This is a genomic window from Longimicrobium sp., assembly GCA_036377595.1.
Lineage (GTDB): Bacteria > Gemmatimonadota > Gemmatimonadetes > Longimicrobiales > Longimicrobiaceae > Longimicrobium.
The window spans coordinates 1-96,647 of the sequence record DASUYB010000015.1 but is presented as its reverse complement, the minus strand read 5'-3'; the positions used below and the strand labels follow the sequence as shown (position 1 = coordinate 96,647).

79 protein-coding genes and 1 tRNA gene are annotated in these 96,647 nt (G+C 69.4%); 54 read left to right on the top strand and 26 right to left on the bottom strand.

Features of this window, described 5'->3' with window-relative positions; all coding sequences use genetic code 11:
- The 3 genes from VF092_02510 to VF092_02500 all read left to right on the top strand — a co-directional run.
- Positions 1 to 801 (top strand): ATP-binding cassette domain-containing protein (locus tag VF092_02510; GenBank protein ID HEX6746159.1); only part of this gene is annotated, 801 nt, incomplete at its 5' end.
- Positions 798 to 4,415, top strand: coding sequence for an ABC transporter permease (locus tag VF092_02505; protein HEX6746158.1), 3,618 nt, complete (start codon positions 798 to 800; stop codon positions 4,413 to 4,415). The genes VF092_02510 and VF092_02505, both read left to right, overlap by 4 nt.
- 84 nt (positions 4,416 to 4,499) lie before the next feature.
- Complete coding sequence (locus tag VF092_02500) at positions 4,500 to 5,060, top strand: hypothetical protein (GenBank protein HEX6746157.1); 561 nt, start codon at positions 4,500 to 4,502, stop codon at positions 5,058 to 5,060.
- 21 nt (positions 5,061 to 5,081) lie between these two features.
- Here VF092_02500 and VF092_02495 read toward each other — a convergent pair whose 3' ends face one another.
- Together VF092_02495 and VF092_02490 are read right to left on the bottom strand one after the other, a co-directional pair.
- Entirely contained in the window at positions 5,082 to 5,804 is a 723-nt protein-coding gene (locus tag VF092_02495) for a DUF1629 domain-containing protein (protein ID HEX6746156.1), read from the bottom strand.
- A gap of 96 nt (positions 5,805 to 5,900) precedes the next feature.
- Positions 5,901 to 6,623 (bottom strand): DUF1629 domain-containing protein, encoded by a 723-nt coding sequence (locus VF092_02490; protein ID HEX6746155.1) that lies wholly within the window; start codon positions 6,621 to 6,623, stop codon positions 5,901 to 5,903.
- A gap of 334 nt (positions 6,624 to 6,957) precedes the next feature.
- Here VF092_02490 and VF092_02485 point away from each other — a divergent pair, with 334 nt between their 5' ends.
- The 10 genes from VF092_02485 (at position 6,958) to VF092_02440 (ending at position 20,283) form a co-directional block, all read left to right on the top strand.
- On the top strand, positions 6,958 to 9,234 hold the full coding sequence (locus VF092_02485; protein HEX6746154.1) for a fused MFS/spermidine synthase: 2,277 nt from the start codon (positions 6,958 to 6,960) through the stop codon (positions 9,232 to 9,234).
- A 252-nt stretch (positions 9,235 to 9,486) separates the two neighbouring features.
- On the top strand, positions 9,487 to 9,744 hold the full coding sequence (locus tag VF092_02480) for a hypothetical protein (protein ID HEX6746153.1): 258 nt from the start codon (positions 9,487 to 9,489) through the stop codon (positions 9,742 to 9,744).
- Between the two features lie 78 nt (positions 9,745 to 9,822).
- Entirely contained in the window at positions 9,823 to 10,035 is a 213-nt protein-coding gene (locus tag VF092_02475) for a hypothetical protein (protein HEX6746152.1), read from the top strand.
- 415 nt (positions 10,036 to 10,450) lie between these two features.
- A complete protein-coding gene (locus tag VF092_02470) occupies positions 10,451 to 11,380 on the top strand; it encodes a cytochrome c oxidase assembly protein (GenBank protein HEX6746151.1) in 930 nt (309 codons plus the stop codon).
- A gap of 332 nt (positions 11,381 to 11,712) precedes the next feature.
- The gene (locus VF092_02465; protein HEX6746150.1) at positions 11,713 to 12,240 is read left to right on the top strand and encodes a YMGG-like glycine zipper-containing protein; all 528 of its coding nucleotides are present in this window, start codon (positions 11,713 to 11,715) and stop codon (positions 12,238 to 12,240) included.
- A gap of 1,084 nt (positions 12,241 to 13,324) precedes the next feature.
- Positions 13,325 to 13,993 (top strand): response regulator transcription factor, encoded by a 669-nt coding sequence (locus VF092_02460; protein HEX6746149.1) that lies wholly within the window; start codon positions 13,325 to 13,327, stop codon positions 13,991 to 13,993.
- Positions 13,994 to 13,998: 5 nt separating this feature from the next.
- The gene (locus VF092_02455; GenBank protein HEX6746148.1) at positions 13,999 to 15,261 is read left to right on the top strand and encodes a HAMP domain-containing sensor histidine kinase; all 1,263 of its coding nucleotides are present in this window, start codon (positions 13,999 to 14,001) and stop codon (positions 15,259 to 15,261) included.
- A 789-nt stretch (positions 15,262 to 16,050) separates the two neighbouring features.
- Positions 16,051 to 17,370 carry an NAD(P)/FAD-dependent oxidoreductase gene (locus VF092_02450; protein ID HEX6746147.1) on the top strand — a complete coding sequence of 440 codons (1,320 nt, stop codon included), beginning with the start codon at positions 16,051 to 16,053 and terminating at the stop codon, positions 17,368 to 17,370.
- A 309-nt stretch (positions 17,371 to 17,679) separates the two neighbouring features.
- Positions 17,680 to 19,596: a malto-oligosyltrehalose trehalohydrolase gene (gene treZ / locus VF092_02445; GenBank protein HEX6746146.1), complete on the top strand. Its 1,917-nt coding sequence runs from the start codon at positions 17,680 to 17,682 to the stop codon at positions 19,594 to 19,596.
- Between the two features lie 177 nt (positions 19,597 to 19,773).
- Positions 19,774 to 20,283 carry a hypothetical protein gene (locus VF092_02440; GenBank protein ID HEX6746145.1) on the top strand — a complete coding sequence of 170 codons (510 nt, stop codon included), beginning with the start codon at positions 19,774 to 19,776 and terminating at the stop codon, positions 20,281 to 20,283.
- 319 nt (positions 20,284 to 20,602) lie between these two features.
- Here the strand turns inward: VF092_02440 and VF092_02435 are convergent, their stop codons facing one another.
- Both VF092_02435 and VF092_02430 read right to left on the bottom strand, forming a co-directional pair.
- Positions 20,603 to 20,929 carry a hypothetical protein gene (locus VF092_02435; GenBank protein HEX6746144.1) on the bottom strand — a complete coding sequence of 109 codons (327 nt, stop codon included), beginning with the start codon at positions 20,927 to 20,929 and terminating at the stop codon, positions 20,603 to 20,605.
- Between the two features lie 431 nt (positions 20,930 to 21,360).
- Complete coding sequence (locus VF092_02430; protein ID HEX6746143.1) at positions 21,361 to 22,230, bottom strand: hypothetical protein; 870 nt, start codon at positions 22,228 to 22,230, stop codon at positions 21,361 to 21,363.
- Positions 22,231 to 22,823: 593 nt separating this feature from the next.
- Between VF092_02430 and dxs the strand changes: the two genes are divergently transcribed.
- On the top strand, positions 22,824 to 24,761 hold the full coding sequence (gene dxs, locus VF092_02425; GenBank protein HEX6746142.1) for a 1-deoxy-D-xylulose-5-phosphate synthase: 1,938 nt from the start codon (positions 22,824 to 22,826) through the stop codon (positions 24,759 to 24,761).
- A 5-nt stretch (positions 24,762 to 24,766) separates the two neighbouring features.
- On the top strand, positions 24,767 to 25,663 hold the full coding sequence (locus VF092_02420; protein ID HEX6746141.1) for an NAD(+)/NADH kinase: 897 nt from the start codon (positions 24,767 to 24,769) through the stop codon (positions 25,661 to 25,663).
- A gap of 114 nt (positions 25,664 to 25,777) precedes the next feature.
- Here the strand turns inward: VF092_02420 and VF092_02415 are convergent, their stop codons facing one another.
- The gene (locus VF092_02415) at positions 25,778 to 26,203 is read right to left on the bottom strand and encodes a hypothetical protein (GenBank protein ID HEX6746140.1); all 426 of its coding nucleotides are present in this window, start codon (positions 26,201 to 26,203) and stop codon (positions 25,778 to 25,780) included.
- 270 nt (positions 26,204 to 26,473) lie between these two features.
- Between VF092_02415 and VF092_02410 the strand changes: the two genes are divergently transcribed.
- A complete protein-coding gene (locus tag VF092_02410) occupies positions 26,474 to 27,334 on the top strand; it encodes a DUF3667 domain-containing protein (GenBank protein HEX6746139.1) in 861 nt (286 codons plus the stop codon).
- A 110-nt stretch (positions 27,335 to 27,444) separates the two neighbouring features.
- Here VF092_02410 and VF092_02405 read toward each other — a convergent pair whose 3' ends face one another.
- The gene (locus VF092_02405) at positions 27,445 to 27,993 is read right to left on the bottom strand and encodes a hypothetical protein (GenBank protein ID HEX6746138.1); all 549 of its coding nucleotides are present in this window, start codon (positions 27,991 to 27,993) and stop codon (positions 27,445 to 27,447) included.
- Between the two features lie 171 nt (positions 27,994 to 28,164).
- On the opposite strand from VF092_02405, the gene VF092_02400 reads away from it, so the two are divergent.
- Entirely contained in the window at positions 28,165 to 30,690 is a 2,526-nt protein-coding gene (locus VF092_02400) for a M14 family metallopeptidase (GenBank protein HEX6746137.1), read from the top strand.
- A 214-nt stretch (positions 30,691 to 30,904) separates the two neighbouring features.
- Here VF092_02400 and VF092_02395 read toward each other — a convergent pair whose 3' ends face one another.
- The 4 genes from VF092_02395 to VF092_02380 all read right to left on the bottom strand — a co-directional run bounded on the left by VF092_02395 (position 30,905) and on the right by VF092_02380 (position 33,627).
- On the bottom strand, positions 30,905 to 31,210 hold the full coding sequence (locus tag VF092_02395; GenBank protein HEX6746136.1) for a hypothetical protein: 306 nt from the start codon (positions 31,208 to 31,210) through the stop codon (positions 30,905 to 30,907).
- 74 nt (positions 31,211 to 31,284) lie between these two features.
- The gene (locus VF092_02390; protein HEX6746135.1) at positions 31,285 to 32,247 is read right to left on the bottom strand and encodes an RHS repeat-associated core domain-containing protein; all 963 of its coding nucleotides are present in this window, start codon (positions 32,245 to 32,247) and stop codon (positions 31,285 to 31,287) included.
- Between the two features lie 155 nt (positions 32,248 to 32,402).
- Positions 32,403 to 32,756 carry a DUF4431 domain-containing protein gene (locus VF092_02385; GenBank protein HEX6746134.1) on the bottom strand — a complete coding sequence of 118 codons (354 nt, stop codon included), beginning with the start codon at positions 32,754 to 32,756 and terminating at the stop codon, positions 32,403 to 32,405.
- Between the two features lie 181 nt (positions 32,757 to 32,937).
- Positions 32,938 to 33,627, bottom strand: a complete 690-nt coding sequence (locus tag VF092_02380) for an RHS repeat-associated core domain-containing protein (GenBank protein ID HEX6746133.1) — start codon at positions 33,625 to 33,627, stop codon at positions 32,938 to 32,940.
- Between the two features lie 213 nt (positions 33,628 to 33,840).
- Between VF092_02380 and VF092_02375 the strand changes: the two genes are divergently transcribed.
- Positions 33,841 to 34,005, top strand: a complete 165-nt coding sequence (locus VF092_02375) for a hypothetical protein (protein HEX6746132.1) — start codon at positions 33,841 to 33,843, stop codon at positions 34,003 to 34,005.
- 271 nt (positions 34,006 to 34,276) lie between these two features.
- Here VF092_02375 and VF092_02370 read toward each other — a convergent pair whose 3' ends face one another.
- Both VF092_02370 and VF092_02365 read right to left on the bottom strand, forming a co-directional pair.
- A complete protein-coding gene (locus tag VF092_02370) occupies positions 34,277 to 34,855 on the bottom strand; it encodes a hypothetical protein (protein HEX6746131.1) in 579 nt (192 codons plus the stop codon).
- The gene (locus tag VF092_02365; protein HEX6746130.1) at positions 34,843 to 40,338 is read right to left on the bottom strand and encodes an RHS repeat-associated core domain-containing protein; all 5,496 of its coding nucleotides are present in this window, start codon (positions 40,336 to 40,338) and stop codon (positions 34,843 to 34,845) included. Before VF092_02365 ends, VF092_02370 begins: the two co-directional genes overlap by 13 nt.
- A 416-nt stretch (positions 40,339 to 40,754) precedes the next feature.
- Between VF092_02365 and VF092_02360 the strand changes: the two genes are divergently transcribed.
- The gene (locus tag VF092_02360) at positions 40,755 to 41,039 is read left to right on the top strand and encodes a hypothetical protein (protein HEX6746129.1); all 285 of its coding nucleotides are present in this window, start codon (positions 40,755 to 40,757) and stop codon (positions 41,037 to 41,039) included.
- A 98-nt stretch (positions 41,040 to 41,137) separates the two neighbouring features.
- Here the strand turns inward: VF092_02360 and VF092_02355 are convergent, their stop codons facing one another.
- Both VF092_02355 and VF092_02350 read right to left on the bottom strand, forming a co-directional pair.
- Positions 41,138 to 41,347 (bottom strand): hypothetical protein, encoded by a 210-nt coding sequence (locus VF092_02355; GenBank protein HEX6746128.1) that lies wholly within the window; start codon positions 41,345 to 41,347, stop codon positions 41,138 to 41,140.
- A 56-nt stretch (positions 41,348 to 41,403) separates the two neighbouring features.
- Positions 41,404 to 41,646, bottom strand: a complete 243-nt coding sequence (locus VF092_02350) for a hypothetical protein (GenBank protein HEX6746127.1) — start codon at positions 41,644 to 41,646, stop codon at positions 41,404 to 41,406.
- Positions 41,647 to 42,127: 481 nt separating this feature from the next.
- Here VF092_02350 and clpB point away from each other — a divergent pair, with 481 nt between their 5' ends.
- The 4 genes from clpB (at position 42,128) to VF092_02330 (ending at position 46,752) form a co-directional block, all read left to right on the top strand.
- Positions 42,128 to 44,770 carry an ATP-dependent chaperone ClpB gene (clpB, locus tag VF092_02345; GenBank protein ID HEX6746126.1) on the top strand — a complete coding sequence of 881 codons (2,643 nt, stop codon included), beginning with the start codon at positions 42,128 to 42,130 and terminating at the stop codon, positions 44,768 to 44,770.
- Between the two features lie 259 nt (positions 44,771 to 45,029).
- Positions 45,030 to 45,488, top strand: coding sequence for a hypothetical protein (locus VF092_02340; GenBank protein HEX6746125.1), 459 nt, complete (start codon positions 45,030 to 45,032; stop codon positions 45,486 to 45,488).
- Between the two features lie 233 nt (positions 45,489 to 45,721).
- Entirely contained in the window at positions 45,722 to 46,186 is a 465-nt protein-coding gene (locus tag VF092_02335) for a helix-turn-helix domain-containing protein (GenBank protein HEX6746124.1), read from the top strand.
- 14 nt (positions 46,187 to 46,200) lie between these two features.
- Positions 46,201 to 46,752 (top strand): PIN domain-containing protein, encoded by a 552-nt coding sequence (locus VF092_02330; protein HEX6746123.1) that lies wholly within the window; start codon positions 46,201 to 46,203, stop codon positions 46,750 to 46,752.
- A 209-nt stretch (positions 46,753 to 46,961) separates the two neighbouring features.
- Here the strand turns inward: VF092_02330 and VF092_02325 are convergent, their stop codons facing one another.
- The gene (locus VF092_02325) at positions 46,962 to 47,465 is read right to left on the bottom strand and encodes an NUDIX domain-containing protein (GenBank protein ID HEX6746122.1); all 504 of its coding nucleotides are present in this window, start codon (positions 47,463 to 47,465) and stop codon (positions 46,962 to 46,964) included.
- Between the two features lie 44 nt (positions 47,466 to 47,509).
- Positions 47,510 to 48,970 (bottom strand): aminotransferase class V-fold PLP-dependent enzyme, encoded by a 1,461-nt coding sequence (locus VF092_02320; protein ID HEX6746121.1) that lies wholly within the window; start codon positions 48,968 to 48,970, stop codon positions 47,510 to 47,512.
- Between the two features lie 285 nt (positions 48,971 to 49,255).
- On the opposite strand from VF092_02320, the gene VF092_02315 reads away from it, so the two are divergent.
- Both VF092_02315 and VF092_02310 read left to right on the top strand, forming a co-directional pair.
- On the top strand, positions 49,256 to 49,699 hold the full coding sequence (locus VF092_02315) for a hypothetical protein (protein HEX6746120.1): 444 nt from the start codon (positions 49,256 to 49,258) through the stop codon (positions 49,697 to 49,699).
- Positions 49,700 to 50,151: 452 nt separating this feature from the next.
- Positions 50,152 to 51,807: a hypothetical protein gene (locus VF092_02310; protein ID HEX6746119.1), complete on the top strand. Its 1,656-nt coding sequence runs from the start codon at positions 50,152 to 50,154 to the stop codon at positions 51,805 to 51,807.
- Positions 51,808 to 51,918: 111 nt separating this feature from the next.
- On the opposite strand, the gene mce is transcribed toward VF092_02310, so the two are convergent.
- Entirely contained in the window at positions 51,919 to 52,329 is a 411-nt protein-coding gene (gene mce / locus VF092_02305; protein ID HEX6746118.1) for a methylmalonyl-CoA epimerase, read from the bottom strand.
- A gap of 103 nt (positions 52,330 to 52,432) precedes the next feature.
- On the opposite strand from mce, the gene trxA reads away from it, so the two are divergent.
- The 5 genes from trxA to VF092_02280 all read left to right on the top strand — a co-directional run bounded on the left by trxA (position 52,433) and on the right by VF092_02280 (position 56,164).
- Positions 52,433 to 52,777 carry a thioredoxin gene (gene trxA, locus VF092_02300; GenBank protein HEX6746117.1) on the top strand — a complete coding sequence of 115 codons (345 nt, stop codon included), beginning with the start codon at positions 52,433 to 52,435 and terminating at the stop codon, positions 52,775 to 52,777.
- Positions 52,778 to 52,975: 198 nt separating this feature from the next.
- Positions 52,976 to 53,956, top strand: coding sequence for a hypothetical protein (locus VF092_02295; protein HEX6746116.1), 981 nt, complete (start codon positions 52,976 to 52,978; stop codon positions 53,954 to 53,956).
- 310 nt (positions 53,957 to 54,266) lie between these two features.
- On the top strand, positions 54,267 to 55,130 hold the full coding sequence (gene rsmI, locus VF092_02290) for a 16S rRNA (cytidine(1402)-2'-O)-methyltransferase (protein ID HEX6746115.1): 864 nt from the start codon (positions 54,267 to 54,269) through the stop codon (positions 55,128 to 55,130).
- Positions 55,130 to 55,546, top strand: a complete 417-nt coding sequence (locus VF092_02285; GenBank protein ID HEX6746114.1) for a hypothetical protein — start codon at positions 55,130 to 55,132, stop codon at positions 55,544 to 55,546. The genes rsmI and VF092_02285 overlap by 1 nt, the downstream gene beginning before the upstream one ends.
- A 93-nt stretch (positions 55,547 to 55,639) precedes the next feature.
- Positions 55,640 to 56,164, top strand: a complete 525-nt coding sequence (locus VF092_02280; GenBank protein HEX6746113.1) for a DinB family protein — start codon at positions 55,640 to 55,642, stop codon at positions 56,162 to 56,164.
- 269 nt (positions 56,165 to 56,433) lie between these two features.
- Here the strand turns inward: VF092_02280 and VF092_02275 are convergent, their stop codons facing one another.
- The 3 genes from VF092_02275 to VF092_02265 form a co-directional block, all read right to left on the bottom strand.
- Positions 56,434 to 57,879: a L,D-transpeptidase family protein gene (locus VF092_02275; protein HEX6746112.1), complete on the bottom strand. Its 1,446-nt coding sequence runs from the start codon at positions 57,877 to 57,879 to the stop codon at positions 56,434 to 56,436.
- Between the two features lie 307 nt (positions 57,880 to 58,186).
- On the bottom strand, positions 58,187 to 59,719 hold the full coding sequence (locus VF092_02270; GenBank protein ID HEX6746111.1) for a L,D-transpeptidase family protein: 1,533 nt from the start codon (positions 59,717 to 59,719) through the stop codon (positions 58,187 to 58,189).
- A 196-nt stretch (positions 59,720 to 59,915) separates the two neighbouring features.
- On the bottom strand, positions 59,916 to 62,534 hold the full coding sequence (locus tag VF092_02265; GenBank protein HEX6746110.1) for a hypothetical protein: 2,619 nt from the start codon (positions 62,532 to 62,534) through the stop codon (positions 59,916 to 59,918).
- A 123-nt stretch (positions 62,535 to 62,657) separates the two neighbouring features.
- On the opposite strand from VF092_02265, the gene VF092_02260 reads away from it, so the two are divergent.
- A tRNA-Ser gene (locus VF092_02260) sits at positions 62,658 to 62,740 on the top strand.
- Positions 62,741 to 62,799: 59 nt separating this feature from the next.
- On the opposite strand, the gene VF092_02255 is transcribed toward VF092_02260, so the two are convergent.
- Entirely contained in the window at positions 62,800 to 63,348 is a 549-nt protein-coding gene (locus VF092_02255; GenBank protein ID HEX6746109.1) for a hypothetical protein, read from the bottom strand.
- Between the two features lie 196 nt (positions 63,349 to 63,544).
- On the opposite strand from VF092_02255, the gene VF092_02250 reads away from it, so the two are divergent.
- Together VF092_02250 and VF092_02245 are read left to right on the top strand one after the other, a co-directional pair.
- Positions 63,545 to 64,099, top strand: a complete 555-nt coding sequence (locus tag VF092_02250) for a hypothetical protein (protein ID HEX6746108.1) — start codon at positions 63,545 to 63,547, stop codon at positions 64,097 to 64,099.
- A 61-nt stretch (positions 64,100 to 64,160) separates the two neighbouring features.
- Positions 64,161 to 64,487 (top strand): carboxypeptidase regulatory-like domain-containing protein, encoded by a 327-nt coding sequence (locus VF092_02245; protein HEX6746107.1) that lies wholly within the window; start codon positions 64,161 to 64,163, stop codon positions 64,485 to 64,487.
- A 79-nt stretch (positions 64,488 to 64,566) separates the two neighbouring features.
- On the opposite strand, the gene VF092_02240 is transcribed toward VF092_02245, so the two are convergent.
- From VF092_02240 to VF092_02225, 4 genes are all read right to left on the bottom strand, one after another.
- Entirely contained in the window at positions 64,567 to 64,938 is a 372-nt protein-coding gene (locus VF092_02240; GenBank protein ID HEX6746106.1) for a transcriptional regulator, read from the bottom strand.
- Positions 64,938 to 65,240, bottom strand: coding sequence for a type II toxin-antitoxin system HigB family toxin (locus VF092_02235; protein ID HEX6746105.1), 303 nt, complete (start codon positions 65,238 to 65,240; stop codon positions 64,938 to 64,940). The genes VF092_02240 and VF092_02235 overlap by 1 nt, the downstream gene beginning before the upstream one ends.
- A gap of 214 nt (positions 65,241 to 65,454) precedes the next feature.
- On the bottom strand, positions 65,455 to 66,465 hold the full coding sequence (locus tag VF092_02230; GenBank protein HEX6746104.1) for a hypothetical protein: 1,011 nt from the start codon (positions 66,463 to 66,465) through the stop codon (positions 65,455 to 65,457).
- Positions 66,466 to 66,561: 96 nt separating this feature from the next.
- Complete coding sequence (locus VF092_02225) at positions 66,562 to 66,915, bottom strand: helix-turn-helix transcriptional regulator (protein HEX6746103.1); 354 nt, start codon at positions 66,913 to 66,915, stop codon at positions 66,562 to 66,564.
- A 328-nt stretch (positions 66,916 to 67,243) separates the two neighbouring features.
- Here VF092_02225 and VF092_02220 point away from each other — a divergent pair, with 328 nt between their 5' ends.
- From VF092_02220 to VF092_02120, 21 genes are all read left to right on the top strand, one after another.
- Positions 67,244 to 69,235 carry a hypothetical protein gene (locus VF092_02220; GenBank protein ID HEX6746102.1) on the top strand — a complete coding sequence of 664 codons (1,992 nt, stop codon included), beginning with the start codon at positions 67,244 to 67,246 and terminating at the stop codon, positions 69,233 to 69,235.
- Positions 69,236 to 69,279: 44 nt separating this feature from the next.
- Complete coding sequence (locus tag VF092_02215) at positions 69,280 to 70,224, top strand: hypothetical protein (protein ID HEX6746101.1); 945 nt, start codon at positions 69,280 to 69,282, stop codon at positions 70,222 to 70,224.
- Between the two features lie 568 nt (positions 70,225 to 70,792).
- Positions 70,793 to 78,694 (top strand): HAMP domain-containing protein, encoded by a 7,902-nt coding sequence (locus tag VF092_02210; GenBank protein HEX6746100.1) that lies wholly within the window; start codon positions 70,793 to 70,795, stop codon positions 78,692 to 78,694.
- 507 nt (positions 78,695 to 79,201) lie between these two features.
- Positions 79,202 to 80,149: a protein-glutamate O-methyltransferase CheR gene (locus VF092_02205; GenBank protein HEX6746099.1), complete on the top strand. Its 948-nt coding sequence runs from the start codon at positions 79,202 to 79,204 to the stop codon at positions 80,147 to 80,149.
- Positions 80,149 to 80,754, top strand: coding sequence for a chemotaxis protein CheB (locus VF092_02200; GenBank protein ID HEX6746098.1), 606 nt, complete (start codon positions 80,149 to 80,151; stop codon positions 80,752 to 80,754). The genes VF092_02205 and VF092_02200 overlap by 1 nt, the downstream gene beginning before the upstream one ends.
- Positions 80,751 to 82,604: an ATP-binding protein gene (locus VF092_02195; protein ID HEX6746097.1), complete on the top strand. Its 1,854-nt coding sequence runs from the start codon at positions 80,751 to 80,753 to the stop codon at positions 82,602 to 82,604. The genes VF092_02200 and VF092_02195 overlap by 4 nt, the downstream gene beginning before the upstream one ends.
- A 284-nt stretch (positions 82,605 to 82,888) precedes the next feature.
- The gene (locus VF092_02190) at positions 82,889 to 83,683 is read left to right on the top strand and encodes a response regulator transcription factor (GenBank protein ID HEX6746096.1); all 795 of its coding nucleotides are present in this window, start codon (positions 82,889 to 82,891) and stop codon (positions 83,681 to 83,683) included.
- A 185-nt stretch (positions 83,684 to 83,868) separates the two neighbouring features.
- Entirely contained in the window at positions 83,869 to 85,707 is a 1,839-nt protein-coding gene (locus VF092_02185) for an ATP-binding protein (protein HEX6746095.1), read from the top strand.
- A 161-nt stretch (positions 85,708 to 85,868) separates the two neighbouring features.
- Entirely contained in the window at positions 85,869 to 86,084 is a 216-nt protein-coding gene (locus VF092_02180) for a hypothetical protein (protein HEX6746094.1), read from the top strand.
- A gap of 79 nt (positions 86,085 to 86,163) precedes the next feature.
- A complete protein-coding gene (locus VF092_02175) occupies positions 86,164 to 86,772 on the top strand; it encodes a hypothetical protein (GenBank protein HEX6746093.1) in 609 nt (202 codons plus the stop codon).
- A gap of 175 nt (positions 86,773 to 86,947) precedes the next feature.
- Positions 86,948 to 87,376, top strand: coding sequence for a 50S ribosomal protein L13 (rplM, locus tag VF092_02170; GenBank protein HEX6746092.1), 429 nt, complete (start codon positions 86,948 to 86,950; stop codon positions 87,374 to 87,376).
- A 10-nt stretch (positions 87,377 to 87,386) separates the two neighbouring features.
- Complete coding sequence (gene rpsI, locus VF092_02165) at positions 87,387 to 87,779, top strand: 30S ribosomal protein S9 (GenBank protein ID HEX6746091.1); 393 nt, start codon at positions 87,387 to 87,389, stop codon at positions 87,777 to 87,779.
- 205 nt (positions 87,780 to 87,984) lie between these two features.
- Complete coding sequence (gene rpsB, locus VF092_02160; GenBank protein ID HEX6746090.1) at positions 87,985 to 88,851, top strand: 30S ribosomal protein S2; 867 nt, start codon at positions 87,985 to 87,987, stop codon at positions 88,849 to 88,851.
- A gap of 136 nt (positions 88,852 to 88,987) precedes the next feature.
- Complete coding sequence (gene tsf, locus VF092_02155; protein ID HEX6746089.1) at positions 88,988 to 89,587, top strand: translation elongation factor Ts; 600 nt, start codon at positions 88,988 to 88,990, stop codon at positions 89,585 to 89,587.
- Positions 89,584 to 90,363 carry a UMP kinase gene (pyrH, locus tag VF092_02150; protein ID HEX6746088.1) on the top strand — a complete coding sequence of 260 codons (780 nt, stop codon included), beginning with the start codon at positions 89,584 to 89,586 and terminating at the stop codon, positions 90,361 to 90,363. The genes tsf and pyrH overlap by 4 nt, the downstream gene beginning before the upstream one ends.
- Positions 90,364 to 90,484: 121 nt before the next feature.
- The gene (gene frr / locus VF092_02145) at positions 90,485 to 91,036 is read left to right on the top strand and encodes a ribosome recycling factor (protein HEX6746087.1); all 552 of its coding nucleotides are present in this window, start codon (positions 90,485 to 90,487) and stop codon (positions 91,034 to 91,036) included.
- Between the two features lie 179 nt (positions 91,037 to 91,215).
- Entirely contained in the window at positions 91,216 to 91,959 is a 744-nt protein-coding gene (locus VF092_02140; protein ID HEX6746086.1) for an isoprenyl transferase, read from the top strand.
- A gap of 62 nt (positions 91,960 to 92,021) precedes the next feature.
- Entirely contained in the window at positions 92,022 to 92,843 is an 822-nt protein-coding gene (locus VF092_02135) for a phosphatidate cytidylyltransferase (GenBank protein HEX6746085.1), read from the top strand.
- A gap of 5 nt (positions 92,844 to 92,848) precedes the next feature.
- A complete protein-coding gene (locus VF092_02130) occupies positions 92,849 to 93,997 on the top strand; it encodes a 1-deoxy-D-xylulose-5-phosphate reductoisomerase (protein HEX6746084.1) in 1,149 nt (382 codons plus the stop codon).
- Positions 93,991 to 95,349, top strand: a complete 1,359-nt coding sequence (gene rseP, locus VF092_02125) for an RIP metalloprotease RseP (protein ID HEX6746083.1) — start codon at positions 93,991 to 93,993, stop codon at positions 95,347 to 95,349. Before VF092_02130 ends, rseP begins: the two co-directional genes overlap by 7 nt.
- 282 nt (positions 95,350 to 95,631) lie before the next feature.
- Entirely contained in the window at positions 95,632 to 96,009 is a 378-nt protein-coding gene (locus VF092_02120) for a TraR/DksA C4-type zinc finger protein (GenBank protein HEX6746082.1), read from the top strand.
- Between the two features lie 383 nt (positions 96,010 to 96,392).
- On the opposite strand, the gene VF092_02115 is transcribed toward VF092_02120, so the two are convergent.
- A partial coding sequence (locus VF092_02115; protein ID HEX6746081.1) for a hypothetical protein occupies positions 96,393 to 96,647 on the bottom strand: 255 nt, incomplete at its 5' end.

Sequence of the window (96,647 nt, the reverse complement as noted above, 5' to 3'; positions counted from 1 at the left end):
GGACCGAACGGGGCAGGGAAGAGCACGCTGATGCGCACGCTCGCCACCCTGCAGGAGGCGGATTCCGGCGAGGCCACCCTCGGCGGCATCGACGTGCTGCGCGAGCGCGACGCGGTGCGCCGCACGCTGGGCTATCTGCCTCAGGAGTTCGGCGTCTACCCGAAGGTCACCGCGGAGGACCTGCTGGACCACTTTGCCGTGCTGAAGGGGATCACGGATCGCCGCGAGCGGCGTGAGACGGTGGATGCGTTGCTGGAGCAGACCAACCTCGCCGAGCATCGGCGGAAGAAGCTGGGCGGCTTCAGCGGGGGGATGCGCCAGCGCTTCGGCATCGCGGTGGCGCTGCTCGGCAACCCGCAGCTGATCATCGTGGACGAGCCCACCGCCGGGCTGGACCCCGCGGAGCGGGTTCGTGTCCTGAACCTGCTGAGCGAGCTGGGGGAGAACAGCGCGGTGATCCTCTCCACGCACATCGTGGAGGACGTCTCCGAGCTGTGCCAGCGGATGGCGATCATCAATCGCGGCGAGATCCTGCTCGAAGCGGAGCCGCTGGCGGCGATCGAGTCGCTGCGGGGACGCGTCTGGCGCCGGATCGCCGCCCGGGGAGAGACGGCGGAAGAGGAGGGGCTGCGGGTGATCTCCACCAAGCTCCTGGCCGGGCGCACCGTGGTTCACGTCCATGGCGATACGGCGCCCGGCGTGGGATGGGAACCCGCCGAGCCGGACCTGGAGGACGTCTACTTCAGCACCATGGCGGGGCGGATCGGCCGGCGCCGCGGGCAGCCGGAGGTGGCGGCGTGAAGCTCCGCGAGATCTTCCGCTTCGAGCTCGCCTACCAGGCACGCCGCCTCACCACCTGGCTCTACTTCACGGCTCTGGGCGTCGTCTCGTACCTGTTCGTCCGCGGGAACTACCTGGCCGACGCGACCTACTCCGACTTCTATCTCAACTCCCCCTTCATCATCGCGTCCGTCACCGTCTTCTGCAGCCTGTTCTGGCTGATCGTGGCCGCGGGCGTCACCGGCGAGATCGCCGCGCGCGACGCGGAGACGGGGATGCATCCCCTCACCTACACCGCCCCCGTCTCCAGGGCCGAGCACCTGGGGGGACGGTTCCTGGCCGCCTTCGTCCTCAACGCGGTGATCCTGCTGGCGGTGCCGCTGGGGGTGATGGCCGCCGTCTACGGGCCCGGGGTGGACGCCGAGGTGGTCGGTCCGTTCCGGCCGGTGGCCTACCTCTCCGCCTACGGCTTTCTGGCGCTGCCGAACGCCTTCGTGGGGACCGCGATCCAGTTCGCGTGGGCGGCGCTCAGCCGCCGCGCGATCGGCAGCTACCTGGGGAGCGTGTTCCTGCTGTTCGTGGCCTACGGCGGGATGATCGCCATCCTGTACTTCCTGGAGCGGCAGGACATCGCGGTGCTGCTCGACGTCTTCGGCCACATCTACATCACCTCCGACCTGGTGCTGGGGTGGACGCCGATCGAGAAGAGCACGCGGCTGATCGGGCTGGAGGGCCCGCTGCTGTGGAGCCGCCTCGTCTGGCTCGGCATCGCGCTGGGGACGCTCGCGCTCACCTGGGGCCGCTTCCGCTTCGCCCATCACACGCCGAAGCCGCTGTGGAGCCGCATCGCGCGGCGGCGCGAGGCGCACGCCCCGACGCCCGCCGGGAGCGACGCCGCGCGGACCCCCATCTCCGTCCCGCAGGTCACGGGGAGGTTCGACCCGGCGCTGTACGCACGGCAGACGCTCGCCATCGCCTGGACGTCGTTCCGGGTGATCGCGAAGAGCCGCGCCGGGCTCGTCGTGCTGGTCTTCATCGCCGCGCTCACGGTGCTGCTCCTGCCGCAGAACCTGTACAACATGGGGACGCCGCTCCTCCCTACGACGGCGTATCTCCTCACCTTCCTGACCACCCCGCTGACCAATCCGCTGACGCCGTGGGTGATCATCCCCCTGCTCATCGTCCTCTGGGCCGGTGAGCTGGTGTGGCGCGAGCGGGAGCACGGCCTGGGCGAGATCACCGACGCGGCGCCGGTGCCGGAAGGGGTCGTCTTCACGGGCAAGTTCCTGGCGCTCGCCCTGGTCCTCGCCGTGTGGATGGCGCTGCTGACGCTGGCCGGGCTCCTGATCCAGCTGCGCCTGGGATACCACGACTTCCAGCTCGGCCTCTACCTGAAGGTCCTCTTCGGACTTCAGCTCCCCGAGTACCTCCTCTTCATCGTGCTCGCGCTGGCGGTGCAGGGGATCATGAACCAGAAGTACCTCGGCCACCTAGTGGCGCTCCTCGTCTTCGGGCTCATCGCCTTCGCGCCGCAGCTGGGGATCCGGCACAACCTGCTCATCTACGGCGGGAGCCCGGGGTGGACGTACTCGGACATGCGCGGCTTTGGCCCGTCGCTGGGCCCGTGGGCGTGGTTCAAGGCGTACTGGGCGGCGTGGGCGCTGCTGCTGGCGCTGGCGGCGCGGCTGCTCTGGATGCGGGGGATGGAGGGCGGGGTGCGGACGCGGCTCCGGCTGGCGCGCGGCCGCTTCACGCGCTCGGTGCCGTGGATGGCCGCGCTCGCGGCGGGGCTCGTCCTGACCCTGGGCGGGTTCATCTTCTACAACACCAACGTCCTCAACGACTACGCCTCCGCCTTCGCCCGCAAGGAGCGGAGCGCGGAGTACGAGCGCCGTTACGCGCGGTACGCGAACGTTCCGCAGCCGCGGCTGACGACCGCGAAGCTGCGCGTGGAGATCTACCCCGATCGCCGCACGGCGGAGATCCGCGGGACCTATCTCCTGGTGAACCACGCCGCGAGGGCGATCGGTTCAATCCACATTGCCACCGTCCCCGGCGTGGAGACCGGGGCGATGAGCTTCGACCGTCCCGCCCGGCGCGTGGTGCAGGACGACGACCGCGGCCACCGCATCTACTCACTGGAGCGGCCGCTGCAGCCCGGCGAGTCGCTGCGGCTCGGCTTCCGGGTGAAGGCGGCGCCGCACGGCTTCCGCAACGGCGGCGCCGCATCTTCCGTCGTGGCGAACGGCACCTGGTTCACGAACGGAGACTGGCTCCCCGCCATCGGCTACCAGCGCCGCCGCGAGCTCTTCGCGCCGGGAGAGCGCCGGGCGCACGGGCTTCCGCGGCGCCCGGTGCTCCCCACGCTCGCCGACGCGCAGGACGTCACCGGCGAGGAGGGTCAGGACGGGGGCGCCGAGCGCATCTCCGTCGACGCGGTGGTGGGCACGGCGGGAGACCAGATCGCCGTCGCGCCCGGGCTGCTGCGGCGGACGTGGACGGAGGGTGGGCGCCGCTACTTCCACTACGCGACCGACACCCCCATCGGCGACGAGTACGGCTTCTTCTCCGCGCGGTACGCGGTGCGCGAGGAGCGGTGGAACGGCGTGGCGATCCAGATCTACCATCACCCCGGCCACACGGCGAACGTGGACCGCCTGCTCCGCAGCGTCCGCGCCTCGCTCGACCGCAACAGCCGGGAGTTCGGCCCGTACCCCTACAGCTACATCCGCCTGGTCGAGAACTCCGTCCGCAAGATGGGCGCACACGCCGAGGCGACCACGATCGACTACGGCCAGGGGTTCTCCCTCTTCAATCCGAAGGAGGATCCGCGCGGCCTCGATTTCCCCTTCGCCATCATGGCGCACGAGATGGCGCACGAATGGGGCGTCCCCTACGCGTTCGCCGAGGGCGCGCCACTGATCACCGAGAGCTTCGCGTGGTACGCCGCGATGGGGGTGGTGGAGGAGACGTACGGGCGCGAGCACCTCCGGCGGCTGCTGCGGTTCTTCCGGCAGCCGTATCCCATCGTGCCCATCCGCCAGTCCGTCCCGCTGCTCCGGGCGATGGACCCGTACGCATCCTACCGCAAGGGCCCGTTCGCGCTGTACGCGCTGAGCGAGTACGCGGGGACGGAGCGGGTGAACCTGGCGTGGCGGCGATTCTTCGAAGCGCACCGCCCGGCCGCGGCGCCCCCGGCGACCTCGCTCGATCTCTACCGCGAGCTGCAGGCGGTCACGCCGGACTCGCTGCGGTACCTGGCCCATGACCTGTTCGCGGCGAACACCTTCTGGGACCTGGAGACGGAGCGCGCCACGGCCAGGCGGACCGCGGCGGGCGCCTGGCAGGTGACGCTCCGCCTGCGGGCGCGCAAGGTCACCGTCGACCCCGCGGGCAGGGAGACGGAGGTGCCGATGGACGAGTGGGTGCCGATCGGCGTCTTCGCTCCGAACAACAACGAGAGCCTGGACTTCGGCGAGGTGCTCTACCTGCGGAATCATCGCATCCGCTCCGGCCGGCAGACGATCACGGTCACCGTGCCGCGCAGGCCCTCCGACGCCGGCATCGACCCCTACGTCCTGCTGATCGACACGGAGCGGTTCGACAACGTCGAGGAGGTGCAGATCGAGCGGTGAGGGCGAGCGCCGGGCGGCTTCCGGGCACCGGTGAGCCGCGACGACAACTGATTGGAGTGAATGGAAACCTTCTGGAGGCAGCGAATGGCGATGGACGACTTTCTCAAGCGCCTGAAGGGCGCGGTGAAAAACGCCGTGGTGTGGGGTGCCGCCTGGTTCGCGCTCACGGTGGTGACCGTCGCGGTGCTCCACGCCGCCGGGGTCGTCGCTTCCAGGGGACCCTGGCCGCTGGACGCGATCTTCATGGGGATGAGGGTGGCGGTGATGGGCGCGATCGCCGGGGGCTTCTTCTCGGCCCTGATCAGCCTTCTCTACCGCGGGAGGCGGCTTGCGGAGATCAGCTGGGTGCGCTTCGGTCTTGGCGGGGGGATCGTGGCCGGCCTGTTCGTGCCGGCCTTCATGGTGACGGCCAGCCTGCTTTCGGGCGGCGGAATCCCCCGGCTGGGGGCGATCGGCTCGGATGTGCTGCTGGCGGCGCTGTTCGGCGGGGTCACGGCCGGCGGTTCGATGTGGCTCGCCCAGCGCGGGGCGACTGCATCCATCGCCGGTCCGGATCGGCGCGAGCGCCTGGCCGCCGGCTCCGGGCCGCTCCGCGCGACGGACCTCGGGCACCGCGCGCACGCTCCGGCGCGATCCGAGAATTGACGGGGTGAACACCGCGCCTGCTCACGGCCGGTGGGACCTTTCCGTCCAGTAGGGATAGTTGATGAACGAAAGGTGGCGCTTGAGATCGGCCTTTGTCGGCGGCTGGAGCGGCGTGAACATGGCGCCGGTCAGCCTCGCTGCTCGCCAGGCATCCACGATGACCTCGTCGAACACGGCTTTGCCATTGAAATGTGCGAACCGGAAGGCGTGGTACTCATCCGGGAAGCCCGCCGGCATGTGAATGTCGTACAGACGGAACATCGAAGGGTTGTCCTGTGCATTCGGAGCCGTCGGGAAGCGGTCGCGATACCACTCGAAGTCCGATCGCGCTTCGTCGAACTTCTCGACCCAGCGGATCACGTCCATCCACCAATAGGGTTCGATCGGGTTTCCGCGGCGGGTGGCGGTCTCGCATTCGGCGAACTCGAAGGCTCCAGGATCGATCCCCTCGAGCAATCTCTTCGCCCGGCTGGAGATGAAGACCGGGATCATGCCGTCATAATCGACGGCCTTGGCCCCGGTGCCGGGAATGACCACCTTCGGCTTCTCGCGCAGTGGAGGGACGCCCACGAACACCGGGTGCGGATGTCCCGGAACTCTACGCTCGTGGTAACCGACACGGCGCCCGTTGACGAGAGCCTCCTCCTCGTTCACGAAGAAAACACCGGTGCCGGAATTGGAGGCCACGTCGAGCGAGACCAGATAGTAGCGCTTGCGGGCGGGTTCGGGCGTACGCGTCGTCATGGCGGTCCTTCGGTGGACTGGCGGGTTCGTTAAGCCTGGGCTCGTGCTGGCCTGCAGTTTCGTCCTGATTCTTCAACACGCGAGTTTTCTATTCCGTCACGACTGCCGCGCCTTTTCTGTCCAGTAGGGATAATTGACGAAGCGAACATGATCCTTGAATTCGGCCTCTGTCGGCGGCTGAAGCGGTGTGAAGTGGGCGCCGGTCAGCCTCGCTTCTCTCCAGGCGTCCACCAGGACCTCGTCGAATACGAACTTGATGCGATAATGGGCGAACCAGAATGCGTGGTACTCGTCGGGAAAGCCCCCGGGCATATGAATGTCGTACAGGGCGGACATCGACGGGTTGGTCTGCGCGTCCGGGGCCATCGGATAGCTGTCGCGATACCACTCGAAGCTCGACCGCTCTTCGTCGAACGTCTCGACCCAGCGAATCACATCCATCCACCAATAGGATTTGACCCGGCTTCCGCGACGGTCGACGGTCTCGCATTCGGCGAACTCGAATCCCCCGGGGTCGATCCCCTCGAGCAGCTCCTTTGCCCGGGTGGAGATGAAGATCGGCTTGAACAAATCGTAATAATCGAGGGCCGTGGGTCCGCTGCCGCCGATAACCACCTGCGGCTTCTCGCGCAGCCGGGGGATACCTACGAACACCGGGTGCGGATGTCCCGGTTCTCTATGCTCGTGCGTACCGGCAAGACGCCCGTTGACGAGAGCCGCCTCCCGGTTGACGAAGGAAAGGCCGCCCGACACGGGGCTCATGTCCCTCGTAACCAGATAGTAGCGCTTGCGGGCTTGTTCGGGCGAACGGGCGGTCATGGGCAGGTCCTTCGGTGGCTGTCGGGTTGATGTATCCGGAATGATATGACTCGGACATCGCCTCATGCCGCGATTTCGGTGCGGATGGCCCCGCATCAGAATTCCATCGGGACGACGAGGAATGATCCGGAGTCTGGCAGCCCGCGTACAAAGCCGTCAAGCGCACGCACGACCGCGGGTGGGGAGGTGCGCGATACGCGGAGCGGACCGGAGGGAGACGGCACGGAACCGCAGCGGATCCGCCGCGAGTTGACGGGAGCGCGGCGGGCGCCATCTTCAAGCGTCCATCGGCCCCCACCGCGTCGTCCGCGCCACCGTCACCCGCAGTGCGTCCTTGAGCCAGCAGACATCCGCCGCCGCGCCGTCCCTCGGCGCGGCGGATGCACCGGCCGCCGCCGTGCCCGCCGCGCAGGCGCACCGCTGGGTGCTGGCCGTGTTCACCGCGGCCATCTTCACCAGCGCCTTCCTGCTCTTCCTGGTGCAGCCGATGTTCAGCCGCTTCGTGCTGCCACTGCTGGGCGGCACGCCGGCGGTGTGGAACACCTGCATGCTCTTCTTCCAAGCCGCGCTGCTGGGCGGCTACCTGTACGCGCACGTGGGCGCGCGCACGCTGGGCGTGCGGCGGCAGGCGGCGGTGCACCTCGTCCTCCTGGCCGGCGCGGCGCTGATGCTGCCGATCAGCGTGGCGGGCGCGGCGCCGCGCGGGGGGCAGGAGCCCATCGCCTGGCTGCTCATGCTGATGGTGACCACGGTCGGGCTGCCGTTCTTCGTCCTGTCGGCGACGGGGCCGATGCTGCAGAAGTGGTTCGCGGAGACGGGGCATCCCGGCGCGTCGAACCCGTACTGGCTGTACGCCGCCAGCAACCTCGGCAGCATGCTGGCGCTCCTCGGCTATCCGTTCGTGATGGAGCCGCGGCTCCGGCTGATGGAGCAGAGCCGCACCTGGGCGGTGGGCTACGGCGTCCTGGCCGTCTTCGTCGTCCTCTCCGCCGTCGCCGTGTGGCGCCTGTCGCCGGCGCGGGGCCTCTCGCTCTCCGGCGCGCCGTCTGACGGGGTGGCGGTGGGTTCGGGGATCGATCTCCGGGTGACCACGCGCGAGCGGCTGGTCTGGGTGGGGCTGGCGTTCATCCCGTCGTCGCTGCTGCTGAGCGTCACCACCTTCATCACCACCGACGTGGCGCCGATCCCGCTGCTGTGGGTGGTGCCGCTGGCGCTTTATCTCCTCAGCTTCACCCTGGCGTTCGCCACCCGGCCGCCGCTGAAGCACGGGTGGATGCTGGCGCTGGAGCCGTTCTTCATCGCCGCGGTGTCGCTGCTGCTGATGTACGGCTTCACGCGGCGGCCAATGCAGGTCATCCCCCTGCACCTGCTGGGCCTGTTCGTCATCGCCATGGTGTCCCACGGCGAGCTGTCGCGGCGGCGGCCGTCGGTGACGCATCTCACCGAGTTCTACCTGTGGATCGCGGTGGGCGGGGTGCTGGGGGGGATCTTCAACGTCCTCGTCGCGCCGGTCGCCTTCACGCGCACCTGGGAGTATCCCATCGTCCTCACGCTGGCGTGTCTGGCGCGTCCCTGGCCGCGCGGGGCGTGGGCGCCGCGGCAGGTGGTGATGAACGTGCTGCGCACGGCCGCGTTCGTGTTCGCGCTCCTGCTGGTGTCGCGAACGGACGTGCCGGGGATCCCCACCGCGCTGCAGCTGCCGCTCGCCGCCGTGCTGATGGCGCTCGTCTCCGCCGGGCTGGGGCGCGCGCCGGCGTGGCTGGCGCTGTGCATCGGCGCTTCGCTCTTCCTGCGCTCCACCTTCATGCTGCGGCGCGAGCCGACGATCCTGGCGCACCGCTCGTTCTACGGCCGCTTCGCGGTGCTCGAGCAGCCGGAGATGGGCGGCTTCCACGCGCTGTACCACGGCTCCACGCTGCACGGCGCGCAGAGCCTGGACCCCAAGCGCCGCCGCGAGCCGCTGACCTATTACGCGCGCTCCGGCCCGCTGGGCAGCGTGTTCGCGGCGACGGCGGAAAAGGCCGGGCACCGTCGCGTCGCCGCCGTGGGGCTGGGGACGGGGACGCTGGCCTCGTACGCGAACGCCGGCGAGGAGTGGACGTTCTACGAGATCGACCCGGGGATCCTGGAGATGGCGCGCGACCGGCGCTATTTCACCTACCTCACCGACTCTCCGGCGCGGACCACGGTGGTGCTGGGGGATGCGCGGCTGTCGCTGCAGCACGCGCCCGCGCACCGGTACGACCTGATCGTGGTGGACGCATTCAACTCCGACGCCATCCCCGTGCACCTGCTGACGCGAGAGGCGCTGGGCGTGTACCTGGACAAGCTGGCGCCGGGCGGGATCGTGATGCTGCACCTGAGCAACCGCTACCTGGAGCTGGAGAGCGTCGTGGCCGCGCTGGCCAGGGAGCGCGGGCTGTCGGCGCGCATCGGCGAGAACCGGCTGCGCGGGTTCTATCTCTCCGCCAGCAGCTGGGCGGCGGTGGCGCGCAGCGACGCCGATCTCGGCCCGCTGGCGGTGGACGCGAACTGGCGCCCCGCGCGCAACCGGCTGAACGTGCAGCCGTGGACGGACGACTTCTCCAGCGTGCTGAGCGTCTGGCGGTAGGGCAGGGGGATGGGGATTCCGGCGCGGGAGATCGCCCTTCCGCGCCGGGGATCTCTCCCGGTGAAGTGATCGGGGTGATGATGATCGGCGGAGGCGCGCGGGACGGCGTGCCTCCGCCGCTTCCGTTCGTCTCCATGCGACGAGGTGGAGTCGGATTCGGCGCGCAATCTGCATCCCCCTCCGCCCCCGAATTCCGGGGGGAGCGCGCAGGGGGCGCGTCTCCATGGCAGCCAACGTTCGACGGAGGTGACCATGCCCCGCTACGGCTTGGACTTCGACCGCGACCGGGACCGCGGCTGGGCGTCGGGCGACTACGGCCGCGACTTCCGCGCGTCGGGCTACGGCGACGACTTCACGTCCGGCAGCCGCAGCTACAACACCATGCACCGCGACTGGCACATCGAGCGCGGCGGCGACCTGGGCGGGCGCGACTACCCGCTCGACCGCGGATGGTCCGGCGGCGGCTGGGGCGGCGTGAACCGCGAGTCGAGCCCGGGCGGACGCGGCTAGGGCGACTGGCGCGGCGAGTCGGGGACGTACGGCGGCGGCTACCGCGGGTTCGCGGGGTACGGCAACCGCGGCTACGACGTGGACGACTACGGCTACGGCTCGGGCGGCGGGCTGACCGGCGGCGGCTACGGCGGCGGCCGCTACGACCGCTTCTCCGCGGGCGGCTGGGGCGCGACGGGCCGCGACTACGGCCGCGACTTCAGCCGCGGCTACGACGAGAACCTCGGCGACCGCCTGCGCGAGGGCTGGCACGACGTCCGCGACCGCGCGCGCCGCTTCTTCCGCCGCTGACGCTGGAAGGGCCATGAACACCGGCGGGACGGGGCGATCTCCGTCCCGCCGGTCTTTTTGCGAGTTGGGGATGACCGCATCGATGTCATCCTGAGGGCGGCGCTGCGCTGAACCCGCGCCCGCACCAGGGTTTGGCGCCGCCCGAAGGATCTACTCGACGCCCGGACAGGCCTGCCCATCGCGACAGATCTCGACGCAGGGAAAGTAGATCCTTCGGGCGCGGCAGGATTCGGATTGTATGAGGGTTTCGTCCACCGCGCCCTCAGGATGACACCGGAAGGGGGTCGCCAGGCTTTCCTACGGTGCTCACTGGCCGGCTTCGTGCGTCGATTTGCGGCGATCCGCGGACCACGATCACTGGCGATTCAGCTTGTTCAGCATCCGATCACCATCTGCCGATCTCCCTTTGCGGCGCGTGCTCGCGCTCGCGGTGGGGATGGCGTGCGTGCCGGCGCGGCTGATGGCGCACGCGGGGGCGCCGCCGTCGCCGCACGACCTGTGGCGGAGCTGGGGGCTCGCGCCGGCGGTTCTCGTCCCGCTGTACCTGACGGCGTGGCTGTACACGCGCGGCGTGGAGGCGGTGTGGCGGCGGGCCGGGCGCGGGCGCGGCATCCGTCCGGCGCAGGCGGCGGCGTTCGCGGCGGGATTCCTGGCGCTGGCCGTCGCGATGGTGTCGCCGGTGGACCGGGTGGCGGAGTCGCTGTTCTGGGTGCACATGACCCAGCACCTGCTGCTGATGGCCGTCGCCGCGCCGCTGCTGGTGCTGGGCGCGCCGCAGGCCGGGCTCGCGTGGGGGCTGCCGCGCCCCGCCCGCCGCCGGGTGGCGCGGTGGTGGCACGCGCTCCCCCGCCTCCGCGTGGCGATCGCCTGGCTGGTGCGGCCCTGGCCGGCGGTGGCGCTGCACTCCATCGCGCTCTGGGCGTGGCACCTTCCGGGCGCGTATGACGCGGCGGTCGCGCGGCCGTGGGTGCACGCGCTGGAGCACGCCAGCTTCCTGGGAACGGCGCTGCTCTTCTGGTGGGCCGTCCTCCACCCGCGCGGGTCGCTGCGGCGGGTGCCCGGGCTGGCCATCCTCGCGCTCTTCGGGATCACCATGCAGGGCGGCGCGCTCGGCGCGTTGCTGACGTTCAGCACCGCGCCGTGGTACGCGTCGCACCTGGCGACGGCGCGCGCGTGGGGGCTGGCCCCGCTCGAGGACCAGCAGATCGCGGGGCTGGTGATGTGGGTGCCCGGCTCGCTGGCATACCTGGCCGCGGCGGCGTGGCTTTTCATCGCGTGGATGGCGCGATCCGAGCGCCGGGATATGATCGCCGAGGCGCGGCCGCTCGCCGTCAACCGGGGATAGTCATCTCCAGCTGTAATACGTGTCCTTTTCTGTCCCTGTATCACGTTTGGACGCTCCCTGTCACCCATCGAAGGCATCTTTTTCATCATCAGCCCTCGATCAAGCCGTATCTGCGACATTATGGGTATCAGATCGTGGCGTGTTTCCTCGTAAGGTGTTATATTATCTGCACTTAGAAATAGTGGCACGGCGTGGCACCGACCGTGCAAAATAGAATGGTGAGCGAACGAGGGGCGCGAGACGCGGCGGACGCGAGAATGTCCGCGGCGCAGGCGGCAAAACCGGGCCGCGCGACGTTTCCGCGCCGCAAAATCCCACAGGAGGAGCAGACGATGCGTGTCCTTAAAGTTGCAGTGATGATGTCCACCCTGGTGGGCGCCGCCGCGTGCGGCCGTGACGCCAAGCCGGCCCAGCCGCAGCAGCAGCTGACCTGGCTCGACAGCATGATGGTGCAGCCTGCGCAGCCCGTGGCCGCGGCGACCCCGGTGGAGCTGAACCAGGCGGCGCTCGCGCAGCCCGCGGCCCCGCAGGCGCTGGCCACGGCCGAGGAGAAGCCGGCCACCAGCACCACGCACCGCTCGACCTCGAGCACGCACCGCCGCTCGACGGCGCGCCGCAGCAGCTCGGGCGGCAGCAGCAGCGGCTCGTCCGCGGGCCCCGTCTACCGGCAGCCCCGCACCTACACGGTGAAGCACACCAAGCGTGACGCGGCCATCGGCGCGGCCAGTGGCGCGGTGATCGGCGCGGTCGCCGGCGGCAGCCGCCACCGCGTGCGTGGCGCCATCGTGGGCGGCGTGCTGGGCGGCGTGGCCGGCGCGGTGATCGGCAACAACGTCGACAAGCGCAGGGTCCAGTACTGATCATCGCCTGAAGCGGCGCAATCGAAGCGCCTCCCCCGGATCTCCGGGGGAGGCGCTTTCTTTGTCGGCGCCAGGGCGCCTCATACCGAATCGCCGGGTCAACGGCGCATTGGAGGATGGAACAGCCATAGGCATTGGCATAGCCATAGGCATTGGCATGTCATTCCGAAGGCGCTGCGCCGCCCTGTCCTCCACGCAAAGTCGTGGCGCCTGAGGAATCTGTGGCCGGCTCCCGAGCCACAGGCCGCCTGTCGCTCGGACGCATGCCACAGATTCCTCGGGCGCCGCCCAACATCGGCGTGATTGAAGGTTCGGAGCAGCGGCGACGCTCGAATGACATCCGATGATCCGATCAAAACGCACAATCAATTGCAGCAATCGGTATTAGACGGATGCGGTGATAGTTAAGCATTCACTTAAGTATCGTCCCGTATGCGTGAAGGGATGTTGGCCCGCAGGCGCGGTGAGGCGCCGTGCAGCGATCTCCCCGATCGAATCGGTTAAGACAGCCTGCCTCCACGGATGAATCGGTTGCGAGCGACAGACGAGTCGCATCCAGAAGGAACGCTTACGTGGGCAGATGAATGCGCTGAGCTCGTGCTCCCGCTATTCGAGGCCACGCCTCCCGTCGATGATCGAACGCGAAAAGCAATCGAGCCCCGGCGGGAGTGGGTGCACGGATGAATTCCTGACGGCGATGCCCGGGTTGGGTAGCGATTCCCCCGGTAAGCCGCTGGACCTGGCGGTCTTAACCGATTCGATCAGGGGACGTCGCTGCACGGCGGCCGAACGTGCCTGTGGGCCAGCATTCCTCCGGGAGACGGGGGCAATACTTAAGTGGATGCTTAAGTATCACCGCGATCGCTGGGAACGGCTCGCTGTGTCTGGTCGAATCGCGTTCGGGCCGGCGATGTGCGCGGCCATACGTGGGCATCATCCCTCCCTGGTGACCGGGACGGCATCCGCCGCATGCGGGACGCGTCTTCATCATCCCCCAACCTTTCGTGCTTCCGCAATTTGTCCAGCCGACCGATCTTTCCGCATCACGCAAGCTGAGTCGCAACGACGTTCCCATCTCCCGGCCATGCGAATCCTGGTCGTCGAAGACGATCCCGCGCTGCTGCAGGTGCTGGACTCCGGCTTCCGCGAGCACCGCGTAGACGTGGTGACCGCGCGCACCTTCTACGAGGGGCGCGAGAAGGCGGCGCTGGGCAGCTACGCCGTCATCATTCTGGACGTGGGGCTTCCCGGCGGCAGCGGCTTCGACCTGTGCAAGCGCATCCGCGCCAACGGCATCTCCACCCCCGTGCTGATGCTGACCGCGCGCGACGCGGTGGACGACCGCGTGTACGGCCTGGAGTCGGGCGCCGACGACTACCTCACCAAGCCCTTCGCCTTCAAGGAGCTGCTGGCGCGGGTGCAGGCGCTGGCGCGGCGGCCGCCGCAGCTGGCGCCCGAGCGGCGCGCCGTGGCCGACCTGGAGGTGGACCTGCGCACGCGCGAGGTGCGGCGCGCCGGGCGGGCCATCCAGCTGACCGCCAAGGAGTTCGAGCTGCTGGAGTTCTTCGTCCGCCACGAGGGCGCGGTGGTGGACCGCGCGGCCATCACGGCGGCGGTGTGGGACGACAACCACGACCCGTTCACCAACGTGCTCGAGGTGCTCGTCCGCCGGCTGCGCCGGAAGATCGACGACGAGTTCGAGCCCAAGCTGATCCACACCCTGCGCGGCGCCGGCTACCGCTTCGGCACATGAACCACATGCGCGCGCCGCTGCGCCGGCTGCGGCACCGGCTGACGGCGTGGTATACGCTCAGCTTCGCCGCCATCCTGCTGGTGGTGGGCGGGGGGATGTACTGGGTGACCAGCCGCGAGGTCGAGGTGCAGCTCACCCGCACCCTGCACGCCGCCACCAACGAGGTGGTGCGCGCCGCGCAGATCATGGAGAGCGACGGCATCCCCTCCGACGAGGCGGCGCTCGACGCGGTGCAGGAGATGGAGGTGCCCGGGAGCGAGCTGTACCTGCTCGATTCGGCCGGCCGGGTGGTGACCGGCGACACCGTGGAGCGCGAGGTGCGCGACGCCGCGCGGGCCGCGCTGCGGCTGGGGAGCGCCGACCGCGGCTACCGCGCCGGCGCGGGCGAGTGGCGGGTGCACGCGCTCCGCTTCGCGCTGGCCAACCGGCGGCCGTACGTGGCCGTCGCGGTGGCCGACCTGGCGCAGATCGAGGCGCAGTCGCTGCGGCTGATCGAGACGTTCGTCGTCGGCGCCTTCGCCGCGCTGGTGGGGGTGGCCATCCTGGGGCACTACCTGGCCGCGCTCTCGGTGCGGCCGGTGGAGGAGACGTACGAGTACATGCGCCGCTTCACCGCCGACGCCGCGCACGAGCTGCGCACCCCCGTCTCGGTGCTGCGCGTGCGCGCGGAGGTGGCGGTGCAGCGCGAGCGCGCGCCCGAGGAGTACCGCGCCGCGCTCCTCGACATCGGCCGCGAGGCGGAGGTGATGGGGCGCATCGTCGACGACCTGCTGATCCTGGCGCGGGTGGAGTCGGGCGTCCGCCCGGTGGTCGAGGAGCCGGTCTACCTCGACGACCTGGTGAGCGACGCCGCCGCCGCCGCCGGGGTGCTGGCCGAGACGCGCGGGGTGCGGCTGAAGGTGGGCGAGTTCGACGAGGCGAAGGTGGTGGGCGATGCGCCGCTGCTGCGCCAGCTGCTGATGATCGTGATGCAGAACGCGGTGAAGTACACGGCCGAAGGCGGCGAGGTGACGGTGGACGTGCACTCGCGCGGCGGCTCGCCCACGGTGGTGGTGGCCGACACGGGGATCGGCATCGCGCCGGGAGAGCTGCCGCACGTGTTCGAGCGCTTCTACCGCGGCGAGGAGGCGCGCGGGCTGACCGAGGGCGCGGGGCTGGGCCTCTCCATCGCCCGCCGCATCGTGGACCAGCACGGGGCGACGATCGACGTGGACTCGCAGGCGGGGCGGGGGACGCGGGTGACGCTCGTCTTTCCGGCGGCGGGATGATCAACACCGAAGTGCCCAGTGCCCAGTGCCCAGTGCCCAGTGCGCGGCGAGAGGCATCCCCGCGCGGCGCCGGCATCCCGCCCTCTCCCCGGCTCGCTGGGGCTCGCCACCCTCTCCCGTACCGGGAGAGGGTTGTACGTCTGCATTCGCGCGGGCGGTCGATTTCGTGCCGCACCAAAGGCTGCAACTCACAACGGTGATTGGGACCGGAGTCCGCGAAGGCGGACTTCTTGATTTTCCAGCCCCGGGTTTCAACCCGGGGTGGCTGGCCCGGGCATCCCAACCTGGGGAAATCACCCCCTCTTCCCGCAGATCAACCCTCCTAATCCTCCCGTAATCTTTCTGCCCCTCCTGTAATCTCCCTGACAGCTACCGCGAATAGGTTTGTGCGCAGAACGTGACAAACGATCCGCGCGCGGTGAGAGCCGCCGCGGTTCGGGTGAGGGGGCCGGGGGGTGGGCCTCGCGTCTCCTCACCACCCATAGATGCGCCGCGCCTGCGCAAGCGGGCCGGTGCTGCGGGGGGCCGGGGGGTGGGCCCCGGTTTCCCCGCAAACCAGGTCCGCGTCGGCGCAAGCCGCGCGGCGGGTGAGGGGGCTGGGGGGTGGGCCCCGGTTTCTCTCACCCGACTCACAAAGCCGCGCGGGCGCAAGCCGTGCGGCCCGGGCGAGGGGGATCGGGGGGTGGGCCCCGGTTCCCCTCGTCTTTTTGCGCCGTCTCCCTCGCCGGGAGGCGGCGCCCGTGTTATCTACCCGTCACTGGGCACTGGGCACTGGGCACTGGGGGGATGATGCGGGACGTGGCGGTGATCGGCGGCGGTGTTTCCGGGCTGGCGGCGGCGGGCGCGCTGGCGGACGGCGGCGCCGACGTGGTGCTGCTGGAGGCGCGGGGACGGCTGGGCGGGCGCATCCACTCGCTGCACGACCCCGCCCACCCCCTGCCGGTGGAGCTCGGCGCCGAGTTCGTCGACGTTCCCGGCCCCGCCTTCGACGCCATCCGCTCGATGGGCGGCGCCGCGTACCGCAGCTCCGGCGGCCAGTGGGAGGTGGCGGACGGCGTCGCGCGGTGCCTGGATTACGACGATGCCGTGGTGGGCATCCTCCGCCGGCTCGACCCGCCGCCCGAGCGCGACCAGCCCTTCCGCGCGTGGCTGCGCGACTGCTGCCCCGACGTGGAGCCGCACGTCCACGCGCTGATCGAGCGCTACGTCGAGGGCTTCCACGCCTCGGACGTGGACCGCGTCGGCGTCCACTGGCTGGCGAGGACGATCAAGGGCTCGGGCGGGGGCGGCGGGCTGGTGCGCTGGCACCCGCTCGGCGGCTTCGACCTGGCCGTCCGCGGCCTCGCCGCGCGCCTCGCGGGACGGTGCGAGATGCGGCTCGCCGGCGCCGTCCACACGGTCGAATGGCGGCGCGGCCACGCGGAGATCCGCGTCCGCTCCCGCTTTGGCGCGGAGCTGGAGCCGGTCGCCGCACGGCGCGTGCTGGTCACCGTCCCCCTCGGCGTGCTGCAGGCGAAGGAGGGGAGCCAGGGCGCCATCGCCTTCTCCCCATCACTCGACGGGAAGCGGGAGATCGTGTCGCAGCTGGAGATGGGGCACGTGGTGAAGGTGATCTTGCGCTTCCGCGAGGCGTTCTGGGACGAGGTGCTGGAGTGGCGGGGGGATGACGAGGGCGCGCGCGAGCGCAAGTTCTTCATGACCATGGAAGACGTGCCCGCGTGGTGGACGCCGTCGCCGGTGGGCGCGCCGGTGCTGACGGCGTGGGCGGGGGGCGGCGCGGCCGACCGCTTCCTCGCGCGCGGCGGCGACCCTGCGGCGCAGGCGCTCGACGCGCTCGCGAAGATGCTGGGCGTGCCGCCCGCGCGCGTGCAGGCCGAGGTGGTGGACTGGCGCCGCCACGACTGGCACCACGACCCGTTCGCCCGCGGCGCGTACACCTGGGTTCCCGCGGGCGCGCTCCCCGCGCAGCAGGCGCTGGCCGAGCCGGTCGACGCCACCCTCTTCTTCGCCGGCGAGGCCACCGCGACGGACGGCTGGAACGGCACCGTCGACGGCGCCATCCGCTCCGGCTACCGCGCCGCGAAGGAGATCCTCGAGACGCTGTCGTAGGCGGCGGGTGACACACCGGGCGTCCGCGCATCCGACGGGCGGGTAAACCCGCGGCTGGAACATTGGGAAGCCTGCTGCGCAGGCTGCGGATCGGCGGCCTTGCCGGTGGACAGCCACCCGCGCCGCCGCATCGCCCGCGTGCAGTCGAAGCCTCGCGCAGTTTGCGAGGCTTTCCAATGTTCCAGCCGCGGCTTCAGCCGCCCGTCCCCAGAACGGCGTTGTCCTGTAGCAGCTCCGCCCTCGGTACCGAACCTGCGTACCGCGCCGCCCGTTCGTGCCGGTATCGATCGTTCGGAACGGGAGATGGAGATGGCGCAGCGCCGGCTGTCCGCCGGGGCCGAGGTGCTCCCGGCCGGCGGCGTGCACTTTCGCGTCTGGGCGCCCAAGCGCAGCCGCGTGGAGGTGGTGATCGAGGGCGGCCCAGGCGCGGGTGCCGCCCCGTCCGCGCTGCGGGCGGAGGGAGACGGCTGGTTCTCCGGCGCCGTCGCTTCCGCCGCGGCGGGGACGCTCTACCGCTACCGCCTGGACGGCGGCGACGCCTTTCCCGATCCCGCCTCGCGCTTCCAGCCAGCGGGGCCGCACGGGCCGTCGGAGGTGGTCGATCCCGATTCCTTCGCCTGGACGGACGGCGAGTGGCGCGGCGTGCCGGCGAAGGGGCAGGTGATCTACGAGCTGCACGTGGGCTGCTTCACGCCCGAGGGGACGTGGGCCGCGGCGGCGGAGCAGCTTCCTCAGCTGGCGAGGTTGGGGATCACGCTGCTCGAGGTGATGCCCGTCGCCGAGTTCCCCGGCGAGTTCGGGTGGGGATACGACGGGGTGGACCTGTACGCGCCCACGCGTCTCTACGGCCGCCCCGACCACTTCCGCCGCTTCGTGGACCGGGCGCACGCGGCGGGGATGGGCGTCATCCTCGACGTCGTCTACAACCACCTGGGGCCGGACGGCAACTACCTCACCGAGTTCGGCGACAGCTGGTTCACCGACCGCCACGAGACGGAGTGGGGCGATCCCGTCAACTTCTACGGCCCCGGCTCCGGCCCGGTGCGCGAGTTCTACGTCCAGAACGCCGCGTACTGGATCCGCGAGTTCCACCTCGACGGGCTGCGGCTTGACGCCACGCAGAACATCTACGACCGCGAGCCCCGCCACGTCGTCGCCGAGCTGGCGCGGGCCGCGCGCGAGGCCGCCGCGACGCGCACCCTCTTCATCGTCGCCGAGAACGAGCCGCAGGAGACCGTGCTCGTCCGCCCCGCCGGCGAGGGAGGATGGGGGCTGGACGCGATGTGGAACGACGACTTCCACCACGCGGCGATGGTGGCGCTCACCGGCCGCGCGGAGGCGTACTACTCGGACTACCGCGGCACGCCGCAGGAGCTCGTTTCCGCCGCGAAGTGGGGGTTCCTCTTCCAGGGGCAGCGCTACGGGTGGCAGAAGCAGCGCCGCGGCACCCCGTCGTTCGGCGTCCCCGCGCACGCGTTCGTCACCTTCATCCAGAACCACGACCAGGTCGCGAACAGCGATTCGGGGAAGCGCATCCACCAGCTCGCCTCGCCCCCGCGGGTGCGGGCGATGACGGCGCTGGCGCTGCTGATGCCCGGCACGCCGATGCTGTTCATGGGGCAGGAGTTCGCCGCCAGCGCGCGCTGGGTCTACTTCGCCGACCACGAGCCAGAGCTGGCGGAGAAGGTGTACGCCGGGCGGAAGGAGTTCCTGGCGCAGCTCCCCAGCATCGCCGCGCCGGAGATGCAGGCGCGCATCCCCGACCCCGCGGACCGGGCGACATTCGAGGCGTGCAAGCTGGATCTCCACGAGCGCGAGACCAACGCGGCGGCGTACGCGCTCCACCGCGACCTCCTGCGCCTGCGCCGCGAGACGTCCGCCTTCGCCGCGCAGGACGCGGCGCGGATGCACGGCGCGGTGCTCGGCCCCGCCGCGCTCTGCCTGCGCTTCCTGCACGAGGATGGAGACCGGCTGCTGGTCGTCAACCTCGGCACGCAGGTCGATCTCGCCCCCGCGCCCGAGCCGCTGCTCGCGCCGCCGCCCGGGATGCGCTGGGAGACGGTGTGGTCGAGCGAATCCCCCGAATACGACGGCGCGGGAACGCCGCCGGTGGAGACGCCCGGCGGCGGCTGGCTCCTCCCCGGCGAGACCGCCGTCGTGCTCGCCCCCGCGCCGCAGGAGGAGGCGGAAGAGGAGGGGGAGACGAATCAATCGATCGAGACGTAGAATGTCACATCGTGCTTGCAATTGACGTCCGGAGTGATTAGCTTGCTGTCAGATGTTCCCGCCAAAGCCGTTTCCAGTTCCCATCTTCTCCCAATCTCCGTAATGGACACCAAGCCGTGCCGCGACTGCGGCCAGCAGACTCAGGTCACGTCCCGGTCCTGCCCGCACTGCGGCATCATGAACCCGGTGATGCAGTGGGTGGCGCTCCCCGACGGCTCGCACGACACCTTCCGCGTGCCGATCACCGCGTACAGCGGGATGACGGCGCTGGCGCGCGGCTCGGCGACGCTCAACCGCCCGGCCAAGCGCGGCTTCGAGCGCATCTTCGGCTCGGTCGACAACGCCGAGGAGGCCAACGACGCCATCGACCTGTGCACCGGGATCTTCTTCCTGATCGCGGGGCTGAACGTGCTGCTCGGATTCTTCTACAGTCCAGCGTTCTACTTCGACGCGGCGCTGGTCTTCGGCGTGTCGCTGTGGCTGCGGATGAGCAAGAGCCGGCTCGCGGGCGGGGTGCTGCTCGCGATCGCCATCCTGATGCTGGTTAACCAGTTCATCGAGCTGACGGGGATGATGCAGGGCTTCGGCGGCGGCGCGAGCGCCCGCACGCTGATGATGTGCCTGATCTCGCTCGGCCTCGCCTTCCGCGCCTTCAACGCCACCGCCGTCCTCAAGCGGGGATATTGAGGAACCGGTGGCCTGCCCGCGCCGTCTCGAATTCCCGTCCGCCAGTCTCAATGGCGGCTGAAGAGGCCGCCGGAACAACTATGGGAAGCTCGCAAATCACGCGAATGCGGTCGAAACCGGCAAGGATGCACGAAAGCGGCACTAATTCCTAGGTGGGCGCGCAACCTTCACACAAATCGAAGCCGCGAGAAGCACCTTAGCAACTACAACTAACAGCAGCCCGCCGGGATACTTCCCCCGGCGGGCTGCTCTATTCGCTAGCTCCCTCGAGTGATCCAACAGGTTCACAACGCGCGGCATCCGAGGCTGTGTATCTGAGTCAGACCTCGGCTTCGCCGACCGGTTCGTCGCCCGTGGTGATGTACCCGCTCAGGCTTTGGTCGTTGAAGGCGAACTTAATCGGTTTTTCGTTGCGCAGCAGATCCAGTACGTCGGCGAACTGGGCGTAGTGGTAGCGCACAGTGTACGCAGGCTGTCCGGCGTTCACGAATATGCTATTAGCCGGGATCTCCGCACCGTCCTGATAGAACATGAGCGTGGCGAACGCGTTGGGGATTCCTAGGATGATCCACGCCAGGACACCTTTAGTGTTGGCCCCCTGCGCGTACACGTGATACGTCGAGACATCCACGAATATGATGGCCATTATAGTGTGTCTCCGGTGAGGGAAAGAAATTTTCCTGCGCACATTTCGCCGCCGTGGGAACAAAAAGTTAATCAAGCAATCGCTATGCCCAAGAAACGCTCCTGACGCACCATTACTTATCGAGCAGTCGGCCCAAGGCAGTTCGGCCTCGTACGCCGTTCGCGTGCGCTGTGCCTCAAGGTGTGTGGCGGGTCTACGCTACCCCACATGTGGGGCCGGCGCGACAGCGTGCCCGCCTTTGTTGGGTCGGAGATCGTGGAACGCGGCCAAATTGGGGATCGCCGTTCGGCCAGACCGAGCCGCCATCAACGGTGCGGGACGTGGCAGCTCACCGCTCGCGAACTGCGCGAGGCGTCAACCGTGGTGGGGTCACGCGGATCGCGGTGGTAGACTCGGATGACGTCTCGATGGTAGTCCCGGCGAAGGCTTCTTCAATACGCAAAACGGCGCGCCCGCCCGGGGCGCGCCGTTCGCGCGACACGGGGCGACTCAGCGCGCGGGATCGTGAACTCCACCGCCTCGCCGGCGAGGAAGTGGTTGCGGCCGTCGGGGCCGGTGACGTGGCAGAGCAGGGCATAGCGGCCCGGCGGCAGGTCCAGCGCCAGCCACACCCGCTCGCCGCGGCGCAGCTCGATCACGCCGCCGGCGGGGCGGCCGGGGCGCTCGCCGCGGAAGTCGTCGAACCAGCGCTTCTCGGCCTCCAGCGTCGTGCCCTCCGGCAGCCGCGCCAGCAGCAGCTGGTGCATCTGCGTGCCGTCGTTCTCCACCTGGACGACGTGCCGGCCGGCCGCCAGGGGTTCGGACCACGCCAGCGTGCCGTCGGTCACCCGCAGGCGCACGTCCTCGCGCGGCTGCACCGGCCGCGCCCGCGGCGCCGCGGCGATCACGATCTCGCGCATCATCCCCATGTCCACGTGCGGGCGGCCCTCGCGGCCGGGATAGCCGCAGATCACGAGGTAGCGCCCCGGCGCCAGCGTCAGCGTCAGGTCCGCCGAGTCGCCCGGCGACACCGGCGCGATGCCGCCCGTGGGCACGAGCCAGTCGGCCGCGCCGCGCCCCTGCCGCCGCAGCGCCGCGAAGTCCGCCAGCGTCTTCCCCGGCGCCAGGCGCAGGAGGCGCGCGTAGTGCGGCTCCTGCCCGCGGTTCACCAGCCGCACGGTCACGAGCCCGCCCGGCGACGTCTCCGGCGCCTGGAACGCGTAGTTGGTGGCCACCACGCGCACCAGCGGCGGCCGCGGCGGCGCGGGATCGGTGGCGACGGCTGCCGAGGCGAGGAGCGGAAGGAGTGCGAGCGCGTTCATCGGGGTGGGATCGATGAGGGTGGATCGGAGACGCCCGGCGCGAATATACACGCGGCGATGCTGAATTTCTCCCTTCCTCGAATCTTCCTTACATCTGCTCTCGCCGAGGCTGCGGATGCTGGTGCTCAGGCCTCGCGATCCACACCTCGAACTGTCATTCCGAGGCCGGCCACACCGGACTCGCGTCTGCACCGATGTTTGCAGGCCGAGGAATCTATAGCCGCGGAGTGCGCGAATCCCAACCGCTTGCGCCGCAACAGGCTATAGATCCCTCGGGCGCCCACCGCCGGCGCGGGCCGATGCTCGGATCGGCGCCCTCGGGATGACAGATTGTGCTGGCGTGGCCAAGCATGTGCTCTGCATTACAAAGTACTTGACGTAAGTTCAGAGTGTGGCTACCGTTTCAGCCGCACGGAATTTCGATCGCCTGTCTCGAGATCCTCCTGCATCGCCCGAACCCGTTGAGCCGCGCTCACTTCCGCGACCGAGCGCGGGATTTGATGAACGGGCGGGTTGGACGTAGATTCCACGCCGGCTCGCGCGTCCACCTTGGCGCGCGCCTGAATGCGACCTGGAAGGGAAGGGCTTCCCACGTGGCGCTACTCGACAAGATCAAGTCCCCCGCAGACGTCCGCGCGCTCCCGGACGCGCTGCTTCCCCAGCTGTGCGCCGAGGTGCGCGACCGCGTGATCGACGTGGTGTCGGCGCACAAGGGCGCGCACTTCGGCTCCAATCTCGGCACCGTCGAGCTGGCCGTCGCGCTCCATCGCGTGTTCGACACCCCGCGCGACCAGCTGATCTGGGACGTGGGCCACCAGGCCTATCCGCACAAGATCCTCACCGGGCGCAACGAGCGGATGCCGTCGATCCGCAAGCGCCACGGGCTGTCCGGCTTCCTGCGCCGCGACGAGAGCGAGTACGACGTCTTCGGCGCGGGGCACGCGGCCACCTCCATCTCCGCCGCCACCGGCGTCGCCGCCGCGCGCGACATCATGGGCGACGACTTCGAGGTGGTGGCGGTGATCGGCGACGGGTCGATGACCTGCGGGCTGGCGTACGAGGCGCTGAACAACGCCGGCCACACCGACCGCGACCTGATCGTCGTCCTCAACGACAACGGGATGTCGATCAGTCCCAACGTGGGCGCGCTGCACAAGTACCTGGGGGTGCACAACCGGCTGACCGACGTGCGCACCAACCCGCTGTACAACCGCATCCGCGAGGAGGTGAAGAGGGTCATCCACGCCGCGCCGAAGCTGGGGACGATCGGCGAGATGGTGGAGCACTTCGCGGTGCGCTGGGACGACGCGCTGAAGGGGATGTTCGTTCCCGGGATGCTCTTCGAGGAGCTCGGCTTCCGCTACGTGGGCCCCGTCGACGGGCACGACGTGAAGCGGCTGACCGAGACCTTCGAGCAGGTGAAGAAGATGAAGGGCCCGCGGCTCGTCCACGTCCTCACCACCAAGGGGAAGGGCTTCGCGCCGGCCGAGGCCGACCAGGTGAAGTGGCACGCCGCCGCGCTCTTCGACAAGCAGACCGGCGCGCCGCTGAAGCCCAGCGCCGGCGGCCTTCCGCGCTGGCAGAACGTGTTCGGCCAGGCGCTGACCGCGCTCGCGGAGGAGCACCCCGAGGTGGTGGCCATCACCGCGGCCATGGCCACGGGCACCAGCACCGACATCTTCGAGAAGGCGCACCCGAAGCGCTTCTTCGACGTCGGCATCGCCGAGGCGCACGCCGTCACCTTCGCCGCCGGGCTGGCCACGCAGGGGGTGAAGCCGGTCGTCGCCATCTACTCGACCTTCCTGCAGCGCGCGTACGACTCCATCGTGCACGACGTGGCGCTGCAGGAGCTCCCGGTGACCTTCGTGATGGACCGCGCGGGGGTGGCGGGCGACGACGGGCAGACGCACCACGGCGCGCTCGACATCGCCTACATGCTGGCCGTGCCGGGGATGACCATCACCGCCCCGCGCGACGCCGACGAGCTGATCGCGCTGCTGCGGCTGGGGATCGAGTGGAAGGGCGGCCCCTTCTGCATCCGCATCCCCCGCGACACGGTGCCCGCGCTGCCCAGGCCGGTGGGCGAGATCGCCGCCGCCGAGTACGGGCGGTGGGAGACGCTGCGGCAGGGGAAGGAGCTGGCCATCCTGGCGGTGGGGACGATGGTGGCGCCCGCGCTGGCCGCCGCCGACCTCCTGCAGCGCGAGGGCGTGTCGGCCACGGTGGTCGACTGCCGCTTCGTGAAGCCGCTGGACGAGGGAACGCTGGAGCGCCTCTTCCCCCACCACACGCACCTGGTGACGGTGGAGGAGGGGACGGCGGTGAACGGCTTCGGCGCGTACGTCCGCGCCAGCGTGGCCGAGCGCTGGCCGGGCGTGCACGGGACGTCGATGGGGCTGCCGGACGGGTTCGTGGAGCACGGCGAGCGCGGCGAGATGCTGGCCGAGCTGGGGCTGACGGCCGACGGCATCGCCGCCAAGGCGCGCGGGCTGCTCGGCCGGCCGCTGCGGACGCTGCAGGAAACGGCCTGAGACCCGTGGCCGGGGACGCTCGCCGCATCGGCGTGGTGGGCCATCCCCGCTACGCGCAGTTCGTCGAGGCCCTCGCCCGCCTGGTGACGCTCGCCGGGCGGGAGGGGGCCGAGCTGTATTTCGAGGACGACCTGCGCGAGGGCGAGATCGACGCCCCGCCGCTGACCACGGACGTCATCCCCTCGCTCGACCTGCTGCTGACGCTGGGGGGCGACGGGACGCTGCTGCGCGGCGCGCGCATGGTGGCGGCCGACGCCATCCCCGTGCTGGGGATCAACCTGGGCCACCTGGGCTTCCTGACCTCGGCCGCGCCCGACGAGATGGAGCGCGCGCTGGGGATGTGGTTCGCGGGAACGTTCGAGCTGGACGAGCGGATGGCGCTGGCGGTCTCCTTCTCCCTCCCCGACGGGACGGACGGCGGCGGCTACCTGGCGCTGAACGACGCGGTGCTGCACAAGGGCGGCGCCGCGCGGGTGATCCGCCTGGCGGTGCGCGCCAGCGGCGAGGAGGTGGGCACCTACTCGGCCGACGGGATCATCCTCTCCACGCCCACGGGGTCGACGGCGTACTCGCTCTCGGCGGGCGGACCCATCGTGTCGCCCTCGGTGCACTGCATCGTGGCCACGCCCATCTGCCCGCACACGCTGGGGGTGCGCCCCCTCGTCCTTCCCGCCGACGAGACGGTGACGGTGGAGGTGCTCTCGCCCACCGAGGAGCTGGTGCTGACCATCGACGGCCAGGAGCACGAGCGGCTGATGCCGGGCGCCACCATCCTGGTGTGCCGCGCCGACAACCCGGTGCGGCTGGTGCGCTTCCCCGGCCAGACCTTCTTCTCCACGCTTCGCCGCAAGCTCCGCTGGGGCGACCTGGAGGAGCGCGACCGGGCGCCCGTCATCCCCTGATCTCCATCGAAAAAGAACAGCCTCACGCAGAGAAGCAGAGGCAGCAGAGGAACCGATTCAGTTCTCTGCTGCCTCTGCTTCTCTGCGTGAGGCCTTCTGTTTTCCTGACCCGGGCTACTGGGAGTCGGTATCGAGGAAGAAGTCGCCGTAGTCGCCGGGCTGGTAGGTGGTGACGGCGATGTAGTAGGTGCCCGACGAGAGATCGACCGCCAGCTCCGAGAACCCCGCGCCGCCGTTGTCCTCCTCGGCGATCGCGTTGCCGTTCTGGTCCAGGATCTCCACGTACGGGTCCACGTTGCTCGATGTGACGCTGACGAAGACCGTGCGGAAGTCGTTGATGCGGAAGCGGTAGAGCTCCACCGCCGATCCGTCGGTCAGCACGCAGTCGTTCGGGTCCAGCGAGCCGCTGGTGCTGCTTCCCAGCGAGAAGCTGTGCACCCGGTCGCAGCCGATGCGGTCGTCGTTGAACGTCGTGCTGTCGCAGCCGGCCAGGAGCGCGGCCGGAACCAGGAGCGCGAGCAGGGAAAGGGCACGGCGCATGGGTCCTTCTCCGGAGCGTGGTTCGGTGCCCGCGGGGGTGCGGGCAAGCACCGCGCGCACCCGGCGTCCGTCCGCCAGGTGTTTGCGCGCGCCGCACCGGTGATTCAAGTCCCGCGCCGGAACCCGCCGCACATCTCGAAAGGGTCGGGAGATGGTTAAAACGTGAGGAGACAAAAGGCTGGACGAATCGCGGGGCGCGATGGCAGATTGAATCCGATCCCACACGAGCCGCCCGCACTGTCCCCCGCCGCGCCCGCAGGATGGCCTCCCATGGCGACGCTCGAATCTCCCGCCACACCCGTCTCCCTCGCCGCCACGGTGCCGCTCGCCGACGCGGTGGCGTGTCCGTCGTGCGGCACCGCGCTGGCCGGCGAGTACTGCCACGCCTGCGGCGAGCGGCGCCACTCCGACGACCGCTTCTCGCTGCGCCACTTCCTGGCCGACGCCTGGGAGGACGTGTTCGACCTGGACTCGCGCGCGCTGCGGTCGCTGCGGGTGCTCGTCGTGCAGCCGGGCGTGCTGACGCTCGAGGCGCTGCGCGGGCGTCGCCGGCCGTACGTCGGCGCGCTGCGGATGTACATCGTGGTCTTCGCCGTCACCCTCTTCCTGACCACCCTCCTCCCCACCACGCAGGACGGGAAGAGCGCCGACCGTATCACCGCGATGTTCAAGCAGATGGTGCACGCGCTCGCCGTCCATCGGGGGATGACGGACGAGGCGGCGCACCAGGCGCTGGTGCAGGCGTCGGCGCAGCACGTGTCCTGGCTGTCGGTGCTGATCCCCGTGCTGTTCGCGGGGTTCCTCTACGCCATCTTCCGCCGGCGCCGCCCGTGGTACGGCCAGCACCTGGTGCTCGCCACGCACTTCGCCACCATCAACTTCCTGGCGGCGCTGGTCCTTCTCCCAGTCCAGCTCCTGGCCCACTCGACGGTGATCGCCATCGTCTCCGCGTGCGCGGTGATCCCCATCTTCGCGTGGCTGATGGTGGCGGTGCGCCGCGTCTATGCCTCCGGGTGGTACGGCGCGGCGGGATGGACGCTGCTCCTGCTCTTCCTCTTCTCCATCTGCCAGTCGATCGCCGGGCTGCTGGCGCTCGGCACCGCCGCCGCGTCGGTCTACTACGGCGGTTGATCTCGGAAACAGCAAGTCTCACGCAGAATCAGCAGGGTCAGCAGAGAGAACCGCTTCAGTTCTCTGCTGACCCTGCCGACTCTGCGTGAGTCAAACTCTTCAGGATCCTGTCAGCGCTCGCGCCGCAGCGTGTCCAGCGGCGAGGGCGGGGGCTGCGCCGGTGGAGCGCCGCCGGGGGGCTGCACGCGCGGGAGGTTCGCCGGCGTCTTGGGCGGGCGCGGACGCTGCGGCATGCGCGGCGGGACGCCCGTCGGCGGCGGGGGCTGCTGCTGGCCGATCACCGTGGGAGGGCCACCGGGGCCCGGCCGGTCCATGGGGACGTTCGGGTTCTCGTTCGTGGGGTGCAGCAGCGGGAACGAGCGGTCGTAGCGCTTCTGCACGCTGTCGGAGATCTCGCGCCAGACCGTGGCCATGTACTCGGGGTCGCGCCCGTGCACCACCACGAAGCGCCGCAGCTCCGCCTCGTTCACGCGGTGCTTCTTCAGCGCCGCGACGCGCAGGCTGTCGCCCTTGGGCGCCGTGTCGGGGACGGAGCGCAGGTCCGCGTTCGCCTGCACGAACTTCGTGCGGGAGATGGCGTCTCCGCCGCGCTGCTTGCCGCCCGTGCACGCCGCGAGCGCCGCCATCCCCATCACGCCCGCCGCGATCGTCATCCGCATCCGCATCTCCATTGAAGTCCCCCGAAACACCCCGTCGGACGGGGCGCGCGTGAGGCTATCCGCGCCCGCGGGACGTGTCAACCGCGCGTTGCGCCGGCCGAACGCTCGGCATAGCTTCGATTCCTTCACCCCGCCGGGCCGGATTTGTTTCCATCCAACGTACCGAACCGAATGCCCCGTCGCATCTTCCCGAGCGCCGCGGCGCTCGCGCTGGCGCTGCTGCCGGCGCTCCGCGCGGCCGCGCAGCAGGTGCCCTCGCCCGCGCAGGTGCTGGGCTACGAGCTGGGCGAGCGCTTCACCCCGTACGCGGGGGTGCAGCAGTACGCCCGCGCGCTGGCCGCCGCCGCGCCCGACCGCGTGCGCTACCAGGCCTACGGGCAGACGTACGAGGGGCGCGAGCTCTTCCAGCTGGTCGTCGCCCGCCCCGACGTGCTCTCCCGCCTGGACCAGGTGCTGGCCGCCAACGCGGAGCTGACGCGGCCCGAGACGAGCGCCCAGCGCGCCGCACAGGTCGCCTCGACAAATCCGGCGGTGGTGTACTTCAGCTACGGCGTGCACGGCAACGAGAGCTCGTCGAGCGAGGCGGCGCTGTGGACGGCGTACGACCTGGCCCGCGGCGCGCCCGAGGTGCGCGGCGTGCTCGACTCGCTGGTCGTGGTGATCGACCCCGTCGTCAACCCCGACGGGCGCGACCGCTACGTCAACTGGTTCCGCCAGGTGCGCGGCGCGCGCCCCAACCCCGATCCCCAGGCGCGCGAGCACCGCGAGCCGTGGCCCGGCGGGCGCTTCAACCACTACCTGTTCGACCTGAACCGCGACTGGAGCTGGGGCACGCAGGCCGAGACGCGCGCGCGGCTGGCCACCTGGTGGCGCTTGAACCCGCAGGTGCACGTGGACTTCCACGAGATGGGGTACAACTCCAGCTACTTCTTCTTTCCCGCCACGGCGCCGGTCAACCCCATCTACCCGCCGTACATCCTGCAGTGGGGGAAGCGCTTCGGCGACGCCAACGCCCGCGCGTTCGACCAGCAGGGATGGAGCTACTACACGGCCGAGGAGTTCGACCTCTTCTACCCCGGCTACGGCGACAGCTGGCCCAGCCTGACCGGGGCGATCGGGATGACCTACGAGCAGGCCGGCCACGGCGCCGCCGGCCAGGCGATCGAGCGCACCGACGGCGACACGCTGACGCTGAAGGAGCGCGCGCTGCACCACTGGACCAGCGGCGAGGCCACGCTGCGCGCGGCGATGGCCGGGAAGACGCAGCTGCTGACCGACTACGCCTCGGCGGCGCGGACGGCGGGGGCGAACGAGCAGGACTTCCTCCTCGTGCCCGGCACCGATCCCACCCGCGTCCGCGCGCTGGTCGACCACCTGCGCGGGCAGGGGATCGAGGTGGAGCGGGCGAACGCCGGCTTCGGCGCGCGGGCCACGCCCCTGGCCGGCTTCCCGCAGCGCGGCCAGTTCCCCGCGGGCACCTACCGCGTCCGCGCGCGCCAGCGGCTGGGCCGACTGGCGGTGACGCTGCTGCAGCAGGAGACGCCGCTGCGCGCCAATTTCTCGTACGACATCAGCGCCTGGTCGCTCCCCTACGCGTACGGCGTGGCCGCCTACCGCACCCCGGTGGCGGGCGGCGGGAGCTGGGTCTCCGTCCCCGCCGTGCCGTCGGACGGCGGGCCGTCGAACGTGGCCGCGCCGGCGCCGGCCTACGGCTATCTCGTCGCACCGGGCGCGGACGAGACCGCGGCGGTGATGCGCTTCCTGGACGCGGGCGGGCGCGTCCGCGTCCTGGGCAAGTCCGCGACCTTCGGCGGGCGGCGCTGGCCGGCGGGAACGTGGTTCATCCCCAACCGGGGGAACGACTCGGTGCAGGCGCGGGCCACGCGCGCGGGGCTGGGCGGCTTCGTCTCCGTCGTCTCCACCGGCCACAGCGAGGAGGGGATCGACCTGGGGAGCGAGAACGTGGCCAACGTGAAGCGCCCGCGCGTGGCCGTCGTCTCGGGCGAGGGGGTCGATCCGACCTCGTTCGGCGCTTTCTGGTTCCTCCTCGACCAGCAGCTGGGGATGCGCTTCGACGCGCTCGAGGCGGCCGACCTCGCCCGCGCGGACCTCACGCGCTACGACGTGATCGTCCTCCCCGACGCCTCCACCCGCGCGATCCGCGGGGCGGAGGATGCGCTCAAGCAGTTCATGCAGCGCGGCGGCCGTCTCGTCGCGGTGGCCGGCGGCGCGGAGGCGGCCGCCGGGCTGGCGGAGATCAAGCTGCGCGAGCCGGCGAAGGACACGGCCAGCGCCCGCGCCCGCTCGCTGGCCGGCCGCGAGGAGCGCGAGCGGCAGGAGTGGAGGCAGGAGGTGCCGGGGGCGATCTTCACCGTGGCGCTGGACCCCGCGCACCCGCTGGCCTTCGGCGCCGGGCTGGACGCCGACCCCGCGAAGACCTTCGTGCTGCACATGGGAACGACGGTGTTCGAGCCGGGGGAGGGGATCGAGACGGTGGCCTATTTCCCGCAGGCGCCGGAGCGGCTTTCCGGCGTGATCTCGCCCGAGAACGTGCGGCGGCTGGGGCAGGGGGGATGGCTGGTGACGAAGGAGATGGGCCGCGGCAGCATCATCCTCTTCGCCGACGACCCGCTCTTCCGCCTGTTCTGGCGCTCCAGCCAGCCGCTCCTGCTGAACGCCATCCTGCTGGGGCCGTGAGGGGGATGGTGGCGTGATGGACGAAGCCCCGCCGGAGGACGGCTTCCGGCGGGGCTTCTTGAATCTACTTGTGATATGATCGGTCAAGTAGCGGCTGCTTTTGATGTATAGATGATTCGTGCCTGAATCGGCTGTATTCGAATCAACGATCACCTCACGTTTCTCCTCACACGGCAGGTGAGTGCGTCGTCGCCTCACTTCCAACCGCGGCAGCTCACCTTCCTGGTTCCTGGAACCCGATGTAGCTCACGAGCCACTCATCTCCTCGGCGGTCGAATCGCAGTGCCAGAAGGTCGCTGGATCTGCGATAGCCTTCAGGCAGGTAGACGATATAGGCGCTGTCCTGTGTCACCAGCAGCGGAACGTCCTGAATGACCACGTCACGGCGTGCCGCCGCAAACAAGGCAGGAAAACGACCTGCGAGAACGCGTGCGCGGACATAGGTAGCGGAGTTTGCGACCAGACTTTTCAGCCCGAGGGTATCCCCCTGGACGGCAGCAGAAAACACTCGCTTGGCCAATGGTGTGAACCGCTCTGCCTCAGGGTGCTCCGTTCGGTGGGGCGCACAACCGACACAGAACAGGAGCAACACGATCAACGCTCTCGCCTCAGAATGCCGTGTCCGCATCTCCTGGCTTCTCCGACTGCAGAGTGGTAGTAGTTCTCCATCTTGATCGCGTGGCCTTCCCAGTTCCAGCGTGCGCCGAGCCACCCGTAAACAGGACCTTCGGTCTGATGTCCCAACACTTCGTGAGCGATGCTCGATTCGAGGGTCGTGCGCCCGCCACGCGGGAATCGATACGGATCACACGGCACATACCAGATTTTCGTATCCTCTTCCTGGATGTACGATCTCTGTAAGTCCGGCGTAGTGCATGATCCCATTCTGGGGCACTCGCTCGTGGTCGGCTGCTGAAATGCGACGGTATGCGTTTCCGACGCGCTGACCAGATCTTTAAGCTTATCCTGCAGTTCCTCAAACCCTGCCGCGCCGCGTGCGCGAATGGTATTCTCCAGGATGCACCCGTTGCGGTCCACCGAAAAGGTGGTGTTCGTCGCGTTCATTGTGGCTGTCACGAGTCGAATCCGACCCGGGCCTCGGAAACAAAGCTTCGTACCGAAGGGGTCGCCGAAACTTACCGGATCCCCCTCCGCGAACCCATACACGTTCAGCCCGCCCGCGAGCCCGATCGGATCCTCCTGCGTGAATCTGCCTGAGGCCGGGTCGTAGTAGCGGTTGCGCATGTACATCTGGCCGGTGTTGTCGCGCATGCCATCGATCAGCGTGCCGACCCAGGCGTTGGGGCCGTTCAGGCTGCGGTTCCGCGTCTCGCGGGTGATGAACACGTGCGGCGCGGGCCACTCCACCTCCACGCAGTGGTACCAGCTCGTGTTCTGCGGGCTGGGCGCCTTGGGCCAGTCGGACGCCGAGCCGCCCGGCACGATCGTCTGGAACTGCGAGCTGCGGGTGATGCGCACGCACGGCTTGGCCAGCGAGCCGAACGCATAGCTGCCGATGTCGTACTCACCGCGCCAGTCGTTGTGCAGCACCATCATCAAGCAGATGGTCTCCGATCACAATCGCGCCAAACAATGCGGCGACACACCATTCATTAGTGAGTCGCCGCTTTCGGTGATATATGGCCTTGAATCGATGCGTGCTCTCATCCACTTTGCGAGACGATACCCGAGGCTATCTACACATCGTCGCACTATTTGGAGCCGGTTTGAAGTCGGGCGGAATCTGTCGGTGATAGCGAGATGCTATCGACCATCATCAACACTTTGGAAAAGTGATAACCGGATGTACCGGGATACAGGGAGCCACGCGCTATCACATGTTTTCCATCTTCGCGGAACCAACTGTTACCCACACGGATGAGATTTAATTGCACGGTGTCCGAATGGATCGGCGGATCTTCTCGCGAACCAGTATCCGGATTTCTGCACATTGCTGCTTCGTGCTCCAGGATCAGGAAAGGAATCTGCAGTTTCTCGTCCTCGTCAGGCGTTTCTCCGAAATTTGGAGGTCCAAATCTCGGGGAAATGACCAACTGTCCGCTCAATGTGACGACGCTCGGCTCGAAGGGAACACACGGGTGTTCGTGTGAGATCGTCTGAACTTGCTACGACGAATCGGCCTGCGCCACCTTGTTCTGACCAGTTTGGGGTTGATCTGGCCTACAGCCCAAAACAGAGATCACAATGGCGTTGATCACCAGTAGTGCACGAGGCATGTGGTTCATATCAGTTCGCTCCCAAGCACGGACCCAAGATTCCATGGCAGGAATATACGCGGATCTTGCCAGCTCTGAAGTGCTCATGGCTTTGCATGGCCTTTACCACCGATCGTAGTTGATCCGGAGGAAGTTGGTCAACGGTGACGTCTCCGCTTAGTCCGGTCGCGTTTCGCACATGAGCTTGGTATGCCGGGGTATTGTTCTCTGAAGGCGGAGCGTATTTGGCAATCATCGCGTCGAGACTTAGTCCTGCATAGACCCCTGTGGTGATACGGGTCATCTGCGCACGCTCGCCTGTTTCGAAGTCGGGGAACACTGCAAAATCACCGTTACCGCCGTTGTGCGTTTCTCCGATCGCTCCTTGCGACCGTGCAAAGCTGCCAGAGCGAAGATTTCCAGGATTGTTGTTGCGCCATGCCCGCGTTCCTCCCGTTCGAATAGCGATAGTACCATCTGGATACGTGATCACAACTGAAAGGCCAAGCTCACCGACGTTCGGTGGACATGGAATCTGTCGTCCACGGCTGTCCTGACAGGACAAACCAAATGGATCAGCATAGTTCGCAGGATCCCCCGCAGCGAACCCGTACACGTTCAGCCCGCCCGCGAGCCCGATCGGATCCTCCTGCGTGAAGCGGCCGCTCGCAGGGTCGTAGTAGCGGTTGCGCATGTACATCTGCCCGGTGTTGTCGCGCATGCCGTCGATCAGCGTGCCGACCCAGGCGTTGGGGCCGTTCAGGCTGCGGTTCCGCGTCTCGCGCGTGATGAAGACGTGCGGCGCGGGCCACGCCGCGCCAGTCGTTGTGCAGCACCACCAGCTGCGGCGCGGGGATGAAGTTGTTACTGCGCGTGGAAACAGGCTGCCGTCCGGTCGTCTACTTTCCCGCATGCGCCGGAGCGGCTTTCCGGCGTGATCTCGCCCGAGAACGTGGGGCGGCTGGGGCAGGAGGGATGGCTGGTGACGAAAGAGATGGGCCGTGGCAGCATCATCCTCTTCGCCGACGACCCGCTCTTCCACCTGTTCTGGCGCTCCAGCCAGCCGCTCCTGCTGAACGCCATCCTGCTGGGACCGTAAGGCCGGTTGTGGCGTGAACGACGACGAAGCCCCGCCGGAGATCATCTCGGCGGGGCTTTCTGCATCTACGTGTTCAAGTGGGGGGCTACATCAGGAGGGCTATTCTGTCCGTCGGAGAATGAAACGGCCGCGGTGGAGTTTTCCCGATCCGGCTGCTCCCCACTTACCAGGTGTCCAGGGAAGTGAGGTGCGAGAGAGCCCTGGATCCCGCGATAAGCCCCGGGCAGGCTGCGGAGACAGGGGATTACGAGAGCGATTCCCAGTCGCTGGGTTACGACCGGTCCTGCAATGAAATGATCATCAAGCAGACCGAGAAAACGAGCGGGAGAACCACGAGCGCAGGTCCCCCGATCCAAGTGACGAATGGATGGTAGCGCGGGTTTGCACCGACATCGGGCGCAAATCGTGACAGACGAGAAGATGCGACGAAGACGATCAACCAGATACCCAGCATGAGGAACAGTGTCCGGCGCTGGATTGAAGAGTGAGACAAGAGCAAATACACATAGTGTGCGCCCGCGAGGGGGAGTGCCATTGAACACCATAGCACAAAGCCGTCAGAAATCAGTCTGAGAATGGCAGTAATATTCCACTGGGCGTTGGATCCTGTCGTGCCCAACAGGCTGAACCACACGAGCAGCATCAGGCTCCATCCAACCGTGAAAGCTCGCGATCGCCCCCAGAGCACTGCGGCGCCGATTACTCCGAACGCTGCGAGCGAATAGAAGATACCGTTCTGAAGGGTCAGATTCCCGATGACCGCTAGGCAAAAAGGCGTGCAGAGCCCTGCCACGAAGGCCGGACCCAGCACGGGTGATCGGCGCAATTTCGTCACGGTCAGCCTCCGCATCGCTGTGTCAACCCAAAAGCGCGTCGAAAGACGTTTTCCGCGCTGTGGGCGATCCGCTCGTCGAATGGGTCCAATTGGGCAGCGTGTGCCCAAGCGTGGCCAAGAAGTTCATGTGCAGCAATCGAAGTGCTCGATTCCGTGACTTGCGGCCCCACCATCGATACTTTGCAACCGAAGAATTTTGCATTGAAATGTCGTCCGGAGTCCGACTGGTCGATCACCGTTGTAAGGTCAGGTGGACAGAAGTGTGATTCTGCGTTTATACACCCGTTTTTGAGCGTGGTATCTTCCGTGAACATGAATCGAACAGAATAGACCTGGGTGCGGGAATTCATGAATGCGAGCCGATCCCGTAGGCCACGTAGTGATGAACGTCTCGATGCTCCGATGAACGAAATGCAGTTTTGCCTGTCGAGAGATAGGAAGGCTCCTACCGTGGTCGAGAGAATGTTGCGGAGATACCGCACTTCTGCGGCCGAGCCCCTGAGGCACACCTTTAGTCCATACGGATCATCATAGCTCACCGGATCCCCCTCCGCGAACCCGTACACGTTCAGCCCGCCCGCGAGCCCGATCGGATCCTCCTGCGTGAAGCGCCCGCTGGCGGGATCGTAGTAGCGGTTGCGCATGTACATCTGGCCGCTGTTGTCGCGCATGCCGTCGATCAGCGTGCCGACCCAGGCGTTGGGGCCGTTCAGGCTGCGGTTCCTGGTCTCGCGCGTGATGAACACGTGCGGGGCGGGCCACTCCACCTCCACGCAGTGGTACCAGCTCGTGTTCTGCGGGCTGGGTGCCTTGGGCCAGTCGGAGGCCTGTCCGCCCGGCACGATCGTCTGGAACTGCGAGCTGCGGGTGATGCGCACGCACGGCTTGGCCAGCGAGCCGAACGCATAACTGCCGATGTCGTACTCACCGCGCCAGTCGTTGTGCAGCACCACCAGCTGCGGTGCGGGGATGGAGTCGCTATACGCGATTCGTACCAGCGAGAGCGGCGCATCGATCCCCGGACCATGCGTGTAGACGACGCGGCCGAAGTGGAAGCCGCCGTACGTCTGCGCCTGCGGCACCGTGTCCGTCGGCGCCACGTCGGCGGTGTCGCGCAGGCCGGACGGAATCACCACCGAGTTGGCATTGACGCTCGGCCGGAACTGGTCGTTCTCCATGGTCGATGCGGCCGTACCCGTGGCTGCCGGCGCCTGGATCTCGGCGAGCACCTGATCTCCGTCCCACACGGTGCGGCGGACGAGGTTCTGGCAGTTGATCTGGCAGAGGTACGCCTGGCGCGAGCGGACCAGCACCCGCCGGCCCAGCGCGTCGTAGCGGTATTCCTCGAACGACGAGCGCTGGTTGCCCAGCGGCAGCCGGCTGGTGTCGCACTGGTTCGCGTTGCCGCTGAACTTCAGGCACGCCCGCCGGTCCGCGATCCGCAGCCGCCCCTCGGCGCCGTAGAACTGCACCGTCTCGTCGATGAGCGTGGCCTCCACGCTGCTCGGGCACGAGCTCGCGTTGCAGTTGGCATCGTACGGCGTAGTGGTGGTTTGCTGACGGAGGACGAAGGTGCGGTTTCCCGCGCGGTCGTACGTGGACGTGTCGGTGGTCGCCGGGCCGAGGGTGACGCGCATGCGGCCGGTGTAACGCTCGTACCGGCTGGCGCTGGTGTTCGGCGGCTCGGTGTACTTGAAGCCCTCCTGGCTGCGCTGCACGGCGGCATAGCGGTTCCCCAGCGCGTCGTTGTGGAAGCGCTCGTCGCTCACCGCGATCGTCTGGCGCATGCGGTAGGTGCCGGCCAGCGCGCCCAGGCCGCTGTACTCGTTCTGCACCGTGTCGGGGAACGACGGCGTCGCCAGGTCGAGCACCGTGGCCAGCTTCCCCCGCCCGTCGTAGCTCATCACGTCGTTGTGCAGCACCTGGTGCGTGGCCAGGTGCTCCTCGTAGCGGGTGGTCATCCGCCCGCCGTTGTCGTAGCTGTAGCGCTCCTGCACGCCGTTGCGGGTGAAGGTGGTGATGCGGCCGCGCGTGTCATACGCGTACTGGTAGTGCGTCCCCAGCACGTCGGCGATGTCGAGGAGCTCGCCGGTGCCGCCGTCCCACGCGTAAGTCTGCGTGGTCTGCGACGTGGACGGGGCGAGATTCGTCGGCAGCGTCAGGGAGACGCGCCGCCCCTCCAGGTCGTACGCGTACTGCAGGGGATACGCGTGCGTGGTCGTGTCGGTTCCCACGTAGGTACGGATGCGCTGCGTCTCGCCCTGCATCAGCCCGTATGGGAACCAGGTGCGGGTGACGGACGCGTCCTGGTTCACCGCCGAGCGCAGGTTCCCCATCTCGTCGTAGGTGAACACCGCGGTGTCGCCACGCAGGACGAAGGAGAGCGCCGCGGTCGTGTTCGCCGTCTCCAGCGCCCCCGTCCCGTTGTCGCGGAACAGGGGGAAGTACCACGTGGGCGATGACAGGATCTGCGCCGTCGTCCCCGTGCGCGTGACCGCGGGGACGAAGCGGCGGCGCAGGCGGTTCAGCGTATCGTACTGCATCGTCACCACCTCGCCCAGCCGGTTGCGGGTGCGGACGACGTTCCCCGCGGCGTCGTAGAAGGTGGAGTCCACCGGGTTGTCGAGCAGGCTTGCCGGCGTGGTGTCGGGCGCGATCTCGGCGATCTTGCGGCCGGCGGCGTCGTACTCGAACCGCGTGGTGACGGTGTCGATCGAGGCCTCGTCGGGCGCGGAGATACGGGATACGGTGCGCAGCCGGCTGGCCGAATCGTAGGTGTTGACCGCCACCAGCCGCTGCGCGGGCGAGGCTGGACGCCCGACGCGCGAGGCCGCGATGGCCGGGCCGATGCTCTCGGTGCGCGCGACGCGGCCGAGCTCGTCGTAGATGGTCGAATCGCTCTGGTAGACGGGCGTGGCGGGCGGGAGGTCGATCTGCTGCCGCACGCGCACCGGCCGCCCGGCCGCGTCGGACAGCGTCTCCGTGCGCACGCCGAGCGGGGAGACGACGAGGCTCAGGTTCCCCTGCGCGTCGTAGTCGTACGATTCCACCGCCGCCGGATTGGAGCCCGCCGCCGGCTGGGTGACGGACGCCACCATCGACGGCGCGGTGCCCGTTCCCGGGCGGTACTGGAAGGTCACCCGCCGCGCGGTGTCGGGCCCGATCCGCGTCCATCGCGGGCGGCCCAGGCTGTCGTACGCGGTCGCCGTCGTCCGACCCTCGGCGCTGGTGCTGCGCGTGACCTGGTCCCACCGCGCGTCGTAGGCGTAGGCGCTCGCCGCGTAGCGGCCGCCGGGGGCCACGTGCGACCAGTCGGTGGTGCCGGTGAGGTTGCCGCGCGCGTCGTAGGTGGCCGTCACCTCGCGGCCGTTCGCGTAGACGACGGAGGTCGCCAGGGCGGGGAGGCCGGCATTGCCGCGGCGGATCTGCGTCGCGAACCCCAGCGCATCGACCACGCGCACGGGCGCGCCCCAGCGGTCGAGCACGTACCGGACCGTATCTCCCACGTCCGTGCGCGGGCCGTCCAGTAGCGTGTAGACGGCGGAGGGCGCCACCGGTCCCGTGATCCCCTGCGACTCGGCGGGGCGGAAGGCGAGCCTGATGGAATCGCCCGGCGCCAGCGGCAGCGCGGTGCCGGCGAGCAGCCCCGCGGCGTCGAAGCGGAAGAGGTTCGGCACGCCCAGCGGGTTGGTGCGCGCGGTGATGCGTCCGCCGGTGGTGGTGTAGAGCACGTGCGGCTTCGCGGTGTTCAGCGCGCTCCCGAACGGCGCGTTCCCCCGGTACTGCGGCTCGTAGATGCGCGTCACCTCGCGGCCCACCGTCTCCAGGCGGACGACGCGCGCCGAGTCGGCCAGCCCGCGCGCGCCCGGCGCCACCACCTCGGCCAGCATCCCCGCCGCCGCGGAGGGCGATCCGCCGCTGTAGTTGAAGGTGTACGCCACGCTGTCGCCCGACAGGGGAATGACGATCCGCGCGAGCTGGCTCCCTGTGTAGCGGAACGCGGTGGTGTGGCCCAGCGGGTTCACCGTGCGCAGGTGGCGGCCGTTCGCGTCGTAGTAGATCTTCGCGCCGCCGGGAAGGGTGCGCACCAGCTCGCCGGCGGACGCGCGGATGGTATCGGGGCGGTCGAACGCCGGGCCGAGCCACGAGACGCCGTCGGAGGCCAGCGTGTACAGGCGCGTGCTCCCGTCGCCGCCCACCCACAGCTTCTCCTGCGCGCTCACCGGCAGCAGCTGCTCCAGCCCCGCCAGCCACCACCCGTTGCCGAAGTCGCTCAGGCCGCGGTTCACGATCGCCAGCTTGCCGTCGCGCGTGTAGATGAGGCCGCTGGCGCCGCCGGCGTAGAAGGCGCGCACCTCGAAGTGGTAGGCGTACGCGCCGGTGGGATACGCCGTCCCCGAGGCGTCGAACCCCAGCGCCACTCGCGCCGAGTCGCCCGCGGGGAAGCCCGCCCAGTGCCGGGTGGCGATGGTGGTACCGTTGATCGCCAGCTTCGCCTCGAGCGAGTCGGGGCGCGGCATCGACAGGTCGCGCAGCAGGTGCGCGGCGACGATGGGATACGGCTTCGCGTGCTGGCTGTTGTAGATCAGCGCCGGCGTGCGCGCCCGGTTCAGCACGCGCGTTCCCGGCAGCGGCGCCACCAGGCGCAGGTCGCCGCACTCGTACGCCGCGCCCGGGCCCGCGGACACGGTGACGCACATCGACCGCTCCACCAGCGTCAGGTCGGCGCGGTCGCCCACGGCGCCTGGCGGCGGCGCGGCGGTGGTGGCCACCACGATGGTGTTCGACGAGCCGCGCCCGCCCGCCAGCGTCTCGGTGGCCACCAGGCCGACCGTCTCCAGGCTCCCAGTCCCGAGCCGATAGCTCACGCCGACGATCGCGGTGTCGCCGGCGGCCACCGTCACCCGCGCCGTGCTGGGCGAGCACGACGTCGTGCCGTCGCACACCGATTCCAGCGTATACGTCTCGGTGACGAAGGTGCTCCGGTTCACGATGCGGAAGTTCTCCATCTGCGCCTCGCCCCTCGAGCGGGTAACCTGCCCGGTGCCCAGCACCTGCGGCGAGGGGCGGTAGCTGTACGTGGCCGAGGTCCACGACGAGCAGCGGGACTGCAGGTCGCAGATGCGCGCCGACACCGTCACCGACGCGCTCCCGGTCAGTGAGACGGTGCCCTGCGAGACGGCGTTGTCGGTGTCGATCCCCTCGTAGGTGAACGAGGTGGTGACGGTGTCGCCGTTGACGACGATCCGGCGCGACGAGGCGTTCAGCCCCGCCCCCGACGAGCTCCAGTAGACCGTCACCGGGACGCTCGACGAGCTCACCGCGCCGCCGGCGGGGTCGATCGACACCGTGGGCGCCGTGCCGCTGCCGGTGCAGTTGGGGTCGGTGAACGGGCACTGCGCGCGCGCCCGCTGCGGCACCATCCCCACCAGCGCGACGATCGAGGCGAGCGCCAGGACGCTGCGGAACAGGAGGGAAGGGCGGGAGATGGAGGGCATCTGGAGCGCGGATCGGTGGGGCGAAGCGGAGGGTCCCTATCCGCCAATCAAAATCAGGTGCGCGCCCTTGCGCAAGTGATTCAGGACAACGAGCACGCCGTCTACACACGTGGACGGATCTGGCGTCACACCGGGTGCTTGCCACCCGTTATCTTCACTGGTAACGTCCGGCGGGCGCTTTCACGGACATTTTGTGATCACCAGGATGATGGGGCTCATGAGCATCCTCCCCCTCCGCCGACTCCTGCCGTCACTCCTGGCCGCCGCCCTGCTGGCGCTCCCTCGCGCAGCGGCGGCGCAGGCGCCCACGCCCGGCGAGATGCCGGTGGAATGCGCCCGTCGGCGCCGTTCGCGCCCGCCTCGCGCGGCTCGGGTTCACGCCGGCGGCCGACCCGCCGACGCCCGATTCGACGCTGGTGTTCGAGGCGCGGCGCGCCGGCGTGCGCGCCGTGCTCCGGGCCCGCTTCCGCAGCCGCGTGCTCTGGCACGCGTTCTATTCGGCCGAGGGCGACTCCGCGGCGGTGCAGCGCGACCTTGACCGCGCCGCGGCCGCGCTCGCCGCGAGGCACGGCGCACCGGCGACGGAGGACGGCGGCCGCGTGTGGACGCTGCCGGACGGGCGCCGCGTTATGCTTCCCATCTCTCCCGCGCGGCTGGAGAACGGGAGATACGGCTACGGGCTGGCCATGCAGCGGCAGTAAGCATCGCCATCGCAAGAACAACGAAGCGGCGGCACGCTTTCTGGCGTGCCGCCGCATTCATTGCTCACCGGGTCCTGAGCCGGCTCGCGGGTCCGCGCTCACCAGCAGCGGCACGCGCCGGTGACCGGGTCCCAGCTCGAGTGCACCTTGCCGATGGCCGTGCAGTACTGGGTGCACTCCGCGGCCGAGTCCATGATCGGCGACCTCGCCGAGCGCGGGTGGGCCGCCGCCGACGCGGCGCCGAACCCGAGCGCGGCGCACACGGCGGCGCCGAACAGCACGTTCCGGATGCGAGCCGTCCTGGGCATGGTGCCTCCTGCGTGAGGGAAACGCGCGCCGCCCGCCCCTCGGGCGGCGCCCACCGTCACAGCTTCTGGCAGCTGCAGCAGTGCGTGCGCGTGTCGCACACGGGGATCAGCCCGTTCGACAGCCGGTTGCAGATCTTGCGGCAGTCCGACGTCGAGCTGCACGAGCCCACGGAGTTGGCGGGGTCGGTGCACGTCTGCATCGGCGCGGGGCTGGCCAGCGCCGCGCGCGCGCCGAACGCGAGCGAGGCCGCGGTCAGCACGGCAAGCGCGGCGCGGCGAACAGCGGAGTTCCGGGGCATTGCACTCCTCCCGTCAGGGTGAGGGACCGAGTCTGCTGAGATAGCGCGTCTTTCACGACGTGAGACGAATAGAATAGGGAGATCTGATTGCCCGCAAGTATGGAGATCCAGGGATGAGCCCATCTACTTCGATTCCCTTTCAGGGCGATTGTTGATGGGGAGAAGGGGATCGAAGGAGATCGAGGTGCTCCTCGTTCTTCATCCCCCGGCCGGAAACCTGCCGATGGCTTTCGATTGCTCCCACCACCTGCGCGACCGGCGGGGCCGCCTGCGTCCGCCGCATCCGGGAACACACCGCGCATTCGGCGGGGAAACTGACGATTTGGCACGGAAATCCGGGCACGAAAGTTCCCTTTCTCCCGGCCAGCGACGTCCGCCGTGCGAATGCATCCTCTCCGTGCGGAAGGCGGATCCCCCCGCGGTTCCGCCGTATCCAGGGCGCAAGGTAGATCTAGATAAATCAACAACTTAGGGAGATCCGATGATCAATCCCGATCGTCTGACTGTCAAATCGGCGGAGGCGCTGCAGGACGCCATGAGCCGCGCCCAGCGCGCCGGCAACCCGCAGATCGAAGACCTCCACCTGCTGATGGCGCTGCTCGAGCAGGAGGAGGGGATCGTCGTGCCCATCCTGCAGAAGGTGGGCGTCAACGTCACCCGGCTGCGGACGGAGACGGACGCGCAGGCCGAGCGTCTGCCGAAGCAGAGCGGCGCCACGCCGCACATCTCGCGCGAGCTGAACGCGGTGCTCGACCAGGCCGAGAAGGAGGCGCGCGAGCTCAAGGACGAGTACGTCTCCACCGAGCACTTCCTCCTCGGCCTGGCGGAGAAGGGGTTCGCCACGGCGTCGCTCCTCAAGGCGCAGGGCGCGAACCGGAAGACGCTGCTCGAGGCGCTGGAGCAGGTGCGCGGCGCCCACCGCGTGACCGACCAGAATCCCGAGGAGAAGTACCAGGCGCTGCAGCGCTTCTCGACCGACCTCACCGAGCGCGCGCGGCAGGGAAAGCTCGACCCCGTCATCGGCCGCGACGAGGAGATCCGCCGCGTGGTGCAGGTGCTTTCGCGCCGGACCAAGAACAACCCCGTGCTGATCGGCGAGCCGGGGGTGGGGAAGACGGCCATCGTCGAGGGCCTCGCCCAGCGCATCATCAACGGCGACGTCCCCGAGGGGCTGCGCGACAAGACGCTCATCTCCCTCGACATCGGCGCCATGCTGGCCGGCGCCAAGTACCGCGGCGAGTTCGAGGAGCGGCTGAAGGCGGTGCTGAAGGAGATCACCAGCAGCGACGGGCAGTTCATCGTGTTCATCGACGAGCTGCACACCATCGTGGGCGCGGGGAAGACCGAGGGCTCGCCCGACGCGGGGAACATGCTGAAGCCGGCGCTGGCCCGCGGCGAGCTGCGCGTGGTCGGTGCGACGACGCTCGACGAGTACCGCCAGTACATCGAGAAGGACGCGGCGCTGGAGCGGCGCTTCCAGCCCGTGTTCGTGGGCGAGCCCAGCGTCGAGGACACCATCGCCATCCTGCGCGGGCTGAAGGAGCGCTACGAGGTGCACCACGGCGTGCGCATCACCGACCCGGCGATCGTGGCCGCCGCCACGCTGTCGAACCGCTACATCGGCGATCGCTTCCTGCCGGACAAGGCCATCGACCTGATCGACGAGGCCGCCAGCCGGCTGCGCATCGAGATCGACAGCATGCCGCAGGAGATCGACGAGGTGGAGCGCCGCATCATGCAGCTGGAGATCGAGCGGCAGGCGCTGTCGCGCGAGTCCGACCCCGAGAGCAAGGAGCGGCTGCAGCGGCTGGAGGAGGAGCTGGCCAACCTGCGCGAGAAGAGCAGCGGGATGAAGGCGCGGTGGCAGAGCGAGAAGCAGGCGATCCAGGAGATCCGGGCGAAGAAGGAGCGGCTCGACGAGCTGAAGGTGGAGCTGGACCGCGCCCAGCGCACCGGCGACCTGGAGCGCGCCGCGCAGATCCAGTACGGCGAGATCCCCGCGCTGCAGAAGGAGATCGCCGGGAGCGACGCGCGGCTGGCCGAGCTGCAGAAGCAGAGCAAGTTCCTGAAGGAGGAGGTCGACGCCGACGACGTGGCCGAGGTCGTCGCCCGGTGGACCGGCATCCCGGTGAGCCGGATGCTGCAGAGCGACCGCGAGCGGCTGGCGCACCTGGACCAGCATCTCAACCAGCGGGTGATCGGCCAGCCGGAAGCGACGGAGGCGGTGGCCAACGCCGTGCGCCGCAGCCGCGCGGGGATGCAGGATCCCAATCGCCCCATCGGCTCCTTCATCTTCCTGGGACCGACCGGCGTGGGGAAGACGGAGACGGCGCGCGCCCTGGCCGAGTTCCTGTTCGACGACGAGGACGCGATGGTGCGCATCGACATGTCGGAGTACATGGAGAAGCACGCCGTCAGCCGGCTGATCGGCGCGCCGCCGGGATACGTGGGCTACGAGGAGGGCGGCCAGCTCACCGAGGCCGTGCGGCGGCGCCCCTACTCCGTCGTCCTGTTCGACGAGATCGAGAAGGCGCACGCGGACGTGTTCAACGTGCTGCTGCAGATCCTGGACGACGGGCGGGTGACCGACAGCCAGGGGCGCACGGTGAACTTCCGCAACACGGTCATCATCATGACCAGCAACATCGGCAGCACGCTGATCCTGGAGTACGCGCCGCGGATGGACCGCCCGGAGACGCGCGAGGAGGTGGAGCGGCAGGTGCTGGCCGAGATGCGGCGCCACTTCCGTCCCGAGTTCCTGAACCGCGTGGACGACGTGATCGTGTTCAAGCCGCTGGACCGGGCCGAGCTGAAGACCATCGTGGACCTGCAGCTGCGCCGGCTGGAAAGCCTGCTGGCCGAGCGGAAGATGACGCTGCGGGTGACCGATGCGGCCAAGGAGCTGATCGCCGAGGAGGGATACGACCCGGCGTACGGCGCGCGGCCGCTGAAGCGCGCCATCCAGCGGCTGGTGCAGAACCCGCTCGCCGTCCGCGTGCTCGAGGGCGAGTTCGAGGAGGGCGACACGGTGGTGGTGGACCGCGACCCCGGCGCCGCCCAGCTCACCTTCCGCTCCGCCGGCCGCGAGGCCCCGCGGGAGGAAGAGGTGCCGGCGGCCGTCTGACCGTCCTCTCGCTCTCCGTCGGCGAACGGCCCCGCTCCTCGTCCGCGAGGAGCGGGGCCGCTTGTCCGATGCATGTACGTGTGACGGTATGTCCCATCGGTGGGGCGGGAGCGCCCCGCCTGCGGTGCCCGCCGATCTCCCTGGGATTTGCCAAGTGCTTGCAGCGTAAGAAGAGCGCGCGACGGAACGCACGTGCATGGCGCATGCGAGGGCGATCGGCGTCCCGCCGGTTCATCTCTCCAATCCACAGGAGGCCACCATGCGACCCAGCCGGATCATCGCCGCCGTCTTCATCGCCGCCGCATGCGGGCTCGCACCGCGCGCCGTCGCCGCCCAGAACGAGTGGGCCGTGAAGGTGGTGTGCGGCCGCGGCGAGCCGTTCACGGTGCCGGCCACCGTCGCCACCACGGTGAACATCCACAACAGCCTGCGCGAGAACACCCGATTCGTTTTCAAGGTGGCGCAGGCTGGCCCGATCGGAAGCGGATCGGGTGGACCGGTCACAGGCTTTCAGGCCCAGGCGATCGGGCCCGACCGCGTGATCGCGATCACCTGCCGCGAAATCACCCGGATCGCGGGCGTCACGAGCCTGGACGGGTTCCTGGTGATCCAGAGCGCTTCCGATCTGGACGTGGTGGCGGTGTACTCCGCGGCCGCGCCGGGCGGCAGCATCTCCACCATGGACGTGGAGCGGGTGACGCCCAGGCGCATCCAGTAGCGCACACACAGAACCGTCGGCGGCGGCGCATCATCCTGCCCAGCTTGCCTTCCGCGCCGCCGGCCGCGAGGCCCCGCGCGAGGAGCCCGCGGCCGCGGGGGTGTGATCCACTGTCGGTCATCGACCAGGCGAGTCGTCCCTTCCCGGCGAAGGGCGGCTCGTTTTTCGGTCCCCGTTGCGTTTATTTCGATTATTGGGTATCCTTCGGCAGGCGTTCACCAGCGATCAGAGCCATGAACTTCATCAGCAGCGTATTGCCGGCGCCGATCCAGCCCACCGACGAAGATGTGCGGGTGGCGCGCGAAAGCGCGTCCAGGCTTGGACGGATGAAGCGGCGGGGCAGCATCGTCACCTTCGTCGTCACCCGCGGAGCGGACAAGGGGGAGTTCTCGATCCCCGGGCAGGTGTTCGACATGCTGGTCCTCATCATCGACGAAGTAGCCGATGGGAACAGCGTTGCCGTGGCGCCGCTCGATCGCGAGCTCTCGACGCAGAAGGCCGCCGACTTCCTGAACGTGTCGCGCCCGTACCTGGTCAAGCTTCTCGAATCCGGGAAGATGCCGTTCCGGAAGGTCGGAACGCACCGGCGCGTGCGCTACGCCGATGTGCTGCGGTATCGCGCGCGGCTGGAGGCCGACGCAGAGCATGCGTATTCCGAACTCGTCTCGCTGTCGCAGGATCTCGGGCTCTACGAGTGAGCCGGCCGGTCGCGGTGTACGACGCGAACGTGCTTTATCCCGCATTCCTGCGGGACCTGCTGCTGCGCCTCGCACGTGCCGGCGCCGTTTCACCGCGATGGACCGACCGCATTCACGATGAGTGGATCCGCGGCGTCCTGGCTCGCAGGAACGATCTGAGCCTGGAGAAGCTGCAGCGAGTACGGCAGCTGATGGAGGCCGCCGTCCCCGGCGCGCTGGTCGAAGGCTACGAGCACCGGATCACCGCCATCTGCCTGCCCGATCCCGATGACCGGCACGTCCTGGCGGCGGCGATCGAGAGCGGTGCGGAGATCATCGTCACATTCAACGGTCGCGACTTTCCGCATGCGATCCTTTCGCCGTGGCGCGTGGAGGCCCGTCATCCCGACGATTTCCTGATCGATCGGCTGCGGCAGGCACCGACGGAAGTGCTTGCCGCCTTTCGCGCCCACCGTGCGGCGCTGACGCGGCCGGCGTTTTCCCGGGATGAGTACATCGAGAAGCTCGACCACTCCGGGCTCGAGAAGACCGCGGAAAGACTCCGCCAATTACGGAGCGATCTTTAATCCCCGTTCCGAGTCCCATTCCCTCGAATCGTAGCGCCGCCTTCGGCACGGCGTCCCACCATGGGGTGAACGTCGGCGTTGGTTGCGCGGCGGGTTGAGGATGGAGGCGCGCGCAAGCGGAGGAGGTCCGAAAATGCAGGCAAAAACGAAGGCCATCTCCCGCATGTGAGGTGGCCTTCGCGAATCTCCGGTCGAACACGGTCTCCTGTTCAGTCCGGCCCGGGCTGATCCGCGTCGGCAACTGGAACTTCGGCATCCAGAACTTCGGCAAGCTTCTGCAGGAATCCAAGCTGGCCGCGGTTAATCTTGCCGGCGGCTGCAGCAAGATCGAACCACCCGGCGCGGTCGACCTCTGGAAATTCCCGCTGTTTGCCGGATTTCGGCGGCCATTCGATCGTGAACGTGTTGCTCCGGATGGCGTCGGGGTCGCAATCTCCCTCGAATGCCCACACGGTGATGACTTTTCCGCTCGGCTGCTTGATCGCCGCCAACTCCAGGAACTCGCCGGACGGCGGGATCCCGGTTTCCTCCTCGAACTCGCGCCGTGCGACGTCCAGCGGGTTCTCCACGGACGGATCGTACTCGCCCTTGGGGATCGACCAGGAGCCCGCGTCTTTCTTCGCCCAGAACGGCCCGCCTGGATGAACGAGCAGGACTTCGAGACCGTCGGAAGCCCGGCGGTACATCAGCAGGCCGGCACTCGTTCTCGGCATGCCCGTTCCTGGAAGCTCTTTCCGCGGTTACCGCTTCTCACGAATCACGCGCGTCCCGCCGCCTCCAGCACCGCGTCCACCATCGCGTCGACGTCGGACTCCGTCGCGCGGTGGTTGATGATGCAGGCGCGCAGCCAGAACCGTCCGGCGAGCACGGTGCCGGTGATGAATGCGCGGCCGCCGAGCTGCACGTCGCGCAGGACGGCGCGGTTCAGCGCGTCGTCGCCGCGCAGGCGGAAGCAGACGATGCTCAGGCCGCGCGGCTCCCACGTCTCCAGCGCCGGCTCGCAGGCGACGCGTGCGGCCAGGTAGCCGGCGAGCGCCAGGTCGTGCTCGATCAGCCGCCGGTAGCCGTCGAGGCCCAAGCTCTTCATCGCCATCCACACCTTCAGCGCGCGGAAGCCGCGGGTCTGCTGGATGCCGAACTCGCTGAACCATGGCGGCCCCTGCACGCCGGCCTCGTCGTCGTCCGTGCGCAGGTAGGGCGGGACCAGGCTGAACGCCTCGCGCATCGCCCCGGCGTCGCGCACCATCACCACGCCGGCCTCGACGGGGATGTACATCCACTTGTGCGGGTCCATCGCCACGCTGTCGGCCAGCGCCAGGCCGCGCAGCGCGTCCCCATAGCGCGCGCTGAGGATGGCCGGCGCGCCGTAGGCACCGTCCACGTGCAGCCACGTGCCGTGCTCGCGGCAGACGCGGGCGATGTCCTCGATCGGATCGATCGCGCCCGTGTTCACCGTCCCCGCGCTGGCGACGACGGCCATAGGGATGGCGCCCGCGGCGGCGTCGGCGCGGATCATGGCGTCGAGCGCGGCGGCGTCCATGCGCAGCGCGGCGTCGGCGGGAACCTCGCGGAGGGCGGCGGAGCCGAGGCCCAGGATCTCCACCGCCTTCTGGTTGCAGCCGTGCGCCTCGGAGGTGCGGTAGACGAGGAGCGGGGCGGGGAAGCCGCGCATCCCGTCGCGGCGCACGTCCCACCCGGCGCGCCGTGCGGCCACGAAGCGGGCGACGGTGAGGGCGGTGAGCGCGCTGGCGGAGCCGCCGCTGACCAGCATCGCCATCCCGTCCGCGGGAAAGCCGGTCATCTCCTTGAGCCAGCCGGCCACCTGGTGCTCCAGGTGCACCGCCGCGTGGTTGCCGCCGGCTACGCTGGGGTTCATCGCCGCCGCCAGCGCCTCGGCGAAGATGCCCATGACCGCCGGCGGCGAGTTCACCCAGCCGAACCAGCGCGGGTGCCCGTTGCCGAACGGGTATGCGGCCACGGTCTCCACGAACTCGTCCAGCAGCGCGTCTGCCGGGATGCCCTCCGCGGGAGCGGAGGCGCCGCGCATGGCCGCGACAGCGTCGCGCGGCATCGGGCGGAACACGGGCCCGTCCGGGAGCGCGCCGAGATAGCCGGCGACGATCTCCGCCACGCGCTCGCCGACGCGCCGCACCTCGTCCGCCGTCCACCCGGTGCCCACGTCGCGCGCGGCAGCCGACTCATTCACTGGAATCGCCATCTGTCGAACAGAACGAGGAAAGGACGATGGAGATCAGAATTAGAAGCGGCACGAGTGGCGGCGCGCAATCGAATCTCCCGATGTACCACCCTGACTCTTCGATGCGACTGAACCATCCCCACTCAGCACTCAGCACTCAGCACTCAGCACTCAGCACTTAGGACTTGGGACTCAGGACTCAGGACTTCCTAACCTCCGTCCAGCTTGACATCCCCCGTCCGCCGCGCCAACATTCGCGGACCGCCGAACACTCCCCGAATTCCCATGCCACACCCGGAGGTCCGCTTGCGTTCCTGGCGAATCCGTTCGCTCGCTTTCGTGCTGCTCGCCGCCGTGGCCGCGTGCGGCGGCCGCACCGGCTCCACCGGCGGCGTGCGCCCCGCGGGCGCGCCGGCGCAGGTGGTCGAGCAGTTCATGCGGCTGGTGGCCGCGAAGGACTACGCGCGGATGGGCGCCGTCTTCGGCACGCGCGAGGGGCCGATCGCCTCGCGCGACCCGCAGCAGCAGGTGGAGCGGCGGATGTACGCCATCGCCGAGATCCTGAAGAACACCCGCTTCGTGATCCGCGGCGAGCAGGCCATCCCCGGCCGCTCCGACGCCGAGCAGATCACCGTGCAACTGACGCAGGAAACTCGCACCGTCGACGTCCCCTTCGTCGTCGTCCGCACCGCCGAGGGGGGGTGGCTGGTGGAGCAGGTCGACCTGGAGGCCGTGACGAAGCGGCAGTAGCACAAATCCCGCGACGAGCCTGCACGAACGCGCGCGGCGGCCGATGGTCGCCGCGCGCGTTCGCCGTATCCCGGTCTCTGTCGCGCCGTCCCATCCGCGGCCCAGATGCGGGGCACGCGTGTCTCACGATAAATGGCGCATCCGAGTCTGCAGGAGTCTAAATCTAATCTCCATAATGATTTGCAACATCCGACAGGGAGGTATGCTGATTGCAATTGGCGCATGAGGAACGATACCGTGGTTCAGCAATGTTCCATCGTTCATCCTCCTGCCCCGTTCCTCGATGCGCTCCCTCTCCCTGCTGCCGCGACCGCCGCCTCCGTAACGCGCCAGGCGAATCCTCTCCGGGGACCCTGAATCTTCCCCCGTCCCCCTGAGCCAAACCCGCGCCCGGCCTCGCCGCGGCTCTCCTGCGGCACACCCACCCGGGTCCACTCCCTTGGAGGCATTTCATGATCACACGCCATCGCATTCTCGTTCTCGCCGGCGCGGCCGCGCTCGCCGCCTGCGCCGACCACTCCGGCGGCCCCGCCGCGGTTCCGCAGGGCGGGCCCCAGCCGCTGGTGCGCGCCGCCAACCCCGCGCCGGAGTCGTGGGGCGCGCTCACCCCGCCGGTGCTGCAGGCCCGGGCGCCGGCGGGCCCGCTGCATCTGGCCGCGGCGGCCGCCGGCTCGCTCACGCCCGCCACGCTGGTCGACACGATGATGGCCGGCGAGACCATCACCGAGCACAAGGTGGCCACCCTTCCCGCCGCGCCGCCGAAGGGCGACGTGGTGTTCTCGATGGACCTGACCGGGAGCATGGGCGGCGAGCTGAACAACATGAAGACGAACGCCGTCAACATCATGAACGCCGTGTCGGGCGTGATCGGCGACGTGCGCTTCGGCGTGACCAGCTACGAGGACTATCCGGCGTTCTACTCCTCGTGCGGCTACGCCTCCCAGTACGGCTCCAGCGGCGACCGGCCCTTCCGGGTGAGCCGCCCGCTGACCGCCGTGCCCGCGAACGTGGCGTCGTCGATCTCGGCCCTTTCGCTGGGAAACGGCTTCGACGGCCCCGAGTCGTACAGCCGCGCGCTGTACGAGACGTACGCCGAGCTCACCCCGGCCGGCGCGGGCACCGACGGCCCGCTGGGCTGGCGGCCGGGGGCGGCCCGCATCGTGGTGAACTTCGCCGACAACATCCCCCACGACTGCGACGTGGGCGGCCCGGTGGGCTCGCCGGGCTTCTCCACCGGGCGGGACCCCGGGCGCGACGGCGTGGTGAGCACGGCCGACGACCTGCCCATCCTGGACGTGCTGGATGGGATGAAGGCGCACGACATCACGCTGATCAACCTGTACAGCAACCCGGACGCGTTCGGGATCTCGCTCTGGAACGCCTACGCGGCGCGCGTCGGGGGCACGAACTTCGTGATCAACCCCGACGGCACCATCCCCGGCGGCACCGACATCGCCACGGCCATCGCGGGGCTGATCCAGGCGCAGGTGAGCACGGTGGACTCGCTCACGCTGCAGGTGTGTCCCGGGAGCGAGGCGTTCGCGCCGTGGATCCGGGGGACGAGCCCGGGCGCGTACACCGGGGTGACGCTCCCGGCCACGAAGGAGTTCGACCTGACGCTCGGCCCGCCCGCGGGCACGGCCGACGGCGTGTACCACTTCGCGGTGTGCGTGGTGGGCGACGGCGCCGAGTTCGGGCGGCAGGACGTGACCATCGTGGTGCGCAACGTGGTGCCGGTGCGCATCGACATCAAGCCGGGGAGCGACCCCAACAGCATCAAGCTGAACGCCGTGGGCGACGCGCGCATCGCGGTGGCCGTGCTCTCCGACGCGTCGTTCGACGCCACGAAGGTGGTGCCGTCGACGGTGACGCTGGGCGACGAGAGCGGCGCCGACACCCCGGTGGACACGCGCAACAACGGGACGCTGTTCGCGTCGGTGTCGGACGTGAACGGCGACGGGCGGCCGGACCTGGTGCTCCACTTCTCGCGCCTGGCGCTGCTGGCCAACGGCGACCTGACGCCGGCCACCACCTTCCTCGTGCTGCGCGGGAGCCTGGGTGACGGCACGTACATCCGCGGCACGGACGCGGTGCGGGTGATCCCGTAGGCGGTGTCCCCCCATTTTCGGAAAAGGGTCTCACGCAGAGAAGCAGAGGCAGCAGAGAAACTCATCTCCGCCGCCTCTGCTCCTCTCGCGTGAGGATTTTGCCGTTTCGTCTCAGTGCCCCGACGCCTGCAGCAGCTCGACCAGCACGCCGCCGGTGGACTTCGGGTGGATGAAGGCGACCATGTGGCCCGCCGCGCCCGGCCGTGCGTGCTCGTCGATCAGCTGCGCGCCCTGCGCCCGGTAGCGCTCCAGCTCGTCTTCGATGCTGGCGACGCGGTAGCACAGATGGTGCATCCCCGGCCCCCGCTTCGCGAGGAACTTCGCCACGCCCGAGTCCTCGCGGGTGGGGGCCAGCAGCTCCAGGCGGCCGTCGCCGGTGCCCAGGAACACCACCTCGACGCCCTGCTGCTCCACGGTCTCGCGGCCGTACCCCTTGCCACCCGTGATAGATTCGAACAGGGGAAGCGATTCGTCCAGCGAGTGCACCGCGATTCCCACGTGGTCCAGCGCCCGGGCGTCCATCGGTCCCCTTCGTGCAAGTGGATGTTCGGTTGAGAGATACAGGGCCGGTAAGCTAGCCCGCACCGGGTGGATCGGCTACCGGCAGAACAGGAAAGGGAGCCCAATGGCGGACAGCGCGAACGTGGTCGAGATCACCGACCAGAACTTCCAGGACATCACCGGCGGCCCCACGCTGAGCATGGTGGACTTCTGGGCCGTGTGGTGCGGACCGTGCCGCATGGTGGCGCCCATCGTGGAGCAGCTCGCCGACGACTACACCGGCAAGCTCACCGTCGGCAAGATGGACGTGGATGCCAACCCCCGCACGCCGGCGCAGTTCGGCGTGCGTTCCATCCCCACCATCCTCTTCTTCAAGGAGGGGAAGCTGGTGGACCAGGTGATCGGCGCGGTGCCGCGCCCGGTGCTGGAGCGCAAGATCCAGCAGCACCTGAACGGCGCCGCGGCGTAACCGCGGGACAGACGGGCGGCGGGCCGGGGAGGCATCCCCGGCCCGCCGCATTTTGCCGGGTGCCTTGCCGTCTGCCGCGCCCGCCGCAAGCCCGCGCGTGCGTTCGCCTTGCGCGGCAAACACTTGCGTAGGGGCACGCTTCCTGTACTCTTCCGCACCGATTTGCAGCCGGTCCACGCGCCCCGTCCACCCCACGGCATGACCTACCAGTTCCCGCACGAGACCGCGTTCCTCCCGCGCACCAAGCTCTCGTACGTCAACCTTCCCGGCATTTTGAGCGACGGCAAGCGCGACCGCGCCGGGCGCGTGTCGGGGTTCGTGTCGATCCAGCTGGGCGAACGCTGCTTCCTGGTGTTCATGCGCAACGGCGAGCCGTTCAACTCCGCGCGGCTGCAGCCCGGCTCGCGCGGCCCCGCGGCGCTCAGCGAGGTGCTGCGCATCGTGGGAACGGAGATCGAGCGCGGCGAGGCGGGGCAGATCGGCTACTTCGGCGCCTCCGACGGGCAGTTGCAGGCCATGCTGGCCACCCTGCTGCAGGAGCCGGCGGAGATGGACGGCTCGCCCGACGCCTGCCGCCCCGAGCTCCTCTTCCCGTACCTGCGCGAGCGGCGCTTCACCGGGGTGCTGGAGCTGTGGGACGCCTGCCGCTTCCACTACGTGCGGATGGAGGACGGCGCCTACCGCGCGGGGTGGTTCAGCGACCGCGACCCGGCGGTGCCCGCGGCGGACTTCATGCGCTCGGTGTTCGCGTCCGCGGGGCCGGGGCTGCGGTGCGCGCTCTATCCCGCGTTCGAGGAGATGCCGGTGCAGGCGGGCCCCGGCTTCGTGGACCTTTACCGCCGCATCATCGGCGGGGTGATGCGCGACCTGTCGCAGTCCACCGGCCGCGAGACGGCGATGGGGATCGTGCGCCGGGCGCAGCGCGTCGCGGCGGAGCACCACGCGAGCGTGGGCGCGTTCAAGGTGACCGACGAGGGGCGCATCTCCGGCGACCCGGTCGACACGCCGCAGGGGCTGACCGACGGCGTGGCGGCGTGGGTCACCGAGGTGCTGATCAACGCCTCCGACCACCACGGCGTGGACCCCGCGGCCATCGTGGAGCGCACCGCCCGCGACAGCCGCTTCGTGCTGGCCGAGCACGGCTTCTTCGCCCGCCTCCCCTGGGCGCTGGCGCTCTGACCGCCCGCGCCCCATCCTCCTTTCCCCGACAACCGAGGCTTCCCGACCGCTGGCGCGCGCCCTGCACGCCGGCTGGCGGCGCTTGCCGGGCGGTCTGGCCGGGCGAATGAATTCACGGCAACAACGGCACAAAGTCCCTTCGGGACTGCGAGGCGGGCATTCGCGCTTCGAGCCTGCAACCGTGCAGGGAATGTCTTTTCTCCCCCTTCTCCTGCAGTTCGGGAGAAGGGGGTCGGGGGGATGAGGGGCCTCGGCCGCGCAGCGCCGATTCCGTCGCGCGAGGATGTGGATCTGGGGACCGGGAGAGGATGTGAGCGGAGCGGAGATGGGGCCGGGGCTGTACGTGGTGAGCACGCCGATCGGCAACCTGGGCGACATCACCGCGCGCGCGGCCGAGGTGCTGCGGCGCGCGGACGTGGTGCTGGCCGAGGACACGCGCCGCACCTCCATCCTCCTGCGCCACCTCGACATCCACACGCGCCTGCTCTCCGCGCACGAGCACAACGAGGCCGCGCGCGCCGGCGCCGTCGTCGCCATGCTGCGCGAGGGGAAGAGGGTCGCGCTGGTGAGCGACGCGGGGACGCCGCTCCTCTCCGACCCCGGCGCGCGCATCGTGCGCGAGGTGGTGGACGCGGGCTTCGCCGTGATCCCCATCCCCGGCGCGTCGGCGCTGCTGGCGGCGCTGGTCGCGTCGGGAATCGAGGCGGAGACGTTCACCTTCCTCGGCTTCCCCCCGCGCAAGGGGCCGGAGCGCGCGGAGCTGCTGGAGGAGGTGGCCGCGAGCCCGCGCGCGGCGGTGCTCTACGAATCCCCCAATCGCGTCGCCAGGCTGCTGGAGGACCTGGCGGAGGCGTGCGGCCCGTCGCGGCGGGTCGCCGTGGCGCGGGAGCTGACCAAGCTGCACGAGGAGTTCTTCCGCGGCACGCTGGCCGACGCCGCGCGCCACTTCGCCGCCGGCGAGGTGCTGGGCGAGATCGTCGTCGTCGTCGAGGGGAGGGCGAGGGACGAGCAGGCGGAGGGCGAGGTCGACGCGCTCGCGGCGCGCTCCATCGCCGAGGCGCTCTTGGCGAAGGGGCAGCCGCCCAGCGCCGTGGCGAAGGAGCTGCGCCGCCGGCTGGGGATTGCGCGCAACGACGCGTACCGCATCGCCCAGGAAGCGTCGGGGGAAGGGTGATGGAGCTCTTCTCGCGCCTGCGGCGTCCCCCCAACGACGCCCGGCCGGGATGGCTGGCGGCGCGACTGGACCGCGCGGACCGGATGATCGACGTGGCGTGGACCGTCGCCGCGCTGTGGGCGGGCGTGCGGCTGATCTCCGCGCTCTGGCTTTCGCGCTTCTCCGACGGCGAAGAGCTGCTCTGGCTCCTCGATCCCACGCTCATTCTGCTGCTGTCCTACGGGCTGTACCGCCGCAGCCGCGTGTGCGCCGTGCTGCTGCTGGCGTACGTCGTCGTCGAGCTGTGGGTGGCCTACCACACCCGCGAGGTGGCCGCCGGCGTCGGCCCGGCGATGCTGCTCGGCGTGGCGTTCGTCGCCGGCATCCGCGGCACCTTCCAGTATCACCGTGAGATGACGGAGGCGCGGACGGGCTGAGTCTGCCGCGCGGCTTGACGCGGCCACGCGCGCGTGCGACGATGCTCGGCGAGCGCAGTCTTCTTACCGATCACCCGCAGCCGCGATCAGCCGATGACCGACACCGCCGCCGCGCCCTCCGCGCGCCCCGCCGCCTTCGGCGACCTGGAGAACGAGCTGGCCAACACGCGCAAGGTGCTGGCGCGCGTCCCCGACGAGCACTGGCACTGGAAGCCGCACGAGAAGTCGATGTCGCTGGGCGCGCTGGCCGGGCACCTGGCGCAGCTGCCTTGGCTCGCCCAATCGGTGGTGACGCGGGACGAGTTCAACGTGGGGCAGGGCGGGCTGCCGGCTCCGCCGCCGAACCGCGAGGAGCTGCTGAGCACCTTCGACCAGGCCTCCGCCGCGCTGGTCGAGGCGGTGAACGCCGCGCCGGCCCAGGCGTGGGGGCAGACCTGGTCGCTGAAGGCCCGCGGCCAGACCTTCCTGAGCATGCCGCGCGCGGCCGCGCTGCGGCTGATGGGGATCAGCCACCCGATCCACCACCGCGGCCAGCTGACCGTGTACCTGCGCCTGCTCGGCATCCCCGTCCCCGGCCTCTATGGCCCCTCGGCCGACGAGCCCTTCGGCGGCGGCTGATCGCGAAACGGCCGTCTGCGCATCCCCGCGCGGACGGCCGCTTCAAACCCGTATGGTTCATCTCCCCGGTTCGTTCATCTCCCAGGTTCAATGACGCGTCTCGCCCCCACCCATCAATGGCCAAGCGCGCGGGACGCAATCGCGTGGCGGGCGGGCCGGAAAACTGAAAGGTCTCACTCAGAGTCAGCAGAGTCAGCAGAGTCAGCAGATTGAACTGCAGTTCTCTGCTGACTCTGCTGACTCTGCGTGAGACTTTCTTTGCCGTTGCCTTACGGACGCGCGGCGCCGCGGCTGCTCTTCGTCGTGTCACCACCGCCGGAGCGGCGCGTGCCGGTGCTGGTGTCCGAGCCGGAGCGGCGGCCCGAGCGCGAAGTGCCCGGCGTGCCGCGGGCGCCCGCCCTCGGCTCCTCCGACGCGGCCGAGGCGGCGCTGTCCACCTTTGCGCCCTGGCCCGCGCTCGAGCGCGAGGCGCCGCCCGCCACGCCCTGGTCGCCGAACGACTGGCCGCCGGTGCGCCCCTGGATGTCGCGGAAGTGCACGGGCGTTCCTTCGCGGATGCGGCGCGAGAGGAACTGCGCGTCCCAGTTGGTCAGCCGCACGCACCCGGACGAGGTGGCGTAGCCGATGGTCTCCGGCTTGTTGGTGCCGTGGATGCCATAGTGCGGCGCCGACAGCGCCATCCACACCGCGCCCACGCGGTTGTTGGGGCCGCCGGGGACCATGGCCTCGTGCGCGGTGTCGGGCGCGGTGGCCAGCAGCTCCGGCTGGTAGTGCCACTTGGGGTTCTGCTCCACGTGCGTCACCCGGAACTGGCCGCTGGGCGACGGGTCGTACGTCGACCCCAGCGTCGACGGGAAGTGGTAGAGGATCCGCCCCTGCGCGTCCAGCGCCTGCACGTAGCTCCCGCGGCCGGAGACGACGATCTCCGCCACCTGCCCGCCGCGGGTGTTCGTGTCGCGCACCAGCGGCGCGTTGATCGTCTGCCCGGCCTGCAGGCTGTCGAGGCTCACGTTCGGGTTCAGCCGCTTCAGCAGCTCCGGGCTGGCGTGGAACATCTCCCCCAGCTTCTCGGAGAGGGAGTTGTAGCACGAGCAGGGGAGCTGGGCCTGGGCCTGCACGTTCTCGGGGATGGTGATGAACGGCCCCTTCACGTCGTCGGCCGTCAGCCGGTGCTGGACGACGAGCTCTTGCGGCGAGCCGGCGGCGCGGGCCAGCGCCTGGAAGGTGGCGCTGTCGACGCGAGCGGTGGGCCGCAGCCCGTTCTTCTGCTGGAAGAAGAACACGGCCTTGGCGGTGTTCTTCCCGTAGTGTCCGTCCATCTCGCCGGGCGAGAAGAGCGCGCGGTCCAGCAGGATCTGCACGCGCACCACCGACGGCCCGGACACGCTTCCCGAGAGCGGGAGGAACATGGGCCCGTCGTTCACCCGCTCGGCGGTGATCTGCTCCCACCGCTCGGGATTGCGGACGGGCGCGCCGGAGCCGGTGGTGTCGAGCTTCACCACCTCCGTCCAGTCCGTCGCGAAGCGTCCCTGCTCGATCTGCTGCGGCGTCAGCCCGGGGTCGTCGGCGTACTGCAGGTCCGCGCCGCGCGGGGCGGCCGCCTGCGCCACGCCACGCTCGGGCGGCGCCTGCTTCTCGTCGTCCTTCCCGTCGTCTCCCCTGCATCCCGCGGCCAGCAGGAGCCCCGCGATGGCCGCGCAAGCGATCATTCTCATCTGTTCACGCCTTCGCCTGTTTGAGCTAACCCTGTGCGAGCGCGCCACAAAGGCAGGTTTCGGGCCGGAGGATCAGGAACGGACGGATCGGGGAGATCAGGGGGGATAGGATGGGCGGTGCGTTTTCGGACGGATGGGCTCTGAACGAACCGTCGTCTCCGCGGATCGAAGTCCGCGGAGGCGGACTGCGTATAGTTGTAGCCGCGAGTTCACTCGCATACCTCGAATATCCCCCATCAACGGCAAACGAGAAGCGGCCCCCGATCGCTCGGGAGCCGCTTCGTCGTCCGCTGTCCGTGAGCCGCGCCTACGGCCTGGCCGCGCTGTCCGTCGGGGCGGGCGGCGGCGGAGTGGGCGCCGGCACCGGAGCGGCGGGCTGCGGCGCGGCGGCGGGCGGCGCCGCCGGCTGCGTCGGGGCGGGCACCGTCGGCTGCGGCTGCGCGGGCGCGGCCTGGACCGGCGGCGGCGCGCTGCGCGACGAGTCGCGGCGCGCGGAGTCCGCGGCGGCCGCGGCGCGGCGGGCGCTGTCCACGCGCACGCCGGCCAGCGGCGGACGCGCGGGCGTCGGCGCGCCGGGACGGGCGGCGGTGGCGGGCTGCTGCGCGCGCGTGCGGGTGCCGCGGAACACCACCGGCGTTCCCGGCGTGATGCGGCGGCCCAGGTACAGCGCGTCCCAGTTCGTCAGCCGCACGCACCCGGCCGACACCGCGTACCCGATCGTCTCCGGGCTCTTGGTGCCGTGGATGCCGTAGTGCCCGGCGGAGAGCGTCATCCACACCTTCCCCACCGCGCTGTTCGGCCCCGGCGGGATCTGCGCGTCGGGCGCGTCCTCGTTGCCGTGGTGCAGGATGGCGGGCTGGTAGTGCCACCACGGGTTCTCCGTCACCTGCAGCACGTGGAAGCTTCCCTCGGGCGACGGGTCGTACGACGAGCCCAGCGTGGTGGGGAAGTGGTAGAGGATGCGCCCGCTGGCATCCAGCGCCTGCAGGTAGTGGTCGGCGCCGGAGACCACGAGCGTGGAGACGACCCCCGCCGGCGCCGCCGCCGCGTCGCGCACGTTAGGCACCCAGATGGCGTCGCCCGCCTTCAGCCGGTTGATGGCCACGCCGCGGTTCAGCTGCTGGAGAAGCTCGGCCCGGGCGTGGAAGAGCTCGGTCAGCTTCTCGGTGAGCGACTCGTAGCACAGGCAGTTGAGCTTCGCCTGCTCGTAGATGTTGCCGGGGAGCGCATTGAACGGCCCGCGCACCTCGTCGGCCGTCAGCACGTGGCGGACGACGAACTCGCGGGGACGGCCGGCGGCCTGCTCCAGCCGCGCGTAGGTGACGCTGTCGACCACGCCCGTGGCCGGCAGCCCCTCGCGCGCCTGGAACCAGTAGACGGAGACGGAGGAGTTCTTCCCCCAGCTCCCGTCGATCATGGCGGGGGAGAAGAGCGCGCGGTCCAGCAGCACCTGCACGCGCAGCACCGACGGCCCGCGCAGCCCGCGGCCCACGGGAAAGAGCTGGCGGCCGCCGTTCACCGCGTCGGGGGTGATCTGGGCCACCGTCTCGCCGTTCGGCTTCTGCGCCGTCTCGTCGAGCGCGGTGACGGGGTTCAGCGCCGGCGCGACGGCCGTGCGGCGCACCAGCGGGGTGGGCCGGGCGATCGGCCGCCCGTCCGCGCCCACGCGCGACGCGGGCGGACGGGCGCGGTTCGCGGGAAGCTGCAGCAGTCCGGACGAGCCGGTCGCGCCGCGGTCGGGGTCGGGTGCCTGCGCCTGCGTCCGCGCGGGCGCGCAGGCGAGGGCCAGGATACACGCCAGCGTCAGCGCCGGAAGTGCGGCACGTGAGGGGACGATCATCTTGCGTTCAGCGGAAGCGTCTGATGGGACTGCCGCGGGCACGGCGGGGGTGGGTCCTGCAGGGCGGAAAGATAGCATCCCCCGCCGCCGGGGCAACGGTGTCGTGGGGGACCGCCCCGCGCGCGAGGGACCGATGCCGCGCGGACCGGCCTCTCTCCGGGGCCGGTCCGCGGGTGAATCGAGGGTTGGGGAGGCGCTATCTCACCCCGTGCAGCACCGTCCCGTGCTGGCCCACCGCCCAGGCGCTGCGCGACGAGGTGCCGGAGATCCCCAGCAGCTCGTCGCGGCTGCCGCTGGTGATCTCCATCCACCCGCTCCCGTCGTGGCGGACGATCGTCCCCAGGCTGCCGACGGCGTAGACGTGGCCCGTGCCCGCGCCCCAGATCCCGTTGAAGCTGAAGTCGTTGCGCCCCGCCGAGGTGGTGCGGACGGTGCTCCACGCGGCGCCGTCGGGCGAGTGGAGGATCACGCCAAGGTGGCGGCCGGTCGCCGCGTCGACCCGGTACCCCGCGGCGAAGACGCCCGCCGTGGCGTCGCCCCAGATCGACTCCAGGTGCTCGCTCACCGCGGTGCCCGTGGGCTGCGCGATCCACGTGGCCCCGCCGTCGGCGGAGCGGTAGAGCACGCCGTCGATCTTCGTCGTGTTGAAGTCGTACTGCGCTCCGGCGGCGTACAGCACCGTGGCCGAGACGCCCCACACCGAGTAGGCGAAGCGGTTGAACCCGCCCGCGGCCGAGGCCGCCGCGGTCCAGGTGGCCCCGCCGTCGGCGGAGCGGAGGAAGAACGCCTCGTACCGCCCCGAGCCGGGGTTGTACTGGTCGCCGACGGCGATCAGCCGGTCCGGCGAGCTTCCCCAGACGGCGTAGTACTGCCGGTCGTACGCGTATGGCGGCGTCACGTTCGTCCACGTGGCTCCGGCGTCGGCGGAGTGCAGCATCACCCCCAGTCCCCCGTCCTCGCCCACCACGAAGATGCTGGAGTCCGTGGCGCCCCACACGCCGCGCAGGTGCACGCCCTTGCTGCCGGGGACGAGGGTGATGCTCCAGGTGGCGCCCGCGTCGTCCGAGCGGGCGATCACCCCCTCGTCCCACCCCCGCGCCGGGTTCAGCTTCCGGCCGACGGCGATCACCCGCGTGCCGTCCGGGCTCCACGACTGCACCAGGATCTCCGCGGCGCTCCCGTCCACGTCCGTCTCGCTCCACTCCGTCCCGTCGTAGCGCAGCAGCTGCACCCCCGACGGCGCGTACACGTCCGTGGCCGAGCTTCCCCACAGGCCCACGATCGCCCCGGAGAACGTGCCCTGGATGGGCTGCCAGCTGGCGCCGTGGTCGGCCGAGTGGAGGACGACGCCCTCGCGGGCGCCGGTGACGGGGTTGTCCTGCTCGCCCGCGGCGTACAGGTCCGTCCCCGAGGTGCCCCACATCGCCTCGATCCAGCGGTTGGCCGGGTGCGGCACCACCGTGGGCTGCCAGGTGGCGCCGCCGTCGGTGGAGCGCAGGACCACGCCCTCGGTCAGCAGCGACGCCGGGTTCACCTGGTAGCCGGCGACGAACACCTCCGCGGGACCGACAGCCCACGCGGCGGCGAGGATCCGGGCCTCGGGATGCGGAAGGATCGTCCGCGCCCAGCTCGTTCCCCCGTCGGTCGTGTGCTGCACCACCGCCTCGTAGCGCCCCAGCGCGCGGTTGAAGCGGTACCCGGCCGCGTACGCCTCGCCGGGCGAGATGCCGTGCACGGCGTAGAGCCGCGAGGCCACGGTGTCGGTGAGCGGCTGGACCGTCCACGCCGTGCCGCCGTCGGTGGAGCGCATCACCAGCGCGTCGTCCAGGCCGGTGGTGGCGTTCGCCTGCCATCCCACGGCGAACACGCTGTCGGGCGAGCCGCTCCCCACGTTCCACAGGGTGCGGCCGGCGGCCTCGGGGACGCGCACGCTCCAGCGGTTCCCGTCGTATCCGGCCACCACGCCGCCCTCGCCCACGGCGAAGACGTGGCGCGCGTCGGCGGCCCAGACGGAGATCAGGTGGCGGTCGGTGACGCGCGGCATGCTGGCCCAGCTGGCGCCGTCGTAGTGCAGCACGGTGCCCGCCGCGCCCACCGCGAACACGTTGCGAGCCGACGTCCCGCCCACGTCGTACAGCCGGATGAAGCCGCTGGAGCGGCCGTGCACCCGCTGCCAGCGCAGGATCCCCTGCTCGGCGCGCAGCCGCGTCTCCACCAGCAGGGTGAATGAGAAGGTCTGGACGGTGGGCGGCACCTCGAACTGCCACAGGCGCGGCTGGCTGGTGCCGCGCGGCGCCAGGATCTCGGCGTAGTGGAAGTACGGCTGGTTGGTGGCCAGGAAGGTCTCCACCCCGTCGGGGTTGGCCACCTGCACGCTTCCCGTGCCGGAGGTGACGTTCGGCCCGTTCTGGAAGAAGACCTTCACGCCGTAGACGGTGGCGCCGTCCGGCGTCCCCATCTCCTGGTCCAGCAGGTTCTGCACGGTCACCGTGCTTTCCAGCAGCGATTCGCCGTCGTAGCGGGTGCCGCTGCTGGCCAGGCGGAGATAGGTCTCCTGCCCGCCCAGGATCAGGTTGCGCGACGGGCCGCCGGGCGCCGCCACGCCGCAGCTCATGCGCGCCTCGCGGACCTGCACCGTGCAATCGATCCGCGTGCGCGACACCTCGCCGGGCGCCTGTCCGCCGGGGTCCATGGGCGTGCGGTCGGCGCACGCGGCCAGCGCGGCGGCGAGCAGCGCAAGTGCGGCGCGGGCAATCGCGCGGCGGGGACGGGAATGCGGCGAGCGCGGGGTGATACGGGCGGGCGGTATTGTCATGCGAGAAATGCGGATGGAGATGAGAAGCGTGCGTCAGACGACAAAAGTTTACCCGAAATCGGCGCGGGATGCAACGCGCGGGGTTGGGCGCGGCGAGGAGAATCTATATATTTCCCGCGCCCTGGAGGGATGGCAGAGTGGTTGAATGCACCGGTCTTGAAAACCGGCGGCCGCAAGGCTCGTGGGTTCGAATCCCACTCCCTCCGCTGTGAAGTGATGCGAGAAAGGCTCCGCGCGTGGCGGGGCCTTTCTCGTTTCCCGTGCTTCACCTCGGAGCCGCGGCTCTTCGTCTCATCACGCCGACGGAAACCAGCGGCAGGTCCGGCTCCGCGCCGCATTCGGACGAGGCGATGGTGCGGACCCGCTCGGGCGGGGTGCTGTCCATGTCGATGCGGACCGAGAACCAGCAGTCTCCGGCCTCGTGGACGAACTCGTTCGCGGAGTAGGCCGTTCCTTCCTCGTCCTCGTCCATCTCGGGATCGACGTCGAGGTTGGCCGCGGCCCGTCCGGCCATCTCCCGCGTCTTCCCGCTCTGCTTGTTGCGCACGACGAAGCGGTAATCGATCTCGTCCTCCTTCCGCCAGCGCACCGCGACCGTCTGCTCCACCACGCTGTCCGCGACCGCGAAGACGGCACTGTCCAGCGCGGGGGCGGAAGTGTCGGTCGCCGCGGGAGCCGTGTCGCGGACCGCTTGATTGGCTGGCGATGAAGGCGCGGCGGCGGGTGGCGGCGCGGCATCCTTCTCCTCGGGCGCCCGCGGCTTGTCGCATCCGGCGAACAGGACGATAGCGAGTGTTACGAGGGGAAATCTCATCGTCATCGACATCGCTTTCATCGTCGAGATGGATTGAAAGTGATCGAGCGAATTCGATCAACGAAGCGTGTCTCAGGCTGCGATTCGCAAGATTCTTCGAGCAGATGGGGACGAGGGCGAGCGGGAGCGGCGGGGAGGCGTTATCATCCGCCATCACACTTTCGAGATTTGGAACCCGGGACGGAGAACCGCTTTCGTGAACGTCGGTCTGAATTCGCTGCGCGCCCGCATCCCCTCACTCCCCGAGAGCCCCGACGACGTGGCGAAGCTGCTGGAGGAGCGCGGCTTCCGCGTCACCCGCGCGGTGCCGCTGTCGGAGATGCTGCGGCCGGTCGTGGTGGCGCGCGTGGAGAGCGTGACGCAGCATCCCAACGCCGACCGCCTCAAGGTCTGCAGCGTGGACGACGGCACCGAGCAGCGCCTGCAGATCGTCACCGGCGCTGACAACGTGCAGGCGGGCGCATCGTACCCTCTCATCCGCGGCGGCGTCACGCTGCCGGACGGGCGCAAGATCAAGCGCGGCAAGCTGCGCGGCGAGGTGTCGGAGGGGATGCTCGGCTCCGCGGACGAGCTGGAGCTCGGCACCGACCACGAGGGGCTGTACACGCTGCCCGACGGCTTCGCGCCCGGCACGCCGCTCACCGACGTCATCCCCACCCCCGGCGTGGTGTTCGTGCTGGAAGGGAACGGGGAGATCGATGACGTGGTCGCGAAGCTGACCGGATCGGCGGAACAGTCCGAAAGCAGCTGAATAGCGCGTTCTCAAGGACGCGATCCGCATCCCGCGCTCCCCCTGAATCGCGAGGCCGACCATGCGCCGCATCCGTGTTCTCGCCATCTGCTCCGCGTTCGTGCTGATCGCCGCGTGCGAGGGGTTCATGCACGTGCGCGGGCGCGTCGTCGACCCGATGGGGAACCCCGTCCCGTACGCGACGGTGTCGACCCCGGCGACGCAGGAGACGGTGCAGACGGACAGCGCCGGCCAGTTCGACATCATGTACTTCGACAGCTGGTTCGCGCTGGGCACGCACGTGCGGGTGGACGCGGCGGGATTCACGTCGGTCCGCAAGTTCCTGCGGCGCAACACGGCGCCCACCAGCAACGTCCTCGTCCTCCGCGCCGACACCACGCGCTCGTAGGGATCACCGCGATCGTGAATTCGCCCCGGCACGCCGTCGTGCCGGGGCGAATCTTCAGGCGTTCTCGCCTGGCTGCCTGCTACTCGGTCCGGATCTCCTGGATGAGGATCTCGGCGCTCAAGTCGAGACCTTTCGACAGGCGGCGGATCATCGGCAGCGTAAGCGCCCGCTTTCTTGACAGCACCTCTGATACTCTGCCGCGTGACCCAATCATCGCTTCGAGGTCGCGTGGCCGGAGATGCTTCTGTTCCATCCGCACGCGAATCGCCTCGATCGGATCAGGTGCGTCAATGGCCCAATGCCGCGCCTCGTATGCCTGGATGAGCGTGACGAGAACATCCAGCCGATCGCCTTCCAGGGTCCCCGGGACCGCATCCATCAGCGTATCCACTTCGGCCAGAGCAGCATCATAATCCGCTTCCGTGTGGATGGGCCGAATCGTCATCTGCATCAGATCGTCTCCGCGTCGATGTCGTCATACTCCTCGTGCGTCCCCACAAACCGCACGTAGACGACGCGATAAGGGTAATTGATCCTCACTACGAGCCGGAACTTGTTCCCGCCGATGTTGAAGACAACTCGATTCCCGGCGATGATGCTCGCATCCCCGTAGGTCGCTTTCACGTCGGCCGGGGTCGCCCAGTCTTTTTCTTCAACAGTACTGTGCCAGACCTGGAGAGGCACCTTGGCTTCTGCGCCACGCGGATGCGTCTCCCAGAACTCGCGAAGGGTTCTCCTTGAGATGATCCGCATGCTCTAAATCTAGGGTGCTCCCGCTGTGGGAACAAGTCGCGCCAAGATGAATCGCTTGGGCACGCCGTTCGCGCGCCGGGCGAATCTTCAACTCGTACCAGATCTCACCAAAGAAGGCTCTCACAGAGGACACAGAGGTCACGGAGGAGTTCGTTACTGTTCTCCGTGACCTCCGTGCCCTCTGTGAGAGCAAATTAGATCATAAAGGTGAGCGTCAGAACACGCCCTCGCGCACCGTCGCGGGGGAGGGCTTCTCCTTCAGGGCGATTACGTTGGCGGTGTCGACCGGCTCGTTCTCGGGGAGGGGGACGTCGCCCTTCTCCTTGCCCAGCTGGAAGATGCTCTTGAGCCGCGCGAGCGTGCCCGACCCCTCCACCGCCGTGCGGTCCTCGGCGTAGTAGTCGAACCACGGCAGCCCGGCGCGCGTGTACTCGGCCGAGGTGGGCGGCACCGTGGGCGGCTGCTGGCCGGTGACGGAACGCCACACCAGCGAGTTGGCGATGTGCGCGAAGCAGCGGCTGCTCGTGCGCAGGTCCCAGTCCTCGAACTTGTAGCGGTCGTCGTAGATCTCCTGCTTCATCCGCCCGCCCGCGCCCAGCCCCATCTCTATCGACGCGGGCGCGGCCGCCGCGGCGAACATCTTCGGCGCGGCCGGCACCGGCATCTCCCGCCGCGCGGCCAGGATGCGCTCCCACGCCTCGCGCTTCATCGGATAGACGGCCAGCTGCAGCCCGCCGTGCTCGGCTTCGCCCGTGACCTGCTCCTCGGCGGTGTAGCCGGCGCCCAGCGGCATGGCCACGAACTGGCGGATGTATCCCTTCTCCACGCAGTAGCCGTCGAGCCACGGCTGCCCGGGGACGGTGACGTAGTCCTGCGGCCCGCGGTGCAGCCCCTCGCGCCACTGCTCGCCGGTGACGGCGTTGATCTTCCCCGTCGCGATCTTCACCGCGAACGGGTAGCCGGTGGGCGAGCGGAAGTTGAGCCAGAGCGCCTCGGCCTGGTACATGGGCAGCATCACGCCGCCGTGGCGCCGCCAGTCTTCGGGGACGCGCCCGGCGAAGTCGTCGACGTGGCGGAGCGGGAAGCGGCCCAGCCCCGGCGGCAGCGGGTAGTTGCGCCCGTCGTCGGGGATGCGGAGCGTGCGCTGCAGCTCGATCTCCACCCGCGCGTCGGGGTGCACGTCGGGGAAGGAGAAGGCCAGCACGTCGTCGCGCAGCTCGATCATCTCGGCCTCACAGGGGACAGGGGACAGGTTACAGGGGGACAGCGGGCGGTTGCTCCCGCATCCCCGCCTCGACACCGCACTCACGCACTTTCGCACTCACCACTCTCCGTCTCGGACCTCGCGGACGAGGCGGAGAACGGCGTGGTCGGGGAGGTCCTTCAGCTCGCGAAGGAGCGCGGCGAAGAGGAGCGGCCGGCGGCGGATGACCTCCTGCAGGTCGCTCGACACCTTGCCCGCCAGCGCCAGCGCCACGTCGGCGTCCACCTCCAGCTCCGCGGCCAGGCGCCGGAGCGTGTCCTCGCTGGGCGGCGGCGTCTCGTCGCGCTCCACCTTGCTCAGGAACGACGGCTCGACGCCCACACGCTGCGCCACCTGCCGCAGCGAGTACCGCCGGTCCTTCTCCCGCAGCGCTTCGCGCCGCTCGCGCAGGAACTCACCCAGGCTTGCCATGTCATGTAGTATGTACTAAACGGTACACGATATCAAGGCTCCGAACGGAGGGGCCGAGGGAGGCAGCCGGACAAGCCTTGACAACCGCGGGTGAATGGAAACGGTTGACGGAGCAGGGGGATGAAATTAGCGTGCTGAAAAGCGACTTCCAGCTTTATCTTCATGTTCCGCCTAGCGCCGTTTCTCCCCCCTTTGATCAGGTAAAATTCTCGCCCTGCTTGAGCATCTCCTCACCTCACTGCCACGCCGGGGCATGGTCGCACCCCGTTCCGCCTTCGCGCGGAGCGCGGCTCTGCGCCCCTGAAGGCCTTTCTTCCGGAGCGGAGGTATGACGACTGATCAAATCACGGATGAGGGCAAGGCCCAAGCGCTGTCCCTGGTACTTGGATTTCCGGCCCTGTTCACTACGCTGGTACCTTGGTTGTTTCAGAATGTCGCCAGGCTCGATCGCGGCCAAGGCTATGCCTTTGCTGCCTTGGTGTTTGCTTCGTTCGTCGCCGTGTACTTCATCTTTCCACTGGGTTTCGTCGCCCTTCAAGGCCTACGTATGGGCATCTGGCGGCGGTGCGCAGTTGTAGTGCTTTCCTGTCTTCTCTCCGTTCTGGTGTCAGGCATCTATTACTTCGGTCCAGCGTGGTGGGTGGTTGTGGCGCTGATCGCCGACGTCCTGTTCCTCTGGTTCTTATTCCGGAACTGGAAGCCCAAGTCGGACGACAGCGGAGATTCGGACGTATTCACGGTCGTGAGTCCGGCAGGGGCCGCAGACGCATACGCAGCCGCGCCAACTCGCGGCGACTCCGTCACCGCCAACGGGACGACGGTCGCTGATTCCGGCGCCGCGGGTGGCGGATTACTCGACCTTTCGCTCGACTCCGATACGTCCCAGACCGATCCCGGCCTCGCAATGGTCCCCGATAGTTCCCCTCCGCCCGGTGGTTCCGGCTCATCGACCGGCAAGCTGGGCGAACGTGCGCGGAAAGGTGCGCGCCGCGTGTACAGAGTTGTCGAGCAGAGCCCTCGGTATGCGTTTCCCGCTCTGCTCCTTGCTCCCGTGGCGGCGATCCTATGGCTGTGGTTGTTCCCTCCGAGCACATTGAGCGATTTCAAAGGGGGTTTTGCGCTGAGCCCGGTCGTGCACAGGGCCGGGCGCCAGTTGGACGACGCGCGGGAGAACTGGCTGCGCGAGGTAGCGGTGATCCGGCTCGCCTCGGACGACTCTCGCCCCACAGCACCGCGGCCCGGTTCGGCTGAAACGCCGTTTTCGCTTGCCGCCCGGCTTGTTCGCGAGAGCCGCGCGCACCGTGATTCAATGCGCGCCATGCTCGAGGTGCCGGTGGGTGCGCAACGTGGCGTGGGGAGACGGCTCGTAGCTCACGACAGCGCAAGTACGGCTAGGCTTGGGTTGTTGATCTCCGCGTTGAACCCAGACGCCGCGCCGTTGGGCCTGGCGCTCGACAGCGTGGACCGGCTCGCCCGGCGGGGTTCCGACGCCGGCGAGCGCTCTAACGCAAAGACGGCAGCCGGGATTGCGAGCGGCACCGCGGCCACGGCCGAGCGTGGGCCCACGGCGGAACGGACAGAGGTGGGGGCTGGAAGCCAGGTTGCCGACGCACAGTTGAGGTACGCCAACCGCCGCGTGCAATCGGTGCTTTATCTGTCAGACATTTACGACATCAAGACCAAGTTCGCTCGCAATCATCTCGCCCGTTTGTACAACTCCGTGCGGTTCAGGGCCCTGTTCATCGTGACCGCCAGCGTTGCGTTGCTTCTGGTTGCATTTTTCTATGAGTTCGGTCCGGGTAGCACCAGCACTGCGCTGCCCCGATCCGCGAGTGAGGACAGCCAGATTAGGCGCAATTCCTATCAGCTGGGCTTTGCCGTGCTGCTCTTCATGCTCATCCCGCTGGTAAAGCCCATCAAGCCGGAGGACATCGATCCCGCCCACCCGCTCGACGCGTTCACGCTGGCGCAGTGGCACCTCCCCAGCTTCGTCTCTGCCACGGTGACGGGAACCGACACCTATCGATACACGAACACATCCCTGGAGCGATTACGAGAACTCGAGCAGCTCCGGGCGACGAACAACGTTGAGCGGACCAATAACACGATTGTGCTTGTCGACACGGTACCCGCGCACGACACGGTGCGCATTGTCTCGGAGGACACGATCATCGACCCGGAGCTCCGAGCGAGAGTGGAAACCCTTAGCAACAACGTGGCCGCGTACAAGCACACCGTCGACAGCGTTGGGACCGTCCTGCAGCGGCGGGTGGGAGCAGTGCTGACCGAGCTACGCGATTCAGCGGGGAGTAATCAATGATTCACAGTCGTGTGATGGTGGGGCCGCTTGAAACGTGGCTGCTCGTGGCTACCCTGGCCTGTCTCGGGTGTGCTGCCGCCCCGGCTCGCATTCATGCACAGGATACCGACAGCGCGTATTTCGGAAAGGCGGCGCAGTTGTACGGTCACCTGCTGGCGGGCGTGCGCTCGGTGGCCGTCTATGACTCGACGCGGCAGGCCCGGCAGATGCAAGAGCAGCGTGACAGTCTCAGGCGTCTTGAGGCGTCCGTGTCGAACCGTCCTGGACTGGGGAGACTTCATGACAACCTGCGCGACCTGCTGACATGGATGAATTCGGGCGCAGCACCCGACCGTGACACAAGCCTGGTCATGGAGGATGTGCGGACGGCGGCGGGGGACGCCAAGATCCTGTCCCAGAGAGTCGCCCGGCGTGTTGGGATGTCCCAGGCTGTGGCGCAGATGCGTTTCGCCTTGCAGACGCACAATCATCTCGGTCTTCTGTCGCTGTATCAGGAGTTCCTGGCGGCCCGTCAGGAATGGGAGTTGGGCCGAATCCGGGAGTTCATTACGCGAACCGATCAGCGACTGCGGCTGAACGATTCGCTCACGGTGGTCCGGATCAACGCGATTCTCCACATCGTCGGCTTCGAGGGTAGCATTCAGGACTGGCAAACGTCGACGATGAGTTCCTCGTCGGTGTGGTTGGGCCCCGTCGTGTACACCAACCAAGCCGCCGGAGGTGGAGTGCTGATGCGCAAGCGGCGGTGGGTGGCGGCGCTGGAAACCGCAGTAGACGCAGGAGGCTCCGAATCTCTGGCGGCGGGCGTCTCCCTGGGCCGGGACGTCGGCACAGTCTCCGCCCTCGTGGGCGTGCTACTCACGCGTGCCGGTGCGCTGCAGGGAGCGGGCGCGGCCACACTCGTCCTCCGCCGCTTCCCGGGGGTCCAGCCCGGAGTCACCCTCACGAGCCGGGGAGCCGTCGGGTTGAAGGTCTTCTTCCGTCCGTAGGCAGTAATTCGCCGCGCGTGTGAACTGTTCTTCGCAACTTCGTGACTGGCCAGAAGTGCAGCCGCAACGGGCCGCAGGGGAGCCACCGGGTTACTCTGCGGCCGTCCTTTCTGCCGGCTCCTCAATCGCGTGAGTCACCCATCATGGCCTTGGTTGCCTGATCAAGGAAGGCCAGTGGAAGCCTTGTGCACCGGTGTCGCGGACTCCATCGTCCTGGCGCGGCTGTGCACCATGTGTTTGGAATGATCAGGGGGCAAACTGCTGCCGTCGCAGGCCCATGGTTTGCGTCTTCCGTTTCCGCTCATCCCGCGAACCCGCGATCCGCGCGGCCTCCACGGCCTGAGCCACACCCCGGAAGTTCGTGCGACCGGGGCACTTACGCGCACGGGTGGGACTCGCCCTTCCGTGCGCTTCGCACGATCAGCGCACAGCCAGGAACGACAGACCCTGTCCCGCATCGCCCGGGGACGTACATCAGCGCAGCACCGACCGCCGGCCCGTCCGCAGCCCGGACGGAGCGGCCAGGAACTCGTTCCGTGATCCACATCTCCACCGCAGGAGCATGACCGTGCCGAACGGTGACGACCGCCCCATGGACGCGACCCCGCAGCCGACCGCGGACGACGGCGCACCCCGCCGCCGCGCGCGCCGCGCCGCGCCGCCTCCCGCGCCCGAGGCCGGCATCCTATCCCCCGAAGCCGTCGAGGCCGTGGCGCCCTTGCCCCCGGCTCCCGCGGGCCGGCGTCCGCGCGGCCGGGTGAACCGCGCCGCCGCGCCCGTGGTCTCCGACACCGAGACGGTGCCGGTGCCCGCCCGCCGTGCCCGCCGCGGCAACGGCGCCGCGTCGGCCGTCGCCGAGGCCGCGCCTCCCGCGCGCCGCGCCCGCGTGCGCGGCAACGGCGATGGCGAGGGAGACGGCGGCGAGCGCGGCGAACTGCGGCGCCTGTTGATGGCGCTGCGCGCCGTGCGCGCGGGCGACTTCTCCGTGCGCCTCCCCGACTCGGTCGACCCGCTGCTGGGCGACATCGCCGCCACCGTCAACGACATCGCCGCGCGGCAGGAGAAGTTCAGCTCCGAGGTGGCGCGCGTCTCCATCACCGTGGGCCGCGAGGGGCAGGCCACCGACCGCGTGAGCCTGGGCGAGGTGAGCGGGGGATGGGCGACCACGGTGAACGCCATCAACTCGCTGCTGACCGACCTGATGCAGCCCACCACCGAGGTGGCCCGCGTGCTCACCGCGGTGGCGCGCGGCGACCTCAGCCAGAAGATGGCGCTGGAGATCGCCGGCAAGCCGGTGCAGGGTGAGTTCCTGCGCATCGCGCAGACGGTGAACACCATGGTGGACCAGCTCTCCGCCTTCGCCAGCGAGGTCACGCGCGTGGCCCGCGAGGTGGGGACGGAGGGCGTCCTGGGCGGCCAGGCCGAGGTGCCGGGCGTCGCCGGGACGTGGAAGGACCTCACCGACTCGGTGAACCAGATGGCCGGCAACCTCACGGCCCAGGTGCGCAACATCGCCGACGTGACCACGGCGGTGGCGCGCGGCGACCTCTCGCGCAAGATCACTGTGGAGGTGAAGGGCGAGGTTCTGGAGCTGAAGAACACCATCAACGTGATGGTGGACCAGCTCTCCGCCTTCGCCCGCGAGGTCACGCGCGTGGCCCGCGAGGTGGGGACGGAGGGGATCCTGGGCGGCCAGGCCGACGTGCCGGGCGTGGGCGGCACGTGGAAGGACCTGACCGACGCCGTGAACTTCATGGCCGGCAACCTCACCAACCAGGTACGCAACATCGCCCTGGTGACGACGGCCGTCGCCAACGGCGACCTGTCGCAGAAGATCACGGTGGACGTGAAGGGCGAGGTGCTGGAGCTGAAGAACACCATCAACGTGATGGTGGACCAGCTCTCCGCCTTCGCGTCGGAGGTGACGCGCGTGGCCCGCGAGGTGGGGACGGAGGGGATCCTGGGCGGGCAGGCCAACGTGGAGGGGGTCGCCGGCGTTTGGCGCGACCTGACCGACAGCGTGAACTTCATGGCCGGCAACCTCACCAACCAGGTGCGCAACATCGCCATGGTCACCACCGCGGTGGCCAACGGCGACCTCAGTCAGAAGATCACGGTGGACGTGAAGGGCGAGGTGCTGGAGCTGAAGAACACCATCAACTCGATGGTCGACCGGCTCTCCGTCTTCGCCGACGAGGTCACGCGCGTGGCCCGCGAGGTGGGCACCGAGGGGATCCTGGGCGGCCAGGCCGAGGTGCCCAACGTGGGCGGCACCTGGAAGGACCTGACCGACGCCGTGAACTTCATGGCCGGCAACCTCACCAACCAGGTGCGCAACATCGCCATGGTCACCACCGCGGTGGCCAACGGCGACCTGTCGCAGAAGATCACCGCCGACGCCAAGGGCGAGATCCTGGAGCTGAAGAACACCATCAACGTGATGGTGGACCAGCTCTCCGCCTTCGCGTCGGAAGTGACGCGCGTGGCCCGCGAGGTGGGAACCGAGGGGCGGCTGGGCGGGCAGGCCGACGTGCCCGGCGTGGCGGGCACGTGGAAGGACCTGACGGACTCGGTGAACTTCATGGCCAGCTCGCTCACCAACCAGGTGCGCGACATCGCCCTGGTCACCACCGCGGTGGCCAACGGCGACCTCTCGCAGAAGATCACCGTGGAGGTGCGCGGCGAGGTGCTGGAGCTGAAGAACACGATCAACACCATGGTCGACCAGCTCTCCGCCTTCGCGTCCGAGGTCACCCGCGTGGCCCGCGAGGTGGGCACGGAAGGAAAGCTCGGCGGCCAGGCGCGGGTCGAAGGCGTGGCCGGCGTGTGGCGCGACCTCACCGAGAACGTGAACCAGCTGGCCGGCAACCTGACCGTGCAGCTGCGCGACGTGTCCGCCGTGGCCACGGCCATCGCGAACGGCGACCTGACGCGCAAGATCACGGTGGAGGTGCAGGGCGAGATCCTGCAGATCAAGGAGGTGATCAACTCCATGGTTGACCGCCTCTCCATCTTCGCCGACGAGGTGACCCGCGTGGCCCGCGAGGTGGGGACGGAGGGGGTGCTGGGCGGCCAGGCGGAGGTGCCGGGCGTCGCCGGGACGTGGAAGGACCTCACCGACTCGGTGAACTTCATGGCCTCGAACCTCACCGGGCAGGTGCGCGACATCGCCCAGGTGACGACGGCGGTGGCCAACGGCGACCTGAGCCGCAAGGTGACGGTGGAGCTGAAGGGCGAGATGCTGGAGCTGAAGAACACCATCAACACGATGGTCGATCAGCTCTCCGCCTTCGCCGCCGAGGTCACGCGCGTGGCCAAGGAGGTGGGGACGGAAGGGAAGCTGGGCGGCCAGGCGCGGGTCGAAGGCGTCGCGGGCGTGTGGCGCGACCTGACCGAGAACGTGAACCAGCTGGCCGGCAACCTCACCGTGCAGCTGCGCGACGTGTCGGCCGTGGCCACGGCCATCGCCGACGGCGACCTGACGCGCAAGATCACCGTCGAGGCGCAGGGCGAGATCCTGCAGATCAAGGAGGTGATCAACTCGATGGTCGACCGCCTCTCCGTCTTCGCCGACGAGGTGACGCGCGTGGCGCGCGAGGTGGGCACCGAGGGCGTGCTGGGCGGCCAGGCCGAGGTGCCGGGGGTGGCGGGGACGTGGAAGGACCTCACCGACTCGGTGAACTTCATGGCCTCGAACCTCACCGGGCAGGTGCGCGACATCGCCCAGGTGACGACCGCCGTGGCCAACGGCGACCTCTCCCGCAAGGTGACGGTGGAGCTGAAGGGCGAGATGCTGGAGCTGAAGAACACCATCAACACGATGGTCGACCAGCTCTCCGCCTTCGCCGCCGAGGTCACGCGCGTGGCCCGCGAGGTGGGCACCGAGGGGATCCTGGGCGGCCAGGCCAACGTGGAGGGCGTGGCAGGCGTGTGGCGCGACCTCACCGAGAACGTGAACCAGCTGGCCGGCAACCTGACCGTCCAGCTGCGCGACGTGTCCGCGGTGGCCACCGCCATCGCCGACGGCGACCTGACGCGCAAGATCACCGTCGAGGCGCAGGGCGAGATCCTGCAGATCAAGGAGGTGATCAACTCCATGGTCGACCGCCTCTCCGTCTTCGCCGACGAGGTGACGCGCGTGGCCCGCGAGGTGGGCACGGAGGGGAGGCTGGGCGGCCAGGCCGAGGTGCCGAACGTCGGCGGGACGTGGAAGGACCTCACCGATTCGGTGAACTTCATGGCGTCCAACCTCACCAACCAGGTGCGCAACATCGCCGACGTGACCACGGCCGTGGCGCGGGGCGACCTGACGCGCAAGATCACCGTGGACGTGAAGGGCGAGATCCTGGAGCTGAAGAACACCATCAACGTGATGGTGGACCAGCTCTCCGCCTTCGCGTCGGAGGTGACCCGCGTCGCACGAGAGGTGGGAACGGAGGGGGTGCTCGGCGGCCAGGCGAACGTGCCCGGGGTCTCGGGGACATGGAAGGACCTGACCGACTCCGTGAACTTCATGGCGAGCAACCTCACCAACCAGGTGCGCAACATCGCCGACGTGACCACGGCCGTGGCGCGGGGCGACCTGACGCGCAAGATCACGGTGGACGCCAAGGGCGAGGTGCTGGAGCTGAAGAAGACGGTCAACACCATGGTGGACCAGCTCTCCGCCTTCGCCAGCGAGGTGACGCGCGTAGCGCGCGAGGTGGGCACGGAGGGGAGGCTCGGCGGCCAGGCGAACGTGCCCGGGGTGGCGGGAACGTGGAAGGACCTGACCGACAACGTGAACTTCATGGCGAGTAACCTCACCTCGCAGGTGCGCAACATCGCCGACGTGACCACGGCCGTGGCGCGGGGCGACCTGACGCGCAAGATCACCGTGGACGTGAAGGGCGAGATCCTGGAGCTGAAGAACACCATCAACGTGATGGTGGACCAGCTCTCCGCCTTCGCCAGCGAGGTGACCCGCGTGGCGCGCGAGGTGGGCACCGAAGGCGTCCTCGGCGGCCAGGCGAACGTGCCGGGGGTGGCGGGGACGTGGAAGGACCTGACCGACAGCGTGAACTTCATGGCGAGCAACCTGACCAACCAGGTGCGCAATATCGCCGTGGTGACCACCGCGGTGGCCAACGGCGACCTGAGCCAGAAGATCACGGTGGACGTGAAGGGCGAGATCGCGGAGCTGAAGGACACCATCAACGACATGGTGGACTCGCTCCGCGTCTTCGCCGACGAGGTGACGCGCGTGGCCAAGGAGGTGGGCACCGAGGGGAAGCTGGGCGGCCAGGCCGAGGTGCCGGGCGCGGCGGGAACCTGGCGGGCGCTCACCGACAACGTGAACGCCATGGCCAACTCGCTGACCGCGCAGGTGCGCGCGATCAAGGACGTGGCCATCGCGGTGACCAACGGCGACCTGACGCGGACGATCACGGTGGAGGCGCGCGGCGAGCTCGACGAGCTGAAGCGCAACATCAACCAGATGATCGCCAACCTCAAGGAGACGACGGAGCAGAACGCGCAGCAGGACTGGCTGAAGACCAACCTGGCCAAGTTCAGCCGCATGATGCAGGGGCAGAAGGACCTGGAGTCGATCTCGCGCCTCATCATGTCGGAGCTCACTCCGCTGGTCGGCGCCAACCACGGCGCCTTCTTCCTGGCCGAGGAGGACGGCGGGATGCTGCTGAAGCTGATCGCCAGCTACGCCTACAAGCACCGGAAGAACGTCTCCAACCGCTTCCGCCCGGGCGAGGGGCTCGTCGGCCAGGCGGCGCTGGAGAAGAAGCCGATCCTGCTTACCGGACTCCCCGACGACTACATCGTGATATCCAGCGGGCTGGGCGAGGCGCCGCCGCGCAGCATCATGGTGATGCCGGTGCTGTTCGAGGGCGAGGTGAAGGCGGTGATCGAGCTGGCCTCGTTCAACCCCTTCTCGCAGATCCACCAGGTGTTCCTGGACCAGCTGGCCGAGAGCGTGGGCGTGGTGATCAACATGATCGCCGCCAACATGCGCACCGAGGAGCTGCTGGAGCAGTCGCAGAAGCTCACGCAGGAGCTGCAGAGCCAGTCGAAGGAGCTGCAGAGCCAGCAGGAGGAGCTGCGCCGCACCAACGCCGAGCTCGAGGCGCAGGCCCGCACCCTCAAGGCCAGCGAAGAGGCGCTGCGCGACCAGCAGGAGGAGCTGCAGCAGGTCAACGAGGAGCTCGAGGAGAAGGCGAGCCTCCTGGCCGAGCAGAACCGCAAGGTCGAGCAGAAGAACGCCGAGGTCGAGACGGCCCGGCGCGAGCTGGAGGAGAAGGCCGAGCAGCTGGCGCTCAGCTCCAAGTACAAGAGCGAGTTCCTGGCCAACATGAGCCACGAGCTGCGCACGCCGCTCAACTCGCTGCTCATCCTGGGCCGGCTCCTGGCCGACAACAAGGACGGGAACCTCAGCGAGAAGCAGGTCGAGTACGCCAACACCATCCTGGCCAGCGGCACCGACCTGCTGAACCTGATCAACGACGTCCTCGACGTGTCGAAGGTCGAGGCGGGGAAGATGGAGATCAACCCGACCGACGTGTACCTGCAGGACGTCGCGGGCTACGTCGACCGCTCCTTCCGCCCCGTGGCCGAGCAGAAGGGGGTGGCGCTGGTCGTCAACCTCGAGCCCGATGCGCCCGAGACGCTGTGGACCGACGGGCAGCGGCTGCAGCAGGTGATCAAGAACCTGCTGTCGAACGCCTTCAAGTTCACCCACGAGGGAAGCGTCACCCTTACCGTGCGCCGGGCCGACAAGAGCCGCCGCTTCGGCAACCCCGTGCTCGACCAGGCCGACGAGGTGGTGGCCTTCGCCGTGGCCGACACGGGGATCGGCATCGCGCGCGACAAGCAGAAGATGATCTTCGAGGCCTTCCAGCAGGCCGACGGCACCACCAGCCGCAAGTACGGCGGCACCGGGCTGGGGCTCACCATCTCGCGCGAGATCTCGCGGCTGCTGGGCGGCGAGATCCGCGTGGAGAGCGCCGAGGGCGAGGGGAGCACCTTCACCCTCTTCCTCCCGCGCGAGTGGCCGGGCGAGCCGCACGGCTACCACCCCGACGAGGACGACGACGACGGCGGCGAGGGGAACGGCAACGGCGGGCGCGGGCCTTCGCCGGTGGCGGCCACGCCGGCGCCGGCCCCGTCGCGCACCCGCCGCGCGCGCCCTCGCCCCGCCGAGGCCGAGCCGGCCGCCGGCGAGGGGCCCACGGTGGAGCGCCGCCGCCGCCCGCGCGAGCCCGAGGCGGTGGGGATCCACGACGACCGCTCGTCGATCGAGCCGGGCGACCGCGTGGTGCTGATCATCGAGAACGACCCGGCGTTCGCGCGGATCCTGCTGGAGATGGCGCGCGAGAAGCACTTCAAGGCGCTGGTGGGGCTCGACGGCGAGACCGGGCTGGAGCTGGTGGAGGAGTTCCATCCCGACGCCGTGACCCTCGACATCGACCTGCCGGGGATCGACGGATGGACGGTGCTGGACCGGCTGAAGCACTCGCCCGCGACGCGGCACATCCCCGTGCACATCGTGTCGGGGATCGGCAAGCGCCAGCGGGGGCTGCGGCAGGGTGCGCTCAGCTACCTGGAGAAGCCGGTCAGCAAGGAGGCGCTGGACTCCGCCTTCGAGCGCATCTCCACCTTCCTGGCCGACGGCGTCAAGCGGCTGCTGGTGGTGGAGGACGACGAGACGCAGCGCCAGAGCATCATCGAGCTGGTGGGCGAGGACGACGTGGAGATCACCGCCGTCGCGTCGGCCGAGGAGGCGCTGCGCGAGCTGGCCGAGAAGCACTACGACTGCATGGTGCTGGACCTGGGGCTGCAGGGCACCGACGGCTTCAAGCTGCTGGAGCAGGTGAAGTCGAACGACGCCATGCAGGACCTTCCCATCATCATCTACACGGGGAAGGAGCTGTCGCGCGAGGAGGAGACGCAGCTCCGCCGCTACGCCGAGACCATCATCCTCAAGGACGCCAAGAGCCCCGAGCGGCTCCTGGACGAGACCGCGCTCTTCCTGCACCGCGTGGAGGCCAAGCTCCCCGAGCAGAAGCGGCGGATGCTGGAGCGGCTGCACAGCAGCGACAGCGCCTTCAGCGGCAAGAAGGTGCTGATCGTGGACGACGACGTGCGCAACATCTTCTCGCTGACCAGCGTGCTCGAGGGGCAGGGGATGGAGGTGGTGTTCGCGGAGAACGGGAAGGACGCGGTCGACGTGCTGCGGGCCAACCCCGACATCGACATCGTGCTGATGGACGTGATGATGCCGGAGATGGACGGCTACGAGACCACCCGGGCCATCCGCGAGATGCCCGAGTTCGCCGAGCTCCCCATCATCTCGCTCACCGCCAAGGCGATGAAGGGCGACCGCGAGAAGTCGATCTCCTCCGGCGCGTCGGACTACATCACCAAGCCGGTGGACACCGACCAGCTGCTGTCGCTGATGCGGGTGTGGCTGTACAAGTGACGAGTGCCCAGTGCTCAGTGCCCAGTGCTGAGTAGGGGATCGGGGAGGGTGATGCGGACGCTTGCGCGGCGTCCGCATCACCCCGCGGGTCGGAATCGCGGGGCGATGTCCGCCCGTTCGCGCCGATGCCCGGGCGGGAGTCCGCGAAGGCGGACTTCGGGCCGTTGTAGCCTCGGGTTTCAACCCGGGGTAGACGGGGGCGGGCAAGGCATCCTGTTCACCGTGGCCGAATCATCCCGGTGGAAACAGGTTGAATGCCCGGATCACCCGCGGGTGGGACCGAGCACCATCATCGCCCGTGATCGACCCGCGGTAGACGAGAGGGGACGGCGAGGTCGCTGCGGGTTCACCTCGCCCCAATCGATGGGAACCGAAGGGAAATCGTCCCGCCGAACGGGGTTCGCGCGACCGAACGGCAGGAGGATTGCGCAGTGCGCCTCTCCGGCACGCGCGCGCATGCGGCGGCGCGGGAACTGATGAGGCACACCACGAGACACACGGATCGCAGTGGCGGCCACGGAGAAGGAGGCGAGCAGCAGCACGGCGGCCGAGGGCGAGCGGCTGAAGCGGCGGCGCGGCGACGCGGGCGGCGCGCTCCGCGGCGGGGGCGGGCTGCCCGACACCCCCACCGGCTACTCGCCCGAGCTGGAGCGGGTGGAGATCCAGGTGCTGCTGGAGGCGGTGTTCCGCCACTACGGCTTCGACTTCCGCTCCTACGCCTACTCGTCGCTCAAGCGGCGGCTGTGGAAGCGGATCTCCGACGAGGGGCTGAAGACGGTGAGCCAGCTGCAGGACCGCATCCTGCACGACGTGGACGCCATGGAGCGGCTCCTCCTGGACCTCTCCATCAACGTCACCGCCATGTTCCGCGACCCCGGCTTCTACGCCGCGTTCCGGAGCCGCGTGGTGCCGCTGTTGCGCACCTATCCGTTCATCCGCATCTGGCACGCCGGGTGCTCGACGGGCGAGGAGGTGTACTCGATGGCCATCCTCCTGCAGGAGGAGGGGCTGTACGACCGGACGCGGATCTACGCCACCGACATCAACGAGGTGGTGCTGCATCGCGCGCGGGCCGGGATCTTCCCGCTGGAGAAGATGCAGGAGTACACCGAGAACTACATCCGCGCCGGCGGCACGCGGTCGTTCAGCGAGTATTACACGGCCATGTACGACGGCGCCCTGTTCAGCCCCTCGCTCACGCGCAACGTGGTGTTCTCGCAGCACAACCTGGTCACCGACGGCTCGTTCGCCGAGTTCCACGTGATCCTGTGCCGCAACGTGATGATCTACTTCGACCGCGAGCTGCAGAACCGCGTGCACGACCTGTTCTACGCCTCCCTGGTGCAGCTCGGCATCCTCTGCCTGGGCAACAAGGAGACGCTCCGCTTCACCACCTACGAAGACCGCTACGAGCCGCTGGACGTGAAGGAGAAGATCTACCGGAGGGTGGCCTGATGTCGGGGCCCACGCAGGGGTTCCGGCTGATCGCGGTGGGCGTGAGCGCCGGCGGGCTGCTGGCGCTCCGCACGCTGGTGTCGGGCCTCCCCCCCGGCTTCGACATCCCCCTGGCCATCGTGCAGCACCGCAGCCGCGACTCGGAGCTGCTCTGCGACCTGCTGCAGGAGTGCTCGCGGCTCGACGTGGCCGAGGCCAGCGACAAGGAGAGCATCGCCCCGGGGCGCGTCTACGTCGCTCCGCCCGACTACCATCTCCTGGTCGAGCCGGGATACTTCGCGCTCAGCACCGACGAGCCGGTGCGCTTCAGCCGCCCCTCCATCGACGTGATGTTCTCGTCCGCGGCCGACGCCTACGGGGTCGACGTCATCGGCATCGTGCTGACCGGCGCCAACTCCGACGGGGCGCGGGGGCTGAGGAAGATCGTGGACCGCGGCGGCCACGCCATCGTGCAGGACCCGGCGACGTCGGAGGTGCGGGTGATGCCGCAGTCGGCGCTCAAGGCGGTTCCCGAGGCGTGCGTGCTGCCGATGGAGGAGATCGCGCCGTACCTGGCGGGGATCGAGGGGCGCCGCATGCCGCCGTGCCGGAAGGGGGCCGCATGAGCGCGCCGCGCGCCCGCATCCTGATGGTGGACGACCGCCCCGAGAACCTGATGGCGCTCGAGGCCATCCTCGAGCCGCTGGGGCACGAGCTGGTGCGCGCCGCCAGCGGCGAGGAGGCGCTGCGGGCGGTGCTGCGCAAGGACTTCGCCTGCATCCTCCTCGACGTGCAGATGCCGGGGCTGAACGGCTTCGAGACGGCGGAGATGATCAAGCGCCGCGAGCGCTCGCGCTACACGCCCATCATCTTCCTCACCGCCATCAGCAAGGAGGACGAGTTCGTCTTCCAGGGCTACTCCGTGGGCGCGGTCGACTACATCTTCAAGCCCTTCCACCCCGACATCCTGCGCTCCAAGGTCTCCGTCTTCATCGACCTCTACCTGAAGACCGAGCAGCTGCGCGACCAGGAAGAGCGGCTGCGCCGCAGCCAGCGCCGCGAGCTGGAGCTGGAGCACCGCGCGCGGATCATGGAGAGCGAGGCGCGGATGGCCGAGATCGTGGACTCGGCGCTCGAGGCCATCATCACCTTCGGCGACGACCGCGTGGTCACGCTCTTCAACCAGGCCGCGCAGGAGATGTTCGGCGTCTCCGAGGACGACGCGCTGGCGGGGACCATCGACCGCTTCTTCGCCGGGTTCGGCGAGGTGGAGCTCGAGCGGGTGTGCAAGGAGACGCGGAGCACCCCCGAGCGCCGCGGCGGGCAGCGCACCCAGCAGGCGATGGCGCTCACCGGCCGCCGCGCCGACGGCGCGGAGTTTCCCGCCGAGGCGTCGATCAGCTGCCTGGCGCTGGAGGCCGAGCGCGTGTTCACCGTGATCGCGCGCGACGTCTCCGAGCGCAGGCGGGCGGAGGAGGCGTTGAAGCAGCAGGCCGTCTCCCTCGCGCGCACCAGCGAGGAGCTGAAGCGGGTGAACGAGCAGTTGCAGGCGCGGCAGATGGAGCTGGAGGCGGCCATGAGCGCGCGCAGCCGCTTCTACGCCTCGATGAGCCACGAGCTGCGCACCCCCATCAACGCCATCCTGGGCTACAGCGCGCTCCTCCTCGACAACATCTACGGCCCGCTCACCCCCGAGCAGGCGCGGGGGATCGAGCGCGCCAACAAGGCGGCCAAGCATCTCCTCGAGCTGGTGAACGACATCCTCGACCTCTCCAAGATCGAGGCGGGGAAGCTGGAGCTGGAGATCCAGCCGGCGACGTTCCCCGGCGTGATCCACGACCTCTTCGTCACCGTGCGCCCCCTGGCCGACGAGCACGGCTCCGAGCTGGCGCTGGAGTACGCAGGCGAGCCGGTGACGGTGATCACCGACCCGCGCCGGGTGCGGCAGATCCTGCTCAACCTCCTCTCCAACGCCATCAAGTTCGGCGAGGGGAAGCCGATCACCGTGGCCTGCCGTGCGCGCGACGACGGCGGCGTGGAGGTGGACGTGACCGACCGGGGGATCGGCATCCCCGAGGACGACCACGAGAAGATCTTCGACGAGTTCGTGCAGCTCTCCCAGCCCAACCAGCACCAGGGGACGGGGCTGGGGCTCCCCATCTCGCGCCGCCTGGCCAAGCTGCTGGACGGGAGCCTGACCGTGGCGTCGCGGCCGGGCGAGGGGAGCACCTTCCGGCTGGTCCTTCCCGCCAAGGTCAGCGAGGTGGGCGGGGTGCCGCTGATCGACTTCCCCTCGCCCAACGGCTTCGCGGCGCCGCAGGTCGACGCGGCCGACCTGCCGCCGCCGCCCGAGCTCCCCGCCGCTGCGGAGGCGGGGACGCAGGAGCCCGCGCGGCGGAAGAAGGACCGCATCCCCCCCGGCGAGGCCGAGGGCGAGCCCGCGCCCGAGGAGCCGACCGTGCACGTCGTCCCCTGATCTCCTCGAAAGAATGACTCACACGGAGGGAACGGAGGTAACGGAGGAACTGAACGCGATCGGAGGTTCTCCGTTCCCTCGGTTCCCTCCGTGTGAGATTCTTCAGTTCAGGAACATGGGAATGCACGGTAAGTCCTGAGAGCGGTATGACTGTTCCTTTTTCGAGATCGAGTCATAATGCGCCGGATCTGGCGGCTGTGATCGTAACAACCTCCATCCACGGACGTGACAGGGTCGTTACAACCGGCCGGTAGAATCACCCCCGAACCCGAAGGAGGTGATCCTTGCCGACCGCCACGGCCCAGCCGCATCTTCCCGGCGCCCCCGACCAGCTGATCGGTGTCGCCGGCTCCGCGCGGCCCCATACGCCCACGATGACCAACGCCCACATCCTGGTGGTCGACGACGAGCCCGACATCTCCGCGCTCGTCGCCTATCACCTTGCGCGCGAGTCGTACCGGGTGCGCACCGCGTCCAGCGGCCCCGAGGCCATCCGCGCCGCCGAGCTGGAGCGGCCGGACCTGGTGGTGCTGGACCTGATGCTCCCGGGGATGTCGGGGCTGCAGGTGCTGGAGGAGCTGCGCAGGCGGCCGGAGACGCAGGAGATCCCGGTGATCCTGCTGACCGCGCGGCGCGAGGAGCAGGACCGCATCACCGGCCTCAGGCTCGGCGCCGACGACTACGTGGCCAAGCCGTTCTCGCCGCAGGAGCTGATCCTGCGCGTGGGCGCGGTGCTGCGCCGGGTGCAGCAGGCGCCGCCGGCGGGAAAGGGCGGCAAGGTGGTGCGGGTGGGCCCCTTCACCGTCGACACCGGCGCCGCGCGGGCCGAGGTGGACGGCCGCGAGCTGGACCTGACGCCCACCGAGTACCGCCTGCTGCTGACGCTGATGGAGCGCCGCGGCCGCGTGCAGAGCCGCCGCCAGCTGCTCGAGGCGGTGTGGGAGGTCACGGCCAACATCGCCACGCGCACGGTCGACATGCACGTGCAGCGGCTCCGCAACAAGCTGGGAGACCAGGCCGAGTGGGTGGAGACGGTGCGCGGCTTCGGCTATCGCTTTCGCACCGACCCGCCGCGCTGACGCAGGCGAGTTGCGAAAGTGCGAGGTGCGAAGGTGCGAAAGTACCTTCCGGCGCGTACGCAGGTGACAAGTCCAAGGGCCGGGAGAATCGACGGGATTCTCGCCGGCCCTTCGGGCGTGTAGGATACAACCGCATCGACGCACTCTCGCACCTTCGCACTCTCGCACTCTCGCACTTCCGTCCCGTGCACCTTCGCGCCGACCAGAAGCTCTTCCTGAGCTACCTCGCCGTCATCGCCGCCGTGGTGGTGGCGCTGACGCTGGGTGTGGGCTCCATGCTGCGCCGCCACCTCACCGGGATGGTGGCCGACGACATGGGGCGCGAGCTGGCGCTGGTCCGCACCCTCGAGGAGGCCAACCCGCAGCTCGACCCCGACTCGCTGGCCGACTGGCTGGGCGGCATCACCCGCCGCCGCATCACCATCATCGGCCGCGACGGCGTGGTGCGTGGGGATTCGGAGAAGGACGGCCCCGCGCTGGCCGCGATGGAGAACCACAGCGGCCGCCCCGAGGTCCGCGCGGCCCTCGCCGGCCACATGGGCGAGGCCGTGCGCGTGAGCGCGTCCGTCGGCACGGAGTACCTCTACCTCGCCGTCCCCGCGTCGACGGGGATGATCATCCGCGTCTCCGTTCCCCTGCGCGAGGTGAACCGCGCGGTCACGCGGGTGCAGCGCGGGATCTTCGGCGTGGGGGTGATCGCGCTGGTGCTGACGGGGCTCCTCTCCGCCGGCTTCAGCCGCGTCGTCACCCACCCGCTGCGCCAGATCACCCAGGCCGCGCGGGCGATGGCGGCCGGCGACCTGGCCCAGCGCGCCCGCACCCGCGGCCGCGACGAGCTGGCGGAGATGGCCGATTCGCTCAACCACCTGGCGGGCGAGCTGCAGCGCCGCCTGGGGCAGCTGGAGGGCGAGCGCGCGGAGATGCAGGCGCTGATCGACGCCATGTCCGAGGGCGTGATCGCCGTCGACCCGCAGGGGCGCGTGCGCCGCGCCAACCCCGCCGCGCGCGAGATGTTCGCGCTCTCCGCCGATCCGCGCGGCATCACCCCCGAGCAGGTGGCGCGGCGGCAGGGGTTCCTGGAGATGGTGGGACGCGTGGTCGGCGGAGAGGCGGTGCCGGCCACGGAGCTCACCGTGGCCGGACGGAGCCTGCTCGCCACCGCCCAGCCGCTCCCCGCCGGCGGCGCGGTGATGGTGTTCCTCGACGTCTCGCAGCTGCGCCGCCTCGAGGACGTGCGCCGCGACTTCGTGGCCAACGCGTCGCACGAGCTCAAGACGCCCCTCACCGCCATCCGCGGCTACAGCGAGACGCTCCTCGACCCCGACCTCCCGTCCGAGCTGCGCGGGCGATTCGCGGCGACGGTGAAGGACAACGCCGAGCGGCTGCAGCGCATCGTCGACGACCTGCTGGACCTGTCGCGCCTGGAGTCGGGGGGATGGCGGGTGCAGCCCGAGATCGTCTCCGTCGCCGAGATGGCGGCCGACGCGTGGGGCGGCTTCCGCGACGCCGCCGCCCGCAAGCAGGCCCGGCTCACCGTCGACGTCCCCCACGAGGCCGAGTTCGTGTGGGCCGACCCCGCCGCGCTGCGGCAGATCCTGAGCAACCTGTTCAGCAACGCGCTCCGCTACGTCTCCGACGGCGGCGAGATCGCCGTCCGCGCGCGCCCCGCCGCCACCTCCGCCGCCGAGGCCCCCCGCCGCGGGGACGCACTGGCCGCCGCCGATCACCCCGCGTGGGTGACGGTGGAGGTGAGCGACGATGGCGCGGGCATTCCCTCGGCGCATCTCCCCCGGATCTTCGAGCGCTTCTACCGCGCCGACGCCGCCCGCTCGCGCGAGGAGGGCGGCACGGGGCTGGGGCTGGCCATCGTCAAGCACATGGTCGAGGGCCACGGCGGCGCCGTCTGCGCCGAGAGCCAGCTCGGCCGTGGCACCACCATCCGCTTCACCCTTCCCGCCCCCGCCCCCGACCACGCCGGCGACGAGCCCGCATCCATCGCCACGGAAGGCTCACACGCGGCGTGATCGACGCGGTCGAAAAGCCGCGCCCCAGCTGGATTCCTACGATCCGCGCATCACGCGATCGGCGAGTCTGTCCCCCCGCTGGCCGCTTTCTCACGCCGCCTTCCGCAGCGCCATTCACCTCGTTTAGATTTTCTCCCGGACCAGCCACGTGGAGGCCGTGCATGGCGAGGAAGAAGAAGCAGTACGCACCGATCCTGGAGCCTGCCTGTCCGCCGACGCATTTCACGGTCGAGCAGGCCAGGCGCGCGGTGCTGGAAGTGCTGGAGGAGGACCGACTCGCCGAGGCGGTAAGAAAGGCGCGAACGAGCCGCCGCGCGACGGAGCGCAAAGCAGAGCGGTCCGGCAGGGGAGCGGTAGAACTGTACCTCTCGCGGTGATTGCCGGCATGGCGAGATACACAGCTACGCAGCTTGCCGATGGGATGAGAATGAATCCTCCGCGACCGGGTGATGAGGCATGGATTACAATGCCAGCGTTTTCATCAACTGCCCATTCGACGGCGATTACCAGCCGCTGTTCCGGGCGCTCGTCTTCGCGGTGCAGTACTGTGGATTCGTACCGCGCTCGGCGCTGGAACTCGACGACGGCAGCGAAGTACGGTTCGGGAAACTGGTCCGCGTGATCGGCGAGTCGAGGTACGGGATCCACGACCTCTCGCGCACGGAACTGGACGCGAGATCCGGCCTTCCGCGGTTCAACATGCCGCTGGAACTCGGCCTGTTTCTCGGAGCAAAGTACTACGGCGGCGGGCGTCACCGAGCCAAGGCGTGCCTCATCTTCGATCGCGAACGATATCGCTATCAGCAGTTCTGCAGCGACATCGCGGGACAGGACATCCGCGCCCACAACGGCGGAGAGGCTGAGCTGATACGCGCTGTTCGTGATGCCCTGGCTACGTGGCGGCCGGGGTTGCCCATGCCGAGCGGTGGGATCGTTCACGAGCGTTATCTCCGCTTCGTCGCTCGCTTGCCGAGGCTGGCGTCGAAGACCGACTTGCGCGTGGAGGAACTCACCTTCAACGATCTGACCCGGTTGGTGAAGGAGTGGCTCGTCTCCGCGTCCTGATTGCCCGCCGCGGGTTGACAGAACTGGGAGATTTGGGTATCGTACCTGTCTGTCCCGACCACGCCTTCCGCCCTCGGGTACGCCGGGGCGGCGATTTTTTCATACCATCCAGTGCCGGCCCGGTGGCCGGCAGGCGCGGCGCGCACGGTGGGGCGCGGCTGCAAAGCGGAGTGTCATGAAGACGTATTCCGTCAAGGCGGGCGAGATCGAGCACAAGTGGTACGTGGTCGACGCCGCCGGCAAGATCCTGGGCCGCGTGGCCACCGAGGTGGCGCGCATCCTCCGCGGCAAGCACAAGCCGACCTACACCCCGCACCTCGACACCGGCGACTACGTGGTCGTCGTGAACGCCGACAAGGTGCAGCTGAGCGGAAACAAGGCCGACCAGAAGACCTACTTCCGCCACAGCGGGTACATGGGCCACGAGAAGTTCATCCCCTTCAAGGAGATGCTGGCCAAGCACCCCGAGCGGGTGGTGGAGCTGGCGGTGAAGGGAATGCTGCCGAAGAACGCGCTGGGGCGGCAGATGCGCCAGAAGCTCAAGGTGTATGCGGGGCCCGAGCACCCGCACGCGGCGCAGAACCCGGAACCCCTCAACATCTGAGCACCCTGGAATGGCTACCGAACAGTACCACGCCATCGGCCGCCGCAAGACGTCGGTCGCGCGCGTCTACCTCCGCCCCGGCACGGGGAACTGGGAGGTGAACGGCCGCTCCCTCGAGCAGTACCTGCCGCGCCACGTGCTGCGGCAGTCGGCCACCCGCCCGCTGGCGGCCACCGAGACCGAGGGGCAGTTCGACGTGAAGGTGACGGTCAACGGCGGCGGTCTCCGCGGCCAGGCCGACGCCATCCAGCTGGGCCTTGCCCGCGCGCTGCTGCAGGTGAACGAGGAGTTCCGCCCGCGCCTGCGCGCCGAGGAGCTGCTCACCCGCGACCCGCGCGAGGTGGAGCGGAAGAAGCCCGGCCGTCCGGGCGCCCGCAAGCGGTTCCAGTTCTCCAAGCGCTAGTCGGGAGCGTGGCTCTGTGCGGCTGGGCGACTTCCGTCGCTCGGCCGCGCGGCGCCGAATCCCGTCGCACTTCCAACTCACACACCGCCCGACGACGCCGCGGGTGCCGCGTGAACCACGCGGTCGGGGCGCCGGATGACGGCGGTGGAGGCGGGGCCGCACGGTTGCGGCCCCGGCAAACCCGAATCCGTGCAGGTACCGCACCATGGCTCAGCCGAGCATCCAGGAGCTTCTCGAAGCCGGTGTCCATTTCGGGCACCAGACCTCCCGCTGGAACCCGAAGATGCGCAAGTTCATCTTCGCGGAGCGGAACGGCATCTACATCATCGACCTCAAGAAGACCCTCCGCCAGATCGAGCTGGCGCAGGAGCTGGTGCGCAACGTGATCAGCCGCGGCGACCGCGTGCTGTTCGTGTGCACCAAGAAGCAGCTCCGCCAGGTCATCCAGAGCGAGGCCGAGCGGTCGAGCTCGTTCCACGTGACCGAGCGTTGGCTGGGCGGGATGCTCACCAACTTCACCACGCAGAAGAAGCAGATCCGCCGGATGCGCGAGCTGGAGCGCGGGCAGGAGGAGGGCGCCTTCGACTTCTACACCAAGAAGGAGCGCCTGATGCTCGACCGCGAGCGCGAGCGGCTGGAGAAGTACCTGGCCGGCGTGAAGGACATGGCCCGCGTTCCCGGCGCGCTGTTCGTGGTCGACGCCAAGAAGGAGAAGATCGCGATCTCCGAGGCCAACAAGCTGGGGATCCCGGTCATCGCCATCGCCGACACCAACGCCGACCCCGACGTGCTGACGGTGCCCATCGCCGGCAACGACGACGCCATCCGCTCGGTCAGCGTGATCACCGGCGCCATCGCCGACGCGATCATCGAGGCCCGCGCCGCCATGCCGGCCGAGGCCCGCCGCGCCGCCGACGAGGCCGAGGTCACCGTGTACAGCACCGAGACCGGCAGCAGCGCGCCGGCCGACGACGACCGCGGCCGCCGCCGCCGCCCGCGCCGCAAGCGCCGTCCGCGCGAGGGCGCCGCGCCGGGTGCCACCGGCGGGGCCGACGAGGGCGCCGCCGAGTAACGCCCGCGCCGACGGCCGGACCGCGGCAGCATCCGGGGCCACCGGCGCTCTCACGCGCTCGTGGCCCCGTTTTTTCAGCCCGCCCCGCGGGCTTTCTGACGATCGAACCAACCGACTGAACCGGACGAGGACTGGGATGGCCGAGATTTCCGCGAAGGACGTGAAGGAGCTCCGCGACCGCACCGGCGCGGGGATGATGGAGTGCAAGGGCGCCCTGAACGAGGCGGGCGGCGACATGGAGCGGGCGATCGACATCCTGCGCGCCAAGGGCGCCGCCAAGGCGGCCAAGCGCGCCGAGCGCGAGACCCGGGAGGGCGCGGTCGGCAGCTACATCCACATGGGCGGCCGGATCGGCGTGCTGGTGGAGGTGGGCTGCGAGACCGACTTCGTGGCCCGCAACTCCGACTTCCAGGGGCTGGTGCGCGACATCGCCATGCACATCGCCGCGGCCAGCCCCGTGGCGGTGCGGCGCGAGGACTTCCCGGCCGACCTGGTGGAGCGCGAGCGCGCCGTGTACCTGGAGCAGACCAGGGAGAGCGGCAAGCCCGAGCAGATCTGGAACAAGATCGTCGACGGCAAGCTGGAGAAGTTCTATGCCGAGCAGGCGCTGCTGGAGCAGCCGTTCGTGAAGAACCCCGACATCACCGTCGGCCAGCTGGTGACCGACGCGTCGGCCCGCACCGGCGAGAAGATCGAGGTGCGGCGCTTCGCCCGCTTCGCGCTCGGCGAGCAGTGAGCGGGGCGGCCGCCATCCCCATGGCCGGCAACCCGGCAGCCGCGCCGTCGGCCGACGGCGCGGGCGCGCTGAAGTACCGGCGCGTGCTGCTGAAGATCAGCGGCGAGATGCTGGCGGGCGAGCAGAAGTCCGGCATCTCGCCGCCCGTGGTGGACCGGCTGACCGACGAGATCAAGCAGGTCCACGACATGGGCGTGAGCCTGGGGCTGGTGATCGGCGGCGGCAACATCGTGCGCGGCACCCTGGCCAGCCAGCAGGGGATGGACCGGGTGAACGCCGACTACATGGGGATGCTGGCCACCGTGATCAACGCCCTGGCGCTGCAGGACTGGTTCGAGCGCAAGGGCACCGAGACGCGGGTGCTGACCGCCATCCGCATGGAGCAGCTGGCCGAGCCGTACATCCGGCGCCGCGCGCTGCGCCACCTCGACAAGGGGCGGGTGGTGATCTTTGCGGGCGGCACCGGCAACCCGTACTTTTCCACCGACAGCGCCGCGGTGCTGCGGGGGATCGAGATGGAGGCCGACGTGATCGTGAAGGCCACCAAGGTCGACGGCGTCTACACCGCCGACCCGGCCAAGGACCCGTCGGCCACCTTCATCCCCGAGATCTCCTTCCTCGACGCGCTGTCGAAGGAGCTGGGGGTGATGGACGCGGCGGCGCTCAGCCTGTGCAAGGAGAACGGCACGCCGCTGATCGTCTGCTCGCTCGAGGCGCCCGACGCCATCGCGCGCGTGGTGCGCGGCGAGCGGATCGGCACGCTGGTCCATCCGTAGCCGACACGGTGCGTGAGTGCGGAAGTGCGTGAGTGCGCCGGCGGCGCCTCGCGCGCTTTCGGTGCAGTCCCGGAGTTTGAATCCATCCCGATCGACTGACTGACCCGGACCGACGAATCCCATGGCCAGCCTACAGAAAGCCAAGCAGCGGATGGAGGGCGCGCTGGAGTCCCTGCGGCGCGAGTTCGCCGCCGTGCGCACCGGCAAGGCCAGCACCGCGCTGCTCGACACCGTGCGCGTGGAGGCCTACGGCAGCAAGGTGCCGCTGAACCAGGTGGGCACCGTCAGCGCCCCCGAGCCGCGGCTGCTGACCATCCAGCCGTGGGACCGCTCGCTGATCAAGGCCGTCGAGCGGGCGCTGCAGGAGAGCGACCTGGGGCTCAATCCCAGCAACGACGGGCAGATCATCCGCATCCCCATCCCCCCGCTGACCGAGGAGCGGCGCCGGGAGTACGTGCGGCTGCTGCACAAGCTGGCCGAGGAGGCGCGGGTTGCCGTGCGCCACGCGCGCAAGGACGCCAACGACGAGATCAAGCACCGGCAGAAGGACGAGGGGCTGTCGGAAGACGACGTGCGCCGCGAGCAGGGCGAGGTGCAGAAGCTGACCGACCAGTACATCGCGAAGATCGAGGAGATCCTGAAGCACAAGGAAGCCGAGGTGATGGAGGTCTAGGCGCTTCGCGCGGTGCGAGAGTGCGAAGGTGCGAAAGTGCGCTGGTTCCGGCGTGAACCCCGCACTCTCGCACTTTCGCACTTTCGCACTTTCGCACTTTCGCACTTTCGCACTTTCGCACTTCTGTTGCGCAGACTACTTGCTTTGACAAACCCGTCGCCCCGGTCCATCTTCCCCGCATGTCGCCAGACCTCCTCCAGCAGCTTCGCCTGAACGGCCCGGTGCCGCGGCACGTGGCCGTGATCATGGACGGAAACGGCCGCTGGGCGCGCGAGCGCGGCCGCCCGCGCGAGTTCGGGCACCGCGCGGGGATGCGCGCCGTGCGCGAGGCAGTGGAGGCCGCGGGCGACGCCGGGGTGGAGGTGCTGACCCTCTTCGCCTTCAGCCAGGAGAACTGGCACCGGCCCAAGGGCGAGGTGGCCGCGCTGATGACGCTCCTGGAGCTGTACGTGCGCAAGGAGCGTCGCGAGCTGAGGGAGAAGGGGGTCGAGGTGCACGCCGTGGGCGAGCTGCACCACCTGGGGCCGCGTACCCGCGCCGCCATCGACTCCATCGTCGAGCACACGCGCGGGGGGACGAAGCTGAAGCTCAATCTCGCCATCAGCTACGGCTCGCGCGCCGAGATCGTGCACGCGGCGCGGCGCCTGGCCGAGCGGGTGCGCGAGGGCACGCTGATGCCGGGCGAGATCGACGAGGCGCTCTTCGCCGAGCACCTGTACACGCCGGGCGACCCCGATCCCGACCTGCTGATCCGCACCTCGGGCGAGCTGCGCATCTCCAACTTCATGCTCTGGCAGCTGGCGTACACCGAGCTGTACGTCACGCCCGTCCTCTGGCCCGACTTCACCCGCGAGCACTTCTACCAGGCGCTGCTCGAGTACCAGCGGCGCGAGCGGCGCTTCGGCCGCGTGCTGGCGACCTGATTTCCAAGACACTTCCGGAGAGTCCGGGTTTGGCTCGTTCCGAGACTGCGACGCGCGTTGCGGTGGCCGCGGTGGGCATTCCCATCGCGGTCGCTGCCATGTACCTGGGCGGCTGGGTGCTGGCCGCGCTGCTGGCGCTCTGCGCCGTCCTCTCCACCCGCGAGCTCTTCCGCATGGCCGAGCTCAAGCGCGCCTTCGGCCTGGCGGTGGTGGGGATGGTCGGCGCGGCCGGGCTGATCGCCGTCGCCGCGGTCGAGCCGGCGCGGGGGGTGGACACGCCGCTGCTGTACGGCGCCGTCGTCGCCATCGTCCTCGCCGCGCTGACGGCGGCCATCTGGCAGCGCGGGGTGGCGGGCGAGCCGCTCCTTTCCGTGGCCGTGACCATCATGGGCGCGGTGTATCCGTCGCTGCTGATGTTCGCGCTCTTCCTCCGCCATCTCCCGGGGATCGAGAGCAGCCTGCACGGCACGGCCATCCTCCTCTTTCCCGTCGTGCTCACCTGGCTCAGCGACACCTACGCCTACTTCGCCGGGCGGCTCTGGGGGAAGCGGAAGCTCATCCCGAAGGTGAGCCCGGGGAAGACGGTGGCCGGCGCGCTGGGGGCGGTCATCGGCACCCCGATCACCGCCGTGGGGTACTCTCTCCTGCTGGCGCGCTTCGGGACTTGGCAGGTGGGGATGGTGGAGGCCGCGGTCTTCGGGCTGCTGATCTCCGTCGCCGCGCAGGTGGGGGATCTCGGCGAGTCGCTGCTCAAGCGCGACGTGGGGGTAAAGGACTCGGGTCGCCTGCTGCCGGGACACGGCGGCGCGCTGGACCGTTTCGACTCGCTCTTCTTCACCCTGCCGGTCGCCTACGGGTTCTTCATGCTGGTGGTGAGCCCCTGAGCGAGATGAAGGGCGTTGCCATCCTGGGCGCCACAGGCTCCATCGGGCGGAGCGCGCTGGCGGTGCTGGACCAGCACCCCGACCGCTTCCGCGCCGTCGCGCTCACCGCGCACCGCAGCGGCGACGCGCTGGCGGCGCTCGAGCGCCGGTATCGCCCCTCCCTTGCCGTCGTCGTGGACGGGGACCTCCCCGCCGGGTGCGAGACGGGGACGCAGTGGGCGACGGGGCGGCAGGCGCTGCTGGACGCGGCGACGCACCCCGACGCCGACGTCGTCCTCAACGCGCTGGTGGGCGCGGCGGGGCTGGAGCCCACGCTGGCCGCGCTGCGGGCGGGGAAGCGGGTCGCCCTGGCGAACAAGGAGTCGCTGGTGTGCGGCGGGCCGCTGGTGCTGGAGGCGGCGCGGCAGGGCGGGGGAGAGCTCATTCCCGTCGACAGCGAGCACAGCGCGATCCTGCAGTGCCTGCAGGGGGCGCGGGTCGAGGACGTGCGGCGGATCGTGCTGACCGCCAGCGGCGGCCCGTTCCGCGACTGGCCGGCCGAGGCGCTGGCCGGGGTGACGCCGGCGGACGCGCTGCGGCACCCCACGTGGGACATGGGCGCCAAGATCACCATCGACTCGGCCACGCTGGCCAACAAGGCGCTGGAGGTCGTCGAGGCGCACTTCCTGTTCGGCGTGGAGTACGAGCGTATCGAGGCCGTCGTCCATCCCCAGTCCATCATCCACAGCATGGTGGAGATGGTGGACGGGTCGGTGCTGGCGCAGATGGGGTTCCCCACGATGGAGATCCCCATCGTCTATGCCCTGTCGTATCCGGGGCGGCTGCCGTACGCGTGCCGCCGCTTCGATCCCGTCGCCGCGGGGACGCTCACCTTCGAGCCCGTGCGCGGGGACCGCTTCCCCGCCTTCGCGCTCGGCGTCGAGGCGGGGCGGACGGGGGGGACGGCGCCCGCCGTCTACAACGCGGCGAACGAGATCGCCGTGAAGCATTTCCTGGCCGGGCGGCTGGGCTTTCCCGGCATCGCCGAGGCGATCGCGGACGCGCTGGAGCGCTGCCCCGTCGCCGAGGCCCGAACGCTGCAGGACGTGCTCGAGGCAGACGCCCGGGCGCGGCGCACCACCGAGGAATTCGTGCAGAGGCTGGCCCCGTGCTGACAATCGTCTCGACCGTCGTCGGTCTTTCGCTCCTGATCCTGGTCCACGAGCTGGGGCACTTCTTCGCCGCCAAGGCGGTGAACATCCAGGTGCCCCGCTTCTCGCTGGGCTTCGGCAAGCGCCTGGCCGGCTTCCGCGTCGGCGAGACGGAGTTCGTCGTCTCCGCCATCCCCCTGGGCGGCTACGTGAAGATGGCGGGGATGGAGGACGACGAGGCCGCCGAGGCGCTGGAGGGAAGCGGCGAGGGCTACGTCGTCGACCCCGAGCGCACCTTCGACTCCAAGCCGCTGTGGGCGCGCGCGCTGGTGATCACCGCCGGGGTGATCATGAACCTGGTGTTCGCCTTCGCCGTCTTCACCACCCTCCCACTGATCTACGGCGAGCCGGTGACGCCGGTGACGCGCGTCTCCATCGCGCCCGCGGCGGAGTTGGCGGGCCCGGGGCGCGAGCTGGCGGTGGTTCCCGACGGCGCCACGCTCACGCAGGTGGGGACGAAGCCGGTGACGGTGTGGGAGGACGTGTACGACGCGCTGCGGAAGGCGCCCGCCGGCCCGGTGCAGCTGCGCTTCTCCGACGCGGCGCCGGTGACGCTGAACCTGCCCGCGGCCAGGAAGCCGCGCCGGCAGATGCTGAACCAGCTCCTCCCCTACCGGCCGGCGATCATCGGCGAGGTGATCACCGGGCTGCCGGCCGCGCGCGCCGGGATCAGGCCGGGCGACCGGGTGACGCAGGCGGGCGGGCAACCCGTGCACTCGTGGGACCAGCTGGTCGCCATCATCCACACCCACGGCGGCAAGCCGCTGCCGCTGGTGGTGGAGCGCGACGGCAAGCCGCTGGCGCTCACCGTCACCCCCACGTCGTCGCCCGACACCAACGCCCTGGGCGAGCGGGTGACGGTGGGGAAGATCGGCGCGGCGCCGGGGCCGATGCCCGACAAGCATCGCCCCGCGTCGGTGGGCACGGCGGTGCGGATCGGCGCGCGCTCGACGTGGAACGCGTCGGTGCTGATCGTGGGGATCCTGAAGAAGCTGTTCACCGGCGAGATCTCGCCGCGCAACATGGGCGGCCTGCTGTCCATCGGCGAGGCGTCGGGGCAGACGGCCGCGATGGGGCTGGAGGTGTGGCTCACCTTCCTGGCGCTCTTCTCGGTGAACCTGGCGGTGCTGAACCTGCTGCCCATCCCCATCCTCGACGGCGGGCACCTGATGTTCCTGGGTTTCGAGGCGGTGCGCGGCCGGCCGCTTTCCATCGAGGCGCGCATCCGCCTGTCGCAGGTGGGGCTGGTGATCGTGGTGGCGCTGATGATCTGGGCCAACGGCAACGACATCGCCCGCATCGTCTTCGGCCGGTAAGCCGCCGATCGACGGTGAATGAGCGCGCGCCCCGGTCTCGTGAGGCCCGGGCGCGCGGCGTTTGTCGGGACTGTGACGCGGCTCTCCGCCGGCCGGTCGGGAACACCGTGAACGGCGTGGAAACCAGTTGGACCCAACGGTGTACATAACGCCGGAATCTCGCTAGATTTCGGGGTTCCCCCGGATAGCCCGGCGCGTGACACGCGGCGCCTCTCCTCGCCCGAGCACCTCCACGCCCAAGACGCATCCATGCCCAGCAACACGCTGCAGCGAGACAAGCGAATGGATCGGACCGAGCTCGAAGCGATCGAGCGCCTGCTCCTGCGGGAGCGCGACAAGACCCTGCGTTCGCTCGGCCGCTTCGCGGAGCAGAGCAAGCTCACGCGCGAGAGCGCCGACAACGACCTCTCCAGCTACTCGTTCCACATGGCCGACCAGGGCACGGACGCCATGGAGCGCGAGAAGTCGTTCCTGTTCGCCAGCAAGGAAGGCCGGTACCTGTACCGCGTGGAAGAGGCGCTGCGGCGGCTGTACAACAGCCCCGAGGAGTTCGGCATCTGCCATTCGTGCGGCAACCCGATCCCGTTCGCGCGGCTCGAGGCGCTCCCGCACGCCCGGTACTGCCTGGACTGCAAGATGCGCGAGGAGCAGGCGGCGTAACTGGTCTGCTTGGGGCGAAGGGTGGGAGCGTGGCGAGGGTGGCATCCGGGTCTCCGGGTGCCGCCCTTCGCATTTGCACGAGATGGAGCGGAAGAACTGCAAGGTTTGGGCGTGTTTGGCGCTGAGACGCCAAAACGGGCTGCGCGCGCCGTAGGCCACGATACTACTGTGGCCAACGGCGCCGGGCCACCGCCGCGCCAGCCATCTCGGCGGTTCTCTGCATCACGTCACGCGCGGCGGCGTCTGAGCAACCGGGATGACGCTTGACACTTCAGACCGGGAGGATGGTTGACACCTCCTCACGGTGCTGACGCGGTTCACCACGGTTCGTTTTTTCGACTTTTCCCGAGGGACGCGTCAGCAGCCCCACGGGAAAAGAGAGCTCAGGACAGCGCGAAGCTGCGCTCGTCCAACCGGGCCAGCAGCAGCTTGTAGAAGTAGATCGACCAGATGCCGTCGGCGATCTCTTCCAGCGCGACGTGCTGGCCGATCAGCAGCTCGCTCAGGAAGATCGAGCGGTCGCGAAAATACAGGATGCCGTTCGCGCGCACCTGCCGCACGATGCAGTGTGCCGGGTACTCCGGCCCGGGCACGCGCTCGGGCAGCTCGCGCGGCGACGGCGCGTACAGCGAGCCGGG

Bases quoted from the DNA above. Each gene is read 5' to 3' on its own strand.
- VF092_02500 (HEX6746157.1), top strand. From the start codon at position 4,500: ATGGCGATGGACGACTTTCTCAAGCGCCTGAAGGGCGCGGTGAAAAAC.
- VF092_02495 (HEX6746156.1), bottom strand. From the start codon at position 5,804: ATGACGACGCGTACGCCCGAACCCGCCCGCAAGCGCTACTATCTGGTC.
- VF092_02490 (HEX6746155.1), bottom strand. From the start codon at position 6,623: ATGACCGCCCGTTCGCCCGAACAAGCCCGCAAGCGCTACTATCTGGTT.
- VF092_02480 (HEX6746153.1), top strand. From the start codon at position 9,487: ATGCCCCGCTACGGCTTGGACTTCGACCGCGACCGGGACCGCGGCTGG.
- VF092_02465 (HEX6746150.1), top strand. From the start codon at position 11,713: ATGCGTGTCCTTAAAGTTGCAGTGATGATGTCCACCCTGGTGGGCGCC.
- VF092_02460 (HEX6746149.1), top strand. From the start codon at position 13,325: ATGCGAATCCTGGTCGTCGAAGACGATCCCGCGCTGCTGCAGGTGCTG.
- VF092_02455 (HEX6746148.1), top strand. From the start codon at position 13,999: ATGCGCGCGCCGCTGCGCCGGCTGCGGCACCGGCTGACGGCGTGGTAT.
- VF092_02450 (HEX6746147.1), top strand. From the start codon at position 16,051: ATGCGGGACGTGGCGGTGATCGGCGGCGGTGTTTCCGGGCTGGCGGCG.
- treZ (HEX6746146.1), top strand. From the start codon at position 17,680: ATGGCGCAGCGCCGGCTGTCCGCCGGGGCCGAGGTGCTCCCGGCCGGC.
- VF092_02440 (HEX6746145.1), top strand. From the start codon at position 19,774: ATGAACCCGGTGATGCAGTGGGTGGCGCTCCCCGACGGCTCGCACGAC.
- VF092_02435 (HEX6746144.1), bottom strand. From the start codon at position 20,929: ATGGCCATCATATTCGTGGATGTCTCGACGTATCACGTGTACGCGCAG.
- VF092_02430 (HEX6746143.1), bottom strand. From the start codon at position 22,230: ATGAACGCGCTCGCACTCCTTCCGCTCCTCGCCTCGGCAGCCGTCGCC.
- VF092_02415 (HEX6746140.1), bottom strand. From the start codon at position 26,203: ATGCGCCGTGCCCTTTCCCTGCTCGCGCTCCTGGTTCCGGCCGCGCTC.
- VF092_02410 (HEX6746139.1), top strand. From the start codon at position 26,474: ATGGCGACGCTCGAATCTCCCGCCACACCCGTCTCCCTCGCCGCCACG.
- VF092_02405 (HEX6746138.1), bottom strand. From the start codon at position 27,993: ATGCGGATGACGATCGCGGCGGGCGTGATGGGGATGGCGGCGCTCGCG.
- VF092_02400 (HEX6746137.1), top strand. From the start codon at position 28,165: ATGCCCCGTCGCATCTTCCCGAGCGCCGCGGCGCTCGCGCTGGCGCTG.
- VF092_02390 (HEX6746135.1), bottom strand. From the start codon at position 32,247: ATGATGGTGCTGCACAACGACTGGCGCGGTGAGTACGACATCGGCAGC.
- VF092_02380 (HEX6746133.1), bottom strand. From the start codon at position 33,627: ATGCGCGACAACACCGGGCAGATGTACATGCGCAACCGCTACTACGAC.
- VF092_02370 (HEX6746131.1), bottom strand. From the start codon at position 34,855: ATGCGGAGGCTGACCGTGACGAAATTGCGCCGATCACCCGTGCTGGGT.
- VF092_02365 (HEX6746130.1), bottom strand. From the start codon at position 40,338: ATGCCCTCCATCTCCCGCCCTTCCCTCCTGTTCCGCAGCGTCCTGGCG.
- VF092_02355 (HEX6746128.1), bottom strand. From the start codon at position 41,347: ATGCCCAGGACGGCTCGCATCCGGAACGTGCTGTTCGGCGCCGCCGTG.
- VF092_02350 (HEX6746127.1), bottom strand. From the start codon at position 41,646: ATGCCCCGGAACTCCGCTGTTCGCCGCGCCGCGCTTGCCGTGCTGACC.
- clpB (HEX6746126.1), top strand. From the start codon at position 42,128: ATGATCAATCCCGATCGTCTGACTGTCAAATCGGCGGAGGCGCTGCAG.
- VF092_02340 (HEX6746125.1), top strand. From the start codon at position 45,030: ATGCGACCCAGCCGGATCATCGCCGCCGTCTTCATCGCCGCCGCATGC.
- VF092_02335 (HEX6746124.1), top strand. From the start codon at position 45,722: ATGAACTTCATCAGCAGCGTATTGCCGGCGCCGATCCAGCCCACCGAC.
- VF092_02325 (HEX6746122.1), bottom strand. From the start codon at position 47,465: ATGCCGAGAACGAGTGCCGGCCTGCTGATGTACCGCCGGGCTTCCGAC.
- VF092_02320 (HEX6746121.1), bottom strand. From the start codon at position 48,970: ATGGCGATTCCAGTGAATGAGTCGGCTGCCGCGCGCGACGTGGGCACC.
- VF092_02310 (HEX6746119.1), top strand. From the start codon at position 50,152: ATGATCACACGCCATCGCATTCTCGTTCTCGCCGGCGCGGCCGCGCTC.
- mce (HEX6746118.1), bottom strand. From the start codon at position 52,329: ATGGACGCCCGGGCGCTGGACCACGTGGGAATCGCGGTGCACTCGCTG.
- trxA (HEX6746117.1), top strand. From the start codon at position 52,433: ATGGCGGACAGCGCGAACGTGGTCGAGATCACCGACCAGAACTTCCAG.
- VF092_02295 (HEX6746116.1), top strand. From the start codon at position 52,976: ATGACCTACCAGTTCCCGCACGAGACCGCGTTCCTCCCGCGCACCAAG.
- VF092_02285 (HEX6746114.1), top strand. From the start codon at position 55,130: ATGGAGCTCTTCTCGCGCCTGCGGCGTCCCCCCAACGACGCCCGGCCG.
- VF092_02280 (HEX6746113.1), top strand. From the start codon at position 55,640: ATGACCGACACCGCCGCCGCGCCCTCCGCGCGCCCCGCCGCCTTCGGC.
- VF092_02275 (HEX6746112.1), bottom strand. From the start codon at position 57,879: ATGAGAATGATCGCTTGCGCGGCCATCGCGGGGCTCCTGCTGGCCGCG.
- VF092_02270 (HEX6746111.1), bottom strand. From the start codon at position 59,719: ATGATCGTCCCCTCACGTGCCGCACTTCCGGCGCTGACGCTGGCGTGT.
- VF092_02265 (HEX6746110.1), bottom strand. From the start codon at position 62,534: ATGACAATACCGCCCGCCCGTATCACCCCGCGCTCGCCGCATTCCCGT.
- VF092_02255 (HEX6746109.1), bottom strand. From the start codon at position 63,348: ATGAGATTTCCCCTCGTAACACTCGCTATCGTCCTGTTCGCCGGATGC.
- VF092_02245 (HEX6746107.1), top strand. From the start codon at position 64,161: ATGCGCCGCATCCGTGTTCTCGCCATCTGCTCCGCGTTCGTGCTGATC.
- VF092_02240 (HEX6746106.1), bottom strand. From the start codon at position 64,938: ATGCAGATGACGATTCGGCCCATCCACACGGAAGCGGATTATGATGCT.
- VF092_02235 (HEX6746105.1), bottom strand. From the start codon at position 65,240: ATGCGGATCATCTCAAGGAGAACCCTTCGCGAGTTCTGGGAGACGCAT.
- VF092_02230 (HEX6746104.1), bottom strand. From the start codon at position 66,465: ATGATCGAGCTGCGCGACGACGTGCTGGCCTTCTCCTTCCCCGACGTG.
- VF092_02225 (HEX6746103.1), bottom strand. From the start codon at position 66,915: ATGGCAAGCCTGGGTGAGTTCCTGCGCGAGCGGCGCGAAGCGCTGCGG.
- VF092_02220 (HEX6746102.1), top strand. From the start codon at position 67,244: ATGACGACTGATCAAATCACGGATGAGGGCAAGGCCCAAGCGCTGTCC.
- VF092_02200 (HEX6746098.1), top strand. From the start codon at position 80,149: ATGTCGGGGCCCACGCAGGGGTTCCGGCTGATCGCGGTGGGCGTGAGC.
- VF092_02195 (HEX6746097.1), top strand. From the start codon at position 80,751: ATGAGCGCGCCGCGCGCCCGCATCCTGATGGTGGACGACCGCCCCGAG.
- VF092_02180 (HEX6746094.1), top strand. From the start codon at position 85,869: ATGGCGAGGAAGAAGAAGCAGTACGCACCGATCCTGGAGCCTGCCTGT.
- VF092_02175 (HEX6746093.1), top strand. From the start codon at position 86,164: ATGGATTACAATGCCAGCGTTTTCATCAACTGCCCATTCGACGGCGAT.
- rplM (HEX6746092.1), top strand. From the start codon at position 86,948: ATGAAGACGTATTCCGTCAAGGCGGGCGAGATCGAGCACAAGTGGTAC.
- rpsI (HEX6746091.1), top strand. From the start codon at position 87,387: ATGGCTACCGAACAGTACCACGCCATCGGCCGCCGCAAGACGTCGGTC.
- rpsB (HEX6746090.1), top strand. From the start codon at position 87,985: ATGGCTCAGCCGAGCATCCAGGAGCTTCTCGAAGCCGGTGTCCATTTC.
- tsf (HEX6746089.1), top strand. From the start codon at position 88,988: ATGGCCGAGATTTCCGCGAAGGACGTGAAGGAGCTCCGCGACCGCACC.
- frr (HEX6746087.1), top strand. From the start codon at position 90,485: ATGGCCAGCCTACAGAAAGCCAAGCAGCGGATGGAGGGCGCGCTGGAG.
- VF092_02140 (HEX6746086.1), top strand. From the start codon at position 91,216: ATGTCGCCAGACCTCCTCCAGCAGCTTCGCCTGAACGGCCCGGTGCCG.
- VF092_02130 (HEX6746084.1), top strand. From the start codon at position 92,849: ATGAAGGGCGTTGCCATCCTGGGCGCCACAGGCTCCATCGGGCGGAGC.
- VF092_02120 (HEX6746082.1), top strand. From the start codon at position 95,632: ATGGATCGGACCGAGCTCGAAGCGATCGAGCGCCTGCTCCTGCGGGAG.